Origin of the sequence: Peptoniphilus harei (assembly GCF_900454685.1) — a bacterium.
GTDB lineage: Bacteria > Bacillota > Clostridia > Tissierellales > Peptoniphilaceae > Peptoniphilus_A > Peptoniphilus_A harei.
In genome coordinates this window covers 749728-865070 of sequence record NZ_UATM01000032.1, presented here as the reverse complement: position 1 = coordinate 865070, position 115343 = coordinate 749728, and the positions used below count along the sequence as shown (strand labels likewise).

At 35.6% G+C, this 115343-nt stretch carries 112 protein-coding genes and 2 pseudogenes (2 of these 114 only partly in view); 14 read left to right on the top strand and 100 right to left on the bottom strand.

Annotated elements, in window-relative coordinates; translation table 11 throughout:
- The 4 genes and pseudogenes from dcm to DRZ96_RS10580 form a co-directional block, all read right to left on the bottom strand.
- Positions 1-1090 (bottom strand): annotated as a pseudogene (gene dcm, locus DRZ96_RS05490) (DNA (cytosine-5-)-methyltransferase); it reaches 157 nt to the left of the window's first position.
- Between the two features lie 17 nt (positions 1091-1107).
- Positions 1108-2397, bottom strand: a complete 1290-nt coding sequence (locus DRZ96_RS05485; RefSeq protein WP_201621272.1) for a Sau3AI family type II restriction endonuclease — start codon at positions 2395-2397, stop codon at positions 1108-1110.
- Positions 2369-2590 carry a hypothetical protein gene (locus DRZ96_RS10755; protein ID WP_201621232.1) on the bottom strand — a complete coding sequence of 74 codons (222 nt, stop codon included), beginning with the start codon at positions 2588-2590 and terminating at the stop codon, positions 2369-2371. The genes DRZ96_RS05485 and DRZ96_RS10755 overlap by 29 nt, the downstream gene beginning before the upstream one ends.
- Before the next feature lie 288 nt (positions 2591-2878).
- On the bottom strand, positions 2879-3049 hold the full coding sequence (locus tag DRZ96_RS10580) for a hypothetical protein (RefSeq protein WP_172605466.1): 171 nt from the start codon (positions 3047-3049) through the stop codon (positions 2879-2881).
- 612 nt (positions 3050-3661) lie between these two features.
- Between DRZ96_RS10580 and DRZ96_RS05475 the strand changes: the two genes are divergently transcribed.
- From DRZ96_RS05475 to DRZ96_RS05455, 5 genes are all read left to right on the top strand, one after another.
- On the top strand, positions 3662-4972 hold the full coding sequence (locus tag DRZ96_RS05475; RefSeq protein WP_112889882.1) for an aspartate kinase: 1311 nt from the start codon (positions 3662-3664) through the stop codon (positions 4970-4972).
- 2 nt (positions 4973-4974) lie between these two features.
- Positions 4975-5952, top strand: coding sequence for an aspartate-semialdehyde dehydrogenase (locus DRZ96_RS05470; RefSeq protein WP_112889881.1), 978 nt, complete (start codon positions 4975-4977; stop codon positions 5950-5952).
- Position 5953: 1 nt separating this feature from the next.
- The gene (locus DRZ96_RS05465) at positions 5954-7135 is read left to right on the top strand and encodes a homoserine dehydrogenase (protein ID WP_112889880.1); all 1182 of its coding nucleotides are present in this window, start codon (positions 5954-5956) and stop codon (positions 7133-7135) included.
- Positions 7132-9426 carry a homoserine kinase gene (gene thrB, locus DRZ96_RS05460; RefSeq protein WP_112889879.1) on the top strand — a complete coding sequence of 765 codons (2295 nt, stop codon included), beginning with the start codon at positions 7132-7134 and terminating at the stop codon, positions 9424-9426. The genes DRZ96_RS05465 and thrB overlap by 4 nt, the downstream gene beginning before the upstream one ends.
- Positions 9427-9561: 135 nt before the next feature.
- Positions 9562-10068, top strand: coding sequence for an ECF transporter S component (locus tag DRZ96_RS05455; RefSeq protein WP_112889878.1), 507 nt, complete (start codon positions 9562-9564; stop codon positions 10066-10068).
- A gap of 66 nt (positions 10069-10134) precedes the next feature.
- Here DRZ96_RS05455 and DRZ96_RS05450 read toward each other — a convergent pair whose 3' ends face one another.
- The 6 genes from DRZ96_RS05450 to hpt form a co-directional block, all read right to left on the bottom strand.
- Positions 10135-10860, bottom strand: coding sequence for a Fic family protein (locus DRZ96_RS05450; RefSeq protein ID WP_112889877.1), 726 nt, complete (start codon positions 10858-10860; stop codon positions 10135-10137).
- A 95-nt stretch (positions 10861-10955) separates the two neighbouring features.
- Positions 10956-11876 carry an Hsp33 family molecular chaperone HslO gene (gene hslO, locus DRZ96_RS05445; protein ID WP_112889876.1) on the bottom strand — a complete coding sequence of 307 codons (921 nt, stop codon included), beginning with the start codon at positions 11874-11876 and terminating at the stop codon, positions 10956-10958.
- A gap of 2 nt (positions 11877-11878) precedes the next feature.
- Complete coding sequence (locus DRZ96_RS05440) at positions 11879-12604, bottom strand: class I SAM-dependent DNA methyltransferase (RefSeq protein ID WP_112889875.1); 726 nt, start codon at positions 12602-12604, stop codon at positions 11879-11881.
- Positions 12601-13338: an SIR2 family NAD-dependent protein deacylase gene (locus DRZ96_RS05435; RefSeq protein WP_112889874.1), complete on the bottom strand. Its 738-nt coding sequence runs from the start codon at positions 13336-13338 to the stop codon at positions 12601-12603. Before DRZ96_RS05435 ends, DRZ96_RS05440 begins: the two co-directional genes overlap by 4 nt.
- A gap of 11 nt (positions 13339-13349) precedes the next feature.
- Entirely contained in the window at positions 13350-14264 is a 915-nt protein-coding gene (locus DRZ96_RS05430; RefSeq protein ID WP_112890574.1) for a type II CAAX endopeptidase family protein, read from the bottom strand.
- Positions 14251-14778, bottom strand: coding sequence for a hypoxanthine phosphoribosyltransferase (gene hpt, locus DRZ96_RS05425; protein WP_112889873.1), 528 nt, complete (start codon positions 14776-14778; stop codon positions 14251-14253). Before hpt ends, DRZ96_RS05430 begins: the two co-directional genes overlap by 14 nt.
- Before the next feature lie 97 nt (positions 14779-14875).
- On the opposite strand from hpt, the gene DRZ96_RS05420 reads away from it, so the two are divergent.
- Positions 14876-15400 (top strand): DUF4364 family protein, encoded by a 525-nt coding sequence (locus tag DRZ96_RS05420; RefSeq protein ID WP_112889872.1) that lies wholly within the window; start codon positions 14876-14878, stop codon positions 15398-15400.
- A gap of 82 nt (positions 15401-15482) precedes the next feature.
- Here DRZ96_RS05420 and DRZ96_RS05415 read toward each other — a convergent pair whose 3' ends face one another.
- The 14 genes from DRZ96_RS05415 to nadA all read right to left on the bottom strand — a co-directional run bounded on the left by DRZ96_RS05415 (position 15483) and on the right by nadA (position 29648).
- Complete coding sequence (locus DRZ96_RS05415) at positions 15483-17558, bottom strand: heavy metal translocating P-type ATPase (RefSeq protein ID WP_112889871.1); 2076 nt, start codon at positions 17556-17558, stop codon at positions 15483-15485.
- Position 17559: 1 nt separating this feature from the next.
- Complete coding sequence (locus DRZ96_RS05410) at positions 17560-17868, bottom strand: DUF6110 family protein (RefSeq protein ID WP_112889870.1); 309 nt, start codon at positions 17866-17868, stop codon at positions 17560-17562.
- A gap of 145 nt (positions 17869-18013) precedes the next feature.
- Complete coding sequence (locus DRZ96_RS05405; protein WP_112889869.1) at positions 18014-19690, bottom strand: sensor histidine kinase; 1677 nt, start codon at positions 19688-19690, stop codon at positions 18014-18016.
- Position 19691: 1 nt separating this feature from the next.
- Positions 19692-20372 (bottom strand): response regulator transcription factor, encoded by a 681-nt coding sequence (locus DRZ96_RS05400; protein ID WP_070700433.1) that lies wholly within the window; start codon positions 20370-20372, stop codon positions 19692-19694.
- A gap of 28 nt (positions 20373-20400) precedes the next feature.
- Positions 20401-21039: a phosphate signaling complex protein PhoU gene (phoU, locus tag DRZ96_RS05395; RefSeq protein WP_112889868.1), complete on the bottom strand. Its 639-nt coding sequence runs from the start codon at positions 21037-21039 to the stop codon at positions 20401-20403.
- Complete coding sequence (gene pstB / locus DRZ96_RS05390) at positions 21039-21794, bottom strand: phosphate ABC transporter ATP-binding protein PstB (protein ID WP_070700427.1); 756 nt, start codon at positions 21792-21794, stop codon at positions 21039-21041. Before pstB ends, phoU begins: the two co-directional genes overlap by 1 nt.
- On the bottom strand, positions 21794-22675 hold the full coding sequence (gene pstA, locus DRZ96_RS05385) for a phosphate ABC transporter permease PstA (protein ID WP_112889867.1): 882 nt from the start codon (positions 22673-22675) through the stop codon (positions 21794-21796). The genes pstB and pstA overlap by 1 nt, the downstream gene beginning before the upstream one ends.
- Positions 22668-23576 carry a phosphate ABC transporter permease subunit PstC gene (gene pstC / locus DRZ96_RS05380; protein WP_112890573.1) on the bottom strand — a complete coding sequence of 303 codons (909 nt, stop codon included), beginning with the start codon at positions 23574-23576 and terminating at the stop codon, positions 22668-22670. The genes pstA and pstC overlap by 8 nt, the downstream gene beginning before the upstream one ends.
- 19 nt (positions 23577-23595) lie before the next feature.
- Entirely contained in the window at positions 23596-24504 is a 909-nt protein-coding gene (locus tag DRZ96_RS05375; protein ID WP_112889255.1) for a substrate-binding domain-containing protein, read from the bottom strand.
- 219 nt (positions 24505-24723) lie between these two features.
- The gene (locus tag DRZ96_RS05370; protein WP_112889866.1) at positions 24724-25875 is read right to left on the bottom strand and encodes a stalk domain-containing protein; all 1152 of its coding nucleotides are present in this window, start codon (positions 25873-25875) and stop codon (positions 24724-24726) included.
- A gap of 251 nt (positions 25876-26126) precedes the next feature.
- Positions 26127-26636 (bottom strand): transcription repressor NadR, encoded by a 510-nt coding sequence (locus DRZ96_RS05365; protein ID WP_112889865.1) that lies wholly within the window; start codon positions 26634-26636, stop codon positions 26127-26129.
- Positions 26637-26643: 7 nt separating this feature from the next.
- On the bottom strand, positions 26644-27489 hold the full coding sequence (gene nadC, locus DRZ96_RS05360; RefSeq protein ID WP_112889864.1) for a carboxylating nicotinate-nucleotide diphosphorylase: 846 nt from the start codon (positions 27487-27489) through the stop codon (positions 26644-26646).
- A complete protein-coding gene (locus DRZ96_RS05355) occupies positions 27461-28723 on the bottom strand; it encodes an L-aspartate oxidase (protein ID WP_112889863.1) in 1263 nt (420 codons plus the stop codon). The genes nadC and DRZ96_RS05355 overlap by 29 nt, the downstream gene beginning before the upstream one ends.
- A 1-nt stretch (position 28724) precedes the next feature.
- Positions 28725-29648, bottom strand: coding sequence for a quinolinate synthase NadA (gene nadA, locus DRZ96_RS05350; protein WP_236587167.1), 924 nt, complete (start codon positions 29646-29648; stop codon positions 28725-28727).
- Positions 29649-29959: 311 nt separating this feature from the next.
- Here nadA and DRZ96_RS05345 point away from each other — a divergent pair, with 311 nt between their 5' ends.
- The gene (locus tag DRZ96_RS05345) at positions 29960-30970 is read left to right on the top strand and encodes an aminomethyltransferase family protein (RefSeq protein ID WP_112889861.1); all 1011 of its coding nucleotides are present in this window, start codon (positions 29960-29962) and stop codon (positions 30968-30970) included.
- Positions 30971-31154: 184 nt separating this feature from the next.
- Here the strand turns inward: DRZ96_RS05345 and DRZ96_RS11710 are convergent, their stop codons facing one another.
- From DRZ96_RS11710 to DRZ96_RS05325, 4 genes and pseudogenes are all read right to left on the bottom strand, one after another.
- Positions 31155-36623: an SHIRT domain-containing protein gene (locus DRZ96_RS11710; RefSeq protein ID WP_112889860.1), complete on the bottom strand. Its 5469-nt coding sequence runs from the start codon at positions 36621-36623 to the stop codon at positions 31155-31157.
- Between the two features lie 16 nt (positions 36624-36639).
- Positions 36640-39507 (bottom strand): annotated as a pseudogene (locus tag DRZ96_RS05335) (SHIRT domain-containing protein); the annotation flags it as partial.
- Positions 39508-40179: 672 nt separating this feature from the next.
- Entirely contained in the window at positions 40180-44181 is a 4002-nt protein-coding gene (locus DRZ96_RS05330) for an FtsX-like permease family protein (protein WP_112889858.1), read from the bottom strand.
- Between the two features lie 7 nt (positions 44182-44188).
- Positions 44189-44890, bottom strand: coding sequence for an ABC transporter ATP-binding protein (locus tag DRZ96_RS05325; RefSeq protein WP_112889857.1), 702 nt, complete (start codon positions 44888-44890; stop codon positions 44189-44191).
- Positions 44891-45087: 197 nt separating this feature from the next.
- Between DRZ96_RS05325 and DRZ96_RS05320 the strand changes: the two genes are divergently transcribed.
- Positions 45088-45462, top strand: coding sequence for a hypothetical protein (locus DRZ96_RS05320; protein WP_112889856.1), 375 nt, complete (start codon positions 45088-45090; stop codon positions 45460-45462).
- A gap of 21 nt (positions 45463-45483) precedes the next feature.
- On the opposite strand, the gene smpB is transcribed toward DRZ96_RS05320, so the two are convergent.
- From smpB to DRZ96_RS05290, 6 genes are read right to left on the bottom strand one after another with little or no spacing between them, the layout of a single operon-like run.
- Positions 45484-45939, bottom strand: coding sequence for an SsrA-binding protein SmpB (smpB, locus tag DRZ96_RS05315; protein ID WP_112889855.1), 456 nt, complete (start codon positions 45937-45939; stop codon positions 45484-45486).
- Positions 45932-48034 carry a ribonuclease R gene (rnr, locus tag DRZ96_RS05310; RefSeq protein WP_112889854.1) on the bottom strand — a complete coding sequence of 701 codons (2103 nt, stop codon included), beginning with the start codon at positions 48032-48034 and terminating at the stop codon, positions 45932-45934. The genes smpB and rnr overlap by 8 nt, the downstream gene beginning before the upstream one ends.
- The gene (locus DRZ96_RS05305; protein ID WP_112889853.1) at positions 48034-49206 is read right to left on the bottom strand and encodes a D-alanine--D-alanine ligase family protein; all 1173 of its coding nucleotides are present in this window, start codon (positions 49204-49206) and stop codon (positions 48034-48036) included. The genes rnr and DRZ96_RS05305 overlap by 1 nt, the downstream gene beginning before the upstream one ends.
- 4 nt (positions 49207-49210) lie before the next feature.
- Positions 49211-50764, bottom strand: a complete 1554-nt coding sequence (locus DRZ96_RS05300) for a UDP-N-acetylmuramoyl-tripeptide--D-alanyl-D-alanine ligase (RefSeq protein ID WP_112889852.1) — start codon at positions 50762-50764, stop codon at positions 49211-49213.
- Between the two features lie 9 nt (positions 50765-50773).
- The gene (locus tag DRZ96_RS05295; protein WP_112889851.1) at positions 50774-51544 is read right to left on the bottom strand and encodes an alpha/beta fold hydrolase; all 771 of its coding nucleotides are present in this window, start codon (positions 51542-51544) and stop codon (positions 50774-50776) included.
- Entirely contained in the window at positions 51531-51977 is a 447-nt protein-coding gene (locus tag DRZ96_RS05290; protein ID WP_070700356.1) for a hypothetical protein, read from the bottom strand. The genes DRZ96_RS05295 and DRZ96_RS05290 overlap by 14 nt, the downstream gene beginning before the upstream one ends.
- Positions 51978-52083: 106 nt before the next feature.
- Between DRZ96_RS05290 and DRZ96_RS05285 the strand changes: the two genes are divergently transcribed.
- Positions 52084-52323, top strand: a complete 240-nt coding sequence (locus tag DRZ96_RS05285; RefSeq protein ID WP_070700353.1) for a glutaredoxin family protein — start codon at positions 52084-52086, stop codon at positions 52321-52323.
- A 38-nt stretch (positions 52324-52361) separates the two neighbouring features.
- Here DRZ96_RS05285 and DRZ96_RS05280 read toward each other — a convergent pair whose 3' ends face one another.
- The 11 genes from DRZ96_RS05280 to DRZ96_RS05230 form a co-directional block, all read right to left on the bottom strand.
- A complete protein-coding gene (locus DRZ96_RS05280) occupies positions 52362-53255 on the bottom strand; it encodes a hypothetical protein (RefSeq protein WP_112889850.1) in 894 nt (297 codons plus the stop codon).
- Between the two features lie 202 nt (positions 53256-53457).
- Positions 53458-54444 (bottom strand): 3D domain-containing protein, encoded by a 987-nt coding sequence (locus DRZ96_RS05275; protein ID WP_083315495.1) that lies wholly within the window; start codon positions 54442-54444, stop codon positions 53458-53460.
- A 550-nt stretch (positions 54445-54994) separates the two neighbouring features.
- Positions 54995-55624: an NUDIX hydrolase gene (locus tag DRZ96_RS05270; protein ID WP_112889849.1), complete on the bottom strand. Its 630-nt coding sequence runs from the start codon at positions 55622-55624 to the stop codon at positions 54995-54997.
- Positions 55614-56645, bottom strand: coding sequence for a patatin-like phospholipase family protein (locus DRZ96_RS05265; RefSeq protein WP_112889848.1), 1032 nt, complete (start codon positions 56643-56645; stop codon positions 55614-55616). Before DRZ96_RS05265 ends, DRZ96_RS05270 begins: the two co-directional genes overlap by 11 nt.
- Positions 56642-57061, bottom strand: a complete 420-nt coding sequence (gene mscL / locus DRZ96_RS05260; protein ID WP_112889847.1) for a large conductance mechanosensitive channel protein MscL — start codon at positions 57059-57061, stop codon at positions 56642-56644. Before mscL ends, DRZ96_RS05265 begins: the two co-directional genes overlap by 4 nt.
- Positions 57062-57217: 156 nt before the next feature.
- Positions 57218-58069 carry a DMT family transporter gene (locus DRZ96_RS05255; RefSeq protein ID WP_112889846.1) on the bottom strand — a complete coding sequence of 284 codons (852 nt, stop codon included), beginning with the start codon at positions 58067-58069 and terminating at the stop codon, positions 57218-57220.
- Between the two features lie 262 nt (positions 58070-58331).
- The gene (gene pepD / locus DRZ96_RS05250; RefSeq protein ID WP_112889845.1) at positions 58332-59780 is read right to left on the bottom strand and encodes a beta-Ala-His dipeptidase; all 1449 of its coding nucleotides are present in this window, start codon (positions 59778-59780) and stop codon (positions 58332-58334) included.
- A 9-nt stretch (positions 59781-59789) separates the two neighbouring features.
- The gene (locus tag DRZ96_RS05245; protein ID WP_070700330.1) at positions 59790-61199 is read right to left on the bottom strand and encodes a YfcC family protein; all 1410 of its coding nucleotides are present in this window, start codon (positions 61197-61199) and stop codon (positions 59790-59792) included.
- 469 nt (positions 61200-61668) lie between these two features.
- Positions 61669-62337, bottom strand: coding sequence for a TetR/AcrR family transcriptional regulator (locus DRZ96_RS05240; protein ID WP_236587166.1), 669 nt, complete (start codon positions 62335-62337; stop codon positions 61669-61671).
- A 139-nt stretch (positions 62338-62476) separates the two neighbouring features.
- Complete coding sequence (locus DRZ96_RS05235; protein WP_112889844.1) at positions 62477-62896, bottom strand: deoxycytidylate deaminase; 420 nt, start codon at positions 62894-62896, stop codon at positions 62477-62479.
- Positions 62893-63471, bottom strand: coding sequence for a ribonuclease H1 domain-containing protein (locus DRZ96_RS05230; RefSeq protein WP_112889843.1), 579 nt, complete (start codon positions 63469-63471; stop codon positions 62893-62895). The genes DRZ96_RS05235 and DRZ96_RS05230 overlap by 4 nt, the downstream gene beginning before the upstream one ends.
- A gap of 88 nt (positions 63472-63559) precedes the next feature.
- Between DRZ96_RS05230 and DRZ96_RS05225 the strand changes: the two genes are divergently transcribed.
- Together DRZ96_RS05225 and DRZ96_RS05220 are read left to right on the top strand one after the other, a co-directional pair.
- Positions 63560-64450, top strand: coding sequence for a fructose bisphosphate aldolase (locus DRZ96_RS05225; protein WP_112889842.1), 891 nt, complete (start codon positions 63560-63562; stop codon positions 64448-64450).
- A 201-nt stretch (positions 64451-64651) separates the two neighbouring features.
- The gene (locus DRZ96_RS05220; RefSeq protein WP_112889841.1) at positions 64652-65992 is read left to right on the top strand and encodes a sodium-dependent transporter; all 1341 of its coding nucleotides are present in this window, start codon (positions 64652-64654) and stop codon (positions 65990-65992) included.
- A 69-nt stretch (positions 65993-66061) separates the two neighbouring features.
- Here DRZ96_RS05220 and gloB read toward each other — a convergent pair whose 3' ends face one another.
- The 39 genes from gloB to DRZ96_RS05025 all read right to left on the bottom strand — a co-directional run bounded on the left by gloB (position 66062) and on the right by DRZ96_RS05025 (position 90705).
- Entirely contained in the window at positions 66062-66751 is a 690-nt protein-coding gene (gloB, locus tag DRZ96_RS05215) for a hydroxyacylglutathione hydrolase (RefSeq protein ID WP_112889840.1), read from the bottom strand.
- 497 nt (positions 66752-67248) lie between these two features.
- The gene (groL, locus tag DRZ96_RS05210; protein WP_112889839.1) at positions 67249-68871 is read right to left on the bottom strand and encodes a chaperonin GroEL; all 1623 of its coding nucleotides are present in this window, start codon (positions 68869-68871) and stop codon (positions 67249-67251) included.
- Between the two features lie 25 nt (positions 68872-68896).
- Positions 68897-69178 (bottom strand): co-chaperone GroES, encoded by a 282-nt coding sequence (locus DRZ96_RS05205; protein WP_019138771.1) that lies wholly within the window; start codon positions 69176-69178, stop codon positions 68897-68899.
- Between the two features lie 1267 nt (positions 69179-70445).
- Positions 70446-70982 carry a methylated-DNA--[protein]-cysteine S-methyltransferase gene (locus DRZ96_RS05200; protein WP_112889838.1) on the bottom strand — a complete coding sequence of 179 codons (537 nt, stop codon included), beginning with the start codon at positions 70980-70982 and terminating at the stop codon, positions 70446-70448.
- A gap of 47 nt (positions 70983-71029) precedes the next feature.
- Entirely contained in the window at positions 71030-71371 is a 342-nt protein-coding gene (gene rplQ / locus DRZ96_RS05195; RefSeq protein ID WP_070700304.1) for a 50S ribosomal protein L17, read from the bottom strand.
- 10 nt (positions 71372-71381) lie between these two features.
- The gene (locus tag DRZ96_RS05190; RefSeq protein WP_070700301.1) at positions 71382-72329 is read right to left on the bottom strand and encodes a DNA-directed RNA polymerase subunit alpha; all 948 of its coding nucleotides are present in this window, start codon (positions 72327-72329) and stop codon (positions 71382-71384) included.
- Between the two features lie 26 nt (positions 72330-72355).
- Positions 72356-72751 carry a 30S ribosomal protein S11 gene (gene rpsK, locus DRZ96_RS05185; RefSeq protein ID WP_070700298.1) on the bottom strand — a complete coding sequence of 132 codons (396 nt, stop codon included), beginning with the start codon at positions 72749-72751 and terminating at the stop codon, positions 72356-72358.
- A gap of 12 nt (positions 72752-72763) precedes the next feature.
- Positions 72764-73126: a 30S ribosomal protein S13 gene (rpsM, locus tag DRZ96_RS05180; RefSeq protein ID WP_019138775.1), complete on the bottom strand. Its 363-nt coding sequence runs from the start codon at positions 73124-73126 to the stop codon at positions 72764-72766.
- Between the two features lie 11 nt (positions 73127-73137).
- On the bottom strand, positions 73138-73251 hold the full coding sequence (gene rpmJ, locus DRZ96_RS05175) for a 50S ribosomal protein L36 (RefSeq protein WP_010244353.1): 114 nt from the start codon (positions 73249-73251) through the stop codon (positions 73138-73140).
- Between the two features lie 22 nt (positions 73252-73273).
- On the bottom strand, positions 73274-73492 hold the full coding sequence (gene infA / locus DRZ96_RS05170; protein WP_005957367.1) for a translation initiation factor IF-1: 219 nt from the start codon (positions 73490-73492) through the stop codon (positions 73274-73276).
- Positions 73493-73510: 18 nt separating this feature from the next.
- Positions 73511-73732 carry a KOW domain-containing RNA-binding protein gene (locus DRZ96_RS05165; RefSeq protein ID WP_306344719.1) on the bottom strand — a complete coding sequence of 74 codons (222 nt, stop codon included), beginning with the start codon at positions 73730-73732 and terminating at the stop codon, positions 73511-73513.
- Positions 73733-73768: 36 nt separating this feature from the next.
- Positions 73769-74410, bottom strand: coding sequence for an adenylate kinase (locus tag DRZ96_RS05160; RefSeq protein WP_070700293.1), 642 nt, complete (start codon positions 74408-74410; stop codon positions 73769-73771).
- 9 nt (positions 74411-74419) lie between these two features.
- Positions 74420-75700, bottom strand: coding sequence for a preprotein translocase subunit SecY (gene secY / locus DRZ96_RS05155; protein WP_112889837.1), 1281 nt, complete (start codon positions 75698-75700; stop codon positions 74420-74422).
- Positions 75700-76149, bottom strand: coding sequence for a 50S ribosomal protein L15 (gene rplO, locus DRZ96_RS05150; protein WP_070700291.1), 450 nt, complete (start codon positions 76147-76149; stop codon positions 75700-75702). The genes secY and rplO overlap by 1 nt, the downstream gene beginning before the upstream one ends.
- A 13-nt stretch (positions 76150-76162) precedes the next feature.
- Entirely contained in the window at positions 76163-76339 is a 177-nt protein-coding gene (gene rpmD / locus DRZ96_RS05145; RefSeq protein ID WP_070700290.1) for a 50S ribosomal protein L30, read from the bottom strand.
- A 10-nt stretch (positions 76340-76349) separates the two neighbouring features.
- Complete coding sequence (gene rpsE / locus DRZ96_RS05140; RefSeq protein ID WP_070700289.1) at positions 76350-76856, bottom strand: 30S ribosomal protein S5; 507 nt, start codon at positions 76854-76856, stop codon at positions 76350-76352.
- Positions 76857-76869: 13 nt separating this feature from the next.
- The gene (gene rplR, locus DRZ96_RS05135; protein WP_112889836.1) at positions 76870-77232 is read right to left on the bottom strand and encodes a 50S ribosomal protein L18; all 363 of its coding nucleotides are present in this window, start codon (positions 77230-77232) and stop codon (positions 76870-76872) included.
- A gap of 15 nt (positions 77233-77247) precedes the next feature.
- On the bottom strand, positions 77248-77784 hold the full coding sequence (gene rplF / locus DRZ96_RS05130) for a 50S ribosomal protein L6 (RefSeq protein ID WP_070700287.1): 537 nt from the start codon (positions 77782-77784) through the stop codon (positions 77248-77250).
- A 14-nt stretch (positions 77785-77798) separates the two neighbouring features.
- The gene (rpsH, locus tag DRZ96_RS05125; RefSeq protein ID WP_112889835.1) at positions 77799-78194 is read right to left on the bottom strand and encodes a 30S ribosomal protein S8; all 396 of its coding nucleotides are present in this window, start codon (positions 78192-78194) and stop codon (positions 77799-77801) included.
- Between the two features lie 30 nt (positions 78195-78224).
- Positions 78225-78410 (bottom strand): type Z 30S ribosomal protein S14, encoded by a 186-nt coding sequence (locus DRZ96_RS05120; RefSeq protein WP_005957510.1) that lies wholly within the window; start codon positions 78408-78410, stop codon positions 78225-78227.
- Between the two features lie 11 nt (positions 78411-78421).
- Positions 78422-78967: a 50S ribosomal protein L5 gene (gene rplE, locus DRZ96_RS05115; RefSeq protein WP_112889834.1), complete on the bottom strand. Its 546-nt coding sequence runs from the start codon at positions 78965-78967 to the stop codon at positions 78422-78424.
- A gap of 11 nt (positions 78968-78978) precedes the next feature.
- Positions 78979-79287, bottom strand: a complete 309-nt coding sequence (rplX, locus tag DRZ96_RS05110) for a 50S ribosomal protein L24 (RefSeq protein WP_112889833.1) — start codon at positions 79285-79287, stop codon at positions 78979-78981.
- 14 nt (positions 79288-79301) lie between these two features.
- Positions 79302-79670 (bottom strand): 50S ribosomal protein L14, encoded by a 369-nt coding sequence (gene rplN, locus DRZ96_RS05105; RefSeq protein ID WP_112889832.1) that lies wholly within the window; start codon positions 79668-79670, stop codon positions 79302-79304.
- A 23-nt stretch (positions 79671-79693) separates the two neighbouring features.
- Complete coding sequence (gene rpsQ, locus DRZ96_RS05100; RefSeq protein ID WP_070700282.1) at positions 79694-79948, bottom strand: 30S ribosomal protein S17; 255 nt, start codon at positions 79946-79948, stop codon at positions 79694-79696.
- 4 nt (positions 79949-79952) lie between these two features.
- Entirely contained in the window at positions 79953-80159 is a 207-nt protein-coding gene (gene rpmC / locus DRZ96_RS05095; protein WP_060800689.1) for a 50S ribosomal protein L29, read from the bottom strand.
- Positions 80149-80580, bottom strand: a complete 432-nt coding sequence (gene rplP / locus DRZ96_RS05090) for a 50S ribosomal protein L16 (RefSeq protein WP_070700281.1) — start codon at positions 80578-80580, stop codon at positions 80149-80151. The genes rpmC and rplP overlap by 11 nt, the downstream gene beginning before the upstream one ends.
- A gap of 17 nt (positions 80581-80597) precedes the next feature.
- Entirely contained in the window at positions 80598-81353 is a 756-nt protein-coding gene (gene rpsC, locus DRZ96_RS05085) for a 30S ribosomal protein S3 (RefSeq protein ID WP_070700280.1), read from the bottom strand.
- Positions 81354-81364: 11 nt separating this feature from the next.
- The gene (rplV, locus tag DRZ96_RS05080) at positions 81365-81700 is read right to left on the bottom strand and encodes a 50S ribosomal protein L22 (protein WP_005957388.1); all 336 of its coding nucleotides are present in this window, start codon (positions 81698-81700) and stop codon (positions 81365-81367) included.
- A gap of 11 nt (positions 81701-81711) precedes the next feature.
- Entirely contained in the window at positions 81712-81996 is a 285-nt protein-coding gene (gene rpsS, locus DRZ96_RS05075; RefSeq protein WP_005957452.1) for a 30S ribosomal protein S19, read from the bottom strand.
- Between the two features lie 13 nt (positions 81997-82009).
- A complete protein-coding gene (gene rplB / locus DRZ96_RS05070; RefSeq protein ID WP_112889831.1) occupies positions 82010-82840 on the bottom strand; it encodes a 50S ribosomal protein L2 in 831 nt (276 codons plus the stop codon).
- 18 nt (positions 82841-82858) lie between these two features.
- Positions 82859-83146 (bottom strand): 50S ribosomal protein L23, encoded by a 288-nt coding sequence (rplW, locus tag DRZ96_RS05065; protein ID WP_112889830.1) that lies wholly within the window; start codon positions 83144-83146, stop codon positions 82859-82861.
- Positions 83146-83769, bottom strand: coding sequence for a 50S ribosomal protein L4 (gene rplD / locus DRZ96_RS05060; protein WP_112889829.1), 624 nt, complete (start codon positions 83767-83769; stop codon positions 83146-83148). Before rplD ends, rplW begins: the two co-directional genes overlap by 1 nt.
- Positions 83770-83786: 17 nt before the next feature.
- Positions 83787-84419, bottom strand: a complete 633-nt coding sequence (gene rplC, locus DRZ96_RS05055; protein WP_112889828.1) for a 50S ribosomal protein L3 — start codon at positions 84417-84419, stop codon at positions 83787-83789.
- 60 nt (positions 84420-84479) lie between these two features.
- Positions 84480-84797: a 30S ribosomal protein S10 gene (gene rpsJ, locus DRZ96_RS05050; RefSeq protein ID WP_005957385.1), complete on the bottom strand. Its 318-nt coding sequence runs from the start codon at positions 84795-84797 to the stop codon at positions 84480-84482.
- Positions 84798-85489: 692 nt separating this feature from the next.
- Positions 85490-87013 carry an alkyl hydroperoxide reductase subunit F gene (ahpF, locus tag DRZ96_RS05045; RefSeq protein ID WP_112889827.1) on the bottom strand — a complete coding sequence of 508 codons (1524 nt, stop codon included), beginning with the start codon at positions 87011-87013 and terminating at the stop codon, positions 85490-85492.
- On the bottom strand, positions 87013-87582 hold the full coding sequence (ahpC, locus tag DRZ96_RS05040) for an alkyl hydroperoxide reductase subunit C (RefSeq protein ID WP_112889826.1): 570 nt from the start codon (positions 87580-87582) through the stop codon (positions 87013-87015). Before ahpC ends, ahpF begins: the two co-directional genes overlap by 1 nt.
- A gap of 158 nt (positions 87583-87740) precedes the next feature.
- Positions 87741-88541 carry an ABC transporter ATP-binding protein gene (locus DRZ96_RS05035; RefSeq protein ID WP_112889825.1) on the bottom strand — a complete coding sequence of 267 codons (801 nt, stop codon included), beginning with the start codon at positions 88539-88541 and terminating at the stop codon, positions 87741-87743.
- Complete coding sequence (locus DRZ96_RS05030; RefSeq protein WP_112889824.1) at positions 88538-89566, bottom strand: FecCD family ABC transporter permease; 1029 nt, start codon at positions 89564-89566, stop codon at positions 88538-88540. The genes DRZ96_RS05035 and DRZ96_RS05030 overlap by 4 nt, the downstream gene beginning before the upstream one ends.
- The gene (locus DRZ96_RS05025) at positions 89563-90705 is read right to left on the bottom strand and encodes an ABC transporter substrate-binding protein (protein ID WP_112889823.1); all 1143 of its coding nucleotides are present in this window, start codon (positions 90703-90705) and stop codon (positions 89563-89565) included. Before DRZ96_RS05025 ends, DRZ96_RS05030 begins: the two co-directional genes overlap by 4 nt.
- Positions 90706-90915: 210 nt before the next feature.
- On the opposite strand from DRZ96_RS05025, the gene DRZ96_RS05020 reads away from it, so the two are divergent.
- Both DRZ96_RS05020 and DRZ96_RS05015 read left to right on the top strand, forming a co-directional pair.
- Positions 90916-91713: an electron transfer flavoprotein subunit beta/FixA family protein gene (locus DRZ96_RS05020; protein WP_112889822.1), complete on the top strand. Its 798-nt coding sequence runs from the start codon at positions 90916-90918 to the stop codon at positions 91711-91713.
- 8 nt (positions 91714-91721) lie between these two features.
- Positions 91722-92717, top strand: a complete 996-nt coding sequence (locus tag DRZ96_RS05015) for an electron transfer flavoprotein subunit alpha/FixB family protein (RefSeq protein ID WP_112889821.1) — start codon at positions 91722-91724, stop codon at positions 92715-92717.
- 292 nt (positions 92718-93009) lie between these two features.
- Here DRZ96_RS05015 and DRZ96_RS05010 read toward each other — a convergent pair whose 3' ends face one another.
- The 6 genes from DRZ96_RS05010 to DRZ96_RS04985 are packed head-to-tail and all read right to left on the bottom strand — an operon-like array spanning position 93010 to position 98395.
- Positions 93010-93702, bottom strand: coding sequence for an LrgB family protein (locus DRZ96_RS05010; protein ID WP_112889820.1), 693 nt, complete (start codon positions 93700-93702; stop codon positions 93010-93012).
- A complete protein-coding gene (locus DRZ96_RS05005) occupies positions 93695-94045 on the bottom strand; it encodes a CidA/LrgA family protein (protein ID WP_112889819.1) in 351 nt (116 codons plus the stop codon). Before DRZ96_RS05005 ends, DRZ96_RS05010 begins: the two co-directional genes overlap by 8 nt.
- Before the next feature lie 10 nt (positions 94046-94055).
- A complete protein-coding gene (locus tag DRZ96_RS05000) occupies positions 94056-95027 on the bottom strand; it encodes an electron transfer flavoprotein subunit alpha/FixB family protein (protein ID WP_112889818.1) in 972 nt (323 codons plus the stop codon).
- A gap of 12 nt (positions 95028-95039) precedes the next feature.
- Positions 95040-95816, bottom strand: a complete 777-nt coding sequence (locus tag DRZ96_RS04995) for an electron transfer flavoprotein subunit beta/FixA family protein (protein ID WP_112889817.1) — start codon at positions 95814-95816, stop codon at positions 95040-95042.
- 10 nt (positions 95817-95826) lie between these two features.
- Positions 95827-96963 (bottom strand): acyl-CoA dehydrogenase family protein, encoded by a 1137-nt coding sequence (locus DRZ96_RS04990; protein WP_112889816.1) that lies wholly within the window; start codon positions 96961-96963, stop codon positions 95827-95829.
- Between the two features lie 19 nt (positions 96964-96982).
- Positions 96983-98395, bottom strand: coding sequence for an FAD-binding oxidoreductase (locus DRZ96_RS04985; RefSeq protein ID WP_112889815.1), 1413 nt, complete (start codon positions 98393-98395; stop codon positions 96983-96985).
- A gap of 171 nt (positions 98396-98566) precedes the next feature.
- Here DRZ96_RS04985 and DRZ96_RS04980 point away from each other — a divergent pair, with 171 nt between their 5' ends.
- Entirely contained in the window at positions 98567-100003 is a 1437-nt protein-coding gene (locus DRZ96_RS04980) for a hypothetical protein (RefSeq protein ID WP_112889814.1), read from the top strand.
- Between the two features lie 612 nt (positions 100004-100615).
- Here DRZ96_RS04980 and DRZ96_RS11705 read toward each other — a convergent pair.
- The 10 genes from DRZ96_RS11705 to DRZ96_RS04935 form a co-directional block, all read right to left on the bottom strand.
- On the bottom strand, positions 100616-102817 hold the full coding sequence (locus tag DRZ96_RS11705; protein WP_256584813.1) for an S-layer homology domain-containing protein: 2202 nt from the start codon (positions 102815-102817) through the stop codon (positions 100616-100618).
- A gap of 38 nt (positions 102818-102855) precedes the next feature.
- Entirely contained in the window at positions 102856-107157 is a 4302-nt protein-coding gene (locus DRZ96_RS04975) for a S8 family serine peptidase (RefSeq protein WP_256584812.1), read from the bottom strand.
- A 368-nt stretch (positions 107158-107525) separates the two neighbouring features.
- A complete protein-coding gene (locus DRZ96_RS04970) occupies positions 107526-107768 on the bottom strand; it encodes a type II toxin-antitoxin system RelB/DinJ family antitoxin (RefSeq protein WP_172605465.1) in 243 nt (80 codons plus the stop codon).
- Between the two features lie 579 nt (positions 107769-108347).
- Entirely contained in the window at positions 108348-109178 is an 831-nt protein-coding gene (locus tag DRZ96_RS04965; RefSeq protein ID WP_112889812.1) for a class C sortase, read from the bottom strand.
- A complete protein-coding gene (locus DRZ96_RS04960) occupies positions 109168-109998 on the bottom strand; it encodes a class C sortase (protein ID WP_112889811.1) in 831 nt (276 codons plus the stop codon). Before DRZ96_RS04960 ends, DRZ96_RS04965 begins: the two co-directional genes overlap by 11 nt.
- Positions 109982-111028 (bottom strand): class C sortase, encoded by a 1047-nt coding sequence (locus DRZ96_RS04955; protein ID WP_112890572.1) that lies wholly within the window; start codon positions 111026-111028, stop codon positions 109982-109984. Before DRZ96_RS04955 ends, DRZ96_RS04960 begins: the two co-directional genes overlap by 17 nt.
- A 39-nt stretch (positions 111029-111067) precedes the next feature.
- Positions 111068-112270, bottom strand: a complete 1203-nt coding sequence (locus tag DRZ96_RS04950; RefSeq protein ID WP_112889810.1) for an MSCRAMM family protein — start codon at positions 112268-112270, stop codon at positions 111068-111070.
- A gap of 109 nt (positions 112271-112379) precedes the next feature.
- Complete coding sequence (locus DRZ96_RS04945; protein WP_112889809.1) at positions 112380-114554, bottom strand: SpaH/EbpB family LPXTG-anchored major pilin; 2175 nt, start codon at positions 114552-114554, stop codon at positions 112380-112382.
- Between the two features lie 110 nt (positions 114555-114664).
- Positions 114665-115102 (bottom strand): hypothetical protein, encoded by a 438-nt coding sequence (locus DRZ96_RS04940; protein ID WP_112889808.1) that lies wholly within the window; start codon positions 115100-115102, stop codon positions 114665-114667.
- A gap of 162 nt (positions 115103-115264) precedes the next feature.
- Positions 115265-115343, bottom strand: partial view of a hypothetical protein gene (locus DRZ96_RS04935; RefSeq protein ID WP_112889807.1) — the 3' end only. The gene runs 647 nt beyond the window's last position; 79 of the gene's 726 nt are visible here — the last part of the coding sequence; its start codon lies beyond the right edge, outside the window — the gene reads right to left on this strand; its stop codon occupies positions 115265-115267.

The window sequence follows — 115343 nt, the reverse complement described above, 5'->3', positions numbered from 1 at the left end:
GTTAAAATTCTATATTTTTCAATATCTTTGTCATAAATTATATGCGACGACCTATTCGTTGTCCCTTCACTCGTAAGCATTGTTCTTGCAGGTTCATCTACATTTTCTGGGAAAGACATGGAACCTTCACTATAAATATATTTATGTCCATTTGCTGAAGTTCTTTCGATTCTCTTAGAACCTTTTAAATACTTCCATTTTTCAAGTTTTTCATCTTCTACAACAAATTCATCTAATGAGGTATTATATCCTTTAGCTTCATCTAGAACTCTTGAAAGTGTGTATTTGCTTTCTGATATTGGAATAATTTTAGAATGTTCGATTTCTCCATCAATCATTATACCTGATTCTAAAAATTTTCCATTATTAAAATTATTTGAAACATCTAGGATATCTTCATAATTATTTAAATTAATTGTTTCATGTTCTTTAATTTCTTCTACTGGGAATAAATCATTGAAAATATTCTTTTCATTTAAGTTTAAACTTCCTTCTTTTACCCATTGAGAAAATTGTGAATTATTTTTATAAGCAAAAATAAAAACTCTTCTTCTTTTTTGTGGCATCGAATAGTCCCCAGCATTTATAACTCTCCACTGAGCATCATAGCCTAATTCATTAAAAGTTTTTAACATTATAGCAAAGTCTCTTCCCCTTTGAGATGCTGGGGATTTCAAAAGTCTATCAACGTTTTCTAACAATATAAATGGAGATTTTTTTCAACTATTACATCTTTAATATCCCAAAACAAAACTCCCTTTTTACCCTCAATTCCCATTTCTTTAGATAAAGACCTAGCAACTGAATAATCTTGACATGGAAAACCACCAACCAATAGGGAGTGATCCGGTATTTCTTTTTTGTCAACTTTGTTTATATCTACATTTGAGTTTTTTTCTTCACCAAATCTTTTAACATAACACTCAAAAGCTGGCTGCATTTTTGTAGATGGTTCAAATTGATTTGCCCATACAAATTCCCAATCTCCTTTTTCAATTGCCAAACCATTTTCATCTATTGAGTCAATATGATTTAGTCCTACCCTAAAACCACCAACCCCTGCAAACAGTTCTGCTACTGTCAATTTCATCTATTCTTAATCTCTCCTTATATATCACTAACAATTTTTGCTATATAATCGTTATTTAGCCAAAAACATTGGCTAGTCATCTTATCCCCATTAGGCAATTCATCCATGTCGCTATCTTTTCCATTTCCATATCTTCTTCCATTTATTACATAAGCGCTTTTACTAGCGTGTGGCCTCATGTGGAATATCTTTGTATCTGTTTTCTTAGGCAAGTCATTTTTAACAATTTGTTTTCCATCTTTTTGCCTGCTTAAAGAAAATTTTACACCATTTATAAATTTTTCTTTATATGCATTCCATTCATTCTGTCCAGTTGTTTCTAACTCATCAATAGGCATATTCCAAAACTTAGATCCTGCTAAAGCATATTCACCATTTTTATTCTCTTTAAATACTACAAATAAAAAACGTGTTGTTTCAAAAAATTCATATTCATAAGAACTCTCAAAGTCTTGTTGAACAAAATCTTTTATATTAACTTTTGGAAAAGACATACTTTCCTTTGGTTTACCATTTTTCTGTAATCTAATTGTTTTTATAACAATGCTAGCCTTTTCAAATTCTTCAGAATTTTCTGTGTGAACACCTAAAATTCTATTAACTAAAGTTTTATTTATTTGTTTTGAAGTATTGTCTGTAGGTAAATTAAAAATTGTACAAAGTTCTTTTACGCTAAATCCCTTGTATTTATTAATTTTTGATATTACTTGTGAATCAAAATTTCCTTCTTTTAAATCCTCTTTACCAAAAATAGAATCATAACTCATTAATCCTGGCTTCACATATGAATTTAAAACATATGTCATATAAGATTGCTTAAAAGAAAAAGCTCTTCTTTTAGCTGGAATATCTGGATTATAATATTGCGGCTGTAAACTTTTCTTAGCTGTTGTCCCTTTTGTACATGCTCCAAGATACTTTGTATCACTTTCTGATAATTTGTGTGCATTACCAGAAACTACTTTTTCAACTATCGTCTTATAGTCTTCTAAAATGATTTCTAAATCTTTTTCGCACAAGTCACTATAAAGTTCATACAAATTTACAAAATCTATTTCATTTTCTATTCTTGGTTGACCCTTTAATCTGTGATACCAAACCATTAATATTTTACATATTTTCTTTTCTAGGTGGGAACCTTCGAACTCCAAATCAATAGGCTCATAGTTAGGAATCATAGAAATTACAAGTCTTTCTCCTGCCCTAATTCCCTTTTTAGTCTTTTCATATGGAGTTGTCTTTAATTCTACTCCAGCCTTATAAAAGTCTGGCTCTGGACTAGAGTTTGGTTTGTAAAAAAAAGTAATGCTCTTCTAATAAGTTTCCTAGCGATCCTTTTTTCCTTGGGTTATTGTAACTAACAACTTCTTCCTCAAAAAAACTTCCATTAGAATCTTCAATATTATTAGATAAAACATCTACAAATCTCAACCCAATTAAATTTTTTGCATATCTTAATATATCTCTTGGACTTGAATCATCATATGGTAATTTTTTCATTCTATGCCCTCTCTTTAAAGAAAATAAAATAAATTTCAAACATTGAACTCATTCAAGTAATAATTATATCAGATATTCTACATTCTAAAAAATCAATTATTTTACAAGTTATTCCCTTTCATCCTATAATAAATCTAGGTGATTTTTGAAATTTTTTATTCTCATTTTATTTTTGATAAATATTTTTTACAACTTCTCTCTCAAGAGGAAGAATATTGTATTTGTTAAGCTTGAGAAGAAGTTTTTATTTATTATTGGTCTCTTTGGTCTTCTTGTCCTCTTTATGACTTATCGGTTTTCTTCTAGGTCGACACTAGACTTTCTTTTGGCCCTATCATCTATTGTTTTACTTTTTTCTATCATCTCATCCCCTGGTATAAGGGCTGATGGCCTTAATATTTTTATGTGGTCTACGACTATAATTAAGTTCGCTCCTTTTGATAAAATCGAAAGTATCAAAATTGATTCTTTTTACGATGACAAAGTTATTCTTAGTCTTCATACTTTTTCTAATTTACACAAGTTTACTTTTGATTCAAAATATAAGAATGAAATTGAAAATTTAATTGAAAATTTTTTATAAATAATAGGTCGATTAAAGTCGACCTTTTTTTATTTTTTTAATTTTAAGTTTTGTCTTCTATAAATTTTTTTATTTTTATTTTTTTGTAGTACTTCTGTTTTTTTTTCAAGATTTCTTTCTTCCTCTCTTTTTATAAGTCTCTTTCAATTGACAACTGGGCTAAATAATTGTATAATCGAAAAAATTACTTTTAACATTTTACTTATATATGTAAGGTTTTTTTTGATAGTTATTAATTGAGTTTTAATTCACAATTTTTTGATTTAAGAATTAATTTCTAATTCACAAATTTATTTGACTTAAGAATTGAATTTTAATTCACAATTTTTTTGACTTTAGAATTATTTTCTAATTAACAAATTTATTTAACTTAACAATTAATTTCTAATTATAAAATTATTTGAAATAACAATTAATTTACAAATCAAAAATTTTTCATTTTGTTAAAAGTTTTTTACTTATTTACATTTACTACAAAGGAGAAAGAGATGAAAGTCGCAAAATTTGGTGGCAGTTCACTTGCCGATGCTCGCCAGCTGAAAAAAGTTAAGGATATTATTCTGGAAGATGACGCTAGAAAGTACATCGTAGTTTCTGCGCCTGGAAAAGGAGTTAACAACAATCACAAGGTCACTGACCTTCTAGCAATGTGCCATGAGCTAAGTGCGCACGAATTGAATTTTAATGAAGTTTACAAGATCATCGAGAATGTTTTTAAAAATATTGTTGATGATCTTGTTTTGGATATAGACATTGATAAGATTCTTGCCGAGGTCAAAGATGAGATTACAAATGGAGCAAGCTACGACTTTGTTATAAGCCGTGGCGAGTTTATTAGCGCCCAAGTCCTTGCAGCCTATCTTGGCTTTGACTTTGTGGACGCAAGGGACTTAATTGTATTTACAAATGGTGTCGTTGACCTTCCTAAGTCTGAAGATAAAATTAAGGACATTCTCACTAAACATGAGAATGCTGTTGTCCCAGGTTTTTATGGTGAGAACGAGGAAGGCAAGGTCAAAACTTTTTCTCGTGGTGGGTCTGATGTAACTGGTTCTATTATTGCCTCTGCCCTCGATGCTGAAATGTATGAAAATTTCACTGACGTGTCTGGCTTTTTGGTTGCTGACCCAAAAATCGTCAAGGACTCCTCTCCTATTGGGACAATTACTTACAAGGAGTTGAGGGAGCTTTCCTACATGGGAGCCAAGGTCTTACACGAAGAAGCCATCTTCCCACTCAGGGACAAAAATATTCCTATAAATATAAAAAATACTAATGCCCCTCACGAAGAAGGAACTTTGATTCTTTCTAAGTGTGACATAAAAAATAAAAATATCTTAACTGGTATTTCGGGCAAAAAAGATTTCACTGTTATAAATCTTGAAAAGGTAAATATGAATACTGAGAAGGACTTCTTCAGAAAGCTAACTACAGTTTTTGAGTCCAATGATATTTCCATTGAGCACATGCCTTCAAGCATTGACTCTGTTTCTGTCCTTGTGGCAGATTCCTATATCACACCAAAGCTTGACAAGGTTCTTGAAGAGTTAAAGATTTATCTAAACGTAGACAACATTTCTTGGGAAAGGGACATCTCCCTCATTGCCGTTGTTGGTCGTGGCATGATCAATGAAAAGGGCGTGTCTTCTAGGACTTTTACTGCCCTTGCAAGAGAAGGGGTTAATATAAAGATGATTAGCCAGGGTTCCAGCGAAATAAATATTATTATTGGTGTTGAAACTCAAGATTTTGAAAAAGCAATTCGCGCAATTTATGAAGAATTTTATAAGGAGGACTAAGGATGAAGGTTAATGTAGCAGTTGTTGGTGCAACTGGACTTGTTGGAAGCATGATGTTAAAGGTTTTAAGTGAAGAAAATTTCCCAATTGACAATTTATACTTGTTTAGCTCAAAAAAATCGGCTGGCAAAAAAATTGAATATTGTGGCAAAGAATACACTGTTGAAGAATTAAAGGAAGATTCCTTTGAAGGAAGGGATATTAAGATTGCCCTCTTCTCTGCTGGTGGCTCTGTAAGTGAAAAGTTCGCTCCTATAGCTGCTAAGGCTGGAGTAACTGTTGTTGACAACTCATCTGCCTTTAGGATGGACCCAGAAGTTCCACTAGTTGTTCCAGAAATTAATCCTGAAGATATTAAGGACAACAAGGGAATTATTGCAAACCCAAATTGTTCAACTATACAATCTGTACTTCCACTTAAACCAATTCACGACAAGTACAAGATCAAGAGGGTAATTTATTCTACTTACCAATCTGTTTCTGGATCTGGCATAAAGGGAATCTCTGACTTAGAAGAAGGCACTCAGCTTGCCTACAAGTATCCAATTAAGAACAACTGCATTCCACAAATTGATGTCTTCTTAGACAATGGTTACTCCAAGGAAGAAATGAAGATGATTAACGAAACTAAAAAAATCCTTCACGACGACTCTATCCTTGTTACTGCCACAACAGTTCGTGTCCCAGTTAAGTTCTCCCACTCAATTTCTATTAACGTTGAAGTGGAAAATCCTTTTGAAGTTGATGATGTGAAGAAAATTATTGGAGACTACCCTGGCATGGTACTAGAAGATGATCTTGCCAATGAAGTTTATCCAATGCCTTTAATGTCAGCTGATAAGAATGAAGTTTTTGTTGGCAGGATTAGACGTGACTTCACTGTAGAAAACGGCCTAAACCTTTGGTCTTGTGCTGACAACATTAGGAAGGGAGCTGCAACTAACGCAGTGCAAATTGCTAAAAAAGTCTTGGAGGTTTAAGTTGAAAATTGCAATAATGGGCTTTGGCACTGTGGGAACAGGTGTCGAAGAAATTTTATACAAGAAGAGGGAGTCCCTCTTAAAAAATAATTTTGATATAAAAATTGAAAAAGTTTTAATTAGAAATAAAAATAAAAAAAGGTCTCCCCTTGATGGTGACCTTGCCTTCACAGATGATTTTGACGAAATTTTAAATTCTGATGTGGATACAGTTATTGATGTGACTTCAAGTCTTGAAGAAACTTATGAGAGAATTGTTAAATTAATGGAAGCTGGCAAAAATATTGTAACTGCCAACAAAGCCGTAGTTTCAAAATACTTTGAAGAGTTAAATGAACTTGCAAGAGAAAAAAATATTTATTTTTCTTATGAAGCTGCAGTTGCTGGTGCAATCCCAGTAATCCATCCTCTAATGGAAGAGGCCTTCTTCAGCGAAATGAATAAGATCCAAGGAATTTTAAATGGAACTTCCAACTACATCCTTTCAAAGATGGAAGTTGAAGGCTCATCCTATGACGAGGTCTTAAAAGAAGCCCAAGAGCTTGGCTATGCAGAAGCAGATCCTACTGCTGATGTTGGAGGCTTTGATGCCATGAGAAAGATAAGAATTTTATCTTCTCTTATTTACAATTCAAATATCAATGAAGATGAGATTTTTACTTTTGGCATTGAAAATGTAAAGAAAGCTGATTTTGATTTTGCAAAAGAAAGAGGCTACTCCATTAGGGTCCTTGCCAAGTCAGAACTAGCAAATGATAAGATAAATATTTCTGTGATTCCTACTTTTGTTAGGGATAATTTCTTTGCAAAAACTTTTGGTGGAACTAACGGAGTTAAGGTCTGGGGAGAAAACTTCACTTCCTACGAACTCAAGGGTCCTGGAGCAGGCAAGCTTGAAACTGCCGATGCAGTTATGCGTGACCTTTTGAGAATCCTTGCAAAAAGAGAAATAAAAACTTTTTATGACGCAGGAAATTCCTATGAAGTTGAAAATAATTTGGAAAACAAATTTTATGTGAGGACTTCTGAAGTCTCTCCTGAACTAAAAGACTTAATAGAAGAAGAAAAAATTATAAATGACGAACACCTAATAATTACAAAAAAAGTTTCCCTTGATAACTTGAGAGCTTCCCTTGGTAATCTCGACAAAGTTTTCTTGGCAGAAATTGAGGAGGATTTATGAAATTTTTATCAACAAGAAATTCAAATTTAAAAATTTCTGGCAGAGAAGCCATTGTCAAAGGAATCTCTGAAGACGGCGGTCTCTTTGTCCCAGAATCCTTCCCTGCCTTTGACATAATGGAGAACTTGGACCTGTCTTACACAGACTTGGCCCACAAAATTCTTTCACTTTATCTCACAGACTTTGACAAGGACGACTTGTTAGGGCTTATAGAAAAATCCTACGCATCCTTTGAAGATGAAATTGCAAAAGTTTCTTACCAAAAGGATTTTTACCTGGAACTTTATCATGGCAGGACTTCTGCCTTTAAGGACTTTGCACTTTGCCTTCTTCCAAACCTCTTGGCCTATGCCAAAAAATCTCTTGGTATCAAGGACAAAACCCTTATTTTGACTGCAACATCTGGCGACACAGGTAAGGCTGCCCTAGAAGGTTTTTACAACACAGAAGACATTGACATCTTGGTCTTATACCCAACAGAAGGTGTGAGTTCCATCCAAAAGGCCCAAATGGATACAACAGGATCTTTAAATTCAAAGGTTATTTCCATTGATGGCAACTTCGACGATGCCCAATCTGCTGTGAAAAAAATATTTAACGATGAAAAGATAAAAGAAGAGCTTAAAGAGGAAAATATTTATCTTTCTTCTGCCAACTCCATAAACATTGGCAGGCTCCTTCCCCAAATCATCTACTATTTTTATTCCTACGCAGACTTAGTCAAGAATAAAAAAATAAGTGGCGGAGAAAAAATCTCCTACTGTGTTCCTACGGGAAACTTTGGAGACATCTTGGCGGGATATTACGCAAAGGAAATGGGACTTCCAATAGACAATCTTGTCATTGCATCAAATGATAACAATGTTTTGACAGACTTTTTCACTAGTGGAAGATACGATGCCAACAGGGACCTTGTAAAGACAATTTCTCCTTCCATGGACATCTTGGTTTCATCAAACCTTGAAAGACTAATCTTCCACAAGTCATCTGATGAAGTCGTTAAAGAAAAAATGGCTGACTTAAAAGACAAGGGTCTCTTTGAATTTAAGAGCGACTTCCATGAATTCTTGTGTGGTTTTGCCAAGGAAGATGAGACAAGGGAAACTATTAAGAAGGTCTTTGAAGAAGAAAATTATTTGATGGATCCCCACACAGGAGTTGCAAAAAATATTGTAGACAAGCTTGGACTTCATAAGACAGTAATCTTATCAACAGCAAGTCCCTACAAGTTTTCTTCTACAGTCTTAGGAGCTTTAGGGGAAAATCTTTCAGATGATGAGTTTGAAAATATTGATATCCTTCACGAAAAAACTGGAGTTAAGATTCCATCTGAAATTAAAAAATTAAAAAATAAAAAAATTCTTCACAAGACAAAAATTCTTAAAAATGAAATTGAAGAAGAGGTCTTAAAATTTGCAAGACGTGGCAAGAGAATTTCCGTCCCAGCCACTTCAGCCAACCTTGGACCTGGCTTTGACGTCCTTGGTCTTGCCCTTGACCTTGCCAACACTTGTGAGTTTAAGTTAAGTGATGACAAAAATGAATTTGAAAATAATATAAATTCAAATTTAATCTACAAGGCCTACAAGTATGCCTTTGACTTCTATGGAGAGGAAGCCCTTCCTGTGGACTTTAATGTGGACACCAATGTTCCACTTTCTCGTGGTCTTGGATCATCAGCTTCCTGCATTGTCATGGGGATCATGGCTGCCTTTGATGTCATGAAGAGAGACTTTGACAAGAAGGAAATTTTGAAACTTGCAACAAAGATGGAAGGCCACCCAGACAATGTAGCTCCAGCAATTTTTGGCAATGCTGTGGCATCAATCCTAAAGGATGATCAAGTTTACCTAGAAGAATTTGAAGTTTCAAATAATTTTAAATTCTTGGCAATAATTCCTGACTTCAAACTTCCAACAAAAGAAGCAAGAGATGCCTTGCCAAAGACTTACTCAAAGGAAGATGCTGTCTTTAACCTTTCAAGACTTTCCATGGTAATCTTGTCATTAATCTCTGGCAATGAAGAAAACTTAAAAGTTGCCCTTGATGATAAAATTCACGAGCCTTACAGGTTAAAATTAATTCCAGAAATCGATGATATTGAAAAAATTATTGATGATTCAGAAGCACTTGGCCACTACCTAAGTGGTGCCGGATCCACTATTATGGTGGTCTTAAAGGCAGACGACAATACTTCAGAAGACCAAATCAAAAATAAATTAGATAAGCTTTCAAATTCTTATGAAGTAAGACTTCTTGATATTGATGAGAAGGGTGCCTTCATAATTTAAAAATTAATTTTACAAAAAGTTTATAAATTAAAATTTTTAAAGCAAGGCCGTATTGTCGACCTTGCTCTTTATTTATATGACAATTTCTGGTAAAATAATTCTAAATTATTTTAAAAAAATGTGAAAGGAGCACTCATGAAAAATTTTAAGGTCAGAGACCTTGTCATCACTTCACTATTTATTGCACTTGTATATGTATTCACTTGGCTGGTAAAAATCCAACTCCCCTTCTCCCCCAACGGAGGCCTGATTCACTTGGGCAATGTCCCCTTCTTCTTGGCTGCCATATTTTTTGACAAGAGAGTGGGCATGACAGCAGGAGCTTTGGGCATGGGCCTATTTGACTTAACAAGTGGATGGATTCTTTGGTCACCAATGACTGTGATCTCAGCCCTAATCATGGGCTACATCTTAAACAAGATGAACTACAAGAAGCACAATCTTAAAAGTTTAATTACATCTTTTATACTTGTTGCCCTTGTAAAAGTTGTGGTTTACTACATAGGAGAAATTTTTATCTTGTCTTCACTTGTCGCACCCCTTGCGTCAATACCAGGCAACCTAATTCAAATTGCAGTTTCATCTGTCATAGTCCTTGTGGTTTTTAAACCCATGGAAAAAGTTTTTAATAACATAAGATAAAAACATAAAAAAAAGATAGCTAGATTAAATTTTCTAGCTATCTTTCTTTTTTTATAAAATTTTCTTTTAGTCTCTATAATCGATTTTAAAATAATCTAAATATGCCTTAAACCTATCTTGTGCTGAAAGACAAGTTTCTACCAAGAATCCTCTTTCTTTTTTGTATTCTGCAAGTCCCCTATAATAGAAAAATTTTAAGTCTTCGCTAATTATAAAGGGAACAAAGTCATACTTGAGACACTCTTTAAAAATAATAAGCCTTCCGACTCTACCATTCCCATCTTGGAAAGGATGAATTTTTTCAAACCTATAGTGGAAGTCAATTATATCTTCAAGTCTTTTCTCTTTCTTCTCATTGTAAGAATCTAGAAGTTTTTTCATTTCATGTGGCACATCTTCAGGCGAAGTCGTTTCATTTCCACCAACTTCATTTGGATAAGCCTTATAATCTCCAACCCTAAACCAATCTAGCTTGGAGTCACTTGTGCCAGCTTTTAAAGCCTTGTGAAGGTCTTTTATATAAGCTTCTGTCAATTCTTCGTCGTAGGAATCTATGACCTTATCAATTGATTGAAAATGATTTAAGGTTTCTATAATGTCATCGACATTTACTGATTCATTGACACCAAGGGTGTTGGTTTCAAATATCATCCTAGTTTGGTCTTCAGTCAACTTGCTTCCTTCTATGTGATTAGAGTTGTAAGTGAATTCAACTTGGAGTTTGTGATATATTCCACCACTTATTTTATTGTTTTTTTCATATTTTAAAACGTCTAATAATTTTCTACTCATAGGATCCTTACATTCCTTTAATTAATATTCACTAACCAATCGGACAAAATATCAAATAGATTTAAACTATTTTAAAAGATATAAAAAAATTTAATCTAAAAATTATCTTGGATAATAACTTCCCTATTTTTATTTATGTCCTCGGCCTTCTTTAGCATTCTCTCAAGGTCTTCCTCGTCAAAATCGTAAACAGAGTTACAGAAGTAGCAATTCACTTCTGCCTTCTTGTCTTCTTCTAGAATTTTTTTAATTTCTTGTGGTCCAACTGACACAATGGCATCTTCAACTTTTTCACGAGAGCAGTTGCACTTGTACTCAATTTCTCTCTTTTCAAGAACCTTGTAGTTCATGCCTTCCATTAAGATTTCAATTAACTTTTCTGCATCGTGGTACTCATCAATCACTGAAGTTACGTTGTTTAGCTTTTTCAAGTTTTCCTCTAGCTTTGCAATCTCTTCTTCCCTACAGTCTGGCATTAGTTGAACTATAAAGCCACCTGCTGCCTTGATTGAATAGTCAACATCAACAAGGACTCCAAGACCAACTGCTGATGGAACTTGGTCTGATTGCAAGAAATAAACTGCAAGATCTTCTGCGATTTCACCACTTGTCAGGTTAACTGTTCCTGTGTAAGGCTTCTTCATTCCAACGTCCATTGTCATAGTTAGGGTTCCTTGGCCAACGGCTCCAGCAACATCAATCTTTCCGTCATACTCTCTTATTGGAAGGTCGGCTCCTGGTCTTGAAACGTAGCCCTTTACATAACCGTCGTTTTTACAAGTTGCAACAATTGGACCTGCTGGACCATCTCCATTTATGGAAATAGTTACTGAATCCCTTTCATTTTTTTGCCATGATCCAATAATTGCTGTTGCAGTTAAAACTCTTCCCAGGGCTGCTGCAGTTGTCTTTGATAGTTTGTGAATCTTTGCTGCCTCTTCAACTACGTCAGTTGTTATGGCAGTAGAAATTTTTATAGTTTCTGTCTCATCTATTGCTCTTAAAATATATCCCAAATTTACCTCCTTGCGGCTATTGTGTATCTAGAAGTTTCATCACTTGCTTCTTTAAAGTCATAGTCATCATAAACTTCCATATCACAAAATCCAATTTCTTCTAAAATATTTTTCACATAAGAAAGGTCATAGGCCCTCTCTAGGTGCTCTTCATAAAATCTCTTGTAATTATTGTCTTCAGTGTTTCTGAAAAAATTAACTCCATAAGTGTTTAGCTTTGATTCTTCATCAAAAATATTTTCCCAAATATAGAAGACATCTTCAACTTCGTCAACAGTTACAGGGTCAATGTTCTTGAACTTGTACTCTGTGTTTAAGTCAAAGATAAAAATCCCACCATCTCTTAAGTGGTCATAGGCTGATTTTAGGGCAGCCTCAAAGTCTTCCCTCTCTATTAAATAATTTAAGCTGTCACCAACTGAGACTATGGTGTCATAAGTTGATGGGGCAGAAAAACCTGCCATGTTTTGCTTAAAAAGTCTTAAGTTCCTACTTCTAATCTTATTTTCACAAACTGCCAACATGTCCTCTGAAAGGTCAAAGGCATGGACCTTGTAGTCCTTGACTAGCTTTTCTGTGAGACCTCCAGTCCCACAGGCCATTTCTAAAATTAAGTCAGCTTCTAGAGATTTTTTCCCCAGAAGCTCTCCTATAAATTTATAAATTTTTTCGTAGTCAAGGTCATACATGAGCTTGTCGTAAAAATAAGCAAAATCTCCGTACATCATGATCTAGCTTCAAGCTCCTTCAAAATTTCTTGTAATACCCTAGTGGAATTTTCGTGGATGACTACATCGGCACGCCTATCCATAGGTGTTGGGTCGTTGTTTATTATAATCAAGTGGTCCACATAGTTTGGCAAGAAATTTACTGGTGAAACTGTAAGAGATGATCCAACTACAATTAAGGTTTCAGTAGAGTCAAGTTCCCTTGCTCCCCTTTCAAAATCATCTGGCATCATGTCGCCAAACATCACAACATTAGGTCTGATCACTCCACCACATTCATCACACTTAGGTGGAATTTCTCCAGCTTCAACCTTTTCTCTCATTACAGTAAAAGGATATTCCTTACCACACTTCATGCAGTGGGTTCCACGAGTTTCTCCGTGAACTTCGTAAATATTTTTAGACCCAGCCTTGGCATGAAGGTTGTCAATATTTTGTGTGATTATACCAGCAAGATAACCTTCCTCTTCCATCTTGGCAAGAGCCTTGTGGCCTCCGTTTGGTTCTTGGTCATTTAAGTCTTCTAAAATCTTGTAGCCTTCCTTATAAAAAATTTCTGGATGGTTTAAAAGTCTGTCCTTGGAAAGGGCAAGGGCTGGGTCCATCTTGGAATAATATCCAGATGATGACCTGAAGTCAGGAATACCTGAATCTGTAGAAATACCTGCGCCAGTTAGGGCAAAAACTTTCTTTGATTTTAAAATTAAATCTGCTGCTTCTCTAATCTTATCCATATCCTATCTCCTTAAAAAACAATGTAGTGATAGATGAAATACAAAATCACAAGGGCAATGAGAGGAACAAAGTTGAATAAATCAATTGCTTCCACGTCCCTATATCTTATCTTAACCTGACCTTCAGACTTGTTCTCCTCCTTCAAACTTTTCATGATAAACCTGCCAAGGATTATTGAAAAAATTGAAAGGACAACTAGAATTATAATTATTGAAAGCTCAAGAGATCCTATCTCACGAGAAAACTTCGTCTGTCTCAAAAAGTTAAAGACCCTTTCGTTAACGTATCTTGCCGACAAAACTGCAAGAACATTGTTGACAAAGTGGGCCAAGATTGCAGGCAAAATTGAACCTGTGACTTCAATTAAACTTGCAAACAAAAGTCCCAACAAGAAGGGTGCTATAAAATTTTGGATATCAAAGTGGAAGAGGGCAAAGACAAGGGCCGATACCACTATGGCAAACCTCTCTCCATAAACATTGTAGGCATTGGTAAGAGTTCCTCTAAAGAAAACTTCTTCACAAATTGCCGGCACAAGGCACATGAAAATCAAATAATTAAAAATTGGAACATTTTGTAGCATTAGCTCCATGGGAAAATTTTTGTATTCAATAAAATTTGAAAGAAGGGACAAAAATACTCCGTTGAAAAGCAAGATCACAGGATAAATTAATATCACAAGGATTATTGTAAGTCCCAGGCTCTTCATTGGGGCCTTCTTGATCTTTAGGACCTCTTTTATTCTTCCTGTTGAGGAAATTAAAAGGGCTGGAATCAAAACTATACCCACTTCTGTTATAAAAGTCCCCCAAAAGCTAAAACGTTCCTGGATGTTAAATCCAATTGTCAAAAATATAATTGCAAGGACAAGGGTCAAGGAGTTGACACTCATCACATTTAAAGTCTTCTTCTTAAAGTTTTTCATTTTTTTCTGTGTAAGTGTAAATGTAAGGGACATTTCTGTAGTGGTCCCCATAGTTTAGGCCGTAACCAACTATAAAGAGGTCCTCGATTTCAAAGCCAACGTAGTCGGCACTTACATCTGCCTCTCTCCTTGAAGGCTTGTCCAACAAGACACAAGTCTTTAAAGTTTTTGGCTTGTAAGTCATTAACTTTTCCTTCACTGCGTAGAGGGTGTTGCCTGTGTCCAATATGTCGTCAACTATTAAGACATTTCTGCCCTCGATATTAGTGCGAAGGTCTGTCAAGAACCTAACTTCTCCACTTGAGCTTTCGCTATGACCATAACTTGAAGTTGTCAAAAAATCTATTTCAACTAATCTATCTATCTCTCTAACTAAGTCTGCTGCAAAGATAAAACTTCCCCTTAAAAGAGAAATAACTACGAAATCATCTTCGAAGTCTTTTTCTATCATCTTGCCCAGGCTTACAACTTTTTCTTTGATCTCTTCACGAGAAAATAAAATTTCTTTTTCCATAATTCCTCCACCTACATTATATCAAAAACTTGTAAAAATTCATCTTTAATTGCCTTTATGAGCCTGGCTTTGGTATAATTACTTGGAAGGTGATCTTATGAAAAAAAGTTCTTTTGAACTTGCATTAAATAAATTATTAATCCTCTACATAATAGATAATTTCAATCACAGGCTCAAGGAAAATGACCTGTCCTATTTTGTATTGGATATTGAGCTCTTTAATTATTTTTATTTCAAACAATATTTAAAGGAGCTAGAGTCAACAGGCCTTGTCCTCTTTGACGACGATAAAAAATATTATCTTTCAGAAGATGGGACAAAGACCCTAAATATTTTCTATGAGCAAATACCTGAAGAGAATATAAAATTTTTAGACGAGAAGATGGAGACCTACCACCACGACTTGCTCTTAAAAAATTCTGTATCAGGTCAAGTCATTGAAAGAGATGGAAGCCACTACGCTCATTTAAAAATTAGGGATGACGAGATTGATGTTCTTGATTTAAAAATTGAAGCATCAGACCCCACTATGGCGAAAAAAATAACCGCCAATTTCAAAAAAAATCCTGAAGATATTTATTCAGAGATCTTGAGAATTTTGACAGAAGAAGACAGTAAATAAGCATAAGAAAAAGGACCGCGAAGGTCCTCTTTTTTTGAGATTTGGAAAAATATATTTTTACTTTTTTATTTACAAATTTATTTTAAATTGCGTAGTCCCTCATATTTCTTCCTGCAATGGCAACTGTTGAGGCATTGTGGAGGAAGGCTGAACGAGTATTTGTCACGTAACCCAATACTCCTAGGATAATTAGGGCCCCGTTAAATGAAATAATTTCCCTGTAATTTCTGTGGATCCTTCTCTCAAGTCCTCTTGCAATTTTTATTGCATCAACAAGTTCCTTTAAGGAGTCGGACTTAATGGATATGTCTGCAATTTCTTTTGCTATGTCTGCACCTTCATGCATGGAGATGCCCACATCTGCCGATGATAGGGCAATGGAGTCGTTGATTCCGTCTCCAATCATGACAACAGTCCTGCCTGCTTCCCTTTCCCTGTCTACATAATTTTTCTTGTCTTCGGGCAAGACTTGTGACTCATAATAATCAAGTTCAAGCTCTTCTGCCACAGCTCTTGCAGAGTTCTCTGCGTCGCCAGTTAGCATGGCAATTTTTGTAAATCCAAGTTGTCTTAGGGCATCAATAGTAAGTTTTGCATCTTCACGCACTGGATCTTTTATACAAATTACTGCAATTAATTTCTCATCATAGGCTAGGTATAAGAGTGAGTAGTCTTCCTTTAACTCTTCAATCTTATCTTCTTGGGCCTTGTCGATTTGAATCTTTTCATCTTCAAGTATGAAGTGAGCCGATCCAATTAAGGCAGGTCTTCCCTCAATACTTGATTTTATTCCATGAGCCACAATATATTCTGGCTTCGAGTGCATCTCTTCATGCTTGAGGTCCTTATCCTTAGCGGCCTTAACAACTGCATTGGCAATGGAATGTGGGAAGTGTTCTTCAAGACAGGCTGCAATCCTTAGACATTCATCTTCATCGTGGTCGTAAAAGGCAATTACCTTCTCAACCTTTGGCTCTGACTTTGTAAGAGTTCCAGTCTTATCAAAGACTATGGAGTCAGCTTGGGCCAACTTTTCAAGATACCTTCCACCCTTTACAAGGATTTCTCTTTCTGATGCCGACGAAATTGCCTTCATTGTTGCAATTGGCATTGTAAGTTTTAGGGCACAAGAGAAGTCCACCATTAAAAAGGACTTGGCCTTGATAAAGTTTCTTGTCAAAAGATAAGTTAGGCCTGCCCCAAGGAAGGAATATTTTACAATAGAATCTGCAAGAGATTCTGCCCTCTTTTCTGCAAGGGATTTGTTCTTTTCACTTTCTCCAATTAATTCTATTATGTGGTTGATTCTTGAGTCGTCATATTTTTTTGCAGTCCTCACTAAAATGGCTCCCTCTTCAAGGGCAGTGCCTGCAAAGACAGTCTTGCCTTCAGTCTTCTTAACAGGAAGTGACTCGCCAGTTAGGGATGCCTCGTTGACCATGCCGTAGCCCCTAATTATTTCTCCGTCAACAGGAATAGTTGACCCCATGTCGACTTCAACAAGCTCGCCAATTTCTACATCTTCAAGCTTCTTTAAATACTTCTTATCTCCATCAAGAACAAAGACCTTATCAACGTTTAACTTCAATGACTGAGCCAGGTTATCCTTGGACTTCTTTAGGGTGTAGTCTTCTAGTTCTTCGCCAAGTTCTAGTAAGAACATAATGCTGCCTGCATCAGCAAACTCTCCATCCAGTATCGAAACTCCAATAGCTGTGGCATCCAGTAGACTGACGTCAAGTTTTCTGTTCTTAAGACTTCTTAAACCAGCCTTGATGTAAGGGATTGATTTTATAACTACGCCAAGAGGTCTCAAGGGCATTGGCATAATTTTTGTAAAGAAAATCCTCCTATACATTGCATCACGCAAGATATGAAAGACTTCCCTATCATTTTGTGGGACAAAGTCTGAATCATCAATTTCAAAGTCATCTAAGTCACTTAAGTCAAAGTTTAAGATAAATCTTGCTATCTTTGGCAGAAATTTTTCTTCATAAGATACGACTATAGAATTAGCTAGGGGAGAAATTTTACAAAACTTAACTCCCTCAAGCTCTTCAATCTTGTATTTTAATTTATTTACATTGGATTCTGGCAGGATCCCTTCATAGGTGAAGCGAGTCCTTCCAAGAGTCCTACTAGCAATAGAAGCAATCATTTTAGTCTTCTACTTCTTCTTCAACAACTTCTTCTTCTACTTCTGCTTGGGAAACTTTTTCTATATCTAATTGAGCCTTTCTTTCAGCTTCCTTCTTTTCATCTTCTGCCTTTTTTACTTTTGCTTCAGCAAGAATGTCTTCACTAGAAACTTTTACAGCTTCAAGGTTTTTGTCGATACCTTCTTTGATTTTTAGGCCACCAGCTACTGTGTTAACTGCTAATTTTTTTGCAGTTTCTGATGTAAGAATTTTTCCACCAAGAGCACCTGCTACTAAACCTAGTCCTAAATTAATTAATCTCTTGTTCATAATATCCTCCTAATAAAATCTATTTTAAGGATATAATAGCATTTATTTTTTTTATTTTTTAAGAATATAAATCTTAATATTTTTAAAAAATAAAACAAAAAAGGACCGCGAAGGTCCTCTTTTTGTGTCTCTAAAATTTATGAAATTAATTTTTCTTTGACTTCTTTAAAAGTAATTCAAAGGTCGTTCCTTTACCAAGTTGTGAATAAATCTTTACCTTTCCGTCTATATTTTGCAGGATGTGTTTTACTATGGAGAGGCCAAGACCTGTTCCACCAACCCTACGTGACCTAGACTTGTCTACCCTGTAAAATCTTTCAAAAATCCTTGCAAGGTCTTCTTGAGGGATTCCAATTCCTGTGTCAGCAATGTGAACCTTGTAATTCTCCTCTTCTTCAGAAATTTTTATGTCAAGCCTTCCTCCTTCTTTGTTGTACTTAAGTCCGTTGTTGATTAAGTTGGAGAAGAGCTCCCAAATCATAGTCCTGTTTTCAAAAAGACTGCCATCCCCCTCAAAGTTAACCTTAATATTTTTTTCTTCAATTAAGCCTTCATAGCCCTTTAGGATTTCAGAAATTATTTCCCTTAGGTCAACTTCTTCCTTGTCATAGTCTCCTGCATTTTCAAGGCCAGAAATTTTCATAATGTCTTCCACAAGACTTAGTAGTCTCTTGGAATCATTGTAAATTAATTTATAAAAACCTTCCTTGTCCTTGTCTTCTACCAAGTTGTTGACAAGAAGTTCTGAGAAACCAGAGATTGATGTAAGGGGAGTCTTTAACTCGTGACTAACATTGGATGAAAATTCTTCACGAAGTCTTAGGGCCCTGATTTCTTCCGTCTCATCAATAAATAAGATCAAAAGTCCCCTAACCCTCTTGTCTTCAAAGACTGGATTTACGTAACACTTGTAGTCCCTGTTGCCAATTCTCGTTATGGCTTCAGTGCTCTTGCCCTCAAGGGCCTCATCAGCCATTTTTAAAATTTCTTCATCTCTAATGAGATTTATAATATTTTCTCCAAGAATGTCTCTCTTTGAATTAAAGATTTCTCTTGCAGAGTCATTTACTGTCAAGAGATTTTTGTTTTCGTCAACAATAACAAGGGACTCCCTCATATTTTTTAAAATCGTATTTATTGTGTCTCTTTCTCTGGCAATCTCCTTGTAGTTTTCATCAATAGTTAGCTTTTGCCTTTTAATCCTATTTATAAAGGGACTAATCTCTGGAAAAATATTTGTGTCAATATTTATCAAGTCTTCTTCAAGATTGTTTAGTGGATCAAAGGTCTTTTTGGTTAAACTACTTGAAACAAAAGCTGCAACAACAAATATCACAAGGGACATTAATATATCAAGAGGAAGGACCTTGGTGAAGGCACCAACTAAGTTGTCCATTTCTCTTGAAATCCTAATCATATTTCCATCATCAAGCCTTAGGCTGACATAGTAGAGGTCCTTGGATAGGGTGTTGGAATATCTTTCCACTTGCGCGTAGCCAAGTTTTTTTGCTTCAATAACTTCTGGCCTGTCCTTGTGAGATGGCAAGAGTTTTACATCCTTCTTTGAATCATAAAGGACTTCTCCATCTTCTCTTATCAAGGTTATCCTAAAGTCTAATTTTTTATTTGCAAGTCCTTCCAAGTAAGCAATGTCATCTTCATGCTTGTTGAGACTTTCTCCCATAGTCATGACAATGTTTCTCAAGTCCTCGTTGGACCTCTTGGCGTAACCAGAATAAAATACAAACATGGAAGCCACAGTTGATAAAAATAAAGTCAAGAGGGCAATTCCAAGGAGGTATCTGAAAAATCTTTTTTTCATCTCATTCCTCCTTGGTCATCATGTAACCAATTCCCCTAATGGTTTTGATGCATCCCCTCTTGTCACCAAGCTTATCTCTTATTAACTTTATGTGCATGTCCACAGTCCTAGTTTCTCCCTCATAGTCGTAACCCCAAATTTCTGTCAAGAGTTTCTCACGAGAGATAACTATGTCCTTATTTAGAATTAAATATTTTAAAACTTCATACTCCTTTAAGCTAAAGTCAACTTGAGCACCATCAATAGTGACAGACCTGTTCTTGTCTTTTATAACAATCCCATTGTAGTCAAGGACTCCTGTGTCCTTTGGCTTTTTGCTAGCTCGTCTTTCCACTGCCCCAACTCTTGATAAAAGTTCCATGACAGAGAATGGCTTCTTGATGTAATCGTCTGCTCCTTCGTCAAGGGCAGAAATCACGTCGTATTCTGAAGTCTTGGCAGTTATCATTATGACCCAGGTGTCAGAAGTTTCTTCTCTCTCCCTAAGCCTTTTTAAAATCTCGATTCCGTCCATGTCGGGAAGCATTATGTCAAGGAGGACTAAATCAGGCCTTTTTTCTTCAAGAACTTTAAAGAAGTCCTTGCCCTTTTCAAAGGCTCTGACCTCGTAACCCTTAGTGTTTAAAGAGTATTCAATTAATTTTAAAATCGATGTATCATCTTCAACAAGATAAATTAGCATAAAATCATCCTTATTTTTTGATTTTTAATTAGCTTCTTGAACCTTCTATAGTAAAGATCACCCAGTAAGCAATGTTAACTCCATGATCAGAAATTCTTTCCAAGTACTTGGCAATCATTATATAATCAATGGCAGCTGCTGGATTAAAATCTGACTTTATTATATCAATTAATTGGTCTCTTATCATTACAAAATAATTGTCAATAACATCATCTTCGTCATCAATTTTCTTTGCAAGATCAAGATCTAAGTTTACAAAGGAATCAATGGACCTATTTAAAAGATTAACTGTTGCCTCTGCCATTTCCTTTATAAGAGGTAGGCTTGTAGTGTCACCGTCATCAGCTAGGCCCATGCAAATTTCTGCAATATCTCTTGCGTTATCCCCAATTCTTTCTAAGTCAGTAATCATCTTTAAGGCAGAAGAGACCCTCCTAAGGTCACTTGCTGCTGGTTGTTGCTCTACAAAAATTTTAAGGCATTGGTCTTGAATAATTTTTTCGTATTGGTCTGTTCTCTTTTCATCTTGGATGACTTCTTCTGCAATATCCTTGTCCTTTTCATCTAAAAGTGAAATTGCCTTTTTAATTGCAGATTCATTTAAACTTGCCATCTCTAAGACCAAGTCATTTAAGTGCCTTAATTCATCATCAAATCTTTTTCTCATTAGCCGAACCTTCCTGTTACATATAATTCTGTTTTTTCTTCCCTTGGGTTTGTAAAGATATCTACAGTATTTCCCTTTTCAACAATAACTCCATTTAAGAAGAAGGCAGTTTGATCTGAAATTCTTGATGCCTGTTGCATGTTGTGGGTTACCATTACAATTGTGTACTTGTCCTTTAAATCTTGGGCAAGGTCCTCAATTTTTCCTGTGGAAATTGGGTCAAGGGCAGATGTTGGTTCGTCCATTAATATAACTTCTGGATTAACTGCAAGAGCTCTTGCTATACAAAGTCTTTGTTGTTGCCCACCTGATATGGAAAGGGCAGACTTTTTTAAGTCATCTTTTACTTCATCCCAAATGGCAGCTTGCTTAAGTGATGACTCAACAATTTCATCAAGCTCAGCCTTGTTTTTTATCCCATGGGTCTTTGGTCCATAGGCGATGTTTTCGTAGATGCTCATTGGGAACGGATTAGGTTGTTGGAAGACCATACCCACTCTTTTCCTAAGTTTATTTACATCATAATTCTTGGCGTAGATGTCATCGCCATCGAGTTTTATTTCTCCATCAATCTTGCAGCCAACAACTAGGTCGTTCATCCTATTTAAACATTTTAATAGGGTAGACTTGCCGCAACCTGATGGCCCAATAAAGGAAAGAATTTCTCTTTCTCTTATGTCTAAGTTTATATTGTGAAGAGCTTGAAAGTCTCCGTAGAAGAGATCAAGATCCTTAACGCTCATTTTTGTATTCATTATTCAACCTCACTAAGTTTGTTTGCAAGTTTTGTAGAAGACCAGTTTATTATTAAAACTAAAATCAAGAGGACCATGCCAGTTGCATAGGCTTCTCCAACGTGCTTTCCTTCTGATGAAAGAACGTACATGTGAAGAGCAAGAGTCCTTGATGATGATCTAATAGATGTTGGAAGAGATGTTGCTGTTCCCAGTGTGTACATAAGGGCAGCAGTTTCTCCAACTACACGGCCAACAGATAAAATTATGCCTGATAAAATCCCTGGGATTGCTATAGGAAGTACAACCTTAAAGATTGTCCTAAGCTTACCTGCACCAAGGGCAAGGGAACCTTGTCTCACTGATGGGTGAACTGACTTTAAAGCTTCTTCAGTTGACCTGATAATAATTGGCAAGATCATTATAGAAACTGTTAGAACACCAGAAATTACTGAAAATCCCATTTTTAATTTTAGTCCAAAGAATAACATTCCAAAGAGTCCGTATACAATGGAAGGAATACCTGCAAGAGTTTCTGTTGCAAGTCTTATTGCCTTTACTAGTTTGTTTTCCACCCTTGTGTACTCAACTAAAAATATTGCAGTAAAAATTCCAATAGGTGATGCCAGTAAAATTGAAAGGACAACTGTTAAAAGTGTTGTTACAATGGCAGGACCCATGGATAGATTTTCTGTTGAATAGTTAAGAGACAACATACTCGGTCTAAAGGATAGGGCTCCCTTTACTACAACAAATATAACTATAAAGACTAGGACTCCAAGAGTCATAGCTGAAAATAGTCTCGTTGTTATTTTATAAAAGGACATCTTGCCAACAAAGTGAAGTCCAAGAATTGAAATTATAAATAGGGCCAAGAGACCTAGGGCAATTATTTTAGTCATTTTTTTCCCTCCTGTTCTTAACTATGAAGAAACTTGTATTTATTATTAAGATAAAAATAAATAGGACTCCTGCTGTTGCTATTAGGGCTTGCCTGTGGTCGCCAGCAGCGTAAGCCATTTCCAATACAATATTTGTAGTCATAGTTCTAATTCCCTTGAGAGGGTTAAGTGTAAGTCTTGTTTGGTTACCAGCAACAAGGATTACTGCCATAGTTTCACCAATGGCACGACCAATTCCAAGTATAATTCCTGCAAAAATTCCTGATCTTGCAGCAGGTATCATAACTCTTGTTATAGTTTCATCGTGAGATGCCCCAAGAGAAAGTGAGCCTGAGTAATAAGACTTTGGCACAGTTCTAAGTGAAGCTTCTGCCATAGAAATTATTGTTGGTAGGATCATTATTAAAAGCAAGATTGATGCACTTAAAATATTCATCCCATTTCCACCAAAGATAGACTTGTTAATAGGAACAATAATTGTTAGGGCAAAGAAACCATAAACTATTGATGGAATCCCTGTCATTAAATTAAGTCCTGGTTTTAAAATTTTGTAAAATTTTTTGGGACAATCAAAGGCCAAGTAGGCTGCCACCATAATGGCAACTGGCACTGCTCCCAAACAAGATAGGGCTGTAATAATTATTGAGCCAAGAATCATGGATAAGATTCCATAAGTTGGCGGTTGATTCATAGGTGCCCAAGAGTCGTTAAATATAAAATCCTTCACTCCAACTTTACCAAAAAATTCTATTGAATCTTTGAAGATAAAGGTACAAATTAGGAGTAAGAAGAAAATTGAAAGTACAGAACAAAGTAGGAAGAAGTACTTAGATACTTCTTCCCACGAAAATGTCCTGGTCCTCTTGTCATCTCGAGGGGCCTTTATATTAATATTTTCCATTTTATTTCCTTTGCATTTTTTATTTTGCAAGTCCTGACCACTCAGTTAATTCTCCAGTAAAGATTTTTTGTAAATCATCCATAGTCACATCTTCACAAGCATTTTCTTTATTTACAATAACTGCGATACCATCTCTTGCAATAACTGTGAAATCAAGAGCATTCTTTTCTTCGTCCTTAAGTTCTCTTGATGCCATACCAATTTGTGCAGTTCCTTCCATTGCAGCAGTCATACCAGCTGATGAACCATTAGATTGGATATCAATCACAACATTAGGGTTCTTTGCCTTGTAAGCTTCAACAAGTTTTTCCATAAGAGGAGTAACAGAAGTTGAACCTGCAACAGTTAATTTTGCATCGCTATCAATTGGTTCATAAGTTTCGCCCTTAGCGTCTCCAACGTAACCTTCTTCTTCACAAATTTTTTGTCCTTCGTCAGACATGATAAATTTAACTAAGTCCATTGATTTTTCATCTACATCTTTTTTGTAAGCTAGGTTAAAAGGTCTAGAAAGCTTATAAGAGTTTGACTTAATGTTTTCTGGAGTAGCTTCAACTCCTTCAACCTTTAGAGCCTTAACATCGTCGTTTAAAGATCCAAGAGAAATGTAACCAATTGAACCTGCATCATTTTGTACAGTAGTAAGAACTGCATCAGTGGAAGATTGAACAGCAGCTTCTTCATAAGTCTTGTCAACTTCCTTGTCGCCTTCCTTAACAAGAACTCCTGTTAGTTCAGTGAAGGCTGATCTTGTACCTGAACCTTGTTCTCTTGATATAACGTTAATTGTTCCAAGATCTTTTCCTTCTGCACCTGCAGCTCCACCAGCATTAGCAGTGGCATTTTCCTTTTTATTTCCTCCACAAGCAACAAGACTTGCACCTAGAGCAAGAACTACAGCAATCTTTCCAAAACTTTTTAACTTCATTAATTTTCATCCTTTCAAAACTTAATTTTATTTTTTATTTCATGGTCATTATAATTTTGATTTGTAAATTGCCAAGATGTCTTTTGTAAATTTTATGTAAATTATTTTGATTTTTTTGAAAGGAAAAATTTAATAAATATTCAATCAAAAAAGAGACTCGAGTTAACGAGTCCCTCTAATTTTAAAATTGAGCCTTCAATTTTTATAATTTTAATAATCTTAATACTTGTCTAGGTAATATTTTGCACCAAGCTTATCCCAAGACAATCTTGTATTAGAATTTTCTAAATAATAGATTCCAGCAATCGCATATGAATCTCGACCAGCAAAAAATCCAGTAGATCCATAGGTTTTATGAGATTCTTCTACTACTAAAGCATTTTTATCTTTATCATAATATCCATATTGTTCATCAAAAAATTCAGAGCTTCTGTCTGATGATAATATCGTTCTGTTAGTTAATTTATACCTTCCATTTCCTAAGCTTGTAATATATGTGTAAGTATCAATAGGGTAACTGTTTCCATCTGCACCATAACTACTAGGACCATACCAGGACCCTACAAGGACATCATCTGTAGAAACAACATAATGTTCATCCTTAAGTTGTTTTTCTTTGGCAACATTTGATTCAGTTTTTTTAACATATACAGTTTCTTCCTTTGGTTGAACTGTTGGTTGAGTGTAAGTTGTTTTGTTTGTCTTATAAGTTGTAATATTACCAAGTTTTGATCTTCCACTTGTTCTATAGTTATCAATATCAGTAAATAATAGAGTTAATAAGCTCTCCATACTGTCAGCTTCTAAAATCTTTTCACTGTTTATTGTTAATTTATAAGTAACAATGTTTATTGTGTAGTCAGTAATTACTGGATTAGCACCTTCATAATAATAAACTACCTTGTAATTTTTGTTATATACAGGATTATCACCAATATATACTGCTTTATAATCCTTAGAATAATCTACTTTTTCACCAAAAGATTCGGCGATTGCACGAAGAGGTACGAAAGTTCTATCATCTTTGATTTCAGCAGGTGCGTCTAAAGTAAGAACTTTACCATTTACTTTCATCTTGTTTGAGCCAATAGTAAGTTCAACATTTGTGTTACCATTTTTCATTATTACTTTTTTATTGGCACCATCCCACTTAACATCATATCCTAGTTCTTCAGCAATAAATCTGATAGGTACATAAGTCCTAGAATTTTTGATATAAGGATATACATCACTATACACGATATGATCATTTACTATTATTCCATTTAAAGGTATATCTTTTACAGGGTGTCTTACTGCGAATACATTAATTGTAGAAAATAGCACTAGTAAAGATAAAAACAATGAAATAATTCTCTTGCTTTTTTTCATAAAAACCTCCTTAAATTTAAAATAAAGCAAAAAGTTAACGTTTACATCTAAGTCAATTGTATAGGAATAATAAGTTTGTGTCAATACACTAATCCGATAAATTATAAATAAATAAAAATATTTTTGTCTCGATATCTCAGCTAATTAAAATTAAAAAAGAGTCAGTAATTTTAAACTGACTCCATCTTTATTTTCTTTATTTTTAATCTCTTTATAAAGAGTTTTGTATAAAAAATATTTTTATAAACTCCCTAGTCTTCTATTAAAAATCCCATTTCCCCCAAGACAACTTCTATCTCTTCCATGACTTCTTCATTTTCTGCTACAACTGTGTGATAGTGAACTCCACCAGTTAATACATCAAGGGGTTTGGACTTTTCTTCATCCATCTTTTCTAAAAATATTTTGACATCCCTTCTCGATGAACAATTGAGATCTTTTTTTATTTCACCATAGACCTTGTGGTGGACAATGACGTCCTTAACAAGTCCTCCCATGTCAACAATGGCTTCTAATTCTTTTTTTATGTCCTTGTCACTGTGCTTGACCTTGAAAACTTTTTGGGTCCTGGCTTCGTTTAGATAGTAGCCCCTATTAGTTGACACAATGTCCTTGCCAGAGGCCCTGAGTATTGCCATGTCCTGGACTATAACCTGTCTTGTTACATCAAACTTTTTTGCCAGATTTTCTCCCGACATGGGCTTTTGACTTTCGTATAAAATTTTTAACAAGTCTTCTCTTCTTGATTTTGGATCCAACATATTTCCCTCAATAGATTTTCAAATTTTTCATGGATAGGTCCAAGACTCCTGCACTATAAGTAATTGCACCTGAAGATATATAATCAATATCTAGGTCCCTATAAGAATTAATATTTTCAAGACTAATGTTACCCGAACACTCAATGATGGCTCTCTTATTAATTATCTTGCAGGCTTCTTTTATCTCTTCTATATCCATGTTGTCTAACATTATTATATCAGCTTTTGCCTTCAAGGCCTCCCTCACTTGGTCAAAATTTTCCACTTCGACTTCAATTTTCTTTACAAAGGGATTGAGACTCTTAACTTTTTCCACTGCCTCTCTTATCCCTCCCGATGCATCTATGTGGTTGTCTTTTAACATAATTCCATCAGATAAATTGTACCTGTGGTTATATCCTCCACCAAGAGTCACTGCATATTTTTCAAAAATCCTCATATTTGGAGTTGTCTTTCTTGTATCAAGAATTTTTACATGTTCGCTGTCTAGGGCGTCAACCATTTTTTTAGTGTAAGTTGCTATCCCGCTCATCCTTTGCAAGAAATTAAGGGCCGTCCTCTCTCCCTCAAGGATTGCCTTGGCTCTTCCCCTTATTTTTCCTACTAAGTCCTTGTTATTAACCTCATCACCATCAGAAAAATAAAATTCAAAGGTCACATCTTCGTCTAAAAGTTCAAATACCCTCTTAAATACATCAAGGCCTGCAAGAATTCCCTTGTCCTTTGCAATTAAATTTACTTCAGCCTTCTCATCTTTTAAAATTGAATCTGTTGTTATGTCACCACTAGTCATGTCTTCCCTTAGGGCAGCAAGTATATACTTGTCAATTAAGATTGGCTTTAGCTCTCTCATCTTCTCTTATCCTTTCAAAAATAATTTTTTTCATTTCTTCTTCATCAATATCCATTGTATCAATTTTGAAATTTATTTCTGCATTGTCAAATTTATTTTTATTTAAGAAATCTGCCAAAATCCTCCCAAAAACCACGCACTCAAGAAGTGAATTGCAGGCGAGTCTATTGGAGCCATGGATACCAACATTGCCAGCTTCACCAACAACAAAGAGGCCTTCTAGGTTAGTCCTTCCCTTTATGTCACAAAGAATTCCTCCCATAGTGTAGTGTTGGCAGGGAACTATTGGAATATTTTCATATCTTGGATCAATTCCTCTGTCCCTCAACTCATCAAAAATCATTGGAAATCTCTTGGGAATTTTTTCTTCTCCAAGGGGCTTCATTGACAAGTACTCAAAGTCCACTCCTTCCTTTTCCATTTCTTCTCTTATGGCTCCCGCAACAATATCCCTTGGCTTCATTTCATCTGTGAACCTTTCATCCTTGTGGTTTAGTAGTAATGCCCCTTCGCCCCTTGCTGATTCAGAAATTAAAAGTTGCCTTTCAACTCCTTCTTCATAAAGTGATGTTGGATGAAACTGAATGTAAGAAATGTCCTTAAGCCTTACTCCATTTTTTATTGCCATGGCAAGTCCGTCTCCTGAGATATGAGGAAAATTTGTTGACTTGTCAAAGAGTCCACCAAGGCCACCAGTTGCAAGGGCCACATTAGTTGAAATAAAAACCTCATCGTGAGACCTTGCCCCATAACACTTGCCATCTTTTACAATAAGGTCAAGTATAGGCGTGTTTTCAAATATTTCTATGTTAGGTCTTTCTCTTAGCCTTTTATATAGGACATCCAAGATTCCCTTGCCTATTTCATCGTCAATGTGAAGGCCCCTTGATGCTGAGTGACCACCCTCTCTTGCATAATCAAGTCCTCCATCCTTCTTTGTGAACTCAACTCCCAGGTCCATTAAAAACTCAATTGCCTCTTGGGACTTGTCCACCATGGTCTCAACTGACTTTAAATTATTCTTGTAGTGGCCAGCCTTCATAGTGTCTTCTATAAAAACTTGTCTGTCGTCACCATCTCTTAATACATTTATCCCTCCTTGGGCAAGATAAGAATTTGAATCTTCTAACTTTTTCTTTGTTACAAGACCAATCTTGTAATCTTTACTCAACTCTAGGGCAGTGCTGACTCCAGCAAGTCCTGAACCAACAATTAAAACATCAAATTTTTTCATCCTATGCACCTAACTCCAACATTTTTTCTAGAGGTTTCAAAGCTTTTTCCCCAATTTCTCTTGGAACTTCTACTTGATTTTTATTTTCTTCTAAGACTTCAATAATCTTATCCAAAGTTAATTTTTTCATATCATCACAAACTGGTCCCTTGGCAAGCTTCCTAAATTTAACATCTGGATATTTTTTCTTTAACTCAGTAAAAATTCCTTCTTCAGTTACAACTAAAACATCATCATACTTACCTGCTTCATTAATGATTGCCTTTGTAGATCCAATGAAGTCAGCAAGGTCCAAGACTTCTTTCCTACATTCTGGATGAGCCAAAATTTTTACCTTACCCTTGTAAGCTTTCACATCCTCAAGGTCTATCTCGTCGTGAACAGGACAGTAGCCATCATTTAAAATAACATTTTTATCTGGCAAGGACTTCTTAATATAAGCCCCAAGATTTTTATCTGGAACAAAAAATATATTTTTTTCTTCTAATTTATTTACAATCTTTGCAGCATTTGAAGATGTGACACAAATATCTGAGTAGGCCTTGATCTCAGCAGTAGAATTTATGTAAGTTACAACTGCTAGGTCATCGTAGGCCTCTCTCATCTCCTTAATTTTTTCAACGCTCACCATGTGGGCCATGGGACAGTCTGCTCCAAGGTCGGGCATCAAAACATTCTTGCTTGGATTCAAAATCTTAACACTTTCTCCCATGAAGTAGACGCCAGCCATAACTATGGTTTCTTCCTTGAGTTCTGTAGCTTTTTGAGCTAAGAAGAAAGAATCTCCTATGTAGTCAGCCACGGCTTGGATCTCTTCATCAACATAGTAGTGGGCAAGTATGACAGCATCTCTCTCTTCCTTTAATTTTTTTAATATTTCAATTTTTTCTTCTAAACTTAAATTTTCTAAATTTTTCAATTTCACCAATCTCCTAATAAATTTTACTTAAAATTATATTACAATGAAGCAGACTGGACAAGTCAAGTGTATATACACTTACCTTTTATAGGCAAGTGACTTTATAATTTATTATTATCTTTCTAAGAAAAATATTTTTAAAATAATGACTGAGTTTATTTTTACCAACTTGCTTTTATTTCTAAAGTCCAATTTAATTTTCACTTTCAAATAATTTTTAAAATCTCTTTATTCTAAAGCTTTTGTTATTTAAAATATTTGAAGGGTATCATAGTAATATAGGATGTCGTTTTAAAGTAATAAAGGAAAGTGATCTTATGAAAAATGATGCTTTAAGAAGAAAAGAACACGAAGCTGTTAGATCAGGCGTTGGTTATTACGACTTTACTCACCAAGTCCTAGATGTTAAGGGCAAGGATGCAGCAAAATTTTTAGACAAGATGTTTGTAAATGACATTAAAAATATGAAAGACACTCACGCTCTTTACACAACAATGTTAAATGAAGAAGGAAAAATTATTGATGACGTAATTGTATTTAGACTAGAAGCAGATAAATTTTTGATTTCTACTCTCTATATAGACAAGATGATTGAATGGTTTGACAAATTTAAGGATGGCTTTGACCTAGACTACAAAAATATCACAGACAAACTCACAATGTTTGCTATTCAAGGACCAAAATCCAAGGACCTTGTAAATAAAATTGTGGACAAGGACATTTCAGATTTAAAATTCTTCACAATTGAAGACAACTCTCTTGGCGATTTGGACCTTATGGTGGCAAGGGCAGGCTTCACTGGAGAACTTGGCTACGAACTTTACGTTCAGTCAGACAAAAAAGATATATTAGAAGAAAAGATAAAAGAAGCTGGAAAAGAATTTGACCTCGTAAACATCACAACAGATGTAATAATTGGCAGTCTTCCTGGCGAAAAAAGCTACGTTCTTATGAGTGACCTTGAAGGAGCAAACCCACTTGAAGTTGGTTACGGCTGGACAGTAGCTTGGGACAGTGACTTCATTGGAAAAGATGCTCTATTAAAGGCAAAAGAAAATGTAACTCGTGATCTCTTTGGCTTTGAATTATTAGAAGACGTCCAAGTAGAAGCAGGCGACGAAGTCTTACTTGACGGCAAGATAATCGGGAAGGTAACAAAATTCACTTACGGTTACACAGTAGAAAAATTCATCGGCTACTGCATGATAGAAAAAGATAAGGCAGTGGAAGGCAAGGAAGTAGAAATAAAAACAAAAGCAGGAAGCATCCAAGCAAAACTATGCGACAGGGTCTTCTACGACAAGGAAAACAAAAGAGTAAGAGGATAAAAAATAAATAAGAGAATAATTGGAAGTATAAAAAATTAAGGAGCCTAAAAAAGGCTCCATTTTTGTTGCTTAAACTACAATTTTAAAAAGACAAATATAAACTTTTTGAACGCAGATAAAAAAATACCCTTCCACTTTTTCAAGTGAAAAGGGTATTTTTAACAAACATCTTTAAAATGAACTCTTACTTATTTTTTCTTCTTTTTACTTCAAATAATCCTAATAAGGCAGAAGAAGCTACTGCTAATCCAGTATATAAAGCTATTCCTGGATCTTGAGTCTTTGGAGCTTTATTACCATCATTAACTGACTTATTTTTTTCTACAAACTCTTCTTCATAATTTTCAACATAATCATTTTCATTATTTGTAGATTCTTTTTTGTCTTCAGCATTTAAACCTTCAGATTTTTCAACTTTATCTGTAGTTTTATCTGTAGCATTAAGTTCCTTATTGTTATTTAATTCTTCTTGTCTTTCTTTAACTTCTGTTGTTTCTATAGTAGAAATAACTCTATCAGAATTTTCCACAATTGTTACAACTGGAGTTCCTTTATCGTGATGTCTATTTTGTCCAGATGGGAAAGTAGAATCATGCTTATCTATTTCCTCATAAACATAAGTTACATATAAGTTTCCTTCTACAACTTTTCCATCTGTATCAGCTGAATTTCTTCCCATTCCTATAAATCTAAATCCATCAAAACTCTTTAGATCAGTGTAATAATTTTCGCCTACAGGAGCATTTCTCTTTACTACTCTTTCACTTAAAATTCTGCCATCTTCTGTTACATATTGTACATAAACATTTCCAGTATTTGGCTTTGGATCTGGATTTACTTTTGTCTTCTTGTATACATAAGTTACGTGTTGGTCGCCTTTTACAACTTTTCCATTTGCTGGGGCTGAATCTTTTGCCATTTCAACAAATTCATAACCGTCAAATGTTTTTTTGTCTGTTGTATATTTTGTTCCAACTTCTGCGTTTACTAGAACTTCGCTTTCTGCTTCTAGTTCTTTTCCGTCTTCTGTTACGTATTTTACGTATACATTTCCTTTTTCTTCAGCTGGTGGTGTTACTTTCTTCTTGTAGATGTGTTTTGTATTACCTTGTTCATCTTTTTCGGTTCTTACAAATTCATATCCATCGATGTCTTTCTTAGGATTGTCACCCTTTGTAGACTTAGAAATTTCTTTACCGTTTTCATCAACAAATTTAGTTATTTTTTCAGACTCAGAAGCTTTCTTTCTGTAAACATATATTATGTTGCCATTAGAATCTGTTTCTGTCCTAACTATTTCATAACCTGGAATTGCTTTACTTGGATTTCTACCAGTTAGAGGATTGGATAATTCAAGCCCGTTTTCATCAATGAATTTAGTAACTACTTCTTTAGAAGGAGTAGGTAATTTCCTGTAGATGTGAGTTGTATTACCTTGTTCATCTTTTTCGGTTCTTACAAATTCATATCCATTTATAAGTGATGAATCATGTGTTCCAGTCTTATCAGCAAGTATTTGATTACCATGAGTGTCTACAAATCTAGTTTCAACGCCTTCAGTAGGTTTTTTACTATAAGTGTGAATTGTGTTACCATTTTTATCTTTACTTGTGATTATAAAGTTGTAACCTTCAATGGTTACTGGATCTTTTGTTCCTTCCTTTGGAGGAAGTAGTTGATTTCCATTTTCATCAACATATCTAGTCTCTATTGATGGGGTTGGATTTTGTTTAAGTCTATAAACATGAACAGTATTTCCATCCTTGTCTTTGTAAGTCTTTACATACTCGTAAGCAGGAATATCTTTTTTATTTTGCTTTCCTTTTTCTTCAAGAGCAAGAGGATTTCCATTTTCATCTACATATTTAGTAACTACCTCTGTAGTAGGAGGAGTAGTTTTCTTCTTGTAGATGTGACTTGTATTACCTTGTTCATCTTTTTCGGTTCTTACAAATTCATATCCATCAATATCTTTTTTGTCTTTTGTTCCATTTTCTTGTGGAGCAATAGTCTTACCATTTTCATCAACGTATTCTGTAACTACATCTGTAGGTGGTGTCACTTCTTTTTTCTTGTATACATAAGTTACGTGTTGATCGCCTTTTTTAACTTCTCCATTTGCTGGATCAGATTTTTCATCCATTCTTACAAATTCGTATCCGTCAAATGTTTTTTCTTCTGTTGTATATTTTGTTCCAACTTCTGCGTTTACTAGTACTCCACTTTCAGGTTCTAGTTCTTTTCCGTCTTCTGTTACGTATTTTACGTATACACTTCCTGTTTCTGGTTTAGGGTCTTCTTTTGGTGTGAATTCCCATTTTCCTACAAAGTGTTCATCTGCTCCATCGATTGTTGCATTTGATCTGTCGTAGCCTTTGAATGTCCATGTTCCTTCTGATGTTGTTACCTCTTTTTGTTCTGGTTCTGTTGGTACGACTGTGTTGCCATCTACTTTTCCTGTTTGGTCTTTTGGCAATAATGCTTTTACTTCGTCTGGTAAGTCTTTTCCAGCTGTTCCTGATTTGAATTCGTGAGTTACTTTGTATTCTTTTGGTTGTGGTTCTTCATCTTTTGTGAATACCCATGTTCCTGTTACGTGTTCGTCTGCTCCATTGATTTTTGCAGTTTCTTTATCCCACGCTTCGAATGTCCATGTTCCTTTGTTCACTTCATCTTTTACTGGAGTGAATTCTTTTGGTGATGGAACTGATTTACCATCTGCTAGATTTTCTACTGTTTTTGGTAGTTGATCTTTTACGCCTTGTGGTAATTCACTTGGTGTTCCTTCTGCTTTTGATGGTTGGAATTCGTAGTCTACTTTGTATTGTTTTTGTTCTACTGGTTTGTATACGTAGATTACGTGTTGGTCGTCTTTTTTAACTTCTCCATTTGCTGGATCAGATTTTTCATCCATTCTTACAAATTCGTATCCGTCAAATGTTTTTTCTTCTGTTGTATATTTTGTTCCAACTTCTGCGTTTACTAGTACTCCACTTTCAGGTTCTAGTTCTTTTCCGTCTTCTGTTACGTATTTTACGTATACACTTCCTGTTTCTGGTTTAGGGTCTTCTTTTGGTGTGAATTCCCATTTTCCTACAAAGTGTTCATCTGCTCCATCGATTGTTGCATTTGATCTGTCGTAGCCTTTGAATGTCCATGTTCCTTCTGATGTTGTTACCTCTTTTTGTTCTGGTTCTGTTGGTACGACTGTGTTGCCATCTACTTTTCCTGTTTGGTCTTTTGGCAATAATGCTTTTACTTCTTCTGGTAAGTCTTTTCCAGCTGTTCCTGATTTGAATTCGTGAGTTACTTTGTATTCTTTTGGTTGTGGTTCTTCATCTTTTGTGAATACCCATGTTCCTGTTACGTGTTCGTCTGCTCCATTGATTTTTGCAGTTTCTTTATCCCACGCTTCAAATGTCCATGTTCCTTTGTTCACTTCATCTTTTACTGGAGTGAATTCTTTTGGTGATGGAACTGATTTACCATCTGCTAGATTTTCTACTGTTTTTGGTAGTTGATCTTTTACGCCTTGTGGTAATTCACTTGGTGTTCCTTCTGCTTTTGATGGTTGGAATTCGTAGTCTACTTTGTATTGTTTTTGTTCTACTGGTTTGTATACGTAGATTACGTGTTGGTCGTCTTTTTTAACTTCTCCATTTGCTGGATCAGATTTTTCATCCATTCTTACAAATTCGTATCCGTCAAATGTTTTTTCTTCTGTTGTATATTTTGTTCCAACTTCTGCGTTTACTAGTACTCCACTTTCAGGTTCTAGTTCTTTTCCGTCTTCTGTTACGTATTTTACGTATACACTTCCTGTTTCTGGTTTAGGGTCTTCTTTTGGTGTGAATTCCCATTTTCCTACAAAGTGTTCATCTGCTCCATCGATTGTTGCATTTGATCTGTCGTAGCCTTTGAATGTCCATGTTCCTTCTGATGTTGTTACCTCTTTTTGTTCTGGTTCTGTTGGTACGACTGTGTTGCCATCTACTTTTCCTGTTTGGTCTTTTGGCAATAATGCTTTTACTTCGTCTGGTAAGTCTTTTCCAGCTGTTCCTGATTTGAATTCGTGAGTTACTTTGTATTCTTTTGGTTGTGGTTCTTCATCTTTTGTGAATACCCATGTTCCTGTTACGTGTTCGTCTGCTCCATTGATTTTTGCAGTTTCTTTATCCCACGCTTCAAATGTCCATGTTCCTTTGTTCACTTCATCTTTTACTGGAGTGAATTCTTTTGGTGATGGAACTGATTTACCATCTGCTAGATTTTCTACTGTTTTTGGTAGTTGATCTTTTACGCCTTGTGGTAATTCACTTGGTGTTCCTTCTGCTTTTGATGGTTGGAATTCGTAGTCTACTTTGTATTGTTTTTGTTCTACTGGTTTGTATACGTAGATTACGTGTTGGTCGTCTTTTTTAACTTCTCCATTTGCTGGATCAGATTTTTCATCCATTCTTACAAATTCGTATCCGTCAAATGTTTTTTCTTCTGTTGTATATTTTGTTCCAACTTCTGCGTTTACTAGTACTCCACTTTCAGGTTCTAGTTCTTTTCCGTCTTCTGTTACGTATTTTACGTATACACTTCCTGTTTCTGGTTTAGGGTCTTCTTTTGGTGTGAATTCCCATTTTCCTACAAAGTGTTCATCTGCTCCATCGATTGTTGCATTTGATCTGTCGTAGCCTTTGAATGTCCATGTTCCTTCTGATGTTGTTACCTCTTTTTGTTCTGGTTCTGTTGGTACGACTGTGTTGCCATCTACTTTTCCTGTTTGGTCTTTTGGCAATAATGCTTTTACTTCGTCTGGTAAGTCTTTTCCAGCTGTTCCTGATTTGAATTCGTGAGTTACTTTGTATTCTTTTGGTTGTGGTTCTTCATCTTTTGTGAATACCCATGTTCCTGTTACGTGTTCGTCTGCTCCATTGATTTTTGCAGTTTCTTTATCCCACGCTTCAAATGTCCATGTTCCTTTGTTCACTTCATCTTTTACTGGAGTGAATTCTTTTGGTGATGGAACTGATTTACCATCTGCTAGATTTTCTACTGTTTTTGGTAGTTGATCTTTTACGCCTTGTGGTAATTCACTTGGTGTTCCTTCTGCTTTTGATGGTTGGAATTCGTAGTCTACTTTGTATTGTTTTTGTTCTACTGGTTTGTATACGTAGATTACGTGTTGGTCGTCTTTTTTAACTTCTCCATTTGCTGGATCAGATTTTTCATCCATTCTTACAAATTCGTATCCGTCAAATGTTTTTTCTTCTGTTGTATATTTTGTTCCAACTTCTGCGTTTACTAGTACTCCACTTTCAGGTTCTAGTTCTTTTCCGTCTTCTGTTACGTATTTTACGTATACACTTCCTGTTTCTGGTTTAGGGTCTTCTTTTGGTGTGAATTCCCATTTTCCTACAAAGTGTTCATCTGCTCCATCGATTGTTGCATTTGATCTGTCGTAGCCTTTGAATGTCCATGTTCCTTCTGATGTTGTTACCTCTTTTTGTTCTGGTTCTGTTGGTACGACTGTGTTGCCATCTACTTTTCCTGTTTGGTCTTTTGGCAATAATGCTTTTACTTCGTCTGGTAAGTCTTTTCCAGCTGTTCCTGATTTGAATTCGTGAGTTACTTTGTATTCTTTTTGGTTGTGGTTCTTCATCTTTTGTGAATACCCATGTTCCTGTTACGTGTTCGTCTGCTCCATTGATTTTTGCAGTTTCTTTATCCCACGCTTCGAATGTCCATGTTCCTTTGTTCACTTCATCTTTTACTGGAGTGAATTCTTTTGGTGATGGAACTGATTTACCATCTGCTAGATTTTCTACTGTTTTTGGTAGTTGATCTTTTACGCCTTGTGGTAATTCACTTGGTGTTCCTTCTGCTTTTGATGGTTGGAATTCGTAGTCTACTTTGTATTGTTTTTGTTCTACTGGTTTGTATACGTAGATTACGTGTTGGTCGTCTTTTTTAACTTCTCCATTTGCTGGATCAGATTTTTCATCCATTCTTACAAATTCGTATCCGTCAAATGTTTTTTCTTCTGTTGTATATTTTGTTCCAACTTCTGCGTTTACTAGTACTCCACTTTCAGGTTCTAGTTCTTTTCCGTCTTCTGTTACGTATTTTACGTATACACTTCCTGTTTCTGGTTTAGGGTCTTCTTTTGGTGTGAATTCCCATTTTCCTACAAAGTGTTCATCTGCTCCATCGATTGTTGCATTTGATCTGTCGTAGCCTTTGAATGTCCATGTTCCTTCTGATGTTGTTACCTCTTTTTGTTCTGGTTCTGTTGGTACGACTGTGTTGCCATCTACTTTTCCTGTTTGGTCTTTTGGCAATAATGCTTTTACTTCTTCTGGTAAGTCTTTTCCAGCTGTTCCTGATTTGAATTCGTGAGTTACTTTGTATTCTTTTGGTTGTGGTTCTTCATCTTTTGTGAATACCCATGTTCCTGTTACGTGTTCGTCTGCTCCATTGATTTTTGCAGTTTCTTTATCCCACGCTTCAAATGTCCATGTTCCTTTGTTCACTTCATCTTTTACTGGAGTGAATTCTTTTGGTGATGGAACTGATTTACCATCTGCTAGATTTTCTACTGTTTTTGGTAGTTGATCTTTTACGCCTTGTGGTAATTCACTTGGTGTTCCTTCTGCTTTTGATGGTTGGAATTCGTAGTCTACTTTGTATTGTTTTTGTTCTACTGGTTTGTATACGTAGATTACGTGTTGGTCGTCTTTTTTAACTTCTCCATTTGCTGGATCAGATTTTTCATCCATTCTTACAAATTCGTATCCGTCAAATGTTTTTTCTTCTGTTGTATATTTTGTTCCAACTTCTGCGTTTACTAGTACTCCACTTTCAGGTTCTAGTTCTTTTCCGTCTTCTGTTACGTATTTTACGTATACACTTCCTGTTTCTGGTTTAGGGTCTTCTTTTGGTGTGAATTCCCATTTTCCTACAAAGTGTTCATCTGCTCCATCGATTGTTGCATTTGATCTGTCGTAGCCTTTGAATGTCCATGTTCCTTCTGATGTTGTTACCTCTTTTTGTTCTGGTTCTGTTGGTACGACTGTGTTGCCATCTACTTTTCCTGTTTGGTCTTTTGGCAATAATGCTTTTACTTCGTCTGGTAAGTCTTTTCCAGCTGTTCCTGATTTGAATTCGTGAGTTACTTTGTATTCTTTTGGTTGTGGTTCTTCATCTTTTGTGAATACCCATGTTCCTGTTACGTGTTCGTCTGCTCCATTGATTTTTGCAGTTTCTTTATCCCACGCTTCAAATGTCCATGTTCCTTTGTTCACTTCATCTTTTACTGGAGTGAATTCTTTTGGTGATGGAACTGATTTACCATCTGCTAGATTTTCTACTGTTTTTGGTAGTTGATCTTTTACGCCTTGTGGTAATTCACTTGGTGTTCCTTCTGCTTTTGATGGTTGGAATTCGTAGTCTACTTTGTATTCTTTTGCTGGAACAATACCTGCATCTACATTTGTGATGTTTTCATTTGCTTCTAATTTAATTACATCTGTTTTTCCTGTTTTTGGATCTAGGTCTGAATCTTTATCAGCAGCGCCTTGTCCCTTTGTTGTAAGAGTTTGACCGTCTTTTGTAACTACTTGAACAACGTATTCACCTGCTGGCAAGTTTTCAAATTTGTAATTACCATTTGCATCTGTAACTTGGTCTTGAACTAGATTTCCGTTAAAGTCTTTAGCTGGACTTCCATCTTTATCAAGAAGTTTTACTGTTACTCCTTCAACTCCTTTTTCTCCTGCATCTTGGATTCCATTAGCATCTTCATCTAACCAAACTCTATCTCCAATTGATGATGGTTTTAGTAATCTTAATGAAATTCTGAATTTGTCCCAGTTTGTTAAATTATTATATGTTTTATTTCCAATTTGTATTTTTTCAGTATTAATCACATTCAGACCATTTATTCCATCACCATATTGTGAGTTATTGTTATTAGTGAAGAAAACTCTACTTGTTCCGTATTTATCTGTTGGAAAAGCAGAATATGGAGTAGCATTGTGATAAAGCTTTAATGATACTTCTTTAAATGTTCCCTTTAAGATAACACTTCCTGTACCTGCTGGTACTAATTTTGGACTTGGATATCCATTATTTTGGATGTGTTCTCCTTGTGTTAGCTTAGCATGTGTAAAAGTATTTCTATTTTTTACCTTAATCGTATTATTAGTAACTTCTAAGTTAGAATTTGAAGCTCCCTTTTCAAATGAAACTCCATCTGTGATTAGCTCTATATCAGTAGAATTAAATGATCCTCTACCAAGTACAGCCCCTGTTCCATTTGAATATTGAAAATCACCGAATGCGTTAACGTATCCGCCTAGTCCTGATAAGTCTAGTACTGGGTCAGTTACTGTTTTATCAAATGTAAGTGTTACAGTTCCAACTTCAGCACGACCGCTATAATTAGCTTTTTGATATGTGTTTAATTTACCACCAACACCATTACTTGCTTGGGCATTAATTGCTAAGGCAGGAATTGTTGATGGATCTGGATTGGCGTAAAACATATCAGATGTTGCAGCATAATCTGCTTGGTGTTTTCCGTTACCAGATAAATATGATGCTCCATCATTTCTATCAGCTTGTTTAACAAATTTTGCTGTTACACCTATGTTTCCAACTTTAGCTTTTCCTGTAGAATAGGCTCTAACGCCATCTGGAACTGAAAATTCAGTTGTGATGTCATTTGACATACGCCAATCAGTATTTACATCAAAATCTTTATCATTTATCTCTGCAAATACGCTAAGTTTATCTGTTGCAAATACTCCAACTATCATGAGCATTAAAATAAGCAACGAGATTATTTTCTTATTCTTTTTCACTTTAATCCTCCTTTTTATATTGCAATAAGTTTTTATCACAATATATCGTTTGCTGTCTTTACTGTTCTAGATTAAATTTCTAAAACATTATATATATTATATTTGTAAAACCAAATATCAAACCTCCTTGTTTTTAAAAATGAATTCACTCACCTAAGCTAATTTTACTACATTATTCAAGTATATAAAAGGTTCTTCTAGTTTTTTTGTACATAAATCAGTTTTTTTTGTTATATTAATAATTTTTATCAAATATTGTAAAATTTATATAAAAAATTCCCACTAAAAAAGCAAGTGGTCTTTAACACTTGCTTTTTATTTTTCAATATTTTTTTTCAAATCCTATGTCTCATCTTATTCATTTGACTTCAAGGCATCTATGGCCTTTATCTTCTTTATCTTATAGTGGAAGATTATCATTATAAATGTATTTACAAGGGCTGTTATTATTCCTGCCAAGATAAAGGGTCTTGGGCTCAAGTCTTCTGGCAGCATGGCCATAAAGGGAACTACTATTTGTAGGACAGAGTAATGGAGGATTTTTCCAACGCCCAGTCCAATTATGATTCCAATTATTGCCAAGATATAGGTTTCCTTGTAAATGTATGATGTTGTCTCTCTTGGATAAAAGCCTAGAACTTTTATTGTTGAGACTTCTCTTATTCTCTCTTCGATGTTTATGTTTGTAAGGTTGTAAAGGACTACGACTTCCAAAATTGTTGTCACTATTAGGATAATTATCTCAACCTTAGTTATTGAAAACAGGAATTGATTCAATACATCCTTCATGTCACCAACATTTCCTATATTAAAGACTGACTTCTTTTCTATTGTTGACTTTATAAAGTCATCCTTGTCAAAGCCTTTAGGAACTTTTATTAGGTCTGTGTTGGACTTGAATTCTGATCCTGTTACTTTTTCAAAGTAGTCCCTGTCCATGTATACATTGTGTCCAAGATAAAATTCACTGATGCCGGCGACTTCTACTTCGAATTCATTTCCATAGACGTCTCTAATTTCTAGTGGGTCGCCAACTTTTAACTTTTTAAGTTTGGATAGTTTTTCTGTGATTATAACTCCCTTTTTTGGAAGCTCTAATTCTTCTCTTGTGTCCTTGTCAAAGAGAGCCACGTAGTTTTTGAAATCTTCCTTGTCCCTTGGGACTATAACATTTACTGACTGGTCAATTTCTTTGTAATCAACTGTAAATAATTCTTGATAGGACTCTGTGTAGTCCAAGTTTTTCTCTGCCAAGGACTTCTTGTATTCTTCGTAAGAGTCTTCATCTAGGTCTTTGTCATAAAGTATTGACAGGTCGTACTTCAAAATATTTTTAAATTGTAGGGTCTCAACGTCCTTTACTGATTCAGATATACCAAATCCAAGTACTAAGAGGGCTGCACAACCCATTACTCCCACCACTGTCATGAACATCCTCTTTTTAGACAAGAACAGGTTTCTCGCTGTTACCTTTGCTAAAAAGCTCATCCTACTCCAAATAAGGGGAATTTTTTCCAAAAGGATCCTGTTTCCCTTAGATGGTGCCTTTGCTCTTAAGAGGTTGGCTGTCTTTTCATCTAGATTTTTATTGACACTTATCATGGCAGCTACGCTTGTGAATAAAAATCCAATGACAATAGCGAAAATAACTCTTAGTGGAAAGATATTTATTAATAGTTTATTTTCAAAAATTGTCTTTGTTGAGTAGGCGTTTCCAATTATATAGGTCAAGATGTAGGAACCAGAAATTGCTCCCAAGGTCCCACCAATTAAGGAGGCAAGTGATCCATAGAGGAAGAACTTCCTTCCAATTTCTTTCTTGGTATAACCCAAAGCCTTGTAGGCTCCAATGACAAGCCTGTTTTCGTCGACCATCCTAGTCATTGTAGTGAAACAAACTAGAAGGGCAATGGCAAAGAAAAATATTGGGAAGATAAAGGAAAGGCCGTCAACTCTCTTTGCGTAGTCAAGATAGGTGTTGATGTCTTGCGACAAGTGCCTTGGTGTAATTGTATAGCGAGGCTGTTTGATTAAACTTAGATATCTTCTTCCATCTGCAATTTTCTCTCTTGCATCAGAAATTTTTTCTTCAGCCTCTTGAGACTTGTCTTGGTATTCATCTTCTCCCTTTTTCAAATCTTTTTCTGCCTTGTAGAGTTTTGACTTGGCATCATTTAACTGGTCTTTACCAGTTTTTAATTCTTCATCAAGTCTGTCTTGGCCCCTGTCCAGTTCATCTCTTCCAGACAAGTATTTTTCTTTGGCTCTTGAAAGTTTTTCCCTGCCTTCCACATAGTCATCATACTTTTCCTCGTATTCTTTTTTTCCAGACTCATAGTCAGCAGTTCCCTTATTTAATTTTTCTTCGGATTCACTTATTTTATTTTTTGCTTTTTCTAATTCTTCTCTTGCATCTTGAAGTTTTCTCTTGTTTTTCTCGATTTCATCCTTGCTCTTGGCATATTCCATCTCTCCCTTTTCTGTCTCTGCAATCCCCTCTTCAAGTTGCCTATTTCCCTCTTCTATTTGCTTCTTGCTGGCATCAAGAGTAGCCCTGGCTCCTGCAAGTTTCTTTTCATTTTCTTGGATAGTAGCAATACCAGCCTTGCCTTCCTTTAATTTTGCCTTTAAGTCAGACAAGTTGCCTGTGATTCCACCAGGGACTTCCTTATTTATTTCTTCCACTGCCTTGTCAATTTCTTCCTTTGATGTCTTTAGGAAGTCTAATTTTTTATTTAAGGCAGCCTTGTTCTTTTCAAGTTCAGATTTTTTTCCTTCAAGTCCTGCAATTTGTCCCTCTATATTTTGTCTATCTTCATCAGACAGGTCAGGATTATTTAAGGAGTTTTTCAAGGAAGAAATTTGTCCATCAATTTGTGAAAGGCCACTATCAACTTGCTTTATTTGTGAGGAAGTTTTTGCAATTTCATCTTCAATAGTCGGAAGTTTTTTTACAAGATCTTCTCCAGCTTCCAAGGCCTTGTCTAGGGCGTAGATTTTTTCCACAGCATCTTCATAAGATGAAGCCCCCATTTTGGAAACTAATTTATTTTTGCCAGCTTCAAGTTGAGCCATACCAGACTGGTATTCTCTTTCTCCTTCTTCATACTTTTTCATTCCGTCGGCAAGTTTTTTTCTAGATTCTTCGATCTTGTCCCAGCCATCATCAAGCTTTTTCCTTCCCTCAGCTAGCTGGTCTTCTCCCTGTCTTAGGGCTTTTTCTGAAGCTTCCACTTCTCCAAGACCTTTTTGGTACTTTTCCTTGCCCTCTGTCAGCTTCTTTCTTCCAGAATTTAATTCAGACTTGGCATCATCAAGTTTCTTCTTGCCATCAGATAATTTTTCGTAACCATCAATTAACTTTCTCTCACCATCATCTATTTCCACAGATGCCTTGTAAAGCTTGTCCCTATTTTTAGAAATTTCCGACTCCGCCTTGTTCTTTTCTTCATTGTACTTGTCAAGGCCTTCCTTGTAGTCGGACTTCCCCTTGTTTAGGTCTTCTCGCCCCTTGACTAGCTTGTCCTTAGCATCAGATAACTTAGTTTCTGCATCGGTGATCTTGTCCTCTGCGTCAGTGATTCTATCTGAGATTTCTCCCTGGATTGAGTCAAGTCTTTCCTTGGGTCTAGACTTCAAGTCAATTTTAAGAGCCCTTTTCTTCTTATCCATGTAGTCAATATAGTCCTTGTCAGAGGTTTTTAAGCCTTCAGTCCCCAAAAATTTTATCTTGGCAAGAGTAGGGTCACCAGAAAAATTTCCATCGTCAATGAAGGCAAAATAAGAAATTTGCCCGTATCCTCTTTCTGAATAAGTTGCATTGTTCTCTTGGAGAAAGTCCAAAGAATTTGCAAATCCAACAACCTTAAAAGAAAGTCTCTTTAGATCATTGTCCTCATCATCGTCGTTATCTTCCTTAAAGCTTATTGTGTCCCCAATTTTACTCCCAGTTTGTTTCATTCTGGAATCCAAAATAATTTCATCAGGTCCTTCAAGTTCTCTTCCCTCAATTATTTCTGGTTTGGAAATTTCATAGGGCATGTTTAAAACTTTTATAACAGTTGGATCTCCTTCAAGAAAGACATCCTTGTCATAACCATACTCCAGCTCCTTGATATCCTCTTGGTCCTCGATAATTTGTCGGTCCTTAGCTTCAAGTCCAATGGGAACGGAAACCTTTAGGTCCTCTTGATTTAATTTTTCAATTTTATCATCAATTGTATTCCTCATAACCTTGCCTGTGGAAATAAGTCCAATCAAGACAAAGACTCCGAGGAAGACAATTATCATTATTGAAATAAATCTCGGTAGAGAATTTTTTATCTCCCTGAGATTATCCTTGTCGCGAGCTTTCACCCTCCACCTACCATTCTATATCCATTATGTCCCTTGGGTCGTCGTTGATAAAAACATCCTTGACCTTGGCGTCAGAAATTTCAATTAGCCTGTCTGCAGAATTTTTAATTGCAGAGTTGTGAGTTATTAGGACCACAGTTGTGTCCGTTGTCCTAGTAAGGTCCTGCAAGAGCTTTAAAATTTGCTTGCCTGTCTTATAGTCAAGGGCACCTGTTGGCTCATCACATAAGAGGAGCTTTGGATTTTTCGCAATTGCACGGGCTATTGATACCCTTTGTTGCTCTCCACCAGATAATTGTGACGGGAAGTTGTCCATCCTATCTCCCAGACCAACAGATTTTAAAACTTCAACTGGGTCCTTGGCATTTTTTACAATTTGACTTGCAAGCTCAACATTTTCAAGAGCTGTCAGGTTGGGAATCAAATTATAAAATTGAAAGACGAAGCCCATGTCGTAACGTCTGTAAGTTGTCAGTTCTCTTTCCCTATATTTCGCAATATTTTTCCCATCAACTAAGAGGTCACCAGATGATGCCGTGTCGAGACCTCCTAAGATATTTAGAAAAGTTGACTTGCCGGCACCTGATGCACCTAGAATTATTGCAAACTCATTTTTTTCTATTTCAAAATTTAATTTATCATTTGCCATGACAGACCTTTCGCCAATCCTGTAAACTTTTGAAAGGTCCTTAACTTCGATAAAAGCCATAATATCACCTGGGCTTATTATATCAAAAAATATATTTTTTTTAATCATTAAGTCTGATTTAAATGTTTTTAGCTTTTATAATTTTTTGTTTATTAATTAAAAAGCAAATCTTTTGTTGTAAGAGATTATTTTATTTTGTATGCTTATATTATAAGTAAAAATTATTATATGTATTTTAAAGATAAAGGTGATTTAGAATGAATGACAAAAGCAAAAAAATTTTAAAATATATAGCTATTTATTTAATAATCTATCTACTTTATAAAGTATCTTATGCAAGCAGAAGTCACATAGCTTTTAATGTATTTGACGGAAAAAATCATACTCTTAATTATTTCATAAGCTTACTTACATTTAACATACTGGGAATATTTTTAATAAAAAAGTCTATAATAGGACATAATTTTTATCTCATTTTAATTTCATTTAATGTCATAGATGCAATAGGTGCATCAGGTGATATCGCTTATTCTCAAAATGACAATTATTTATTTTTTATAATTCCATGTATATTTATCATCTTTGAATGTTTTCAATATTATAAAGAAAACAAAAAATTAAAATCAAAATAAATTTTCACAAAAAACAAGCACTCAATATTTGAGTGCTTGTCTTAGTTTCTTATCAACTTCTCTTTTCTTCATTGTCTCTCTCTTGTCCCAAAGCTTCTTACCCTTGGCCTTGGCAATTAGGACCTTGACCTTGCCCCTCTTGAGATAAACTTTCAGGGGGATGATTGTGTAACCATCCTGAGTCTTAACTTTTTCAAGTCTTAGGATTTCATTTTTGTGCATCAAAAGTTTTCTCTTCCTCATGGGATCCACATTGTAAATATTTCCCTGCTCGTAGGGTGAAATGTGCATACCTGATACAAAAATTTCTCCCTTGTTGATGTCACAGTAGGCATCCTTGATGTTGACATGGCCTGCCCTTATGGACTTGACCTCAGTCCCAACAAGTTCAATCCCTGCTTCATAAGTGTCCTCTATAAAATAAAGATGGCTGGCTTTTTTGTTGTTTGCTATTGCATCGTTTTTTTCCTTACTCATCTTCATCACCTACCATTTTAAAATCAATGTTGCCCATGTTGAGGTCAACATTTACAACTTTTATTGTCACATTGTCGCCAATGTGAAATTCTTTTTTCGTCCTGTAGTCAATGGCCCTGTAGTTGTCTTGGTCAAATTCGTAGTAGCCGTCCATGGTCCTGTAGCCCACAAGCCCTTCTATAAGGTTATCTAATTCCACAAACATTCCAAAGTTTGTGATAGAAGAAATCCTACCCTTGTAGACTTCTCCAATTCGCTCAGACATGTATTCAGCCATCTTAATGTCTTCAACTTGTCTTTCTGCTTCTTGGGCAACTTTTTCTGTCTTAGAAACTTGCTCTGCTATGTCTGGCAAGATTGCTTTTAAGTTTGTTATGTCGCCCTTGGATAGTTTTCCCTCAATTTTCTTTTTTATAATCCTGTGGATTGTGAGGTCAGCATATCTTCTTATTGGAGAAGTGAAGTGGGAGTAGTGGTCAAAGGCCAAGCCAAAGTGAATGTCATTTACTTCAGAATACCTTGCCTTTGCCATGGACCTTAGGGTCATAGTTGAGACAAACATCTCTTCCTTGCTTCCCTTTACCTTTTCAAGGAGCTTTTGCACATCTCTTGGTTCAACTTTTTCATCAAAGTTAATCATGTAGCCAAGAGGTCGCAAGTAGGAGTTGAGTTCTGAAATCTTTTCATCCTTTGGTCTCTCGTGAATCCTGTATAAGAATGGAATTTTCTTAAAATAATATTCTTTTGCCACACAGACATTGGCCATAAGCATAAAGTCCTCGATGAGTTTGTTGGCAGTTCTCCTGTCCCTCTTGTGGATATTTTGTGGCCAACCTTCCTCGTCAACTCTAATAATAACTTCCGGTATATCAAAGTCTATGGCGCCACCCTTTTCTCTCTTGTCTTCCAAAATTTTTGCAAGTTCATACATCTTGTCTAGGGTCTTCTCAAGTCCCTTAAGAGATGGATGGGAAATATTTTTTTCTAAGTAGTCAGAGACATTTTCATAAACAAGTCTCCTCTTAGAATTAATTACAGACTCAAGGATATCATATTTTACTACTTCGCCCTTCTTGTCAATTTCTGCAAGGACTGAAAGAGTTAATCTATCTACTCCTTCATTTAGGGAACAAATTCCATTGGAAAGTTCAAAGGGCAGCATTGGTATAACCTTGTTTAAAAGATAGACTGAGTTTCCCCTCTTGAAGGCTTCTTCATCTATTGGAGAGTATTCTTCAACATAGTGGGACACATCGGCAATGTGAACTCCTAAAATGTAGTTGCCGTTTTTTGCTACTTCAAGAGAAATTGCGTCATCAAAGTCCTTGGAATCGGCTCCATCAATTGTAAAAGTTGTGAGGTCTCTTATGTCCCTTCTTCCCTTCAAGTCCTCTTCTCTAACTTTTTGTGGAAGGGCCTTTGCTTCCGATAGGGCAGCCTTTGGAAATTCCATGGGAAGGTCAAGGCCTGCAGCCACAGAAAGAATATCGACGTCAGGATCATCTGGATATCCCAAGACTTCTACAATTCTTCCCTCAGGTTTTTTATTGGCCTCTGGCCATTTTTCTATTTTTACAACAACCTTTTGACCGTTCTTCGCCCCATTAAATTTCTTCTTTGGAACATAAATATCCATGGCCATCTTGCTCTCATCTGATACTACAAAGCCAAAGTCCCTTTTGTTTTGAAAGACTCCAACAAATTTTGTGTTTACCCTCCTCACAATAGAGAGGACCTTGCCCTCTGGCTTGTCACCAGAGGACTCCCTATATCTTCTTACGATTACCTCATCGCCATTTAAAGCTGAGTTAAGGTTGTTTTTTGATATATAAATATCTTCGTCAAGATTTTCGCTTATCAAAAATCCAAAACCCTTGGCATTTGTTTGAAGTTTTCCAAAAAAGAATTTGTCATTGTCCACAAGTCTATATTTCTTCCTGTGGTCCATGAAAATTAGGCCCTCGTCTTCAAGTTCCTCTAGAATCCTATTAAATTCTTTTTTCTCCTTACTCTTAATTTTAAATAACCTAGCAAGCTCATCTTTTGTCCTTGGCTTTGACTTTTCAATAAGTTCTAAAATCTTTTCTTTAATCATTAAATCTTTGCTCCATAACTTGTCATATTAAATAAATTTGAATCAATGGAATAGTTATTTGCAGCTCTCTCACTGTGTCTTTTCTTGCCAAGTTCAATTAGCCTTGTGATTAGGTCTTTGATCATAAGTCCCTCAACCTCGTAGAGGTAGAAGGCAATAGAACCTGGAAGAGTGTTGATTTCATTTACATAGGCCTTGTCGCCGTCAACTAAGAAGTCAATTCTTGCAACACCTGCACCATCAATTGCTGAGAAGGCTTTTTTTGCAAGTTCTTTAATTTCCTTTTCAAGCTCAGGCTTAAGTTCTGCTGGAAGTTTTTTGTTTTGGTGCTTTTGAGATGATTTAGCTCCCTTAGAACCAGAAACATACTTATCTTCGTACTTTAAAAGGTCCTTAAAACCAAGAGGTTCTTCTGCTGCAGAAACTCTTAAATCATCTTCATAACCAAGTACTGCCACGTTAATTTCTCTTGGGTTAACAACAGCTTCTTCAACAATAATTTTTCTGTCGTAGTGGGCTGCAACTTCTAGAGCCTTTGAAAGGTCAAGGGCATTTTCAACTCTTGAAATCCCTATTGATGAGCCAAGGTTAGCTGGCTTAACAAAAAGTGGGAAGTTTAGGTCCTTGCACTTTTCTATAACTCCCTTTAGGTTTTTAAGTTCTTCTCTGAAGAAGTACTTATATCTAGTCATTGGGATGTCTTCTGATTCAAAGACCTTCCTCATAATGACCTTGTCCATACCTACAGCAGCAGACATAACTCCGCAGCCTGTGTAAGGCATGCCCATAAGTTCAAAAAGTCCTTGAGTACATCCATCTTCACCAAAAGTTCCGTGGAGGGCAAAGAATATGCCATCAATTTTTTCGTAAACTTCTACTGAATCGTATTCTGCCTTAAATAACTTCTTTGGATTGTGCTTCACATAGTATAAGTTTTTGTTGCCATATTCTGGCTTGAAGAAGACTTCTACTCCATCGTGGAAGTCTTGGTCCTTGTAGGACTTGAAGTTCTTTAGACTTTCTCCTGACAAGAACTTGCCATCTTTTGTAATATAAATTGGAATAGGATTGTACTTGGACTTATCCATATTTTCAATAATTTGCATTCCTGTAATAACAGAAACTTCGTGTTCAACGGATCTTCCTCCGAAGATTACACCTATATTTTCCATTTTTTCACTCCTCATTGTAATTATCAGGAAGGTCATTTTCAAAGAGAACGACATCTCCCGCCATTGAAATCTTTGCGAGAACCTGAGTTGCCTCGTCTAGTGAAGAAACCCTATAAATTTTTTCTTCATCAAAGTTTTTATCCTTAAGGCCTTCATAGATTGGAAGAGTTCTCTTTTTGCCAACTAAAATTGCAAAATCAAGGACATCTGCCATAACTTGACCTATTTTTCTATTTTCTTCTTCTTCCATATCTCCAAGCTCAACCATGCCTGGTGTTATTATTATCTTCCTGTGGTCCTTAAATTCTCTCAAAACATCGAGAGCAGCCCTAAAGCCCACTGGGTTTGAGTTAAAGGCATCGTCAATAACTATGGTGTCATTTGATGACGGAATAAGTGAAAGTCTGTGTTCCACTGGCTCAACCTTGGAGATTCCTCTTTGGATTTCTTCTAGACTAAGTCCCAAGACGTGGGCAGCAGTCGCTGATGCAAGAAGGTTGGAGATGTTGTGAACTCCAAGAAGTCTTGTGGAGCACTTAATTTCTCCTGCCCCCTTGATGTGGAGGACAAATTCTGATCCTCTTTCATTTACTTTTATGTCATCTGCATATACATCTAGCTTGTCAAAGTCCTTAGTTCCATACCTATAAGTCTTTTTCTTAGTCTTGTCTGCAAGGGGTTTGACATAGTCGTTGTCGTAGTTGAAAATTGCAATCCCATCTTCTGGTAGGTCTTCAATTAACTCGTACTTTGTCTTTTGTATATTTTCAATTGTCTTAAAGAGGTGCATGTGAGTTGGCCCAATAGCAGTTATTATCCCAATATCTGGTTGGACAAGTTCTGCAACCTCGTGGATTTCTCCAGGGACCTTGGCACCAAGTTCTGCAATAAAAACTTCCCTGTCACTTTCAAGTTCATTGTTGATGATCTTTGAAAGTCCCATAGGTGTGTTAAAGGATGATGGTGTGTTTTTTACCCTTAGGCCTTCAGATAAAATTGTATCTGAAATAAATTTAACTGAAGTCTTTCCAAAAGACCCTGTAATTCCAAGGACCTTTAGGCCATCTTCTTCCTTGAATTTTTTGATTTTTGCCTGAGCTGACTTGTAAAAGCCCATGTTTATCTTATCTTCAGTAGGTTTTGCCCACTTGTTTGTCAAAATAAGTAGCCTGTATTGGTAATAGTAAATTAAAAATGACAAGATTATTGTCACTAAAATTGAAAGAACATAGGATCCTGATCCATCAAAAAAACCCAGCGAAAAAACAACTACAAGGACAAAGGCAATATAGTTTACAAGCTTGTGCTTCTTTAAAAGTCTCTTTGCCCTATCAGTCCAAACTATAGGAGTCTTTTGATTTTTGTCTAGCTTATAAACTAGTTTGTTCATCTTTTCCTTGTTATTCTTCAAAAATGTCTTGTATTCATCATTGTCGTAGCCCTCTAACTGGAGCATGTGAATGGGAAAATTACTCCTAATTAGGGAATAATAAAGTGCCACACATATAATTACAAAATCTATTAAAAAAATTGGCAGTCTCTGTAAAAAATATTCCATTAAAATCTCCTAATCTAAAAACGAATTGATAACTGCATTAAACTGACCGAACTTGTCAAGGTAGGAATAGTGTCCAGCACCCTCTAAGACAACTAGGCCAGAGTTTTTTATCTCTTCTTCAAATATCTTACCCATGTAAAGGGGAGTTGCCTCGTCCTTGTCTCCCCAAATGAGGAGGGTTTCTGCCTCAATGTTTTTGAATTCTTCCCTTGTGGACTCATTAACAACCTTTACAAAGCATTTTCTCATAATTCCATCTGCTGCCTGATAGTCATCTGACCCGTGTTTTTTATAAAACTTTGCCATAGCCTCTTCATTATTGCCATGAGTTAGCATATAGAACTTTTTTGCTGCCTTAAAGGAATAGACCTTGGTATAATAAGAAAGCTTTCTCTTGGGAAGGACTCCTGATGCGTCGATTATTATAAGCTTTTCTACCATTTCCTTATTTTTTGATCCTAAAATCGTAAGGGTCTTGCCCCCAAAGGAGTGACCAACAAAGGTTGCCCTATTGATTTTAAAGTGGTCTAAGAACTTTAAGAGAAATTCATAATAATCATAGGTCCCCATGACTTCTTTTGGGTTTTCACTGTCCCCAAAGCCTGGTGCATCATAGGCATAAACTGTGTAGTCTTCGGGGATGGCATTAAAAATTGGCATAATTGACTCAATATATGCACCCCAACCGTGGAGAATGACAAGGACTTTCTCGCCGCCCTCCCTCTTTATATATGCAGTTTTTATCCCGTCTATTTCAACAAATTCTTTATCTATTTTCATCTTCATCTTCTTCTATAAAAATTATTGAGCCCTGGTCTTCTTCATGGGAAGTATCTTTTTCATCCCTAACAAAAATTGAAGAAGAAGCCTCATATCCTGGGCTAGTCACATCTTCTGTAAATTCAATTCCAGAAGTCTTTTCACTTAGGTCAAGGCCCATCTTTAGTGAAGAAATTCTTGACTCTAGCCTATCGATCTCCTGCAAGGTCTCACTAACATCGAGATCAGACCCCTCTCCCCTAAGGGACTTGTATTGGTGTCTGCCAAGCTTTTCAAAGGCTTCGCTAAGTTTTCTCTCTTCATTTAAAAGTTCGTATCTCAACCTTGCTGTCTTTTTAATTTCTTGTGATTCGTTCACAAGTTTTTTCTTTAGATAATTTAAATTTCCAGCTAGGTCATTTAAATTGCCATCAAGACTGTCAAAAAATCCCACAATATCACCTCGAATCTATGTTATTATACCAAAAATCTCTAATCTTTTAAATACTGCCCTTGTTTTCTTTCCCCTTAATTGGGTAATAAAAGATTGGAGGGATAATATGGAAAAATTAACTTTATATGTAGGAACAACTTGCCCATTTTGTAAAAAGGTAGAATCTTTTATGGAAGACAAGGGCATTGATTCTGTAGAAATTAAAAATATAGACGAAGACAAAGAAGCACGTGAATACCTAATTGAAAAGGGCGGCAAAAAACAAGTGCCTTGCCTATTCATTGGTGATAAGCCTCTTTATGAATCACTAGATATTATTAAATACCTAAAAGAAAATGTAGCATAATATTTAAACAAAAGAAAAGACAGGGATTGGCCTTGAGTTCAATCTCTGTCTTTTTTGTTTCTTCTTCTGTTTTTCTTTCTCTTTTTTCGCGATAACAATATATTTTTTGACTTAGAAATAGTGTAAGAATTTAAAATTAAATTAATAATATTGCATAGGATTATTATCTTTATGGCAAAGATCCTTGGCATAAAATAGCTTGTAACAAAAATCAAACTAATAATGCTAAAGATGTCCACAAAATATTCCACATACATAGTCATGGAAAAAATTGTGTTTTCTGAAAATTTCAAGTTGACAGAAAGCACATTAATAAAAAATAAAAGCATGATAAAGGAATAAGTAACTATGGAAATATTAATGCTGGCAGTCAAAATGTAAATCTGTAGCATAAAAAACATAGAAAACTTAACCATGAGAAGTCCAATTTCATAAACTTCAAGCTTTAGCTTTTGAGATTCGTAAAGCTTATCAATGTCCCATTCTTCCATTAGGGCATTTAAAATCTTTGTAGTCTTAATCTTTTCGCAGATCCAAGATGGCAAAAGACTCAAGATAAAAATGCTAACGACAAGACTCTTTAAGACGTCAAACAAACCTGTCCCTTGAAAGCGTCTAAAGTAGTTAAAGGTAAAGACTATAAGTCCAATAAGGGCAGATATTGATAAAATCTTTAAAAATGCCTTAAAAATTTCATAGTTCTTCCCACTTATGAGAAAATTGCCTGGTTCGCTATAGGCTCCTGCAAACTCGTAGGGGTTTCCCATCCTATTTAATTCTTTTTTTATATCTTCTTCCGTGTAAATTTCCGGAAGTCTATCTCTCAGTATATCTAAAAAATCCTCTTTGGCAGCTTCTTGCTTGTCATAGGGAATGTATCTTTGCAAATAATAAATATATCTATCGACGAGTTCATGTTCATTTAATTTCATAAAATCATCCTCGTTTATATTATAAGTTAAATATTGGTTCTTTTAAATGAATAATATTAAATTTAAAAATTATTTTGACTTTCTCTCTACAAGTTATAAATTTTAATTTTCTTGTAGATTTTTCAAAGGTAAATTTTTTAAAATTTAAAATTTTCTATAAATCAAAAATTCCAATAAAAAAAGTCCTGTTACCAGGACTCTCTTAATCAAGTACATAAACTTTTACATTTCTTCTGCCAAAATTTCTAGCTTGGGCACTTGTGCTGTAGAATAAGTCAATTCTATTTCCCTTAATTGCTCCACCAGTATCTTCTGCTGTAGCATATCCGTAAGTTGCAAAGCCGTCCATACTTTCGATGTAAAGCTTTGAGCCTAGTGGTATAACCTTAGGGTCAACTGCAACTGCCCCAACTCTTGCTCTTGTTCCCATAGCAGTTTTTGAACCTGCTGTAGGGTCGTAAGCAGTAGCTTGCATAACAATTACTCTCTTAGCTGACTTGCCATTAGGAGCTGCAGTTCCTTTTTTAGTTCCAACTTCAACAACTTCCTTTACAGGCTCCTTTGTAATTTCACTTTTTATAACTTCAGTTGATTCTAAATTTCCATTTACATAAGTGTTCTTTAGGTTTTCTAGCTTTTCTCCAACTTGTCCCTTAGTGATTACATTTTTTTCACCTTCAAACATTTCATTGTTTTCACGAGTTTCTGTTTCAAAAGGAATTTCTAGCTTGTTTTCTATGTTTTCTTCAACAACTCTGTCGATCTTGATTTCCATTCCTTCTTTAGCAATTTCGTCAAGTGGAAGAGAAACCCTATCAAGTTTACTTAGTTTAATGCCAAGATTTTCAAGTACATCAGCAACTGTGTAGCCATTAGCTTCGGCAATTAAAGTCTTGTTACCATCTTTTATGTGGTAAGACTTTGGTGAAGTAATCACAATCTTTGAATCCTTAGTAATCTCTTCATCAAGGCTTGGGCTTACAAGGTCCTTGTTCTTAAGAACAATGCCTTCTTTTTCCAAGAAGCTGCCTACTGTCTTTTCGTATGTAAATACTGTCTTTGTTTGTCCGTTGATATTTAGTTCAACGTCTTTGCCTAGAGCCGTGCTAAAACCCATTGTTAGGATTGACACAAGGGCCAAGGCTATAAGTATAAATTTCGCATTTCTAAAAATGTTCTTTTTACTCAAAAATATTACCTCCATAAATTCAGTTACAAGTTTGTAAATTTTGTTACTACTTTGTAACCTCTTCTAACCTTTAAAGAGTATATTAAAAAATTTAAGATTTGTCAATTTTTCTGTAACTTTTTTGTAAATCTCCTATAAATTGGCTTGGTTGAGCCATTCTATAATTTGAACAAAATAGATGTATTTTAAATCAAAAATATCTATAGGCTGAAAGCAAGTAATATAGCCATTCTTCTCCTTATATTACATTTTTATTACAAAAAACCTTGACATTTCTATGCTTTTTTGTCAATTTTTGAATAAAAATTTATTATTTACACCTAAAATTTGTCTCGTAAGTCTTTTATAATTTCTAATTTATTAACCAAGTAAAAAATATTTTCTTTCTATAGAAAACTTATTATTTTAAATTGAATTAAAAATTAATTTTAATCTTAAAATGTATAAAATTTATTTTCCTAAAATGTTTTCAATATAAAATAGAAAATAAAAAAGCTTAAAAAATTATTATCCACTTATAATTTTCTAAGCTTTTTTTATAAATTTTAAATTAAGACATTAGGTTTTCTACAAACCTTCTTGCCATCTTGGCAGTAAATCCCCAGATAATTTCATCTTCATATTCATAGAAGAGGACTTCTTCTCTCCCCCTCTTAAACTTGTAGTTGACTCCATTGGGTATCAAGTGATAAGGAAACTCCTTGTTCCTTTCAACCCTTAAATTGATCTTATAGGATTTTGGTTTAGTCTTTAAAAAATAAGAAAGAGGAACTGTAAAAACTTTTTCCACCTCATCTTCAGATGGAGAAATTTTATCAAAATCCTTTTTGATTTCTCCAACAAAGGTGTAAATAATTGCTGCATAGGGATTGACCACAAAGTCTCCCTCAGAATAAATTTCAATTTCCCTTCCTGAAATCAAAAGCTCTTCTGCAGTCTCTCTAACAGCTGCCTCTCTTGGACTCTCTCCCTTTTCAATCCTTCCCCCTGGAAAAGAAATTTCACCAGGTTGATTTCTAAGAGTGAAGGCCCTCTTCTCAAAGAGAAGGTGAATTTCCCCGTCTCTTTTTATAAGGGGAATCATAACGGAAAACCTATTTTTCACATCAACAGGCAGAGGCTTTCTTCCTTGGACCTTGGCTTTAATTTTTCTTAAATTTAAGTCTTGGTCAGTTGACATTTTCTATCTCCCTCATAAATTCTTCTACTGTATAAACTCTAAATCTGTCAATTTTCTTCCTATTACCCTCTTTTTCCAGAAGCTTATATAGGAGCTCATCATACCTAAAGTTCTCTGACATCTCCAAGTCTTCAGCAAGCTTTGGAGCATAATCCTCAAAAATTGTCCTGGCAAGCTTATTTTCGCTTTCATTGATTTTATCCTTTAAGAGCCTGTAAATATACTTTAAGCTCTCTTCTTCATCAAGGGGCATAATATAATATTCTTCACCCCTTAGGCCCTTAACAGCACGAAAGGCATCAAAATAGCCAAGTTTTATCAAGTCATCGGCCCTGTTCTTGTCAAAGCCAAGAGAAGACCCTAAATCATGACTTGGCTTAATAATATAATTTGCCCTCTCAATATTTTTAAGAGGAGTCTTAGAAAGTCTAACTAAGACAATGTCAGTGTCGTCATCAATCATCTCCATGGGAGCTGGTGATGCAAAACCTCCGTCAATAAAATACTTGCCGTGAAGACGTTGTAGCTTGAAAACAGGAAGGTAACAAGAAGCAATAATATAGTCCTTTAAAAGTCCCTTTTCAATATCTTCCTTAAATAGTCTATCAACCTTGAGGTCAGACACATTTACTGTGCAAATTCCAAAGTCCACATCAGATTCCCTTAGTTTATCTTCATCTATAAATTGATCCACCAACTTAAAGAGAGGATAAGGTGACCTGGTTAGCTCTGGAATCCTGATATCATGTTTACGAAGCTTTTCCACTATTTTTGTAAAAAGATTTTCGTCTCTCTCTATTTCTTGTAATTCATTTTCAAAAGCCGAAAAGTCTAAAGACTTCCAAGCCTTAAAACATTCATAGGCATCCCCTTGGGCAAACATAGCTCCATTAAAGGCACCTATGCTAGTTCCAACAATTTTTGAAAAGTCGAATCCCATTTCCATGAGGGCGAAGTAGGCGCCTACTTGGTAGGCACCCTTAGCTCCTCCACCTTCGAGGACTAATGCCCATTTTTTCATTTTACACTTCCTAATTCAGATGTACAGTGTGGACATCTTGTTGCATTAATATCAATTTTAGACTTACAGAAAGGACATTCCTTTTCAGTTGGAGCTGGAGCTTCTTCTTCCTTCTTGAATTTGTCAGTAACCTTTGCAATTTGTTTAATCATTAAGAAAATAACAAAGGCAATAATCAAGAAGTCAAACACTGATTGTAAAAATATTCCGTACTTAACCTCAGCAGTTCCCACTGTAACAGCAAGATCTTCGAAGCTAACTCCTCCAAGTAAGATGCCAATTAAAGGCATTAAAATATTTTCTACAAGGCTTGAAACGATTTTACCAAAGGCACCACCTATGATAACACCCACAGCCATGTCCATAACATTACCTTGCGCTATAAACTCTTTAAATTCATCAACAAAATTCTTCATTTTTCCTCCTTTAATTAAAATAATATAGTAAAAATAATTTCTTACTGATATCTATTACCCATATTGAAGATAAAAAAACTATAAATAAAAAATCCCAAGCCAATTACATGACTTGAGACAATTTCTTCTATAATATATTGATTTTTTATCTTTAAGTTAAGCTTCAATTTCTTTTCCTTCTTCCTTACTTAAGAAGACATCCACCAAGGCACCTCCAAGTATAAATGCCATGCCTATTATTACATTTCTTGGAGGGACTTCTCCATTAAAGAGCAAGACCCAAATTGGATTTAGAATTGGTTCTGCAAGTGCAATTATAACTGCCTTCTCTAACTTGACCCTTCTTAGCCCCCAAGAGTAAAGAGCATAAGAAAGTCCTGAAATTGAAATTCCCGCCAAGACAATTAAAATAATGTCAGAAATCTTTGTGGGTGGATTCCCAAAGTTAAAAAGAAGAGCCAAGGCATAAAGACCACAGCAAATTAAATTTATAATTGAAACTATGCCAAGGGGGTTTCCTTCTTCAACCTTTTGTAAAAACTGCGAATAGCATACAAAGGACAATCCTATGGCAAGTCCTGTTAGTATAGCTAGGTAATTCCTATCCCTAAAGATCCTCAAAATATTTACTATAACTCCAATAAATATGAAAGTGAAGACAAGTATATTCTTCTTTTTTATATTTTTATATTTAATAAAGTTATAGGCAATTAGATACATTGGTGCTGTATATTGTAGAGAAATAGCCATAGCCGAAGTTGAAATCTGTGTTGTAATTGTCAGTGTCAACAAGAATAGTGACATTGAAACTGCCGCCAAGACTAAATATTTTTTTGGTTTAATAGGCTTGGATTTAATAAATCCTGATAAAAAAATAAATCCTCCAGCACTTCTTATTAGAGTTATCCAAATTGCACTTGCATCAACAGTCTTTACAATAAAACCCGACAAGCTCCAAAGAACTACTGCAATAAAAATTGAAATATAACCTTTCTTTTCATAGCTCATAATTCTTCTCTATTTAAGAGACTCCACCTCCTAAGATTTCAGTAATTAGGTGTTGTATTCGTCAAAATAAAAATAAATGGATTTTTATCAGACTTTCCTAATTAATTGATTCTAGTCTCTTAGTTATTAAATATATTGTGCCAAAATCATTTTATTAATTACTAATAAAAATATAATAAGGAGACGAGCCTGTTAGCAGCCTCGTCCCTGTCAATTTCATTATTTCTTTAACAAACTTATATTTATCAAAATGTCTTCTTACTTAAGCTATTTCTTTTAGAAACACTTTAAAAGATTCATAAAAATTTATCACAGATGGAATATTTGCTGATTCAGAAGGACTGTGAAGACCTGTGTGATCTGGCCCAACACTAATAATATCAAGACTAGGCTTCTTGTTTATTAGATATCCTGCTTCTAAACCGGCAGGTGAGACTTTTATTTCTAATTTTTTATTGAGTTCTTTTTCAAAAATTTCCTTATAGATATCTCTTAATTTGCTATCAGGGTTAAATCTCCAACCTGGGTATTCTGCATAGATCTTTACATCACCACCATATATATCCGAAATCGTAGAAATTTTATTGTAAGTGTATTCTACTTGAGATTTTTCCATAGCCCTTATCTCATTAATAAATTTAACACAATCATCTTCAATTTTAACTTCGCCTAAATTATTAGATGAAATAACTACATGATTTTTAGGATCTACTTCAAAAATTCCATTAGGATATAATTTTATAATATTTATTATCTTATTAAAATCTTCAGAATTTATTGCTTCTTGTTCAGAGTTTGACTCTTCAGAATTAACACAAATAGTATCTGAAAAAGAATTATATTCATAATGAAGCTCTCTTTCAAAGTTATCAAGAATCTTGTCTATTTGATCTTTATCCAAATCTGTACTAATAATTGCGTAAGCTTCTCTTGGAATAGCAAGTCTAAAAGTACCACCATTGATGTCCAAAATTTCTATATTATCCTCAAGTTTTTCTAATAGTCGAGATAAAGTTATAATAGCGTTACCTCTACCTTTTTCTATATCTTCTCCAGAATGTCCTCCTAAAAATCCGCTAACTTTTATTTTTAAAGTATTTTTGAATCGTCTTTGTTGTCTGTTGATTTTTAAAGAGAAAGTTACTCCAGCTCCACCATTACTTCCTGCTATAATTTCATCATCTTTACTATTATCAATGTTGATAGCTCTATTTCCTATTATCCAATCCTTTGATAGATTATTTACACCGCTAAAATCATCTTCCTCTACAGTGGTAAATATTGCTGTTATTGGAGGGTGTGACGTTTCCTTATCTTCTAAAATCGACATTATTACTGCCACACCAATTCCATTATCAGCACCAAGAGTTGTCTTTCCACCTGTATTAAGTTCATCTCCGTCAATTTGAACAGGGATAGGATCATTATCAAAGTCAAAATCAAAGCCATCTTGCTTTTGACAAACCATATCTAAGTGAGCTTGCAAGATTAATTCTTCTTTATTTTCTCCACCATTTTGACCATCTTTTAAAATTAGTAGATTAAAATTATCGTCTTGTTTAACATCAAGATTAAGTTTTTCTGCCCAATTTTTTAAATAATTTGACACTTTTTCTTCTTTAAATGATGGTCTAGGAATTTCTGTAAGCTTTAAAAAATTGTTAAAAATTTGAATTTCCTTAAGTTCATTGATTGAGTTATATTTTTTCATTATTACCTCCTAGAATGGTCCAAGGCCAATGTTTACAGCAACAATACATGCTACAATTCCTATTAGGTACCATAATAAAACTAGTTTCCAGAACCATTTAATCCACTTTCCATAAGATATGTTCATCATTCCAAGAGCAACCATTATTGTAGCTTCTGCTGGTGAAAGCAAGTTAGTTATTCCATCACCCATGTGGAAAGCTAGTGCAACAGTTTGTCTTGTTATACCAAGAACATCTGCCATTGGTACCAAAATAGGCATAACTAGTACGGCTTTTCCTGAACCTGAAGGTACAAATAAGTTTATTATTGATATTACGATAAATGATAATGGAGCAGATACTATAGAAGGAACATTTGCTAAAAATCCTGTTAAAGCATGTACAATAACATCAAGTATATGACCATCCATCATTACTATTGTCAAACCTCTTGCTAAACCAACACATAAACAAGGATATAGTAAATCAGCAGCACCATTTACAAAAGCATTCACTCCTTCGTTTATTGGTTTACCTGAAATAATTGTTATAACTATAGTTAATAGAATAAAAACTGCTGCCATTTCTCCTAAGTAAAAATGATATACAATTACTCCATAAATAATTCCTATAACAGCTAATACAAAAGATAACAATACCAATTTATGTCTTGTGGAAAATTCAACATCTGTAGAAATTTCTTCCCTATATTTGCTTGTCTTATCTTCTTCATATGATAATGATAGCTGAGGATTTTTATGAATTTTATCTGCATATCTATATATATAAGCAATTGTCACAATAAGTGCAACAACCCATATTACTAATCTGAAACCAATTCCAGAATATGGTGGTAGTTCTGCTATTTGTTGAGAAATCCCTAAAGTGAAAGGGTTCATAACTCCACCTATATAACCAACAGCAACACCACATATACCTATTACAACACCTGTTATAGAGTCAAATCCTAAGGCCAAGCACAAAGTTATTTGCATTGGTAAAAAAGCTAGACACTCTTCAAAGTTCCCTAGAAAAGCTCCTCCCAAAGCCCACAAAGTTACGAAAAATACCACTACGAGTTTTTCTTTTCCCTTTAACTTAGTTGCTGTTTTTGAAAGCAATGCTTCCAAAGCGCCTGTTAAATTAAGTACTCCAAAAGCTCCACCTATAATTAATAGGAATGAAGTTATTTCAGAAGAATCAACAAGTCCTTGATGGACAGAAGATAGCACTTTCCAAAGACCAACTGGTGTATTTTCAATATAATGGAATGAACTTGGATCAACCATTTCTCTACCAGTTTCAGGATCTAATATCCTTGTGTATTCTCCAGCTGGAACTAAATAAGTTAAAATTGATACAACTACCATTAAAATGCATATTAATAGTAGAGCATCGGGTGATTTGAATTTTTTTAATTTTTCTTTTAATTTACTCATTTTAATACCTCCTAAATAAAATATAACACCCTTAGAAACACAATTATAATAATAGTGATTGCAATATACTACTTTCACTAAATCGACTTTCAGGACAATATCAAACAATAACTAATATAATTATTCCTTTTAATTAATTCTTTATATATTTTTATACTCAAAATATTGATAATAGGATAATTGTCCTCTTTCTCTACAACAAAACTCATTTTCTTATATTTAACTTAATCCCCCCTTATAATCACAAAATCCTAGACTTGTCTTTTTACAATAAATAAAAATAGTCATCTAGGATTAGGAATCAATTCTGATGTTAAAATTCATATCATATACTGTTATATATTTAAATATAATGAATTTTCTCAACTTCCTTTAGACTTACTTTTATATAAAAAGTTTTAATATAACCTTTTCCCATAACTCAGACTTATTTTATAAATCTTTTTTATGTAAATATTTTTTACTAGTGCTATTTTGCATTATCTAATAGATAGTCAAAAATTTCTAAAAAAGACTTTTCGTGTGAGTCTAGGTCCAATTTATCTCCTTGGATCATGGCCTCGTAAACATAGGACTCGTGCACGCTTATGATTATCTTTAGGGTTATATCAGATTTTTTATCCTCTATTGTCCCTTCACTAACTAGTTGGTCTACTATTTGCTTATCTCTAGAATACATATTTCCCTGAGTCAAGAGACCCCTTAGAAGCTCATCGTGACCCTCAAGATCGTCAGGAAATATATCATAGTATTCTTTTATAACTTCTAATAACATAGGACTGTATTTTCCAAAAAACATATTGTGAAATATAACTGGCGACCTAAAGGCATAGTGGTTAAAAGTTTCATAAACTGTCCTATACTTTTCTATAGTTGTCATACCTTTTTTTATATTTCTTGCTAAGGCAGATGTATATTCTCTCAAGTACCTAATTGATGCAAATAAAATTAAGTGTTCTAAATCTTCAAAGTAGTAGTAAAGCGTTGCTGAATTGTAGCCTGCCCTCTTAGCTATTTTTCTTATGGAAATTTTATCTATATCGTCTTCCTTCATTAGGTCTTCTGTAGCCTCAATGAAGCATGTCATGACTTTTTTCTTTTTTTCGATAACATTCATAACTTTATCAACTCCTTTCATATTTTTAATCACGATTAATTAATTTCAATCACGATTATATTATCTAATATTTACTTTGTCAACACTTTATTAAAATAAATTTATAAAAAATAGAAAAAGACCTAGGAGTAAATCCTAGATCTTTCGTCATCCAACACTTTCAAATTTGTTTTAACTTAACCTTATTCTTATTTATAAGTTCCATGGCGTAATCGTCTACCCTATAGGCTTCGTGGTATATTATTTCTCCTATGCCTGCTTGGATAAGAGCCTTGGTGCAATTGAGGCAAGGGAAGTGTGTTACATAAGCCTTGGCTCCCCTTACTGATATTCCTTCTTTTGCACAATACAAGAGGGCATTCATCTCTGCATGGATTGTTGCTATGCAGTGGCCATCACGCATTGTGTGGCCGACTTCGTCGCAGTGGGGGTTGCCTGTTACTGATCCGTTGTAGCCTGTTGAGACTATCCTGTTGTCAGAGTTCACAAGGACGCAACCCACAAAGGCCCTGTCACAAGTGGACCTTGTTGCCACCATTTCTGTTATTTCCATAAAATATTCATCCCAAGATTTTCTCATTTTGCCTCCTTTGCAAGTTGATCTACAAGTTCATTGTACTTGACCCCAGAGTGGGCCTCTACTTTTATAAATTTTACCTCCAGCTTGTCCTTTATGGAATCATAAAAGTTTTTGTAGTAAATTGTTCCTTCTTTATTGGTCTTCCAAAAGCCAAGAGCCCAAGACCTTATCCCCTCGTAGTCGTAGTGTAAATAGATTTTTTTCTTGCCAAGCTTAACTGCCTCTTCCATGGCACGCATGGCTCCCTTGATTTCTCCCGATACATTCCTCATCTCTGAGTCCTTGAAAAATCTCTTTGAATAAGTATATTCTTCTTCATCGTTAAACATGTAGACTCCATAGGAGTGGGACTTGTCCTTATTCCTGTAAGACCCGTCAACATAAACTACAAGTTCATCTTTTTCTGCGAATTCTTTCTTCTCTTCTTCTACTTCATTTATAAAAGCTTCTGCATCCTCACGAGTGGAAAACTTTTTGAAACTTGCTCCCTTAAAGCCCATAGTTTCTCTCTTGCACTCATCCCAAGTGTGATAGATGCCAGGATTTCTTCCTATTCTAACTGCGTAATACTTCATATTCACCTCAAAATTTTGTCATTTGTCAACTATGTCTACTTATTATATAATTAGAAGTAATTAGAAGTCTACACTTTTGGAGGTAAAAATGAACAAAGAACAATTTGAAAGAATGAAAAATGGCAAGGGCTTTATTGCTGCTCTTGATCAATCTGGTGGATCAACACCAAAGGCCCTATTAAATTATGGTGTTACTGAAGATGCTTATTCAAACGAAGAAGAAATGTTTGATAAGGTCCACGAAATGAGAAAGAGAATTATAAAAGACGAAGCCTTTACATCTGATAGAATTTTAGCTGCAATCCTATTTAAGGTCACTATGAATTCTAAAATCGATGGCAAGTTCACTGGTGACTACCTTTGGGAAGAAAAGGGCATAGTTCCAATCCTTAAAGTTGACGAAGGCCTTGATGTAGAAAAAGACGGCGCTCAACTTATGAAGCCTTTCAAACACATTGACGAACTTCTTGAAAATGCTAAGGAAAGAAATATTTTTGGAACTAAGATGCGTTCTGTTGTAAAGGAACTTAATGAAGAGTCTATTAAAAAAGTTGTTGAACAACAATTTGATTACGCAAAGAAAATTTCTGCAGCAGGTTTTGTTCCTATTATCGAGCCAGAAGTTGACATCCACGCTAAGGACAAGGCTGAAATAGAAGAGGTTCTTAAAAAATATCTTGTGGAAGAACTTAAAAAATTAGACAAGGAAACTTATGTAATGTTTAAGTTAACTCTTCCAGAAAAAGAAAATCTTTACGAAGACCTTTACGACTTTGACCAAACTGTTAGGGTTGTTGCTCTTTCTGGTGGCTACTCAAGAGATGACGCCAACGAAAAACTTAGAAAAAACAAGGGCGTAATTGCTTCTTACTCAAGAGCCCTTACTGAAGGTCTTAATGTAAATCAAACTGATGAAGAATTTACAAAGATGCTTGATGATTCTATCGAAAAGAATTACTCAGCTTCAGTTGAAAAATAAAATTAATTATTAAGCCTCTGATTTCTTCAGAGGTTTTTTTGTGTGTTTTTTGCTTAACCACTCTTAAATGCCTTCTTATTGACATTGACAGGCCCCTAATGTAAACTATTTCATAAGCATATTTTTCTTGGAGTATCGAAATTAAGCCAAGAGATTTATTTTTAATTAAGTCCCAAGAGGACTAAAGTTAGGAGAAGAATTATGGATGACAAATTAAAAACTCGTGATGGTTTTAAAAGTAAGTGGGGCTTTATCCTCGCCTGTATTGGCTCTGCCGTTGGCATGGGAAATATTTGGCGCTTCCCAACAATGGTCTCAGCCTATGGAGGCATGACCTTCCTCATACCCTACCTTATTTTCGTAGCCCTCATTGGTTCCACTGGAGTTATTTCAGAGATGGCCCTGGGAAGATCTGCCCAAGCAGGTCCAGTTGATGCCTTTGGCGACTGCACAGAACTCAGGTGGCAAAATAGGAAAATTGGAGAAATCATTGGACTTATACCAGTCCTTGGTTCCCTTGCCCTTGCCATAGGTTACACTTGTGTCATGGGTTGGATTTTTAAATATACATATCTTGGAATCTCTGGCAATCTTTATGAGCTAGGCCAAGACATGGATGCAATTGGTGGAACTTTTGGCCAAACTGCATCAGCCTTTGGGGCAAATATGTGGATAGTAATTGCAATTATTGCAAGTTTTGCCATTATGGTAATGGGAATTTCTGATGGAATTGAAAAGGCAAACAAGATTATGATGCCTACACTTTTCATTCTCTTCGTTGGACTTGCAATTTATATCTTTAATCTTCCTGGATCCCACGAAGGTTACAAGTATATTTTTTCTGTGAATCCTGAAGGACTAAAGAGTCGTGAAGTGTGGATTTATGCCTTTGGACAAGCCTTCTTCTCCTTATCAGTAGCAGGCAATGGAACAGTTATCTATGGGTCTTACCTACCTAAGGATGAATGCATTCCATCATCAGCAAGAAATGTTGCAGTCTTTGATACCATAGCAGCAATGATGGCGGCAATAGTAATTATTCCAGCCATGGCAGCAGCATCAGCTGAACTTGACGCAGGTGGCCCTGGTCTTATGTTTATATATCTTGTAAATGTCTTTAACGGCATGCCCATTGGAAGAATTGTGGGAATGATCTTCTACATCTGTGTTCTTTTCGCAGGACTTAGCTCCATAATAAATCTTTATGAAGCTCCAGTTGCCTACTTCCAAGAGAGATTTCATTTCTCAAGACCCCTTGCCACAGTTATAATCCACATCATAGGTTGCACAGCAGCTATAATGATTCAGGGAATAGTAAGTGGTTGGATGGACGTAGTTTCCATTTACATTTGTCCACTTGGCGCAGCCCTTGCAGGCATAATGTTCCTTTGGATTGCAGGAAAAGATTATGTCCTTGCCGCAGTAAATGAAGGTTCTCCAAAGGGTATTGGATCTTGGTACTACCCACTTGCAAAGTATGTATATGTAACAGCAGCCATTGTTGCCCTAATAGCAGGCGCAAGACTAGGTGGCATTGGTTAATAAAATATTGAAAATAAAAAAAGTGTTGGCTTTTGTAATAGCCAGCACTTTTCTTTTGCATATTTTTTCTTAAAAATTATCCTTTTTATTTCTAAATTCTATAAACTCATCTAAGTCCTTTGCCAAGAAGAAAGGATTTATTTTTTTCTCTTTTCCTATTGTAGATGGAAGTGTAATTTTATCTTCATCTCTTAGTTTCCTTACCCTTTCATATTCCCTATCCAGGTCCTCATTAGAAATTATAGACTTGGCAAATTTTAAATTGGCAAGAGAATACTCATGAGCAGGATAAACCACGGTGTCGTCAGCTAGGTTTTTTAACTTCTTAAGTCCTTCGTAAGCTTTTTTATAGTCCTTAGTGAAGACCCTGCCACAACCTGCTAGGAAGAGGGCATCGCCGCAGAATAAGTTACCATCAACTAAATAAGAAATGTGATCCTCAGTGTGGCCACCTGTGGAAATAACCTTGAAGTCTTCTCCGAAAATTTCAAATTCGTCTCCATCCTTTAAAGTCACATCGTTATATTCACTGGTTTCAGTAGGTCCATAAACCTTGGCTCCGTATTTTATCTTAAGCTCGTCAACACCACCAACATGATCCATGTGATTGTGGGTTAGAATTATATAGTCAAGTTTTTTATTCTTCAAATGATCTATAACAGGACCTGCATCGCCAGGATCAACAACAATAAGCTTGCCATCCTTCTCAATAGTCCAAATATAATTGTCGTTAAAAGCTTTAATAAAATTAATATTCATAAAACACCTCATAATATTCTTACTCTTATTGGTGGGATTTAAACATAGATTGAGTTTTGCTTGTCGAAAATCTGTGTTCCTTAATTTTTAGCTGGATAAGGTTCTTCATCAGCTTTACCTTAAATTAAAAAGACAGTCAACTTTGTGACTGCCTTTAATTATGCTTTTTCTTTGCTTACTTAATCCGACTCGCTTGAAAATGCACATTATTCATTCGCATTTTCTACGCTCGCTGGATAAGGTTCTTCATAGCTTCAGGCTCCTTTCAGTCGCCTTCAGCTTGAAGACCGTAAAAAAGTAGCCTTATGGTTTTAAGACTACGTTTTGTTTTTTTATTTAATTTGTTTCAAGATATCCGACTCACTCAAAAATGTTCCCTATTCGGTCACATTTTTTTCGTTCGCTGGATAAGATTTTTCATCAGCTCATGCGTCGCTCACGCTTGCATTCGCTGTGAAAACCAGAAAAACCGAGACTCGTCTCGGTTTTTCTTATCATTACATCATACCCATGCCTGGATTCATTGGAGGCATTGCTGGTTCGTCTTCTTTTATGTTTCCTACTGCTGCTTCTGTTGTCAAGATCATTGATGCTACACTTGATGCGTTTTGTAGGGCTGATCTTGTTACTTTTGTAGGGTCTACTATTCCAGCTTCTTTCATATCCACATATTCTGACTTGTAAGCGTCAAAGCCTATTCCTCTATCTTTTGTCTTTACGTGTTCTACGATTACTGAGCCTTCTAGTCCTGCGTTTTCTGCTATTTGTTTTAGTGGTTCTTCTAGAGCTCTTAGGATAATGTTAGCGCCTGTTTTTTCGTCGCCTTCTAATTCATCAACTACTTTTGCAACTGCTTCTATTGAGTCGATTAATACAGTTCCACCGCCTGCAACGATTCCTTCTTCTACTGCTGCTCTTGTTGCTGCTAGGGCATCTTCGATTCTTAGTTTTCTTTCCTTAAGTTCAACTTCTGTTGCTGCCCCAACTTGGATAACTGCAACTCCGCCAGAAAGTTTTGCAAGTCTTTCTTGTAGTTTTTCTTTATCAAATTCTGAATCTGTTTCTTCGATTTGGTTTTTAATGTGGTTAATTCTGTTTTCTAATTCAGATTTTTCCCCAGATCCATTTACAATTACTGTAAGTTCTTTTTCAACTCTTACTTTTGAAGCTGATCCAAGCATTTCTACTGTTGCATCTTTTAGGTCTTGACCTAGGTCAGATGAAATAACTTGTCCACCTGTTAGGATTGCAATGTCTTGAAGCATGTCTTTTCTTCTGTCGCCATAGCCTGGAGCCTTTACTCCAACTACATTAAGTGTTCCTCTAAGTGAGTTAACAACTAGAGTTGCAAGTGCTTCACCGTCAATATCATCTGCAATAATAAGAAGTGGTTTTGATTCTTGAAGAACTTGTTCTAGTAGAGGAAGAATTTCTTGGATATTTGAAATCTTCTTGTCTGTAATTAAAATATATGGGTCTTCTAATTCTGCAACCATCTTGTCAGAATCTGTTACCATGTAAGGAGATAGGTAACCTCTGTCAAATTGCATACCTTCAACAACGTCAAGGCTTGTTCCCATTGATTTTGATTCTTCAACAGTGATAACTCCGTCGTTTCCAACTTTTTCCATTGCTTCAGAAATAAGTTTTCCAACTTGTTCGTTAGCAGCTGAAATAGAAGCAACTTGTTCAATAGCTTCCTTAGATGAAACTTCAGTTGAGAAGTTCTTGATTTCTTCAACAGCCTTATCAACTGCCTTAGCGATTCCCTTTTGAAGAACCATTGGGTTTGCACCTGCTGCAAGGTTTCTCATACCTTCTCTAATGATAGCTTGTGCAAGAAGTGTAGCTGTAGTAGTACCGTCCCCTGCAACGTCATTAGTCTTAGTAGCAACTTCCTTTAAAAGTTGTGCTCCCATATTTTCAAATTTATCTTCACATTCAATTTCTCTTGCAATTGTAACACCGTCGTTAGTAATAAGAGGTGTTCCATATTCCCTATCTAAGATAACATTTCTTCCCTTAGGTCCAAGAGTTACCTTTACTGTATCAGCAAGAGTGTTAATTCCTTTTATTAAGCCTTTTCTAGCATCTTCTGAAAATTTAATTTCCTTTGCCATTTTATCTCTCCTTATTTAATAAGTCTTATTCAATAACTGCCAAGATGTCTTGGAACTTAATTATAGTGTACTTTTCGTCGTCAAGTTCAATATCATTTCCTGCGTATTTAGAGAAAATAACCTTGTCTCCAACCTTAACAAGTCCCTTCATTTCTTCGTCTGTATCTAATTTGTTGCCAGTTGCAACAACTTCTGCGATATTTGATTCTTCCTTAGCTGAAGAAGGAAGAACAATACCAGAAGCAGTAGTTTCTTCTTTTTCAATCTTTTTAATGACGATTTTATCATCAAGTGGTCTTAACTTCATTTATATAAGCCTCCTAAAATCTAATCTTATTTTTTAGCACTCACATGCCTCATCTGCTAATACATATATGATAACTCAAAGGAAAGATTTTTTCAAGTAGTTGGGGGAGAAAAATATTTTAAAAGCTTTGCTTTTATAATTGCTTTTGGTGGGGCGTATACCCATTCGGAACGCAGGGGGCATCGTGAAGTAGATGATTAAAGACTTCGTCTTTAAAATCTAATAAAAGATTTCATCTTTAAAGTCTCTTTGTAAAGCTAAGCTTTACTATTCTTTATCCGGAGGGGGTTATACCCATTCGGGCACAAGTGACCTTTCGATTGGTCCTTCCCCCTCCGGACCACCCCCAACACCTTCAACGACCTGGCAGGGGCCTTTGCCAACAACCCCGAGCGGCAGCCATCCTAAAAATTCAAAACTTGCTCGCTACAAACTTTTAAAAATTTAAAATAATTTATCAATAAAGTCAGAAAGTCCTGGCTCTATTTTTTATTTGCGAGCTTCGCGTGAACCTAATCAACTCAAAATTCGCTTCGCTCCTTTTCGCTTTAAGGTTCATCGGTTGAGCAATAAATTGCTCAAGCACATTGAATTTTTTGACGGCTGTCTTGCCTTACGGGGTTTCTCGACCTTAGTTCACGGTTTTACCTCTAGAATGTTCCTAATTTATGTTGAGTTACTTACCAATACTTAATAAGTCGAATAAAGTTTTGCATCAAAAAAAACTTAACCAGTAAATAATTAAGCTTCATCTTTTTATAACTTCATATTTATTTGTGAAGTTGTATTTTTTTGTGAGTCCGTAACAAACTATGACTTAAGAGTTAAATGTGAGTATGGAATTTTTTATGACTTCTCAACAAACTGTGACTTTAGAATTAAATGTGAGTATGGTATTTTTTATCACTTCTTAACAAATAACAGCTTCAAACTTAAGACGTAAACTAATGGAGTGCACCAGCTTGTTGAAGTGTGATTAGTCCATAGACTTTACCAATATACCGCAAGCTAATAATGCAGTATGCAAAAAGTTCGGAGACGTTAAAAAAATTTCACTGTTTGAGCGAAGCGAGTTTGAAATTTTTAGTCAGAGAGCTTTTTGCGTATTAAAGGGTCGAGCCCCTGCCAGGTCGTTGGGGGTGGTAAGGGGAGGTATGGAGGGGACAAGGGCGAATCGAAACGCCCTAAGTCCCCTCCATATGAAGAATAAAAGCCTTAGGCTTTAAATAAATTTATTAAAGATAAAATCTTTTAAAAATCTTTTTTTTTACTTTTCCCCATCCCCCTCAAGCTCCAAGAGCCTCCTCTTGACCTCTAATCCCCCAGCATATCCTCTTAGACTCCCGTCACTTCCTATTACCCTATGGCAGGGTATTATCAAGGAGATTGGATTGTGACCTACTGCTCCTCCAACTGCTTGGTTGGATACTCTCTCATACTTACCGCTTTTAAGTAATTCTTCTCCCACTTCTTTATAGGTCCAAGTCTTCCCATAGGGAATCTTAAGCAAGACTTCCCAGACGTCTTTTCTAAACTCACTTCCACTTACTTTTATTGGTGGAAGAAAGCCTGGATCCTTACCAGCAAAATATTTATCCAACCAATCTTCTGTAAGCCGTAGTATTTTAAATTTTTCTTCATCAAAATCATCTAATGATTTTAATTCAATAAATTTTATCTCTTCATCTTTTAATTTATCTTCAAATTCTTTTTGACTCTCTAGATAAAGTCCACGTAAATTCTCTTCATCAAATATTATTAAAATTTCTCCCAAAAGAGACTTGTATATCTTTTTATAAAGCATGAAACCTCCAAAAAATTATAAAAAAAAGGAAACCCCATTGGATTTCCTTATACTAATTCTATAATTGAAATTTCTGCGCCATCTCCACGTCTTGGACCCATCTTTAAAACTCTAGTGTATCCACCGTTTCTGTCAGCATATTTTTCTGCGTATTCGTCAAATAATTTTGTAACAACATCTTCTGAATAAATATATGCTAAAGCTTGTCTTCTTGCGTGAAGATCGCCTCTTTTTCCAAGTGTAATCATACGATCAGCAATTTTTTGAACTTCTTTTGCTCTTGTGTGAGTAGTTTCAATTCTACCTTCAGCTAAGAGAGAAGTAACAAGGTTTCTAAGCATTGCCTTTCTATGACTTGAATTACGGCCAAGTTTTCTATTTTTTGCCATAATGTCCTCCTTATTCTTCTTCAGGTTTGAGGCTTAAGCCTAACTCGTCAAGTTTTTCAGTTACTTCTTGGAGAGATTTTCTACCAAGATTTCTAACCTTCATCATTTCACTTTCAGTTTTATTAGTTAGTTCCTCAACACTATTTATGCCTGCTCTCTTTAGGCAGTTGAATGATCTTACAGATAAGTCTAATTCTTCAACTGTCATTTCGAGAACTTTTTCCTTTTGATCCTCTTCTTTTTCAACCATCAGGTTGATTTCACTGACATGTTCTTTTAGGCCAATGAAGAGTTCAAGATGTTCTGTTAAGATTTTTGCTGCAAGAGATGTTGCTTCGTCAGCCTTCATTGAACCATCTGTTGTAACTTCAAGGATTAACCTATCGTAGTCTGTCCTTTGTCCAACTCTTGTGTTTTCAACCTTCCAGTTTACTTTTTCTACAGGAGTGAAGTTAGAATCCATAGGTATAATTCCAATTTCAGTTATTTCATCTTTTTTAAGTTCAGAAGGTTCGTAGCCTCTTCCTTTTTCCACCATCATTTCAAGATAAAAATCAGCATCATCATTTAGGGTTGCTATATGTTGATCTGGATTAATAATACTTACATGTGGTGCAAGTTCAATGTCAGAGGCTTTAATTTCTCCCTTGCCCTTTTTTTCTATTACTAGTTTTACAGGCTCATCTTCAGTCATCTTTAAAACTATAGATTTAATATTTAAAACTATTTCAGGTACATCTTCCAATACTCCTGGAATTGTATCAAATTCATGTTCAACGCCACGTATATTGATAAAAGATACAGCTGCGCCTGGTAGAGAGGAAAGTAACACTCTTCTTAAGGAATTTCCAATAGTGATACCAAATCCAGCTTCTAAGGGTTCAACGACAAACTTGCCATATAAACCCGATTCATCTAATTCTTCAATACTAATCCTAGGTTTTTCAATTTCAATCATGGGTACCCTCCTTCTCGGTCAATAGTTTAGACTCTTCTACGTTTTGGTGGTCTACATCCATTGTGAGGAATTGGAGTAACATCTTTAATCATTGTTACTTCAAGACCTGATGCTTGAAGAGATCTAATTGCAGCTTCTCTTCCTGAACCTGGACCCTTAACATATACGTCAACGCTCTTTAGTCCGTGTTCTTTAGCTTTTTCAGCTGCTTCTTGTGCTGCCTCTTGTGCTGCAAAAGGAGTAGACTTTCTTGAACCTCTAAATCCAAGTTGTCCAGCACTAGCCCAAGATATAACATTACCGTTAATATCAGTAAGAGTAACCATAGTGTTGTTAAATGTTGAAGCTATATGTGCTTCGCCTTTTTCAATATTTTTACGTACACGTCTTCTAGCACGTGTAACTTTTTGTTTTTTTGCCATTTAAGTCCCCCCTTACTTACTCTTAGAAACAAGTTTCTTAGGACCTTTTCTTGTCCTAGCATTTGTCTTAGTCTTTTGTCCTCTTACAGGAAGACCAGCTTTATGTCTTCTTCCACGGTAGCAGTTAATTTCACGAAGTCTCTTGATGTTCATAGCAACATCACGACGTAAATCACCTTCTACGTGGTACTTATCAATTTCTTCTCTAATTTTAGCAAGTTCTGCTTCTGTAAGGTCTTTAACACGAGTGTCAAAGTCAATACCAGCTGCAGTTAAAATTTCTTGAGATCTGGGTTTTCCAATACCGTAGATATATGTGAGTCCAATTTCAACTCTTTTTTCTCTAGGTAAATCAACACCGGAAATTCTAGCCATAATTACCTCCCTTATCCCTGTCTTTGTTTATGTTTCGGATTTTCACAGATTACCATTACTTTTCCGTTTCTTTTAATTATTTTGCACTTTTCGCACATCTTTTTTACAGATGGTCTTACTTTCATTTAAATGCCTCCTGACTCTGGATTATTTCTTTCTCCAAGTTATTCTTCCTCGAGTAAGATCATAAGGTGAAAGCTCAACTGTCACCTTATCACCAGGAAGAATTCTAATATAATTCATTCTCAATTTACCTGAAATATGAGCGAGTATGATATGTCCATTTTCAAGTTCAACCTTGAAATGAGTATTAGGAAGAGCGTCTACAACAACGCCTTCTACTTCAATTACATCTTCTTTAGCCATATTATTAAGGATCCTCCTTTAGCTATAAGGTAATAGTTTCTTTCTAATATAGGTGTCGCTGAAGTCACTAACCTCAGTATCAATGACATCCTTATATATATAAAGATGTTTTACCTTTTTTTTCTTTGGTCGATCTAGCTTTCTTAGTTTTCCATCAACGAGTAAGAGAAGGTCATCATCAATGATATCCATTATGATATAAACCTTGCCCTCATCCCTACCTTTTTTGGATCTTACCACTTGTCCCTTCAAAAGACTAAATGTTTTATCCATGAACTATTCGAGACCAATAACTATATCGTCAAATACTTTATCAATATCCTTGGCACCGTCAATGTCTATTAATAGATTTTGAGCTCTATAGTAGTCAATAAGAGGTGCTGTTTGATCAAAGTAAACAGAAATTCTAGTCTTTACAGTTTCTTCAGTATCGTCATCTCTTTGAATAAGCTTAGTGCCGTCTTTATCACAAATTCCTTCTTCCTTTGGAGGATTGAACTTAACGTGATAAGTCATTCCACAAGTTTTACAAACACGTCTTCCAACAGCTCTTTCAATTAAGATTTCTGGATCAACAGAAATATTAATTACCTTAGTTAGCTTGTCATCATTCTTGTCTAAGATTGAGTCAAGACTAACAGCTTGAGCTACAGTTCTTGGGAAACCGTCTAGTAGAAATCCTTCTTTAGCATCCTCCTTGTTAAGTCTGTCTTCAACAAGTGCAATAACAAGATCATCAGGAACTAAAAGACCCTTGTCCATATAGGACTTAGCTTTCTTTCCAAGTTCAGTATTGTTCTTAATATTTTCTCTAAAGATATCTCCAGTTGAAATGTGTGGGATATTGTATTTTTCAACAATATATTCAGCTTGTGTGCCTTTTCCGGCCCCTGGAGGTCCCAATATAACTAATTTCATAATTACCTCCTACTTATTCTTTAAGAATCCACGATAATTTCTCATGATTAATTGTTGTTCTAACACCCTGTGAATTTCAAGCACAACACCAACAACGATGATAATTGATGTACCACCATAGTTAAATTGTAGTCCTGAAATAAGTGTTAAGATTGTTGGAAGAACTGCAAGTATAGAAAGTGCAATTGCTCCCGGCATAACTAATCTATTTAAAGTTCTACCTAAATAATCACTTGTAGGTTTTCCTGCTCTAATACCACTAATAAAACCACCATTAGCTTGAAGGTTCTTAGAGTATTCAACAGTGTTAAATTGGATTGTAGTGTAGAAGAATGTGAAGAATACAATAAGAATTACAGTAAATATTATATAAAGCACAGCTCCTGGTCCACCAGCTGGTGTTAACCATTTTTGAATCCAATTTCTAGTTGATTCACTTGTAAACATAGCAATAGTTGCTGGAATAGCAAGTAGTGAGTTAGCGAAGATAATTGGCATAACACCAGTCATTAAAACCTTAATAGGAATATGAGTGGATTGGCCACCGTACATCTTTCTACCAACAACTCTCTTTGCATATTGTACAGGAATTCTTCTCTCACCTTCAGTAAGTGTTACTACAAAAGCAACAATTGCGATTGCAATTATTACAAATAGCACTAAGAAGATTGGGCTAGCTTTTCCTGCCTTAACAAGAGCAACAGATTGAGCTATATCAAGTGGGAATCTTGAAACGATACCTGCAAAAATTAATATTGAAATACCATTTCCAATTCCGTGTTCAGTAATTTGTTCTCCTATCCAAATTAAGATCGCTGTACCTGCAACTATTGATAGGATAATAGTTACATATTCAATAGCACTTGTTGCGTTAACTGCTTGTCTAAATAGACCAAAAGTATAACCAATTGCTTGAATAAGAGCGATAACAATAGAAAGGTATCTAGTGTATTTTGCAATAGCCTTTCTACCAGTTTCTCCTTCTTTTGCAAGAGATTCCAAGGATGGAATAGCAATTGTCAAAAGTTGAAGTATGATTGATGCTGTAACATATGGATAAATGTTAGCAGCAAAAATAGTAAATCTTCTAAAGTTTCCTCCTGCCATTAGGTCAAGGAAGGAAAAAATTGATCCGCCTGATCCTGAAAAGATTTGTGAAATCACTTGTGAGTTCATATAAGGAACGGCGATATGTGATCCAAGTCTATATAATAGAAGCATGAAAAGAGTGAAGAGCATCTTCTTACGAAGAGATTCAACCTTCCACGCATTTCTAAAAGTGGACAGCATTAAATCACCTCGGCCTTTCCTCCGCAAGCCTCAATTTTTTCTATAGCAGATTTTGAGAAATGCTGAGCTTTAACAGTTAATTTAACATTTAATTCACCATCTCCCAAGATTCTAATTCCGTCTTTAGCCTTACCAGCTTTAATATATTTATTTTCGATTAAGAATTCAGGAGTGATTTCAGTTCCTTCTTCAAATACATTAAGATCAGCTACGTTTAATACTGCATATTCTTTCTTAAAGATATTTGTAAATCCTCTCTTAGGAAGACGTCTGAATAGTGGCATTTGTCCACCTTCAAATCCAGGTCTTACTCCGCCGCCACTTCTAGCATTTTGTCCCTTGTGACCCTTGCCGGAAGTTTTACCAGTACCGGAACCAATTCCACGACCTACTCTCTTTCTAGCTTTAACTCCGCCGCCTTCGTTAGGTCTTAAGTCATGTAACTTCATTAGGTACACCTCCTTATTCTACTACTTCGATCATATAATCGACTTGTTTTAACATTCCTCTAATTTGAGGAGTATCATTTTTTTCAATTACTTGGTTTACTTTTTTGAAACCAAGAGCTTTAATTGTTTTTCTGTGTTTTGGCACTTTACCGATAGGACTTTTTACAAGTTTTATTTTAATTGTACTCATGATTTTCCTCCTATCCTAAAATTTCTTCAACAGATTTATTTCTAAGTTTTGCAACAGATTCTGCAGTCTTAAGAGACTTTAGACCTTCCATTGTTGCATTAACGATGTTTCTTGGGTTATTTGTACCAATGTTCTTAGTACGAATATCAGTAATACCTGCAAGTTCGCATACAGCACGCACTGCACCACCGGCAATAACTCCTGTACCTTCTCTTGCTGGTTTTAAGAATACTTTACCTGCACCATAAATTCCAGTTACTTGATGAGGAATAGAAGTGTTTAGTAAGTTAACTCTTACAATATTCTTTCTAGCATCTTGTGTTGCTTTTCTTATAGCTTCAGGAACTTCAAGAGCTTTACCAGTACCTACACCAACGTGTCCGTTTTTGTCACCAACTACTACAAGAGCTGAGAATCTAAAGTTTCTACCACCCTTAACTACTTTGGCAACTCTATTAATAGCTACTACTCTTTCTTCAAGATCAAGTTCTGCCGCATTTATTAATGAACGCTCCATTACTTCCTCCTTCTTAGAATTTTAGACCAGCTTCTCTAGCTGCATCAGCAAGTGCTTTGACCTTACCGTGGAATACATATCCACCTCTGTCAAATACAACTTCTTCAATTCCTTTTTCTTTTGCCTTATTAGCAATAGATTCTCCAACAGATTTAGCTGCTTCAATATTTCCAGTGTTTTCTAGGTTTAATCCCTTATCAAGTGTAGATGCACTTGCTAAAGTATTGCCAGCTTCATCATCAATTAGTTGAGCATAAATATGTTTAGATGATCTGTAAACTGAAAGTCTAGGCTTCATAGAAGTACCGGAGATATGATTTCTAATTCTTTTGTGTCTTTTAATTCTGTTTTCATTTCTATTAATCTTTTTTAACACTTAAATTCTCCTTTCTTACTTACCTGTCTTACCAACTTTACGTCTTACATGTTCATCAGTATATCTAATACCCTTACCCTTATATGGTTCAGGTTCTCTGAAGCGTCTAATGTAAGCAGCATAAGCGCCAACTTGTTGTTTGTCATTACCTCTAATAATAATTGAGTTAGGAGATGGAACTTCTACTTCAATACCTTCTGGATCTTCTAAATCAAGAGGGTGAGAGAAACCTAAGTTAAGAGAAAGAACCTTTCCCTTCTTAGCAGCTCTGTATCCTGTACCGATTATTTCAAGAGATTTTGAATAACCTTCTGTAACGCCAATTATCATATTTTCAATTAGAGTTCTAGTTAAACCGTGAAGTGCCTTAATTCTTTTAATATCATTTGGTCTTTCTACAGTGAGAACTCCGTCATTTAATTCTATTTTTAAATCTTTATCGAAAGATTGTGTTAGTTCACCCTTTGGTCCCTTAACAGTAACTGTTTGACCGTCAACTTTAACATCAACGCCCTTTGGGATTTCAATAGGTTTTTTGCCAATTCTTGACATTTTTCACCTCCAAATTACCAAACGTAGCAGATTACCTCTCCGCCAACTTTATTTTGTCTTGCCATTTTATCTGTAATTATTCCCTTAGATGTAGAGATAATTGCAATTCCTAGTCCACCTAGAACTTTAGGAACATCGTCGCACTTAACATAAACTCTAAGTCCCGGTTTAGATATTCTCTTTAAACCAGAGATAACTCTTTCACCGTCCTGAGAATATTTAAGATCTATTTTAATAATTCCTTGTTTGTCATCTTCAACAACGTCATATCCTTTAATATAACCTTCATCAAGAAGAATCTTTGCGATTTCTTTTTTGATGTTTGAGCAAGGAACATCAACAGATTTGTGTCTTGCATTATTTGCATTTCTAATTCTTGATAGCATATCTGCAATTGGGTCTGTCATCATATCAGTTTGCCTCCTTTCATCTAAGGCTTATTACCAGCTAGCTTTTCTTACGCCAGGGATTTGTCCTTTATACGCAAGTTCTCTAAAGCATATTCTACATATTCCATATTTTTGTAAAACTGAATGTGGTCTTCCACAAATTTTACATCTTGTATATTCACGAGAAGAATACTTTTGTTTCCTCTTTTGTTTAGCAATCATTGATTTTTTAGCCACTTTGTACCTCCTTAAGCCTTAGCAAAAGGCATTCCCATCTTGTCTAGGAATTCTTTAGCCTCTTCATCAGTTTTAGCTGTAGTTACTATATTGATGTCCATTCCTCTAATTGTGTCTACCTTATCGTATTCAATTTCTGGGAAGATAAGTTGTTCTTTAAGACCTAGTGCATAGTTTCCTCTGCCGTCAAATGCAGTTGGCTTAACACCTCTAAAGTCTCTTACTCTTGGAAGAGCAACGTTCATAAGCTTATCTAAGAAATCATACATTCTTTCGCCTCTTAGAGTAACCTTAACACCAACGTTTTGACCTTCACGAAGTTTAAAGTTAGCTATAGATTTTCTTGCCTTAGTAACAAGTGCCTTTTGACCTGAGATAAGAGTTAGGTCTTCAACAGCTGCTTCTAGAGCCTTGTGGTTATCTTTAGCTTCGCCAAGACCAATGTTTATAGTGATCTTTTCAAGTTTCGGTACTTCCATAACGCTTGAATAATTGAAGCGTTCCATTAGGTGGCCCACAACTTCTGTCTTATATTTTTCTTGTAATCTTGAAGTCATTATTCTACCCCCTACTTAATGATGTTTCCGCTAGATTTTGCAAATCTAACTTTCTTTCCGTCTTCAAATTTATAACAAACTCTTGTTGCCTTTCCTGATGCACTGTCAAAGTACATTACATTAGACACGTGAATTGGTGCTTCCATTTTTTCTATTCCACCTGGTGCTTGAGGTCCTCTTGGTTTCATGTGTTTAGTAACAACATTTACCTTTTCTACAACTACTAAGTCTTTCTTAGGAATTGTTCTTAGGACTTTACCAGTCTTGCCTTTATCTTTTCCGGCTATAACTTTTACGATGTCATCTTTTTTAATTCTCATATTACACCTCCAAATTATAGTACTTCCGGAGCTAGAGAAATAATCTTCATGAAGTTTCCAGCTCTAAGTTCTCTAGTTACAGGTCCAAAAATACGAGTCCCAACAGGGCTTCTATCGTCTTTTATTACAACAGCTGCGTTGTCATCAAATTTGATGTAAGATCCGTCTTTTCTGCTAATACCCTTGTTTGTTCTAACGATAACTGCTTTTACAACAGCTCCTTTTTTGACAACGCCACCGGGTGTTGCATGTTTTACAGAACATACTACAATGTCGCCAATGTTAGCTACTCTTCTATTAGTACCACCAAGGACTTTAACAACAGATAGTTCTCTTGCACCTGAATTGTCAGCAACACGCAATCTTGTTTCTTGTTGAATCATGTTATTCTCCTTTCAAGCTAAAATTATTGAGCCTTTTCAATAATTTCTACAAGTCTCCATCTTTTATCTTTACTTAGTGGTCTAGTTTCCATAACTTTTACGCGATCACCAATACCACATTCATTATTTTCATCATGAGCCTTGAAATTAGTAGACTTCTTAAATCTCTTTTTATAGATAGGATGAGTCTTTAAAGTCTCAGTTTGAACTACAATAGTCTTATCCATCTTATCGCTTACAACAATACCTGTTAAAGTTTTTCTTGAATTTCTTTCCATGAGATTAAGCCTCCTTTCCTACTTCAAGTTCACGTTCTCTAATGATCGTTTTTACTCTTGCTATATCTCTTTTAACACTTTTAATACTTGATGGATTGTCAAGTTGGCCAGTTGCCAATCTGAATCTCAAATTAAAAAGTTCATTTTTAAGTTCATTAACTTTATTATTTAAATCTTCGCTTGACATCTTGCGAATTTCATTAGCCTTCATTTGAGTCACCATCCTTATCTTTCATAACGAATTTTGTTCTAATAGGGAGTTTCATGGATGCAAGTCTCATAGCTTCTCTTGCAACTTCTTCTGAAACACCACCCATTTCAAATAAAACTCTACCTGGTTTAACAACTGCTACCCAGTATTCTGGTGCACCCTTACCGGAACCCATACGAGTTTCAGCAGGCTTTTCTGTAACAGGTTTGTCTGGGAAAATCTTAATCCAGATATTTCCACCTCTACGAATATATCTTGTCATAGCACGACGTGCCGCTTCTATTTGATTTGAAGTTATCCAACAAGGTTCTAAAGCTTTTATACCATATTCGCCGTATGCAAGCTCATTACCACGCATAGCCTTGCCCTTCATTCTGCCTCTGTGAACTTTACGATATTTTACTCTCTTAGGCATCAACATGACTATTCCCCCCTTCTTTAAGACTCTTTATTTCTATTGTCTCTTCTATTATTTCTATTGAAGTTATTGTTTCTGTTATCGCGTCTCTTGCGATTTCTGTTATCTCTATTATCTCTAGATCTTCTTCCTCTTTCTTCAGTTAGTTCAGGAAGAACTTCACCCTTGTATAGCCATACCTTAACACCGATTTTACCGTAAGTTGTATCAGCTTCAGCAAAACCATAGTCAATGTCAGCTCTTAAAGTTTGTAGAGGAATAGTTCCTTCAGAATATCCTTCAGTTCTTGCCATGTCAGCACCACCAACACGACCTGAAACAGAAGTCTTGATACCAAGTGCTCCTTGACGCATAGTTCTTTGGATTGCTTGTTTCATAGCACGTCTAAATGCAACTCTTCTTTCAAGAGCTTCAGCAATACCTTCAGCAACGATTTGTGCATCTAAGTCTTGGTTTTTGATTTCTTCTACATTTATTACAACAGATTTACCTGTAAGTTTTTCAATTTCAGTTCTTAGTTCTTCAACGCCTGCTCCACCACGGCCAATTACCATACCTGGTTTTGCTGTGTGAATAGAAATCTTTACTCTATTAGCAGCTCTTTCAATTTCGATCTTAGAGATACCTGCAGCATAAAGTTTTTTCTTAACATAATTTCTAATCTCGTTGTCTTCAACTAAAAGATCGGCAAAATTTTTCTTGTCTGCGTACCATTTTGAATCCCAATCTTTGATTACTCCAACACGAAGTCCATGTGGGTTTACTTTTTGACCCATTCTCTACCTCCTTACTCTCTTTCTGCTACTACAACGCCAATGTGACTTGATCTTTTTAGAATTGGATAAGCCATTCCCTTAGCCTTAGGACGGAATCTTTTCATTGTTGGGCCTTCGTTTGCGTAAGCCTTTTTAACATAAAGATCTCCTCTGTCTAGGTTAAGGTTGTTTTCAGCGTTAGCTACAGCTGAATGTAGTACCTTATATAGTTCATGAGCTCCTCTTTTGTTAGTAAACTTTAAAATAGAGAGGGCTTCATCAACGCTTTTTCCGCGTATTTCTGCGCAAATATAGTTCACCTTTAGAGGTGATATTCTTACATATTTAGCAATTGCTTGTGCTTGCATTATAACCCTCCTTACTTAAGTGTAGTACTCTTTTCGCTCTTGCCGCCATGGCCTCTGTATGTTCTTGTTGGAACAAATTCGCCTAATTTATGTCCTACCATGTCTTCAGTAATGTATACTGGCACATGTTTTCTGCCGTCATGAACAGCAATTGTGTGAGAAACAAATTCAGGGAAAATAGTTGAGCGACGAGACCAAGTTTTAATTACTTTGTGTTCGTTTTTATCATTAAGCTCGTCAACCTTCTTTAGAAGGTGTTCATCAGCAAATGGTCCTTTTTTTATTGATCTACTCATTAATACCCTCCGATTACTTAGTTCTTCTTCTTACGATATACATATCAGATTTTTTAGATTTCTTTCTAGTCTTAAGTCCTAGAGCTTTCTTGCCCCAAGGAGTCATTGGTGAAGGTCTACCAATTGGAGTTCTACCTTCCCCACCACCATGAGGGTGATCAACAGGGTTCATTGCAGATCCTCTTACGTGAGGTCTTTTTCCAAGATACCTGCTCTTACCTGCCTTACCTAAAGTGATAAGTTCGTGAGAAATGTTTCCAACTTGTCCAATAGTTGCCTTACATCTTTGGCTTATTAATCTAAATTCACCTGAAGGAAGTCTAAGTTGAGCGTACTTACCTTCTTTAGCCATAAGTTGTGCAGATGATCCAGCAGATCTTGCGATTTGGCCACCACGTCCTGGAGTCATTTCTACATTGTGAACAGTAGTACCAACTGGAATGTCAGCAAGCATTAGTGTGTTACCAACTTTGATATCTGCATCTGATCCAGATTCAACTATATCTCCTACCTTTAAACCATTTGGTTGGATGATGTATCTTTTTTCACCATCAGCATAGTTTAGAAGTGCAATGTAAGCTGTTCTGTATGGATCGTATTCAATAGCTGCTACTCTTGCAGGAATATTGTCTTTATCTCTCTTTAAATCTATAATTCTGTATTTTCTTTTAACTCCGCCGCCTCTGTGTCTACTAGTAATTCTACCGTGAGCATTTCTACCGGCAGTCTTGTTGATAGTTGTTAGAAGAGATTTTTCAGGTGTTGTCTTAGTAATCTCTTCGAATGAAGCAACTGTCATTTTTCTACGGGAAGGAGTTGTAGGTTTAAATCCTTTAATCGCCATTATTAATACCTCCTACTATCAAATAGAATCAAAAAATTCTATCGGCTCTGAGTCATCAGTAAGCTTAACTATAGCTTTTTTCCATGAAGGACGTCTTCCTTGATGAACTCCTTGTCTTTTAAGTTTACCACGCATATTCATTGTATATACTTTTTCAACCTTAACGCCGAAGATTTCTTCAACAGCTTCTCTGATTTCAGGTTTTGTAGCAGTTTTAACAACTTCAAAAGTGTATTTATTTTCTGCCATCATGTCCATACTTTGTTCAGTGATTAAAGGTCTTTTTATAACGTCAAATTTATTCATCAGTTAAAAACCTCCTCAACAACATCAAGTGCAGACTTTGTGATAACAAGGTTATCGTACTTTAATAAGTCGTATACGTTAATGTCTGTAGCTCTTGATGTTTTAACACCAGCGATGTTTCTTGCTGCTCTTTGAACATCTTTTTCGTCGTCATTAATAACTACAAGTGCCTTGTTGCCAGCACCAATGTCTTTTAAGATGTTAGCAAAAACTTTTGTCTTAGCTTCTTCCATTTGGATAGAATCTACAAGAATCATTTCGCCATCTTGTAACTTGCTAGTAAGAACTGACTTAAGAGCAACTCTTCTAGTCTTCTTAGGAGTTGTGTAAGAGTAATCTCTAGGTTTCTTAGCGAAAACAACTCCACCGCCTCTCCATTGAGGTGATCTAATAGAACCTTGTCTTGCACGACCAGTTCCCTTTTGTCTCCAAGGCTTTCTTCCGCCTCCACGAACTTCAGCACGTGTCTTAGCAGAGTGAGTACCTTGTCTATTGTTAGCCAAAATATTTTTAACAACTAAATAAACAGCATGAGTGCTAACAGGAGCAGCAAATAGCCCTTCACTTAGTTCGACTTCTTCAACAGGATTTCCCTTAATGTCAATCATTTGAATTTTAGGCATTTTTTAACCTCCCTATCTTATTTAGTCATTTTAACAGTGCTTTTAACTCTAACAGTTCCCTTCTTAGGTCCTGGGATAGCACCCTTAACTAAAATTAAATTTTTATCTGTATCTATTCTTACAATTTCTAGATTTTGTACAGTAACTCTTTCGTTACCCATTTTTCCAGCCATTCTGTGGTTTTTCCAAACTCTTCCTGGATAAGAAGCAGCTCCCATACCACCTGGCATTCTGTGGAATTTAGAACCGTGAGTTTCTCTACCACGACCGAAGTTGTGACGTTTGATAACACCAGCAGTTCCCTTACCCTTTGAAGTTCCAACAACATCAACGTGTTCTCCAGCTTCAAAGATATCTACCTTTATTTCATCGCCTAGGTTGTAAGATTCTACATCATCAGTTCTAAATTCTGAAAGATGTTTTCTGTATCCTACACCAGCCTTGTCAAAATGTCCCTTCTCAGGTTTGTTTAATCTTCTTTCTTTAACCTCTTGTGTTGCAACTTGGATAGCATTGTATCCATCACTTTCAATTGTTTTCTTTTGCACAACAACATTTGGTTCTACTTCAATAACTGAGACAGGAGTGACAGTACCCTCTTCATCAAAAATTTGGGTCATGCCAATTTTTTTACCTACTAAATATTTCATGTTGCACCTCCTAATATTTACAGCGGACTTCTATAAGTAGAAGTCATATAAAGCAAAGTTTTAAAGTTTAATTTCAATATCTACACCAGCTGGTAGATTTAACTTCATAAGTGAATCTACAGTCTTTTGTGTAGGGTTTAATATATCAATTAGACGCTTGTGAGTTCTTTGCTCAAATTGTTCTCTTGAATCCTTGTACTTGTGTACAGCTCTTATAATTGTGATGATTTCCTTTTCAGTTGGAAGAGGAATTGGTCCAGAAACTTCTGCACCGCTCTTCTTAGCAGCATCAACAATTCTTAGTGCTGAATTGTCAAGTAGTTCGTGATCATAAGCTTTAAGTTTAATTCTAATTTTTTGTTTGCCTTTGTTAGACATATTTACCTCCTATTCGCTAAAGCCTTACTTGCGAATGGGGTTATCGATACACGCACCCTGGTGTGTAAACAGGGCACAATAGAAAAAAATAACCCTCGCCCAAGTCCAGCTTGGACTTCTCTGTCATAATTACCTCGAAACTCCTTTTTTTCAACAAAATCTCAAGCAACTTATGACTTCATCGCAACATTCTTTTTAAACGCTCAAATATTATATAATAAAAAATCCCACTTGTAAAGGAAATTTACAGGTTTTTTTGAATTTCTTCAGATTTTTTTATTATATTAATATTAGCAATAATTTTTCGGCCTAATTTATAGGCACTCTCCTTAATATAGTCTAAAAGTCTTATATTTGCAAGACTTTATCTATATTTATAAAAATATTTTTAATTTTCTTTCTAAGATTAATAAATTATTTTTTAAAGTTATTTTTTCTAAGACTTAATAACTTCTAAAAATTTCTTCCTATTGTATAGGCTTTTATTTTTTAACCTAAATTAGTAAAATAATTTTTTTCTGAGTGGATATAAAAAATTCCCACAAGTTTTCAAATCACAAAATTTTTTATTAGACAATCTTATGCAGGACTCCATATTATAGAAAGAATTAAAAAAAGTATGGCAGACCACCATACTTTTCATACACTTTTTATTACTAATTTTATTTTTATAGCTTTAATTTTTAAAAAGATCACTTGGACTTAGTCATTAAATAATTGTAGGCACCTAGGGCAGCTGTTGCGCCAGATCCTTCTGCTATGACAATTTGCTTAAAGGCTGAGTTAGTGCAGTCCCCTGCTCCGTAAACTCCTTCAAGGCTTGTAGCCCCAAACTCATTTACAATAATTTCTCCACGAGAATTTTTTTCCACCATGTCTGCCCACTCAGTCATTGGCACAAGTCCAACTTGGATAAAGCAACCTTCAGTCTTTTCTTCTATGACTTCGCCACTTATCCTATCCTTGTAAGAAATTTTTTCTAAAACTTTTTCTCCAGTCAAGGCTTGGGTTTCTGCATTAGTAACTATTCTTACATTTTTAAATTCCCTTAGCTTATCTTGAAGAACCTTGTCTGCCTTTAGTTCTGGCAAAAATTCTAGGACTAGGACTTCCTTGGCAAGGCTGGCAAGATCAATTGCAGCTTCTATACCAGAGTTGCCTCCACCTATTACTGTTACCTTCTTACCCTTAAAGAGTGGTCCGTCACAGTGAGTGCAGTAGGCAACGCCCTTGTTCCTAAATTCTATTTCTCCAGGAATTCCAATTAACCTCCACTTGGCACCAGTAGCTATTATAATAGTCTTGGCAAAGAGTTCTCCTTTATTAGTTATAACTTTTAAAGCTTCGCCTTCTTCTATACCAGTTACAGATGCACCTTCAATAATATCAACCTTGTACTTATCCAGATGAGCCTTCACATCATCCATGTAGTTTGGCCCTTCTGTGTACTCAATACCAGTGATGTTTTCTATCGAAAGAGTTTCCTTAACTTGGCCACCAAATTCTTCAGCTACAAGTCCAACTTTTGTTCCTTTTCTCGCTCCATAGATGGCTGCTGTTGCCCCACCAGGGCCTCCACCTATTATCAGGCAGTCATAAAGAGGCTTTTCTTCAAACCTTAGGTCAACTTCTTCCTTCTTTATCTTATTTAAGATTTCATTTAAGGAAATTTTTCCACTATTAAAAACTTCTCCATTTACATAAGTTGTTGGCACCGCAAGTACACCAAGGTCTTCAACATAGTCAGTGAAGACAGAACCGTCCACCATTGTGTGGGAGATCTTTGGGTTTAGGACTGCCATAATGTTTAGAGCCTGAACTACTTCAGGGCAATTGTGGCAGGATAGGCTGACCATGGTTTCGAAATTCATTTCATCCTCTATTTCCATAATCCTTTCCCTAGTCTTGTCATCAATCTTTGGTGGGCGACCTACAACTTGTAGGATGGCAAGTATAAAGGACTCAAACTCGTGGCCAAGGGGTATGCCTGCAAAAATTATTCCACTGCTACTATCTGATGAAAGGCTAAAGCTTGGCTTAAACTTTAAGTCAGCTTCTTCAACCTTAATCTTATCTGTAAGGCTTATTACTTCATCAACAAAGTCCCTTAACTTTTTAGAATTTTCTGAATCATCAAGGCTAAGAGTAATTACAAGCTCTCTCTCGAGAAGTTGTAAATATCCCTTAACCTGATTTTTTAAATTTTGATCTAACATTAGATCTTGCCAACTAGGTCTAATCCTGGAGTTAAAGTATTGCCAGATTGTTTCCATTTTGCTGGACATACTTGGCCAGGATTGTTTCTTACAAATTGTCCTGCACGAATCTTGTCAATAACTTGGCTTGCGTCACGGCCAATTCCATCTGCATTGATTTCCAAAGTTTGGATCACTCCATCTGGATCAATTATAAAAGTAGCCCTTTGTGCAAGGCCTGCTTCTTCATCAAGGACATCAAAGTCTCTTGCAATTGACTTGTGAGGGTCAGCCAGCATTGTGAACTCAAGCTTACTAATAGCTTCAGAGTGGTCATGCCATGCCTTGTGAACGAAGTGAGTGTCAGTTGACATAGAGTAAACTTCAGCTCCCAGTTCCTTTAACTTTGCATATTGTTCTTGCATATCTTCAAGTTCAGTTGGACATACAAAAGTAAAATCAGCAGGGTAGAACATTAAAACTGTCCATTTGCCTTCAAAATCTTTATTAGAAACTTCTACAAACTCTTCCTTGCTAGGGGCATAGCCCATAGTTTTAAACTCAGGTATTTTCTTTCCTATTTGTGACATATTGTCCTCCTTATATTTTTAAAGTTTATTTGATATTCTCTATCAATTTATCTATACCCACAAAAACCGGGGATTTTTAAATATATCATCTTTTTAATCTTAACTCTCCCCTATAAAATAAAAAAAGAAGTATGACCTCCATACTTCCAATATATTTTCTATTTTAAATTTTCATCTTTTATGCCAAGAGGTATTACCCTCTCATAGGTCTTCCCATCAATTTGAAACTCTGAAATACTTACATCAACAGAAAAAGATTTTTTTAAGTTTTCCCTTGTGAGGACCTCCCTAGTTGGTCCAAACTCATAGGTCTTGTCATAGCTTAGCAAGAGGCACTTGTTGGAAATGGAAAGGGCATGGTCTGGATAGTGGGTGTTCATTACTATAATGACACCTGACTCTGCCAAACTCTTTATCAAATTTAAGATTACCATTTGATTCTTGTAGTCCAGGCCACTTTCTGGTTCATCCAAAATTATAATCTGTGGATCCTTCATAAGACTCCTTGCAATTAAGAGCATTTGAACTTCTCCCCCACTCATCTGGTCTGATACCTTGTCACGCAAGTGATAGATTCCTATGGACTTCATAACTTCTTCTGCCCTTCTTAGGTCCTTGTCCCTTGGCTTCTCAAAGATTGACATTGAAGAAGTAGAACCAAAGAGGACCATCTCAAGGCCTGTGTAGGCAAAGGCAGAAGACCTCTTTTGAGGGATATAGGATATTTTTGACCAAAGTTCTCTCTCTTTAATAGAAGAAATATTTTTCCCATCTAAAAAAGTTCCACCGGATGTCCATGGGAGTAGACCTGTCAGGCACCTTATGAGGGTAGTCTTTCCCACCCCGTTGGGTCCAAGTATAGAGAGGACATCAGAGTCTTCAAGAGAGAAATTTATATCCTTCAATATAAAATCAGACTTTTTAAATTTAAAATTTCCTCCAGAAACTTCTAGCTTCATTTAAAAATCCCTCCTGACCTTCTCATTAAGATTATAAAAATTGGTGCCCCTATAATTGCTGTTAAAATTGAAATTGGAAGCTCAATTACCGAAACTGTCCTCGATAGTGCTTCGATTAGGATCATAAAGCCTGCCCCAAAACTTATTCCCAGGGGCAAGGTGTAGAGGTTGTTGGACCCCACCATCAACCTCACAAGATGGGGAATAATCAAGCCGATCCAACCAATTTGCCCACAAATAGAAACTGAGGACGCAGTTATAAGGGTAGCTGCAAGTATAAAAATCAACCTAGTCTTCTTGACATTTATACCAAGTGACCTGGCCTCGTCTTCTGAAAGTGACAAGAGGTTGAGGCTCCACCTCATCTTGTAGATTACAATCATAGAAATCAAGATAAGGGGACCTGCCAAGGCTAGGTTCTTGTAAGAAGTCCTACCAAAGGACCCCATTAGCCAGTAGGTGATTTGTGGCAACTTGTCCATGGGGTCAGCTGTGTACTTAAGGAGGGAAGCCAGGGCATTGGCAAGAGAAGAGACAATTATCCCTGCCAAGACCAGCATTATCATAGAGGTCTCGTCCCTCTTCACAAGATTAATTGTCATGAGGATTGAAAGGAGTCCAAAGACCATGGCAAAAACTTGAATCCCCATGGTCCCAAGAGAAAATATTATACCTAGGACTGCCCCAAGGGATGCTGCCGATGTAACCCCCAAGATATCTGGGGTTGCAAGAGGATTTGAAAAAAGTGCCTGGAAGGCAATCCCTGCGGCAGTAAGTCCTCCCCCAACAATGAGGGCTGTTAGGACCCTTGGCAGCCTAATATTTATAATTAAAGACTCCATAAGGGGATCAACTTGCCCTCCACCTATTAAATTTTTAAAAAATAAAATAATTTCTGCTATTTTAATATCCATCCTCCCCATGGAAAGACCAATAAGGCCACAGGCCAGGGGAAAGAAAATTAAAATAAAATAAACATAGGGATGAAGTCTCCCATCATCCCTAGTCCAAAAGTTTTTTGTCATATATTAAACATGTCCTCGATTTGTTCATCTGTAAGTTCATAATTGTACCACTTAGCGTAGTAGTCCTTGATGACCTTATTTAAGTCGTAGTCCTTAAAGGCTTCAGGATAAGTTTCACTTGCAAGCCAAGCTAAAACTAGTGGAGCATCTGGGTTTGGTGTTAACCAATTCCACATACCAAGCTTTGAATTGTAAACTCTCTTATCCTTAACAGACTTTAAGTTTGAAAAATCAAAACCTTCAACAGTGTTGTTGTAAACTTCTTCCCTCTTTATATCCAATAGACCAGGTCCATCAAGGTAAAATACATCAGGATTCCACTTGTAAATTTCTTCCACATTTACCTTTGCATAACCCTTGGCATCTTGGGCAACATTATTTACCCCAAGTCTCTTTAGCCAGAAGTCTCCAAAAGTTCCCTTACCGGCAACAATTGGTGTACCTTCAACATATTTCCAAAGGATCATACCACTTGGTCTGTCAGCTTCAGGCACTGTGGCAATTCTCTTTTCAACATCTTTTACAATGTCATCGCCTGCCGCCAAGAAATTATCCATCTTGCCTTCTTCGCCAAAGACATCTTCAAGAAGTTTTAGCCATTCGCCATATCTGTTAATAGGGTCAGCTGGAGTGTCTGCTCCCATAGTTACAAAACCTACACAAGGAACTCCAGTCTTTGCCAACTTTTCATAACGGTCTTGGTTCTTAGCGTTGTAGAAAATTACATCTGGCTCTAACTTAATAATTTCTTCCACGTTGATGTCAGATTGACCTTGAACTGTGTTTGTTGTGTCAAGAAGTTCAGGTGCAATATCTTGAAGAACTGTGTTAGAAATAACTTGTTTTAGTGAACCAGCGTAACCAACAATGTAAGGAGCCTTACCTTCATTGTATGCCATGTAAGTAGAAAGAATTGGCACTTGGTCAATTACAATCTTTTCAATCTTATCTGGCACTTCAAGTTCACGACCTGCGTGGTCAACTATCTTATGACTTCCAGTCTTTTCCTCAGTGGCAACCTTAGTGTCATTGACTTTTTCATTTGCCCCATCATTAGTCTTTTGAGCACAGCCAGTCATTAAAAGACCAACCATTGTAGCTATAAGCATAAGGCTGGAAAACTTTTTAAATTTTTTCATCTTATATAAACCTTCTTCCTATATAAAAATAATAAACTTCCTCTTCCATTATAATACAAGCAAAAAAAATTTTAAGTACCTTATGAAATAAAGTGAATTTATTTAAGGTTTTTTTGATTATTTTTATCACTTATAAAAATTTTCTTAATACTTTCGCCATTTTGGGGTATGATATAAGTATATTGAAGTAAAAATATTTTAGGAGGAACTATGAAAATATTATTATTAATGAAAATTGTTCCTGACACAACAAATGCAAAAATCGATCCAGAAACAAAAAACCTCAAGAGAGATGGAATCAAAACAGTTATTAACCCATCAGACCTTTGTGGTTTAAAATTTGCACTTAATGTCAAAGAACAAGTGGAAGAAGAAGTACAAATCGACGTGCTAACTATGGGACCACCAGACGGAGAAAAATACCTTCGCGAATGTATCCAAATGGGTGCAGAAGAAGCTTACCTATTAGAAGGAATAGAGTTCAAGGGTTCTGATACCTTTGCAACATCCTATGCCATAACAGAAGCCATTAAACAAATTGGCGAATACGACATCATCTTCACAGGTGACCAAACAATGGACGGAGACACAGGACAAGTTGGCCCACAAATCGCTGAAAGACTTGGCATGAACCAAGTTACTTATGTATCAGACATTAACTACAAGGACGGCGAATTTGAAGTTAAGAGAAAAGTTGCTGACGGAACTGAAACAGTTTCCCTAAAGGCACCTTTCCTTGCATCAGCACTAAAGGGTTCAGTAAACAAACCTTCAAAGTTTGCCCTAAAGAGATCTAAGATTGCAAAAGAAAAAGAAATCCATGACCTAACTGCAGACAAACTTGGACTTGACCTTGATAAAATTGGACAAAAGGGATCCCTTACAGTTGTAAAAGACCTTTCAGCTCCAGACAAGTTTGAAACAGGCAAGATAATTGATGAAGGTTCTGCTGACAAGAATATAGACGCAGTTATAAAGATAATCGAAGATGCGAAAGTTTTAGTGTAGGTGATAAAATGAAAAAAGGAAATATTTGGGTAGTAAACGAATCTTCAGAAGGCTCACTTTCACTTATAACTAAAGAAATAATGTCTATAGCGAGAGAACTTTCTGATGAATTAGATAGAGAACTTGTGGCAGTAGAAATTGGTCACAATAATGATGACAAGGCAAAATTATCAGGCAACCTTGGAGCCGACAAGGTAATCCAAGTTTCTGATGAACTTCTAGAAAATTACAACACAATGGCCTATGCCAAAGTATTAGATGGTCTAATGGAAAAATACGATCCAGCAATTGTTATGCTTCCAGCATCCCATGATGGACGTGACCTTGCAGGTAGGGTTTCAGCAAAAAGAGGAGTTGGACTTGTTGCCGACTGTTCCAGCGTTGAAATAACTGAAGACAAGGAAGACATCAAGTGGATAAGACCTTCTTTTGACGGAAAACTATTCTGCGACGTAAGAATCACATCCGAAACCATGATGGCTACAATTGGTAGAGGTGGCTTTGTTGAAGCTCCTTTCAACGAATCAAAAGAAGCAGAAGTAATAAAAGAAGATGCAAATATTACAGAAGACGATATTAAGACAAAATTCATTGACTTCGAAAAAGAAGAAATCAATCCACTTCTTGACAAGCTAATGAATGCAAAAGTTGTTGTATCAGGTGGTAGAGGACTTGGCGGACCAGAAAACTGGCACCTAGTAGAAGAACTTGCAGAAGCACTTGGCGGTGCAGTTGGAGCAACTAAGGCTGTAACTGACCTTGGCTGGTGTGACAAGGACCTTCAAGTTGGTGTAACTGGTGTTCAAGTAAGACCAGACCTCTACATTGCCCTTGGACTTTCAGGAGCAATCCAACACACTAAGGGTATGGAAGACTCAACAACTATAATTGCCATCAACAACGACCCAGACGCTGCCATCTTTAAGACAGCCCACTACGGAATTGTTGACGACTTATTTAATGTAGTTCCTGGATTAATAGAAGCAATAAAAAATAGAAGATAATGATAAAAAAAACCGAGACGAGTCTCGGTTTTTTGGTGAGAATAAAGGAACACAGATTTTCGACAAGCAAAAATCTGCGGGCAAACTTATCAAAATTTCTTGGAGAAATTTGATCAAGTCTCAGCCATGTGACCGAATAGAGATCATTGTCTAGTGAGTCGGATATTTTGAAATAATATAAATTAAAAAAGCTTGGTGAAATTTTACACTCACCAAGCTTTTTTAATGATTATACCTATTGAGGGAGACAATAGGCCTTTATATACATATTCTTTACTTATATTTATCTTAATCAAAATAACATCTCTATAACTCTCATTGCAACAGGCATTAGGATTACAGTCACAAGACCTGCCACTGCAATAGAAAGTCCACTCATAGCTCCTTGGATTTCTCCAAGCTTTCTCGCTTCAGAAGTACCAACAGCGTGAGAAGAAGTACCAATGGCAACTCCTTGTGCAGTTGGGTCCTTGATCCTAAAGAGTTTCATAATAAGTGGAGCGATTACTGCGCCAGTAACCCCTCTTATAACTACAAGAACAGCAGTTATAGCAGAAGCTCCACCATACTCTTCAGAAAGAGAAATTGCAATTGCTGTTGTGATTGATTGTGGAGTTGAGGATACCACAAGATTTTCGTCAATGCCCAAGAAGCTTGAAGCGAAAATTACAAAAAATATAGCAATAGCAGAACCTAAAATTGTTCCAGAAAGAATAGGGATTAAGTTCTTCTTAAGTTCTGGAAGGTTTTCGTACAAATCAACTACCATGGCAACTGTAGCAGGAGCGATAAAGAACATAATAAAGTCCCCGCCTTGCTTGTAATCTTCATAGGGAATACCAGTTACCTTTAAAAATAATATACATAGGGCAATGGATATTAAAAGAGGATTGGCCAAAGGAGTCTTTAGTTTCTTGTTGATCATCTTACCAATTTCAAAAGTCGCAAAGGTAAGGATGATACCAAAATATTTATTACTAAACATCTTTCCTCCTTTGTAAAAGTTCTATAATCTTGCCAGTTAGGCCCATAGTGATAGCAGTACCAATAATAACTAGTCCAACTAGTAGGCCTGCTTGGCCCTTTATCTCATCATAGCTATTGATAATACCAACACCAGCTGGCACAAAAAGAATAGCTAGGTTTTGTAGGATACCATTTGAAGTCTTTTTAACATCATCTGGCTTAATAATTCCTACTGCAAAAGCAATAAATAGATAGATCATCCCATATACCGCTTCAGGTATTGGGAAGTTTATCAAGTGTCTTGTCGCTACCCCAAGCATTAAACATACACAAAGTATGACAAATTCCTTTAAATAATTCATAGGTCACCTATTAAGCGTTAGCTTTTATTTTCTTAATTTCTTCAATAAATAGTGGAAGAACTTGTTTACAATCTCCAACAATTCCAATATCAGCCATATCAAAAATAGGAGCGTCTTCGTCCTTATTGATAGCTACGATAAAGTTTGAGTTTTCAATACCAGAAACGTGTTGAACAGCACCACTTACACCACAACCGATGTATAGGGCTGGAGCAACAATCTTACCTGATTGACCAATTTGTGAAGCCTTTGGAAGTACACCATCGTCAATAACTGGTCTTGTTCCTGAAATTGGAGCACCAAATACGTCAGCAAGTTCCTTTACAAGTGGGAAGATTTCATCAGATGATGCACCCCTACCACAAGTAACAATAATTGGAGCATCTTCAAGGTTAATTAGTCCTTCATTTGCAGTAACAATATCCTTGATAACTGCCTTTAGGTCCTTAACTTCATCAATATTTTCTTCTACAAGATTGCCTGCACCGTTAAGGTCGTCTCTCTTGTCAAAGGATTCTGCCCTTACAACAGCAATTCTTGGAGCCTTTTCGATTTTTGATTCAGTTAAAACAGTTGCACCATAAGAAGGAGTTACATAGATTATGTCGTCACCTTCGAACTTAATGTCCATTACGTTAGTAATAGAAACTGTGTCAAGACTTGCAGCAGCATAAGGAGCTAGGTCCTTACCGTCAAGAGTTCCTGGGATAAATATGTCTTCACAGTCATATTTTTTAGAAACTTCAACAATAATATTTGCGAAGTCTTCTAGGTTATAAGCTTCTCTTTTTACAAGTACAATTTCTTCTGCTCCAGCAGCCTTTAGCTTAGCTAATTCATCATCAGCAAGTTCAAAATTAATAAGAGCAACTGACTTGCCACCCTTTTCTTTTGCGATTTCACTTGCCTTAGAAAGAGACTCTAAAGAAAGTTTAATAGGAGCAGCGTCTTTAATTTCTATATAAGTTAATATATTTTTCATCTTTTCCTCCTATTATAAAACCTTTTGTTCTACCATTAGGCTAATAGCCTTAGCTACAGTATCTTCAACTTCTTCTTCTTGGATCTTAACTCCAGCTTCCCTCTTCTTAGGTTCGAAGTCCTTAATTTCTTCAAGAATTGGGCTAGAAGTTGCTTCTACTTCGAAGTCATCAATCTTTTGTCTTCTTGCAGCCATCTTAGATTTTATAGTAGGGTATCTTGGCTCATAATCTGGTTTAGCAATTGTTACAACAGATGGAAGAGAAGTTTCAACTTGTCTATATCCACCGTCTATTTCTTGCTTAGTTACAAGCTTGTCACCGTCTTTTTCCATTGCAATAACAGATGTAACAACACCAAGACCGTTTTTATTTGCATAGTAAACTCCAACTTGTGAAGCTTCTGCATCTGTAGTTTCTTTACCGAAGCAAATTACATCAAAAGCACCAAGTTCTGCTTCTAATTTTTCCTTTGCTCCCATTAGAATTTCAGTTATAGCCTTAGCATCAAGCTTTCTATAATCATCATTCTTAACTAAGTAAGCTTTGTCAGCACCAACTGCTAGACAGTTTTTAAGAGAGTTCTTAACTCCTTCATTTCCTATAGAAACTACAACTACTTGACTTTCTTCGTCTTCTTGAGCTTCCTTTAATCTTACAGCCATTTCTAGGGAGTAAGTGTCGAAAGCATTAACAACAGGCGTGATATCAGAGATAGCAGCTCTGTCCTCTTGGACAGAAACTGCTACTGAATCATCAGGCACTTCTTTTATAAATACTAGAATATTCATTATATAATCCTTAACCTCTCAATAAATTATTAGAAACTACAATTCTTAAAATTTCGTTAGTACCTTCAAAAATTTGGAAGATCTTAGCATCTCTTAGAAGCTTTTCAACAGGATATTCTCTTGAGTATCCATATCCACCAAATAATTGGATAGCATCTTCAGCAACTCTCATAGCTATATCAGAAGCATAGCATTTAGCAATTGCAGATTCTCTATTATAAGTTAGTCCCATGTCCATTCTAGTAAGAGCGTTAGCAACCATTTGTCTTGCAACTTCTGTTTGAATGTCCATATCTGCTAATTTAAATTGGATAGCTTGGTTCTTGTTAATTTGTTTACCGAATTGGATTCTTTCAGTTGTATATTTTTTAGCTTCGTCAATACCTCTTTGAGCAATACCAACAGCGATACAACCCATCCAAGCCCTTGCTTGGTCAAGAGTCTTCATTGCTATAGAGAATCCTTGTCCTTCTTGGCCAATAAGGTTCTTAGCAGGAATTCTACAGTCTTCAAGAACGACATCAGTTGTGTTTGAAGTTCTGATTCCCATCTTGTCTTCTTCCTTACCAGCACTTAGACCAGGAGTTCCAGCTGGTACTAGGAACATTGATAGGCCTCTAACACCTTGAGACTTGTCTGTAGCTGCAGTAATACAGTAGTAAGATGCAACAGCACCGTTAGTGATGAAGCATTTTCTTCCGTTTAATACGTATTCGTCACCGTCTTTTACAGCTGTAGTAGTTCCTGCACTAGCGTCAGAACCAGCACCTGGCTCAGTTAGACAGAAAGCTCCAAGTCCACCTTCGAAAGTTACATCAGCAATATATTCCTTTTGTTCTTGGTTTCCAGCAATAAGAACTGGTTTCATACCAAGACCAGATGCAGAAATAGTAGTAGCAAAACCAGCGTCAGCCTTAGCCATTTCTTCAAATAGGGCAGCTATATCAACCCTAGAAAGACCAGGTCCACCTAGTTCTTCAGGAACTTCAAGGGCAAAGTAACCTTGTTCCTTTGCCTTTTCATAAAGTTCTTCTGGGAATTCGCCAGTCCTATCTGCTTCCTTACAAACTTCTACAACTTCTTTTTCACAAAAATTTCTAATATCTAAAAGTAAGTCCTGTGCTTCTTCTGAAATTAAATATGGCATTAATTAAAATCTCCTTCTATTAAACAACTTTATCTGGGTTAAGAATTAAGTTTGGATCAAATACTTTCTTGATTCCTCTCATAAGCTCAGTGTTAACTTCGCCTTCGAATTCGTGTAAGAAAGCCTTCTTACCGTATCCAATACCGTGTTCACCAGAAATTTGTCCACCAAACTCATAAGCCTTCTTGTAAATGTCATTCATGAATACATCAACTTGCTTAATAAATTCATCTTTTTCCATGTCATTTGAGCAAGTGTAAATGTGTAAGTTACCGTCACCAGCATGACCAAAAGACTTAACTTCAAATGGGAAGTCCTTTGCTCTTTCGTTTACATAGTGAACATACTTAGCAATCATGTTGATAGGAACAACAACGTCACATTCGTCAAGAAGCTTAGTTTGAGATTCAATAGCTTCTAGGAAAGAAGATCTAGCAGCCCAAGCTTCCTTCATCTTGTTTGGAGTATCAGCAACTAAAATGTCAATTGCTCCAGCTTCCATAAGAACTTCAGCAGCTTGTTCAACAATATCGTTAAGTGCATCTTCATCTTCATCATCAAAAGTGATAAGAAGGTAAGCACCAATTTCAATTCCTTCTAATTCCTTAGGGAAAGTTGACTTTCCAATATAGATTTCTGACATGTCAACAATTTCTTTTTCCATGAACTCAATAGCTTGAGGATTTAAGTTAGCCTTAAATAATTGTGGAACAGTAGAAATACAAGTGTCAAGATCTTCGTAAGGAACGATTAAAGACATAGTTTCCTTAGGAGCTGGGATGATCTTAAGAGTAAGCTCAGTGATAATACCAAGAGTACCTTCAGAACCAATCATAAGGTCCTTAAGAGAGAAACCAGTAGAAGTCTTAGAAACAGTTGCACCAAAAGTAGTGATTTCACCAGTTGGAGTAACAACTTCCATAGAACGTACATAGTTTCTAGTAGTACCATACTTAACAGCCCTCATACCACCAGCGTTAGTTGCTACATTTCCTCCTAAAGTAGCAAACTTTTCACCTGGATCAGGTGGATACATGTAACCCTTAGATAGGCAGTCTTCAGCAAGGTCGTTTAAAAGAACACCAGGTTCAACCCTAACAACCATGTTTTCTTCATCATAATCAAGAATCTTGTTCATTGATTGCATGTTAATCATAACTCCACCGTGTCTAGAAACACCAGCACCAGTAAGACCAGTACCAGCACCTCTTGGCACTACAGGAATCTTATTTTCATTACAAATCTTTACAACCTTAGCGATTTCTTCAGCATTAGTTGCGTCAACAACAAGTTCAGGTTGTCCTTCACCGTAAATAGGCATTTCATCGTGGAAGAAGTCGATGTTGATCTCTTCACCAACGTAAGTCTTGCCTGATACAGCATTTTTAATTTCTTCTATTACGTTTTCTGTAACAGTATTATAATTTACCATTTTTTCCCTCCAATAATTCATTAAAAATATTATTGTCTTTATTATATAATGGACAACTTGAAAAAAATTGTTTTCCCGCTTGAAATCTCTTGAATTTTTTCGACAATATTTGACTTTTATTCAAGCAAATAATATAATTATCTTGTATTTATAAGAGATTGGAGGGATTTTATGTGGCAATATAGACAGGCCTTTAAGACATTAGTGGACCTGACAAATACAAAACTTTCCACCATTGCCTTTACCCTAGGTTATGACATATCCTACATAAGCAAGTGGAACAGTGGAAGAAAGCTGCCATCATCAAAGAACATCTACACAATAAATAGGAAGCTGTCCACCCTATTTGCCAAAGCCATAGTAGAAGAAGACAAAATAGATGACTTTTTCCTTGCATTCAACTTGAATAATAAGGAAATCTTGACTAAAGAGTCAAAAAAGGCCCTAGAAGTCTTGATCTACAAGCTCCTAAACGAAGCCTACATGAACTCCAACCAGGACCTTCCCATGGACAAGGTCTCAAATACAAATCTCATCTTCAAAAACTCATCAATAGACAAGGAACTAAAAGAAATTTTGGAGAAAACACTTGGGAAAAAGAAAAAAGTTGACATCTGGGCAACTTTTGACATAAATAGTCACTTCGCCCAAATCCTCTTGCAAGTTGGCAAAAACATGGATAAGGACGTGGAATTCAACCTCCACCTCCTTTGCAAAAAAGAAGACCTAGAAGACTTTGATATCCTAAAAAATATCACAGACAACTCTAGGATCAACATAGAGCTTTATGAGGACCCAGGCCTTGACTACAACTTTATCCTAGTAAGAGATACTGCCTACTTCATTCTTAGAGAAGAAACAACCTTCTCCTTTCTTACCCATGGAGAAGAACTAGACACCCTCTTTGAAATCACATCTTTTATAATGGGCCTTTTCAAAGACCTCAACAAGATAATAATATTTTCTCAGCCAGAAGAACTAGCAAAGTCCAGCTACAGGAAGTACTTCTACTCAGATAGCGACTTCCTCTTCCTATCTAACTACGGCTTTGAATTCTTATTACCCAATCCAATCATCGACAGGATAATCCAAAAAATTGATGACGAGAAAGACTTCAAGAAGGCAGAAGCCGAGAACATCAAGCTCCTTTGGGAAGAACTCTTCGCCGATGCAGAGATCAACTTCTTGACCACAAGGACCGGACTCTTGAAATACTTCGAGACAGGAGAAATCTACTACTGCTCCATAAGGGCAAGGCTCTCCATCGAGGAAATCGAAGCCCACTTGAATAACATAATCTCAGTTATGAAGAAAAACAAAAACATAAACTTCTACATCATCAAGGACAACAGGACCCTCCAAGCCATGGGCCTAGACAAATTTAACTTCTTCATAAACGAAAACAACATGTTCTTCAAGAAGATAGACGATGATGGAAGGCTCACTTCAACATCCCTTGTCACCGACTCCAAAATTCATCACAAGATCCACGACAGATTAGAAGAAATAATGGAGTCATCCTACAGCCAGAAGTATGAAGTAGATGACCTGGAAAAACTCTTCCATAAATACGCCCAAGTCTTTAAAAAAATGTCTCACAAGGCATAAGACTAATGGGAAGAAATTATCAATTATTTATTTAGAAATTAGTAAGAAGAAAATTTAGATTAATTAAAACAAATTTATTTAGAAAAAACATCGCTTAAAAATATTTATTTAGAAGAAATCAAATTAAAAATTTATTTTAGAAATTATTTTAAGTCTTAATAATAAGACAAGACTTTAAGAAAAATAATAACAAGCAAAAAACAATCACTCTATAAAATTAACTAACCAAAAACGAAAACATACTAGAAAAAGCTATGAGGATAACCCCATAGCTTTTTTTTCTTGGCTGAGACTTGATCAAATTTCTGCAAGAAATTTAGATAAGTCTGCCCGCAGATTTTTGCTTGTCAAAAATCTGTGTTCCTCTATTATAACTCGATCAAATTTCTGCAAGAAAATTTTATAAGATCTTCAAGAGACTTGCCAAAAATTCTTATTCCAGAAAAAAAAAGCATCCCTTTTTTATAATCTACTACCTCTTTGCCAATAATATCCTATTTTAAATCTTATCTTTCCGAAATAATTATATCTTTTTTCAAACTTATTTTTCACCTGAGAAATAAATAAGAGACTCGATTTCTCGAGCCTCATAGTTTTGTTATTAGGGACCTATTACTTAATTTCAAATACCACTTGTGCAATTTGTGCCCTTGTTAATTTTTCTTTTGGCATGAAGTTCCCATCATCCATTCCCTTGATTAGACCTAGTCTAACCATTTCTCTTACAGATTCCTTAGCCCAATCTGAAATATTTTTTTCATCTTTAAAGCTAATATTAATATTCTCTTCTTTGTTATTTATCTTATGGACCTTGTTGAATCTTGATAAAAAGGCACACATTTCTTCTCTAGAAAGTTCCTTGTCTGGCATAAATCTACCGTCGCCAAATCCACTTGCTATTTTATTTTTATAAGCCCAATCAATATATGGTGAATAATACTTGTTTGCATCGATATCATCAAAGACCTTGTCCTTATACTTACTTGCATCTACATTTGCAAGCCTACCAAGTATAGTTACAAATTCAGCCCTTGTTAGACTCTTATCTGGCATAAAATTGTCTAAGTCAGCAATATCTTTAAAATAATTTTTATCTACTGCAGAGATAATAGCCTTCTTTGCCCAGTGATTTTCAATAGAAGTTGGATTTGATTTATTAGATGAGAAGATACTTGTGCTTTTGCCATTAGAGCTTGTCACAACCTTACTAGTCTTTTCATGACTTCTCCTTCTAGGAATACCCTTATCCCTATTATCTTCCCTTTCAATAGAATTATCAGATGGCTTATTCTTATCTGATGGTCTATTTTCATCAGACGGCCTATTCTTATCTTCCTCTGATTCATCCTTGTCCATATCTTTCCAGGAAGCTGTAATAGTTATATCTGAAGCAATTATAATTTTATCTCCTGGCTTCTTCTTGTCTCTATTTCCAGAAACAATCCAACCATCAAAAACCTTTCCATTTGGTGCAGTGAAGGTATTTTCTGGAAGCCTTATTTCTTCCTTATCTCCAACATTAATATCTGGTATCCTTCCACTTCCACCATTTGATTCAAATTCAACCCTGTGTCTAATTTGACTAACTTCTTCAAAATTTGGAGTGATTTCAATATCCTCTTGACCTATAAAGATGTGTCCTGGTTTTTGATTTATACCTCTTACATTCCATCCTATAAATTTTTTACCTTTTTCTTCTTGTCCATTAAATTCTGGAAGTACAAAATCTTCGCCTTCTTTTACATGTACTTCTTCCCCATTAACCTTTATCCTTATATCTTTGTTTTCTACTTCAGTAATTGTATCTGAATTAAGGTCAATAGAGTAAATTTTGACACTTGTGTTTCTTGCATAGTCTGAAGCTACTACTTTTATTTCAACTTTTCCATCTTTAGCATAATCTTTAAGATCTTTACTTTGGTCAAAGTCTATTCCATTTGCGTAAATTTTACTGCTTTCTATACGGCCAGGTTTGTCTTTATCTCTCTTGTCTGTAACCTTTAAATAAACTTTTTTATCTCCATAGTTTAAAGTAATCGGGTTATCTGAATTATCATCCATAGATAATTTTATTTCTGGTTTGACATTGTCTAAATAAATCCTATATTGTGATAAAATTCCACCTTCAGGGCCATTTAATTTGTAGTCCTTAGCAGACCAATCCATTACATCATTGTCCCTTACATCAAATGTAACTTCAAAATCCTTTGAGTTGTCAGATTTCAAATCACCATAAATTAAATATTGGTCTACCATTGATTCATTTATTCTAAGGTGCCAGTTGAAGCCACCCTTATCTCCAATCCTTCCTCTTAGGGTATGTGGACTCTTCCTAACATAAAGTTCTCCTTTTCCTCCATCACTGTAAGGATTAAATGTATCTTGGTCCATGTCTAATTGAACTCCATCCCTATCGATGTAAAGACACTTGCCCATTTCTTCAACTAAGTTTTCTTCTTTAAGCTCTTCGCTTCCATCTAACTTGTAAATTTCATATCTAATTACATTAAAGCCATCAAGACCTCTAATATTTGCGTCAAAAACTTTCAGATCCTCATCATTATTTATGAAATCTTCTCTATAGTTAGCATCTAGACCTGTCTTACCTGGATTTCTGGAGATAACTCTAACTCCATAACCCTTACTTATCCTAAGTTCATCTTTTACCAGATAATAAACTTTTCCATTTTCATCCCTTTTCTCTTTAAGTTCGCCACCTAGTTCAGCTTTTCCAAGTTCAATAATGCTTTTTTGTGAAGTTAAAAGTTTTGGTTTTTGCTTTTTCTCTACGCTATCATTTATTTCCTTTGGCATCCTGAGGAAAATACTCTCGCTTCTCTCATTTCCATCTACTACATATAATTCAATGTCTCCTTGTAGTCAATTCCCTTAGTATTATCTACATCATCCTTATTTCCCCATAGATTAAACTTGAAAGAGTGAGTTTTTTCATCATAAGAACCAGGAACCCTCTTTAGTTCTTCTCTCTTGTTGGTTTTTGCCATTCTTGTAGATCTAAAATAGATTTTTGCATCAGGAGATACATTTTTTACATATCCACTTAAGTCAAAGCCTCCCCTTTCGTCAGGGACAATTTTCCCAACATAGCCCATAGTCTTTAATGCTGCAAGATCCTTATCCTTAAACTCCATTGGGTCGCCATTAGAATATTTAGAAGGAATACCATATTCATCTACTGAACTTATATCTCCATAATCATAATCTATACTTGTATCTCCAGTAAATGGATTAGTAATCTCTATTTCTTTTGGCTTTATAATTCTCCTTGTGTCCTCTTCAGAAAGAGCTTTTACATAAGAATTATCATCAAGTCCTACTTCAGGCTTTTCACTAATATTTTCTCTATTATTTTTTTCTAGATCCTTCTCATTCTTGTCTTCTTTGTCATCTTTAATTTCTACATTTTTAAGTTTAGATGCATCAATTTCTCCAAGCTTAGTATTTTCATTTCCTTCCAAATAATAAGCAAGTTTTCCATCAATAACTTTATCGTCAAACTTAACCCTGTAAAGATTAGTGAAGTTAGACGCTCCATCAAGCGCAGCCACCTCTAAGGTTTTGCCAAGAAGATTTTTATTTGCTCCAAGAATTTTGTAGACAGAGTTTCCTTCGCTATCAATTTCAAAACTTCCATACTTGTCAACTTTTCCAGTGTTTACTACCTTTAAATTCTCCTCGATTTCGCCATAATCATTTACAAAGGCAGCACCAGCAAACCAAACCTTGTTATTAGTTACTGTAAAATCATCAGGATTCTTTTCTTGATCCCTTTGGAATAAAGTCTTACTGTGATCGTTTTGAACATTGTAAGTATCCTTAACTTTTAAGATAATCTCATCAGGATTATCTGCATTTAAGCTGATGATTTGAGGTGGAGTCCTATCAATTTTTACAGGAATATAAGAAACTTGATAAGGATAATTTGGAGAAAGTCTATATTGAAATTTATAATAATATTGTCCTTCTGCTATAGGATCAAATTTTCCTTCCACATAATTTGGATCATTCTTATCTTCTGCGTGAGGATTATAAATCAATCCGTCCCATCTCAAATCTCCATAGACTTTTAATTTTGATGACTTAATTCCCTTAGCATCACTTCTCTTAGAATTTAAAATTCCCTTTATAAAATGATCCACTGTAATTACCTTGAGGTCTTTTTGATCTTTTTCATCCATAGTATTTACAATGGAAATTTTGCAATCAGAAGCTGATCTTAGTATCAAAGGACTAGGAGTAAGCCCCCTGTCAATTTCATTTCCAGAAATAATTTTACTTTCCCCACTAGAATTCATATTGAAGTCTTGTGAGTTATTAAAAGCAAACAATTCAGGGTCTTGGTCTAGAGTCTTATTTTCAGTTTCCCTATTTTGAATTACACCAGCTGGTTTAAACAAATCTATACCATGTTCACCACCACGACCTTTGTTTAGAGTGCCAGGAATTTTTGGATTGCCCTCATCATCATAACCTACAATCCCCTTAGACCTAGAACCATCTTCCCAGGCCCACTTATCTATAATAGGCTCCTTATTCCAATTTCCAGCAAAACCCATCACAGGCATTGAAAGTGAAGGTTGTGGATCTTTTACATTCTCCTTCTCTTCCTTAGATTCAAAATTAATAAAGGCCTCTACGAACATATCCTTGTCCCTTGCTTCTCCAACATTAAGAGTAGCACCTAAGTTAAATGAACCCCTTGCAGGGATTGTAATTTCGTCTTGTGCAAAACTTATACTTGCTCCCTTGACCTCTTTAGGATGAATCTCTGCAATATTTTGGATACCATCCTTACTAGCTTCATCCTTATATTGCTCATCTAATTTTTTCTTATTAACTTCTCCATCAGTAGTCACCTTCGAAGAAGAAACTTTAACAGTAATATCCCTGTCAGAAGGATTGTCTATATTTATAGTAAAATCTTTTTTGTCAGACTTTATTTCTTTAAGAGAAACTGCTCCATAGGAGTTCATTTCTCCCACTGAATCTTCCACCTTATATGACACAATTAAATTATTTTTCAATGCTCTCTCAACATTAATAAGACCAGATCCTTGTTGTCTTGGAGATGCAAATAGATAATTGCCCTTGCCATCATCTGTTGTTGGATCAATCATTGGTCTTGAAGTATTCTGAAGCATTATTTTAGTAAGAGAAGTTATATCAATTCCCCTTGCCTTAATAACAGGTTCCTTGACAAGTTCCTTTACCCTTGGTCTAATTAATACAGTAGAAGCAGAAACAACAGGCGCTGCCATAGATGTTCCTGACATATATTGATAATTGTCCACCCCATCTATCTTGTTTAAAGTTGAGTAAATATTCTTACCTGGAGCAGATACATCTGGCTTTAACATCAAGTCTATTCTAGGACCCCAAGAAGTTGAACCAGCAGGCACATTAGTGTCTTCCCATGCAATCTTATGATCCAAGAATTTTATACTAAGCTCTTTTTCCTCTCCAAGCTTAGGCTTTTTAGAATTATACTTCTCCATATCAATTCTATAGTCAGAATTCTTTGACTTGAAATCCTCTTTTTCATCAGGCTTCCTGCCGCAAATCATATCCCAGATTAACTTACCATCCATACCTGATACAGAAAAAACAGGAACTCTTGTATTTTCATCTTCTTCATATCCCATGGCAGGAATATTTTCCCAATCATCTCTGTTGTAATAGGACACAGTATTGACTACAACTACACCCCTTGCTCCCTTATCAAATACCTTCTTAAAAGAGTATTTTAAATCCTTGGTATAGATCCTATCCATTACAACAATCTTATCTTTTAAATCCTTACCAGCAATATCCTCATCCTGGCATTGTCCCAAATATATGAACTTGTACTTATCTTGTTTAAAATTTCCCTTATCGAAGAAGGCACCAATTTGTGAATACCTAAAATCCTTGCCTCCAATATTTACACCTTCATATTCGATTTTTGTGTTTCTAGAAGAAGCAACAGCAATAGCATCTTCATGAGCCGCTGTCCTAGTGACATTACCAGTATCAGTCATCTTAAGAGAATTATTCGCATACCTGTCCCATGACGAGCTAGAAGATGAAGTTGCATAATTACCTGTGGCTACACAAATAGGAATTCCTGCCTTCCTAAGAGACCTAATAGCTTTCCAGTACTTTTCTCCAGCCAAACCAGTTCCTGTGAAGCCAGAAGAAACAGAAATAACATCAACATCATGTTTTATACAGTCTTCAAAGGCGTGAAACATAGTCTCATCACCAGCAAATCCATCGCTTGCATCTGAATACATCTTGTAAGAAAAAAGTTGAGCATTAGGAGCAATACCCCTAATTCCCTTATGGGCCTTAATATCTTCATCAGTATCATTAGCAGCCAAAATTCCAGCAATGTGCATGCCATGTGGGTCATGATAATCTGAACCATCATCATACTTCTCTGTTGTTATCTTGCCACCATTTAAGTAATTAAAAGAATGTGGCACCTTATCAGAAAGCCAAAACTCCTTATCAGAACCTTTTAGATCATTCTTTTTTAACTTTAGAGAATTTTTAGCATCATCATCAATACGCATAGCCTTATGACTTGCATCCATACCCGTATCAATGTTGGCAATAATCATCCCTCTACCATCATAGTTCTTGCCAAGATTTGCATTAATTGCATTTAAACTTTTTAGGTAGTCACTTGCCCTGTCGACACCAACAAGTTTTCTTGCATTTTCCATAAGAGGAACTAACTTGCCAGCCCTTTCAACGTCCTTTACACCCTTGATGCTTTTTAGTTTATCAAGCTCTTCAGGATAAGCCTCAACAGAAACAGCCTGGAACAAAATATCGTACTCATAAAGAATTTTTACATCCTTAATTTCTTTTAAGCTATGTATGACTTGATCCTTGTTGGCCTTATCATCAAATTCTACAAAGTAAACTACCTTTTCCCTCTTAACCTTTACGCCAGCTTCCTCTTTTTCAAAATCTTCAAGAATTTTACTCTTCTTAAGATTCATTTCCTTTTGACTTCTTACAATTCTTTCAGTCTCGCTTAAAGGCTTATTAATATTATTTCCTTCAGCAAAAACTCCATTAAAAGAACTCATTACAAAAATTAAAGATAAACCTAAGGATGAATATCTTTTTAAATTTTTATTCATATTACCTCCAAATATTTATAAATAATAACGCTTATCATTATTTGCGACCTTTAGATTTTAACACATTGTTTTTTGAATTTATATAAAAAAAACCAATAATTTACAACATAATTTTATAATCAAAAAATTAAAAATTTTACTCACTTTTTATCTTGGTAAAAGGCTTAAACAAGCCAATATAATTTTTTTTAAAATTATTAATCTTTTAATATTATTACCGGAATTTTTATAAGGCCAAAGAGTTCTAAAGAACAATAAAATAATCTTCCATATCTAAAAAATTAACTAAGCAAAAACAAAAGTAAAAACAAAAACATACTAAGAAAAGCTATGAGGATAACCCCATAGCTTTTTGCTTTCACGAAATTTTATTTATGATTTATAAATTTTAACTTGCCTTCCTTGTATTCCCTGTACTTTCTTTCAAGATACTCAATATTCTTGTCACTATAAAAAAGATTTTCTAAGATCTCATCAGGTAACTTCCCATCACGGACAATTTCTTTAAGGAAAATATTTATTAAATCATCAATACTGTTACCCTTGTCCTGACACACCTCATTAACTTCTTCTAAAATTTCATCATCAATATCAATAACTAATTCAGCCACAGAACCATCCCCCATCTCTTTACAAGCATTTTATATCACATGAAATTAAAATCAAGATAATTTTTATTAAAAAGCTCTTTGCCAAGAATATCCTATGTAAAAAATTGCCTTGTTTTCAAATCGAAGACCTTCACCCAAAATCGCATTGTTTGAGCGATAGCGAGTTTGCGATTTTAGAAGGTCGAGATTTAGAAAACATCAATTTTTGGAATGAGATATTCGGGCAAGAGCTTTTTGCTTGTCAAAAATCTGTGTTCCTATATTATATCTGGATAAGATTTTTCATCAGCTCATGCGTCGCTAAAGCTAGCATTTGCTATGAAAACCAGAAAAAGTAGCCTTATGGTTTTAGACTACTTTTTGTTTTTGTATTTAATTTATTTCAAGATATCCGACTCACTCGACAATGCTCCCTATTCGGTCGCATCGTCTTCCTTCGCTGGATAAGATTTTTCATCAGCTCATGCATCGCTAAAGCTCGCATTTGCTGTGAAAACCAGAAAAACAGAGACTCGTCTCTGTTTTTCTTATCATTAAAAAGAGCCTGGCTGTTGCCAGGCTCTTCCCATCAAACTACTCCTATCTTCTCCTAGCCCTTCTCCTAGAAGACCTAATATATCCCACCATCCTAATAAAAACTAGGACCATGGCAATCCATCCAGCAAGAGTAATTCCATAAATTCCATATTTTAAATAGTTTACTTCTGTCTTATCTTCCACCACAGGTTTGACCTCAGTCTTCTTCTCCTCAACCCTCTCGGCATTAATAAGTAGCCTCTTAGGTCTTGGCGGCCTCTTTGGATGACATGTTAAAAGCGTCACCATGTCCTTACCTGCCACTGGAAGGATAGACTCCCAGTCACTAGGAGAAATTATATCAGTCCCAGTGACCCTGTATTCAAGCAGACCTGTGCGACCGTCAATTAAAATCTCATCTCCAACCTCTAGCTTGTCAACATTGTAAAACATGAGGTCACCCCACCAGCCTCTGTGGCCGGCTATGACAGACCTAGTTGACATCCCACCAAGGGGAAGACTTGTCCCCTCAACTTGGGCCACACCCCAGTCAAGATGGTCATAAGTGGCATCGAGATAAATCGGCTTCTTCATGTCAAGCTTGGGGATAATGAGATAAGCAAAGACCTCGTCCTTGTCAATTCCCTTGATATCGTGAGCACCCTCATATTCCTCATTGTCAAAGGGGTCAATAATATTGCTCTCCCCCTTGACAACCTCCTTGTTGTAATCAATCAAATCATCAGTCACTTGACTATCCTTGGCCTTAAAGGAAGCATAATTCTTGTCTGCCATTAGCTCCCTATAAGACATGGAAGTAAAGGCAAGTAGGGGCAAAAATATCCCCAACAAGATAAAGATATATCCAATTATGACCCTTGACTTAGCCTTCATAACGTCTCCTCCTGCGTCTTCTAATATAAATAAAGATAATGATAATAAGAAGAAGAATAACAAAACCAGGCACAATTAAGTCCTTGTAGTTAAACTTAGCCTTATCTTCAGCCTCTTCCTTTTCCTCTGGCACATAAGGAATCCTGTGACCACGAACTAAGAGCCTGTGAGAATTAATCATGTAAGGCGTACAAGTAAGTAGAGTCATATAATCCTTTCCCTCAACAACTAGGACAGGATCAAAATTCCACGGCTCAATAACGAGAATTTGGTCCACCTGATAGGCGAGAGTTTCCTTTACGTTAGTGTAGTAGAAAACATCTCCCACTTCCATCTTGTCAAGATCCCTAAAGAGCTTGACTTGCGGAAGACCCCTGTGGGCAGTGATAACAGAGTGGGTAGACTTGCCCCCAATAGGAAGAGAAGTCCCCTCCAAGTGACCACAGGCCTTTTGGAGGACATCCTCAGAAGTACCAGCATAAACTGGAATTTGTTGGTTGATCTTAGGCACGTCAAGATAACCAATCTTCTCCCTGGCCTCTAGCATACGGGCATAATTTTCCACACCCTTCTTCTCCCTGTCAGTGTAGGGGTCAGCCAGCTTAGATGGGTCCAAGGTTTCATTATAGGCACGAGCCAGGTCAATCCTCTCGTCAATCTCTTCCTGACTCATCTCATCAACAGCTTCCTTGAAGTCCACAATTTGGTTGTTGTTCTCCACAGTATAATACCAGTTGGAGATAATGGGATAAGAAGCAATCAAAAAACCAGTGATAAATAGGAGGATAATCTTCCAATTCCTTTTAAATTTTTCCTTCATGGTCTCCGCCACCCTTCTTATCACTTAAATTACCATTAGCATTATCACTAGAATTCACATTTGAATTCACATTTGAATTCCCATTAGAATTCCCATTAGAATTCCCATTAGAATTCCCATTAGAATTCCCATTAGAATTCTCTTGGCCCTTCATCCTTGCCATCTCAATATTTCTTAGCCTATCAGCTTCCCTCTTGGCAGCCTTCTTCTTCCTTCTCCTATCAAGAATAAACCTCAATAAGATTATTATAGCAAAAATTAAGAGAATGATAAGTCTTTTATCAATATCTAAGTTCTTGCCAACATCTTCCCTCACCTTGTCGTCCTCTTCAGGCACATAAGGAACCCTGTGACCACGGACAATAAGCCTGTGAGTGTTGATCATAATTGGCGTACAAGTAAGAAGCGTTGCATAGTCCTTGCCTGGCACCACGAGAAGTTGTGAAAAGTCAGAAGGATCAATGACATCAATGTGGTCCACTTGATAGGCCAAAACACCACCAATGTAGTTGATGTAAAACTTGTCTCCCATCTCCACCTTTTCCAGGTCCGTAAAGAGCCTAGCAGAAGGCAGACCAGAGTGAGCCGTTATAACAGTGTGAGAAGACTCCCCACCAATAGGAAGAGAAGTTCCCTCCAAGTGGCCAGCCCCCTTTTGCAAAATCTCCTCATTAGTCCCAGCATAAATAGGCAGGTCCACATCAATAGACGGCACCTCGACAGTACCAATCTTGGTCCTAAGCTCTAACATCTGAGCATAATTCTCTATGGCCTTGTGCTTTTCCTCTTCACTGTAAGGGTCCTTGGGAGTCACATTCCCCAGATTATCATTATAAATCTGAGCCAGCCTAAGTCTTCTTTGGATTTCCTCATCACTTAAGAGGTCCCTGGCTTCCTTGTAGTCGGCAACCTGGTTGTTGGCCTCAATCCTGTAATACCAATTAGAAATCAGGGGATAAGAAAGAATCCCCAGACCCAAAACAAAAATAAAAATAAATAACTTATTAGATTTTTTCCTTTTTTTACTCATCTTTTCACCCATAAAAAAGAGGCTCCCAAGGAGCCCCTCTTAATTCTTGTCCTTGATCATAAACCTACCCAATCCTATCATAATTGCACCTGCAATCACAAGCACAATTAGGGTAATATCCCCAGTCTTTGGAATAGGTGGCTTAGTAGTATTCTCTATAATTAGGACTTTTTCAAAAGAATTGTCATTAATCTCAAATTTTAAAGAACCCTGTAAAAGAGTATAACCATCAGGAGCCTTAGTCTCCCAAATTTCATAAGTACCATAAGGTAAGTCTCTTACAAAGAACTTGCCGTCATCTCCAGACTTCAAAACAAGATCCTTGCCATCCCTTTGAACCCTTTGGTCCTTACCCTTGACCTTTTGTGTGATGACAAACTCAGCACCACCAAGGCCCACATCTCTCTTTTCATTAGTCTTATAGAAATTATAAGACCCAAGTTTCTTCTTGTTAAGGACACTTAGCTTGGCAGCTTGCCCTTCGAAGATAGTGAACTGACTCATCTCATCCACAATCTCATAACCAAAAGGCGCCTCAATTTCCTTGAAGAAGTAAACCCCAGGCTCAAGATCCCTTATAACAATAAAACCATCCTTGTCAGTCTCAAAGACCTCCTCAGTCCCCTTAGGGTCCATAGTGTAGGCCCTTGTCTTCACCACATTACCATCCTCATCAAGAAGTTGGAACTTGGCACCAACAAGACCCCTTCCCTCGTCACTGTACTTAAAGAGACGAACAGAATTAGGTGGAGTCGGTGGCTCATGAGGTGGCTCTTCTGGAGGTGGTGGTGGAGGTGTAGGTCTAACCTTTAGCCCCCACTTTAACTTGGCAATATTAGTCTCTTCCGGACTAAAAACTGCAGACTCAATAATGCGGTCCTTGTCCCCCAGCTCCCTGATATAATAAGTTCCAGGCTCAAGATCAAGAGTAACCTTATAATCATCCTTTTCCTTAGGACTTACAATCCACTTGTCTGCCTTATTAGCAAGTTGTCTGTCCAGTTCTTCTTCACTAAGCTTATCAAGTATAGTCACAAGATTGGTCTTATCCATATTAGTATCAATAAACTTGTCATTGATTTTCCAAATACCAAGAGTCCTGCCTTCCAGGTCCTCTTTGCTTAAACTTTCCCTTGTCTTAATATCGATGGTAACAGATGATGCTCCTAAAACATTAAGAGGTAGGAAGACCATAGTTACCATCATGTATAAAATTATTAAATCTTTAATTCTCTTCTTCATCTCTACCCCTCTATCATAATATGTAGAGGAAGGGGTTCCCCCCTCCCATTAGATTTAAATAATTAAACCTCTTTGAGAAAAGTATCTCAAAATATCTTACTTAATTAAATTAAGCTTCTTCTCTATTTCTCTTCATAGCAACAACAGCGCCAGCCATTAGAGAAATACCAACGATTGTGAATAATACAGTACCCATACCACCAGTTTGTGGGATAGTTACTTTCTTGTTGACTAATCTTTGAGCTTGAGTTGTATCAGTTGTTGTTGAATCAATTGTAGAATTTTCCCCTGTTAAAGTTAAATTATTGTAAGAATCTTTATTAACAGTGAATGGGAATTTTTGTCCATCAGCAGGAATTGCATATCCTTCTGGTGCTACAATTTCGTGTAAGTTATAATCTCCAAAATCTAGTCCAGTTATTTCCATGTAACCTTCACTGTTTGGAGTTAATACAACTAGATTATCATTAAGCTTATCTTTTGTTCCAAATCCATCTTTCCATTCATATTGAATAGAAGCTTTTTTCTTTAATCCTGCGATTTCTGTTGCTTTTTTATCAATTGCTGCTTTCTTATCTGTTCCAGTTTGACCTTTTTGTTCTTCAGCACTTAAAGCATTATATTCATCTACAAGTGTTTGTAAAGCTTCTTCTGCAGTCTTTAGAGCAGTTTGATCAGCATCTGCTTGTTCAGCTGTCTTGTAGTATAGATATTTACCATCATTATTAGCAATTAAGAATTTACCACCAACTAGACGATTAATATCTGTATTGTTGTCATCAGTCTTAACAAATCTGTATCCTCCAGATGTTACTGTTACTTCTGGTGGAGTAATTGGATTAGGGTTAGGGTTTTTCTTATTCTTGATTACTAAATCACCATTTTCATCATGTGAATAGTTAGGTACCCAACCTTTTACTTCTTGTTCCACAACTCTATATTTTTCATTTTTATCTAGACCTTCAAATTTTCCAGAAGTGTTAGTTGAATCTAATGTTAATGCTTTACCTGCTACTTCTTCCCATTTATTTGTTTCAGGATCCCATTTTTCAAGTTTAAGAGTGATAGTCATATTTTCTGGCCATGTTTCTGTACCAGTACCATCTCCACCAACAAATGATTTGTCTACTTTGATTTCAGTTTTATCTTTTTCTGGAATTGGGTTTTTATCTCCTGGTTGTGGAGTGTATCCTGGTTTATTTCCATAGTGGAAAGAAACAGTGTTGGTTTCTGGGTCTACTGGTCCAGTTAAACCATTAAGAGTTGCTGAATATTTTAGAGTAAATTCAACTTTTTGTGCTGCTTCGTCAGCTACTTTATTATATACAGTTTTTCCATCAATAAGCTTTACGCCATCGCCTTTGTTAAGTGTTTTTTCTAATACTTTTTTAATACCTGAATCAGTAAGTTTTAATACAAAACCATTATCAGAGTTTTCAACTTTATAATCATCAGTTGTTAGTCCTAAGTCTGTATTTTTATCTCCATAAGTTGCACTTAAAACAACATCTTCATTATAAGTTAGTCCTTCACTCATTCTATCTGACCATGCTAGCATGATTTCTTTTGAACCAGCAGGAATTGGAGTCTTAACAATATAAGGTACCTTTGCACCTTTATCTAATGTGTAAACCTCATCTTTTCCATTTTGAGTAATTGTAACATTATGAGTTTCATTTTCATTTGCTTCTTTGTCTAGTTCCTTAGTTGTATCTTTTTCATCAGTTGTATTCTTTGGATAAATATTAACATCATCCATTTTTGCACCATTATCATCATAAATAGGTAGTGTTATCTTAAATGGTACAGCCATAGCACCAGTGTGATTTTCTGGTGTTTCAGATTCTACAAAATAATATGTTCCATCTGCTAAATTAGAAAGAGTAACTAGACCATTTTCATCTGTAGCTGCAGTTTCAGTTCCTTCTAATCCAGAAAGTTTACTATCTTCTGCGTCAATTAAAGCTTGCATTTGATCAACAGTTTTTGGATTAGTCTTTTCAATTTCTGCTAATTGTTCTGTAGTAACTTTCCAATAAGTGAATTTAACACCTTGTAACCATTTAGGGTTTTTACCATTGAAATAGTCTTCTCCACCAAGTTGTTCTAAAGTCAATTCTTGTCCCTTGTGATCTTTTTCTGTAACGCCATCAAAATCGTCAAGTTCAACTTTGTGAATTTTAAGATTTGTCGTTCCGCCAGCTGCTAGTGCTGTTAGTGGAGAAAATACTCCCACTAGCATCACTAATGCCATGATTAGTGATAAAATTTTCTTTTTGTTCATAATATAACTCCTTTGTTATTAATTTTTTATAAAAATTTGCTTCCGCAAATTATTACCTTTAATTTGATTATAAAAATCAGTCTTACTTTACTATATTATCTGATGACTTTTTATCTTTTTAAATCTTCAATTTCTATGTGCTTAACTATCTCATCTTTTATAGTTTTTGCAATAGCTTGCATATAAGCCTCTTCTTTAAGAGACTCAAGTATTTGAATCAAAATAACAATGGTTCTAAGTCTGTTATTTATTTCATCATCATTTGATAAATTATTCTTCTTTATTTTTTGTTCTAAATCATATTTTATTGTTTTGTATTGATTTAAATCGTTTATCAAACCCGCCATTTCATACTCTGCTTTATCTAAGTAAGCACATTGAACTTGTTCGACAAGATATTCAAGGTCAATTGTTTCATCCACCGGTTTTGGCTCATCTCCATTATAATCCTGTTTACTTAAAGAGTATTTCTTTTCATTCATATAATCATATAAATATTCATCTTTATTAATTTTAAGACCTTTTCTTATATCACTTTTAATTTTCATTTTAACCTCCCGGTTTCTAAACTGTATCTCAATTAAAAACTGCACTCTTTTTTGTAATTCAATCTCTAATTAAATACGAGTTCAAAATCATTCACTTAATCATATACAAACTATAATTGTCTTATTAAATTAAAAGGTTCTAAACTGATTTAAGTCAATAAATCATTTACTTTTATTATCTAAAATTTCTGTAACTTTAATAGCATAATCTCTAGTTTCAGATTTTTTGTCAATTAAATAG

Coding starts and splice junctions, on each gene's coding strand:
- DRZ96_RS10755 (WP_201621232.1), bottom strand. CDS start 2,590: ATGAAAAAATTACCATATGATGATTCAAGTCCAAGAGATATATTAAGA.
- DRZ96_RS05475 (WP_112889882.1), top strand. CDS start 3,662: ATGAAAGTCGCAAAATTTGGTGGCAGTTCACTTGCCGATGCTCGCCAG.
- DRZ96_RS05470 (WP_112889881.1), top strand. CDS start 4,975: ATGAAGGTTAATGTAGCAGTTGTTGGTGCAACTGGACTTGTTGGAAGC.
- thrB (WP_112889879.1), top strand. CDS start 7,132: ATGAAATTTTTATCAACAAGAAATTCAAATTTAAAAATTTCTGGCAGA.
- DRZ96_RS05455 (WP_112889878.1), top strand. CDS start 9,562: ATGAAAAATTTTAAGGTCAGAGACCTTGTCATCACTTCACTATTTATT.
- DRZ96_RS05450 (WP_112889877.1), bottom strand. CDS start 10,860: ATGAGTAGAAAATTATTAGACGTTTTAAAATATGAAAAAAACAATAAA.
- DRZ96_RS05440 (WP_112889875.1), bottom strand. CDS start 12,604: ATGATGTACGGAGATTTTGCTTATTTTTACGACAAGCTCATGTATGAC.
- DRZ96_RS05435 (WP_112889874.1), bottom strand. CDS start 13,338: ATGGATAAGATTAGAGAAGCAGCAGATTTAATTTTAAAATCAAAGAAA.
- DRZ96_RS05430 (WP_112890574.1), bottom strand. CDS start 14,264: ATGAAAAACTTTAAGAAGAAGACTTTAAATGTGATGAGTGTCAACTCC.
- hpt (WP_112889873.1), bottom strand. CDS start 14,778: ATGGAAAAAGAAATTTTATTTTCTCGTGAAGAGATCAAAGAAAAAGTT.
- DRZ96_RS05420 (WP_112889872.1), top strand. CDS start 14,876: ATGAAAAAAAGTTCTTTTGAACTTGCATTAAATAAATTATTAATCCTC.
- DRZ96_RS05415 (WP_112889871.1), bottom strand. CDS start 17,558: ATGATTGCTTCTATTGCTAGTAGGACTCTTGGAAGGACTCGCTTCACC.
- DRZ96_RS05410 (WP_112889870.1), bottom strand. CDS start 17,868: ATGAACAAGAGATTAATTAATTTAGGACTAGGTTTAGTAGCAGGTGCT.
- DRZ96_RS05405 (WP_112889869.1), bottom strand. CDS start 19,690: ATGAAAAAAAGATTTTTCAGATACCTCCTTGGAATTGCCCTCTTGACT.
- DRZ96_RS05400 (WP_070700433.1), bottom strand. CDS start 20,372: ATGCTAATTTATCTTGTTGAAGATGATACATCGATTTTAAAATTAATT.
- phoU (WP_112889868.1), bottom strand. CDS start 21,039: ATGAGAAAAAGATTTGATGATGAATTAAGGCACTTAAATGACTTGGTC.
- pstB (WP_070700427.1), bottom strand. CDS start 21,794: ATGAATACAAAAATGAGCGTTAAGGATCTTGATCTCTTCTACGGAGAC.
- pstA (WP_112889867.1), bottom strand. CDS start 22,675: ATGACTAAAATAATTGCCCTAGGTCTCTTGGCCCTATTTATAATTTCA.
- pstC (WP_112890573.1), bottom strand. CDS start 23,576: ATGGAAAATATTAATATAAAGGCCCCTCGAGATGACAAGAGGACCAGG.
- DRZ96_RS05375 (WP_112889255.1), bottom strand. CDS start 24,504: ATGAAGTTAAAAAGTTTTGGAAAGATTGCTGTAGTTCTTGCTCTAGGT.
- DRZ96_RS05370 (WP_112889866.1), bottom strand. CDS start 25,875: ATGAAAAAAAGCAAGAGAATTATTTCATTGTTTTTATCTTTACTAGTG.
- DRZ96_RS05365 (WP_112889865.1), bottom strand. CDS start 26,636: ATGTTGGATCCAAAATCAAGAAGAGAAGACTTGTTAAAAATTTTATAC.
- nadC (WP_112889864.1), bottom strand. CDS start 27,489: ATGAGAGAGCTAAAGCCAATCTTAATTGACAAGTATATACTTGCTGCC.
- DRZ96_RS05355 (WP_112889863.1), bottom strand. CDS start 28,723: ATGAAAAAATTTGATGTTTTAATTGTTGGTTCAGGACTTGCTGGAGTC.
- DRZ96_RS05345 (WP_112889861.1), top strand. CDS start 29,960: ATGAAAAATGATGCTTTAAGAAGAAAAGAACACGAAGCTGTTAGATCA.
- DRZ96_RS11710 (WP_112889860.1), bottom strand. CDS start 36,623: ATGAAGAACCACAACCAAAAAGAATACAAAGTAACTCACGAATTCAAA.
- DRZ96_RS05325 (WP_112889857.1), bottom strand. CDS start 44,890: ATGGCTTTTATCGAAGTTAAGGACCTTTCAAAAGTTTACAGGATTGGC.
- DRZ96_RS05320 (WP_112889856.1), top strand. CDS start 45,088: ATGAATGACAAAAGCAAAAAAATTTTAAAATATATAGCTATTTATTTA.
- smpB (WP_112889855.1), bottom strand. CDS start 45,939: ATGAGTAAGGAAAAAAACGATGCAATAGCAAACAACAAAAAAGCCAGC.
- rnr (WP_112889854.1), bottom strand. CDS start 48,034: ATGATTAAAGAAAAGATTTTAGAACTTATTGAAAAGTCAAAGCCAAGG.
- DRZ96_RS05305 (WP_112889853.1), bottom strand. CDS start 49,206: ATGGAAAATATAGGTGTAATCTTCGGAGGAAGATCCGTTGAACACGAA.
- DRZ96_RS05300 (WP_112889852.1), bottom strand. CDS start 50,764: ATGGAATATTTTTTACAGAGACTGCCAATTTTTTTAATAGATTTTGTA.
- DRZ96_RS05295 (WP_112889851.1), bottom strand. CDS start 51,544: ATGAAAATAGATAAAGAATTTGTTGAAATAGACGGGATAAAAACTGCA.
- DRZ96_RS05285 (WP_070700353.1), top strand. CDS start 52,084: ATGGAAAAATTAACTTTATATGTAGGAACAACTTGCCCATTTTGTAAA.
- DRZ96_RS05280 (WP_112889850.1), bottom strand. CDS start 53,255: ATGAAATTAAATGAACATGAACTCGTCGATAGATATATTTATTATTTG.
- DRZ96_RS05270 (WP_112889849.1), bottom strand. CDS start 55,624: ATGTCAACTGACCAAGACTTAAATTTAAGAAAAATTAAAGCCAAGGTC.
- DRZ96_RS05265 (WP_112889848.1), bottom strand. CDS start 56,645: ATGAAAAAATGGGCATTAGTCCTCGAAGGTGGAGGAGCTAAGGGTGCC.
- mscL (WP_112889847.1), bottom strand. CDS start 57,061: ATGAAGAATTTTGTTGATGAATTTAAAGAGTTTATAGCGCAAGGTAAT.
- DRZ96_RS05255 (WP_112889846.1), bottom strand. CDS start 58,069: ATGAGCTATGAAAAGAAAGGTTATATTTCAATTTTTATTGCAGTAGTT.
- pepD (WP_112889845.1), bottom strand. CDS start 59,780: ATGAAAAAATATAACTCAATCAATGAACTTAAGGAAATTCAAATTTTT.
- DRZ96_RS05245 (WP_070700330.1), bottom strand. CDS start 61,199: ATGAGTAAATTAAAAGAAAAATTAAAAAAATTCAAATCACCCGATGCT.
- DRZ96_RS05240 (WP_236587166.1), bottom strand. CDS start 62,337: ATGAAAGGAGTTGATAAAGTTATGAATGTTATCGAAAAAAAGAAAAAA.
- DRZ96_RS05235 (WP_112889844.1), bottom strand. CDS start 62,896: ATGAGAAAATCTTGGGATGAATATTTTATGGAAATAACAGAAATGGTG.
- DRZ96_RS05230 (WP_112889843.1), bottom strand. CDS start 63,471: ATGAAGTATTACGCAGTTAGAATAGGAAGAAATCCTGGCATCTATCAC.
- DRZ96_RS05225 (WP_112889842.1), top strand. CDS start 63,560: ATGAACAAAGAACAATTTGAAAGAATGAAAAATGGCAAGGGCTTTATT.
- DRZ96_RS05220 (WP_112889841.1), top strand. CDS start 64,652: ATGGATGACAAATTAAAAACTCGTGATGGTTTTAAAAGTAAGTGGGGC.
- gloB (WP_112889840.1), bottom strand. CDS start 66,751: ATGAATATTAATTTTATTAAAGCTTTTAACGACAATTATATTTGGACT.
- groL (WP_112889839.1), bottom strand. CDS start 68,871: ATGGCAAAGGAAATTAAATTTTCAGAAGATGCTAGAAAAGGCTTAATA.
- DRZ96_RS05205 (WP_019138771.1), bottom strand. CDS start 69,178: ATGAAGTTAAGACCACTTGATGATAAAATCGTCATTAAAAAGATTGAA.
- DRZ96_RS05200 (WP_112889838.1), bottom strand. CDS start 70,982: ATGCTTTATAAAAAGATATACAAGTCTCTTTTGGGAGAAATTTTAATA.
- rplQ (WP_070700304.1), bottom strand. CDS start 71,371: ATGGCAAAAAATAGAAAACTTGGCCGTAATTCAAGTCATAGAAAGGCA.
- DRZ96_RS05190 (WP_070700301.1), bottom strand. CDS start 72,329: ATGATTGAAATTGAAAAACCTAGGATTAGTATTGAAGAATTAGATGAA.
- rpsK (WP_070700298.1), bottom strand. CDS start 72,751: ATGGCAAAAAAACAAAAAGTTACACGTGCTAGAAGACGTGTACGTAAA.
- rpsM (WP_019138775.1), bottom strand. CDS start 73,126: ATGGCTAGAATTTCCGGTGTTGATTTACCTAGAGAAAAAAGAGTTGAA.
- rpmJ (WP_010244353.1), bottom strand. CDS start 73,251: ATGAAAGTAAGACCATCTGTAAAAAAGATGTGCGAAAAGTGCAAAATA.
- infA (WP_005957367.1), bottom strand. CDS start 73,492: ATGGCTAAAGAAGATGTAATTGAAGTAGAAGGCGTTGTTGTAGACGCT.
- DRZ96_RS05160 (WP_070700293.1), bottom strand. CDS start 74,410: ATGAAATTAGTTATATTGGGACCTCCAGGGGCCGGAAAAGGCACACAA.
- secY (WP_112889837.1), bottom strand. CDS start 75,700: ATGCTGTCCACTTTTAGAAATGCGTGGAAGGTTGAATCTCTTCGTAAG.
- rplO (WP_070700291.1), bottom strand. CDS start 76,149: ATGAAGTTACATGACTTAAGACCTAACGAAGGCGGCGGAGTTAAAGCT.
- rpmD (WP_070700290.1), bottom strand. CDS start 76,339: ATGAGTACAATTAAAATAAAACTTGTAAAAAGTCCTATCGGTAAAGTG.
- rpsE (WP_070700289.1), bottom strand. CDS start 76,856: ATGGAGCGTTCATTAATAAATGCGGCAGAACTTGATCTTGAAGAAAGA.
- rplF (WP_070700287.1), bottom strand. CDS start 77,784: ATGTCAAGAATTGGCAAAAAACCTATTGAAATCCCAAAGGGCGTTGAT.
- rpsH (WP_112889835.1), bottom strand. CDS start 78,194: ATGATGACAGACCCAATTGCAGATATGCTATCAAGAATTAGAAATGCA.
- rplE (WP_112889834.1), bottom strand. CDS start 78,967: ATGACTTCAAGATTACAAGAAAAATATAAGACAGAAGTTGTGGGCCAC.
- rplX (WP_112889833.1), bottom strand. CDS start 79,287: ATGAGAATTAAAAAAGATGACATCGTAAAAGTTATAGCCGGAAAAGAT.
- rplN (WP_112889832.1), bottom strand. CDS start 79,670: ATGATTCAACAAGAAACAAGATTGCGTGTTGCTGACAATTCAGGTGCA.
- rpsQ (WP_070700282.1), bottom strand. CDS start 79,948: ATGGAAAGAAATTCAAGAAAAACTTTAACAGGTATTGTTGTAAGCGAT.
- rpmC (WP_060800689.1), bottom strand. CDS start 80,159: ATGAAGGCTAATGAAATTCGCAAGATGTCAAGCGAAGATTTAAATAAT.
- rplP (WP_070700281.1), bottom strand. CDS start 80,580: ATGTTGATGCCTAAGAGAGTAAAATATCGTAAAGTTCACAGAGGCAGA.
- rpsC (WP_070700280.1), bottom strand. CDS start 81,353: ATGGGTCAAAAAGTAAACCCACATGGACTTCGTGTTGGAGTAATCAAA.
- rplV (WP_005957388.1), bottom strand. CDS start 81,700: ATGCAAGCACAAGCAATTGCTAAATATGTAAGAATATCACCTCTAAAG.
- rpsS (WP_005957452.1), bottom strand. CDS start 81,996: ATGAGTAGATCAATAAAAAAAGGACCATTTGCTGATGAACACCTTCTA.
- rplB (WP_112889831.1), bottom strand. CDS start 82,840: ATGGCGATTAAAGGATTTAAACCTACAACTCCTTCCCGTAGAAAAATG.
- rplW (WP_112889830.1), bottom strand. CDS start 83,146: ATGAATAAATTTGACGTTATAAAAAGACCTTTAATCACTGAACAAAGT.
- rplD (WP_112889829.1), bottom strand. CDS start 83,769: ATGCCTAAAATTCAAATGATTGACATTAAGGGAAATCCTGTTGAAGAA.
- rplC (WP_112889828.1), bottom strand. CDS start 84,419: ATGAAATATTTAGTAGGTAAAAAAATTGGCATGACCCAAATTTTTGAT.
- rpsJ (WP_005957385.1), bottom strand. CDS start 84,797: ATGTCTAACAAAGGCAAACAAAAAATTAGAATTAAACTTAAAGCTTAT.
- ahpF (WP_112889827.1), bottom strand. CDS start 87,013: ATGTTAGATCAAAATTTAAAAAATCAGGTTAAGGGATATTTACAACTT.
- ahpC (WP_112889826.1), bottom strand. CDS start 87,582: ATGTCACAAATAGGAAAGAAAATACCTGAGTTTAAAACTATGGGCTAT.
- DRZ96_RS05035 (WP_112889825.1), bottom strand. CDS start 88,541: ATGAAGCTAGAAGTTTCTGGAGGAAATTTTAAATTTAAAAAGTCTGAT.
- DRZ96_RS05030 (WP_112889824.1), bottom strand. CDS start 89,566: ATGACAAAAAACTTTTGGACTAGGGATGATGGGAGACTTCATCCCTAT.
- DRZ96_RS05025 (WP_112889823.1), bottom strand. CDS start 90,705: ATGAAAAAATTTAAAAAGTTTTCCAGCCTTATGCTTATAGCTACAATG.
- DRZ96_RS05020 (WP_112889822.1), top strand. CDS start 90,916: ATGAAAATATTATTATTAATGAAAATTGTTCCTGACACAACAAATGCA.
- DRZ96_RS05015 (WP_112889821.1), top strand. CDS start 91,722: ATGAAAAAAGGAAATATTTGGGTAGTAAACGAATCTTCAGAAGGCTCA.
- DRZ96_RS05010 (WP_112889820.1), bottom strand. CDS start 93,702: ATGTTTAGTAATAAATATTTTGGTATCATCCTTACCTTTGCGACTTTT.
- DRZ96_RS05005 (WP_112889819.1), bottom strand. CDS start 94,045: ATGAATTATTTAAAGGAATTTGTCATACTTTGTGTATGTTTAATGCTT.
- DRZ96_RS05000 (WP_112889818.1), bottom strand. CDS start 95,027: ATGAAAAATATATTAACTTATATAGAAATTAAAGACGCTGCTCCTATT.
- DRZ96_RS04995 (WP_112889817.1), bottom strand. CDS start 95,816: ATGAATATTCTAGTATTTATAAAAGAAGTGCCTGATGATTCAGTAGCA.
- DRZ96_RS04990 (WP_112889816.1), bottom strand. CDS start 96,963: ATGCCATATTTAATTTCAGAAGAAGCACAGGACTTACTTTTAGATATT.
- DRZ96_RS04985 (WP_112889815.1), bottom strand. CDS start 98,395: ATGGTAAATTATAATACTGTTACAGAAAACGTAATAGAAGAAATTAAA.
- DRZ96_RS04980 (WP_112889814.1), top strand. CDS start 98,567: ATGTGGCAATATAGACAGGCCTTTAAGACATTAGTGGACCTGACAAAT.
- DRZ96_RS11705 (WP_256584813.1), bottom strand. CDS start 102,817: ATGCCAAAGGAAATAAATGATAGCGTAGAGAAAAAGCAAAAACCAAAA.
- DRZ96_RS04975 (WP_256584812.1), bottom strand. CDS start 107,157: ATGAATAAAAATTTAAAAAGATATTCATCCTTAGGTTTATCTTTAATT.
- DRZ96_RS04965 (WP_112889812.1), bottom strand. CDS start 109,178: ATGAAGGCTAAGTCAAGGGTCATAATTGGATATATCTTTATCTTGTTG.
- DRZ96_RS04960 (WP_112889811.1), bottom strand. CDS start 109,998: ATGAAGGAAAAATTTAAAAGGAATTGGAAGATTATCCTCCTATTTATC.
- DRZ96_RS04955 (WP_112890572.1), bottom strand. CDS start 111,028: ATGAGTAAAAAAAGGAAAAAATCTAATAAGTTATTTATTTTTATTTTT.
- DRZ96_RS04950 (WP_112889810.1), bottom strand. CDS start 112,270: ATGAAGAAGAGAATTAAAGATTTAATAATTTTATACATGATGGTAACT.
- DRZ96_RS04945 (WP_112889809.1), bottom strand. CDS start 114,554: ATGAACAAAAAGAAAATTTTATCACTAATCATGGCATTAGTGATGCTA.
- DRZ96_RS04940 (WP_112889808.1), bottom strand. CDS start 115,102: ATGAAAATTAAAAGTGATATAAGAAAAGGTCTTAAAATTAATAAAGAT.